The organism is Desulfatitalea alkaliphila (genome assembly GCF_022968795.1).
Taxonomy (GTDB): domain Bacteria; phylum Desulfobacterota; class Desulfobacteria; order Desulfobacterales; family Desulfosarcinaceae; genus Desulfatitalea; species Desulfatitalea alkaliphila.
In genome coordinates this window covers 1-114,361 of the sequence record NZ_JALJRB010000015.1, presented here as the reverse complement: position 1 = coordinate 114,361, position 114,361 = coordinate 1, and the positions used below count along the sequence as shown (strand labels likewise).

Annotated in this window: 95 protein-coding genes and 5 tRNA genes; 63 read left to right on the top strand and 37 right to left on the bottom strand. The window is 60.8% G+C overall.

Translation table 11 applies throughout. The features are described from left to right. Window positions 1–11: 11 nt before the first annotated feature. From MRX98_RS13800 to ilvA, 10 genes are all read left to right on the top strand, one after another. Window positions 12–1,292, top strand: a complete 1,281-nt coding sequence (locus MRX98_RS13800; protein WP_246910102.1) for a radical SAM protein — start codon at window positions 12–14, stop codon at window positions 1,290–1,292. A 113-nt stretch (window positions 1,293–1,405) separates the two neighbouring features. Further along, window positions 1,406–1,750: a type II toxin-antitoxin system PemK/MazF family toxin gene (locus MRX98_RS13795; protein ID WP_343217764.1), complete on the top strand. Its 345-nt coding sequence runs from the start codon at window positions 1,406–1,408 to the stop codon at window positions 1,748–1,750. Beyond that, a complete protein-coding gene (locus MRX98_RS13790; RefSeq protein WP_246910097.1) occupies window positions 1,750–2,220 on the top strand; it encodes a hypothetical protein in 471 nt (156 codons plus the stop codon). Before MRX98_RS13795 ends, MRX98_RS13790 begins: the two co-directional genes overlap by 1 nt. Window positions 2,221–2,397: 177 nt before the next feature. Further along, entirely contained in the window at window positions 2,398–2,604 is a 207-nt protein-coding gene (locus tag MRX98_RS22055; RefSeq protein ID WP_343217763.1) for a toxin-antitoxin system HicB family antitoxin, read from the top strand. Window positions 2,605–2,703: 99 nt separating this feature from the next. Continuing rightward, window positions 2,704–3,243 (top strand): macro domain-containing protein, encoded by a 540-nt coding sequence (locus tag MRX98_RS13780; RefSeq protein WP_246910094.1) that lies wholly within the window; start codon window positions 2,704–2,706, stop codon window positions 3,241–3,243. A 291-nt stretch (window positions 3,244–3,534) separates the two neighbouring features. Further along, a complete protein-coding gene (locus MRX98_RS13775) occupies window positions 3,535–4,086 on the top strand; it encodes a hypothetical protein (protein WP_246910091.1) in 552 nt (183 codons plus the stop codon). A gap of 42 nt (window positions 4,087–4,128) precedes the next feature. Then, the gene (locus MRX98_RS13770) at window positions 4,129–5,040 is read left to right on the top strand and encodes a DMT family transporter (RefSeq protein ID WP_246910089.1); all 912 of its coding nucleotides are present in this window, start codon (window positions 4,129–4,131) and stop codon (window positions 5,038–5,040) included. A gap of 440 nt (window positions 5,041–5,480) precedes the next feature. Beyond that, window positions 5,481–6,866 (top strand): alpha/beta hydrolase family protein, encoded by a 1,386-nt coding sequence (locus MRX98_RS13765; protein ID WP_246910084.1) that lies wholly within the window; start codon window positions 5,481–5,483, stop codon window positions 6,864–6,866. A 56-nt stretch (window positions 6,867–6,922) separates the two neighbouring features. After that, the gene (locus tag MRX98_RS13760; protein ID WP_246910081.1) at window positions 6,923–7,750 is read left to right on the top strand and encodes a DUF6544 family protein; all 828 of its coding nucleotides are present in this window, start codon (window positions 6,923–6,925) and stop codon (window positions 7,748–7,750) included. 216 nt (window positions 7,751–7,966) lie between these two features. After that, on the top strand, window positions 7,967–9,193 hold the full coding sequence (ilvA, locus tag MRX98_RS13755; protein ID WP_246910066.1) for a threonine ammonia-lyase: 1,227 nt from the start codon (window positions 7,967–7,969) through the stop codon (window positions 9,191–9,193). A gap of 89 nt (window positions 9,194–9,282) precedes the next feature. On the opposite strand, the gene MRX98_RS13750 is transcribed toward ilvA, so the two are convergent. From MRX98_RS13750 to MRX98_RS13730, 5 genes are all read right to left on the bottom strand, one after another. Further along, the gene (locus tag MRX98_RS13750; protein WP_246910064.1) at window positions 9,283–10,518 is read right to left on the bottom strand and encodes an MFS transporter; all 1,236 of its coding nucleotides are present in this window, start codon (window positions 10,516–10,518) and stop codon (window positions 9,283–9,285) included. Between the two features lie 210 nt (window positions 10,519–10,728). Then, on the bottom strand, window positions 10,729–11,658 hold the full coding sequence (locus MRX98_RS13745) for an AEC family transporter (protein WP_246910062.1): 930 nt from the start codon (window positions 11,656–11,658) through the stop codon (window positions 10,729–10,731). A 94-nt stretch (window positions 11,659–11,752) separates the two neighbouring features. Continuing rightward, window positions 11,753–11,992, bottom strand: a complete 240-nt coding sequence (locus MRX98_RS13740) for a hypothetical protein (RefSeq protein ID WP_246910059.1) — start codon at window positions 11,990–11,992, stop codon at window positions 11,753–11,755. A gap of 51 nt (window positions 11,993–12,043) precedes the next feature. Continuing rightward, the gene (locus MRX98_RS13735) at window positions 12,044–13,018 is read right to left on the bottom strand and encodes an MBL fold metallo-hydrolase (protein WP_246910056.1); all 975 of its coding nucleotides are present in this window, start codon (window positions 13,016–13,018) and stop codon (window positions 12,044–12,046) included. Window positions 13,019–13,106: 88 nt separating this feature from the next. Further along, on the bottom strand, window positions 13,107–13,517 hold the full coding sequence (locus tag MRX98_RS13730; protein WP_246910052.1) for a pyridoxamine 5'-phosphate oxidase family protein: 411 nt from the start codon (window positions 13,515–13,517) through the stop codon (window positions 13,107–13,109). 471 nt (window positions 13,518–13,988) lie between these two features. Between MRX98_RS13730 and MRX98_RS13725 the strand changes: the two genes are divergently transcribed. Beyond that, entirely contained in the window at window positions 13,989–15,350 is a 1,362-nt protein-coding gene (locus MRX98_RS13725) for a sigma-54 interaction domain-containing protein (protein WP_246910040.1), read from the top strand. Window positions 15,351–15,513: 163 nt separating this feature from the next. On the opposite strand, the gene MRX98_RS13720 is transcribed toward MRX98_RS13725, so the two are convergent. After that, window positions 15,514–15,756, bottom strand: coding sequence for a hypothetical protein (locus MRX98_RS13720; protein WP_246910023.1), 243 nt, complete (start codon window positions 15,754–15,756; stop codon window positions 15,514–15,516). A gap of 15 nt (window positions 15,757–15,771) precedes the next feature. Between MRX98_RS13720 and MRX98_RS13715 the strand changes: the two genes are divergently transcribed. The 5 genes from MRX98_RS13715 to MRX98_RS13695 all read left to right on the top strand — a co-directional run bounded on the left by MRX98_RS13715 (window position 15,772) and on the right by MRX98_RS13695 (window position 18,975). Then, complete coding sequence (locus MRX98_RS13715) at window positions 15,772–17,091, top strand: (Fe-S)-binding protein (RefSeq protein ID WP_246910020.1); 1,320 nt, start codon at window positions 15,772–15,774, stop codon at window positions 17,089–17,091. 70 nt (window positions 17,092–17,161) lie between these two features. Then, complete coding sequence (locus tag MRX98_RS13710) at window positions 17,162–17,524, top strand: hypothetical protein (RefSeq protein WP_246910005.1); 363 nt, start codon at window positions 17,162–17,164, stop codon at window positions 17,522–17,524. Window positions 17,525–17,587: 63 nt separating this feature from the next. Next, window positions 17,588–18,004 (top strand): NifB/NifX family molybdenum-iron cluster-binding protein, encoded by a 417-nt coding sequence (locus MRX98_RS13705; RefSeq protein WP_246910002.1) that lies wholly within the window; start codon window positions 17,588–17,590, stop codon window positions 18,002–18,004. 246 nt (window positions 18,005–18,250) lie between these two features. After that, window positions 18,251–18,553 carry a hypothetical protein gene (locus tag MRX98_RS13700; protein WP_246910000.1) on the top strand — a complete coding sequence of 101 codons (303 nt, stop codon included), beginning with the start codon at window positions 18,251–18,253 and terminating at the stop codon, window positions 18,551–18,553. 221 nt (window positions 18,554–18,774) lie between these two features. Next, window positions 18,775–18,975, top strand: a complete 201-nt coding sequence (locus tag MRX98_RS13695) for a cold-shock protein (protein WP_246909998.1) — start codon at window positions 18,775–18,777, stop codon at window positions 18,973–18,975. A gap of 122 nt (window positions 18,976–19,097) precedes the next feature. Here the strand turns inward: MRX98_RS13695 and MRX98_RS13690 are convergent, their stop codons facing one another. Next, window positions 19,098–20,255 carry an acyl-CoA dehydrogenase family protein gene (locus MRX98_RS13690; RefSeq protein ID WP_246909996.1) on the bottom strand — a complete coding sequence of 386 codons (1,158 nt, stop codon included), beginning with the start codon at window positions 20,253–20,255 and terminating at the stop codon, window positions 19,098–19,100. A 282-nt stretch (window positions 20,256–20,537) separates the two neighbouring features. On the opposite strand from MRX98_RS13690, the gene MRX98_RS13685 reads away from it, so the two are divergent. After that, complete coding sequence (locus tag MRX98_RS13685) at window positions 20,538–22,109, top strand: sigma-54 interaction domain-containing protein (RefSeq protein ID WP_246909994.1); 1,572 nt, start codon at window positions 20,538–20,540, stop codon at window positions 22,107–22,109. Between the two features lie 66 nt (window positions 22,110–22,175). Here MRX98_RS13685 and MRX98_RS13680 read toward each other — a convergent pair whose 3' ends face one another. Next, window positions 22,176–23,825, bottom strand: coding sequence for a fatty acid--CoA ligase (locus MRX98_RS13680; RefSeq protein ID WP_246909989.1), 1,650 nt, complete (start codon window positions 23,823–23,825; stop codon window positions 22,176–22,178). A gap of 510 nt (window positions 23,826–24,335) precedes the next feature. Then, window positions 24,336–26,099 carry a sigma-54-dependent Fis family transcriptional regulator gene (locus MRX98_RS13675; RefSeq protein WP_246909986.1) on the bottom strand — a complete coding sequence of 588 codons (1,764 nt, stop codon included), beginning with the start codon at window positions 26,097–26,099 and terminating at the stop codon, window positions 24,336–24,338. Between the two features lie 180 nt (window positions 26,100–26,279). Between MRX98_RS13675 and MRX98_RS13670 the strand changes: the two genes are divergently transcribed. Then, entirely contained in the window at window positions 26,280–26,849 is a 570-nt protein-coding gene (locus MRX98_RS13670; RefSeq protein WP_246909974.1) for a flavodoxin family protein, read from the top strand. A gap of 43 nt (window positions 26,850–26,892) precedes the next feature. Here the strand turns inward: MRX98_RS13670 and MRX98_RS13665 are convergent, their stop codons facing one another. The 3 genes from MRX98_RS13665 to MRX98_RS13655 form a co-directional block, all read right to left on the bottom strand. Further along, window positions 26,893–29,946 carry a hypothetical protein gene (locus MRX98_RS13665; protein ID WP_246909971.1) on the bottom strand — a complete coding sequence of 1,018 codons (3,054 nt, stop codon included), beginning with the start codon at window positions 29,944–29,946 and terminating at the stop codon, window positions 26,893–26,895. 582 nt (window positions 29,947–30,528) lie between these two features. Next, the gene (locus MRX98_RS13660) at window positions 30,529–31,299 is read right to left on the bottom strand and encodes an alpha/beta hydrolase family protein (protein WP_246909967.1); all 771 of its coding nucleotides are present in this window, start codon (window positions 31,297–31,299) and stop codon (window positions 30,529–30,531) included. A gap of 293 nt (window positions 31,300–31,592) precedes the next feature. Further along, the gene (locus MRX98_RS13655; RefSeq protein WP_246909964.1) at window positions 31,593–33,515 is read right to left on the bottom strand and encodes a DUF6055 domain-containing protein; all 1,923 of its coding nucleotides are present in this window, start codon (window positions 33,513–33,515) and stop codon (window positions 31,593–31,595) included. Between the two features lie 351 nt (window positions 33,516–33,866). Here MRX98_RS13655 and MRX98_RS13650 point away from each other — a divergent pair, with 351 nt between their 5' ends. The 12 genes from MRX98_RS13650 (at window position 33,867) to MRX98_RS13595 (ending at window position 44,804) form a co-directional block, all read left to right on the top strand. Continuing rightward, entirely contained in the window at window positions 33,867–35,495 is a 1,629-nt protein-coding gene (locus tag MRX98_RS13650; RefSeq protein WP_246909961.1) for a tetrathionate reductase family octaheme c-type cytochrome, read from the top strand. Next, a complete protein-coding gene (locus MRX98_RS13645) occupies window positions 35,495–36,157 on the top strand; it encodes a cytochrome b/b6 domain-containing protein (RefSeq protein ID WP_246909945.1) in 663 nt (220 codons plus the stop codon). Before MRX98_RS13650 ends, MRX98_RS13645 begins: the two co-directional genes overlap by 1 nt. Before the next feature lie 134 nt (window positions 36,158–36,291). Beyond that, entirely contained in the window at window positions 36,292–36,699 is a 408-nt protein-coding gene (locus MRX98_RS13640; RefSeq protein ID WP_246909942.1) for an acyl-CoA thioesterase, read from the top strand. A 2-nt stretch (window positions 36,700–36,701) separates the two neighbouring features. Next, window positions 36,702–38,438: a DegV family protein gene (locus tag MRX98_RS13635; protein ID WP_246909938.1), complete on the top strand. Its 1,737-nt coding sequence runs from the start codon at window positions 36,702–36,704 to the stop codon at window positions 38,436–38,438. Beyond that, window positions 38,439–38,735, top strand: a complete 297-nt coding sequence (locus tag MRX98_RS13630) for a TRL-like family protein (protein WP_246909926.1) — start codon at window positions 38,439–38,441, stop codon at window positions 38,733–38,735. It abuts the gene before it with no gap. Window positions 38,736–38,741: 6 nt separating this feature from the next. After that, complete coding sequence (locus MRX98_RS13625) at window positions 38,742–39,104, top strand: TRL-like family protein (RefSeq protein ID WP_246909923.1); 363 nt, start codon at window positions 38,742–38,744, stop codon at window positions 39,102–39,104. Further along, the gene (locus MRX98_RS13620) at window positions 39,104–39,829 is read left to right on the top strand and encodes a glycosyltransferase family 2 protein (RefSeq protein WP_246909919.1); all 726 of its coding nucleotides are present in this window, start codon (window positions 39,104–39,106) and stop codon (window positions 39,827–39,829) included. Before MRX98_RS13625 ends, MRX98_RS13620 begins: the two co-directional genes overlap by 1 nt. Before the next feature lie 105 nt (window positions 39,830–39,934). Beyond that, window positions 39,935–40,864, top strand: a complete 930-nt coding sequence (locus MRX98_RS13615; protein WP_246909916.1) for a lysophospholipid acyltransferase family protein — start codon at window positions 39,935–39,937, stop codon at window positions 40,862–40,864. A gap of 43 nt (window positions 40,865–40,907) precedes the next feature. Next, window positions 40,908–41,180, top strand: coding sequence for an acyl carrier protein (locus tag MRX98_RS13610; protein WP_246909913.1), 273 nt, complete (start codon window positions 40,908–40,910; stop codon window positions 41,178–41,180). Continuing rightward, window positions 41,177–42,415: a beta-ketoacyl synthase N-terminal-like domain-containing protein gene (locus tag MRX98_RS13605; protein ID WP_246909910.1), complete on the top strand. Its 1,239-nt coding sequence runs from the start codon at window positions 41,177–41,179 to the stop codon at window positions 42,413–42,415. The genes MRX98_RS13610 and MRX98_RS13605 overlap by 4 nt, the downstream gene beginning before the upstream one ends. Beyond that, entirely contained in the window at window positions 42,412–43,230 is an 819-nt protein-coding gene (locus MRX98_RS13600) for a lysophospholipid acyltransferase family protein (RefSeq protein WP_246909908.1), read from the top strand. Before MRX98_RS13605 ends, MRX98_RS13600 begins: the two co-directional genes overlap by 4 nt. A gap of 86 nt (window positions 43,231–43,316) precedes the next feature. Then, window positions 43,317–44,804: a B12-binding domain-containing radical SAM protein gene (locus MRX98_RS13595; RefSeq protein WP_246909904.1), complete on the top strand. Its 1,488-nt coding sequence runs from the start codon at window positions 43,317–43,319 to the stop codon at window positions 44,802–44,804. A 63-nt stretch (window positions 44,805–44,867) separates the two neighbouring features. Here the strand turns inward: MRX98_RS13595 and MRX98_RS13590 are convergent, their stop codons facing one another. The 3 genes from MRX98_RS13590 to MRX98_RS13580 are packed head-to-tail and all read right to left on the bottom strand — an operon-like array spanning window position 44,868 to window position 49,501. After that, the gene (locus MRX98_RS13590; RefSeq protein ID WP_246909902.1) at window positions 44,868–45,698 is read right to left on the bottom strand and encodes a polysaccharide deacetylase family protein; all 831 of its coding nucleotides are present in this window, start codon (window positions 45,696–45,698) and stop codon (window positions 44,868–44,870) included. After that, window positions 45,695–48,784 (bottom strand): methyltransferase domain-containing protein, encoded by a 3,090-nt coding sequence (locus tag MRX98_RS13585; protein ID WP_246909899.1) that lies wholly within the window; start codon window positions 48,782–48,784, stop codon window positions 45,695–45,697. The genes MRX98_RS13590 and MRX98_RS13585 overlap by 4 nt, the downstream gene beginning before the upstream one ends. A gap of 12 nt (window positions 48,785–48,796) precedes the next feature. Continuing rightward, window positions 48,797–49,501, bottom strand: coding sequence for a glycosyltransferase family 25 protein (locus tag MRX98_RS13580; protein WP_246909896.1), 705 nt, complete (start codon window positions 49,499–49,501; stop codon window positions 48,797–48,799). A gap of 210 nt (window positions 49,502–49,711) precedes the next feature. Here MRX98_RS13580 and MRX98_RS13575 point away from each other — a divergent pair, with 210 nt between their 5' ends. From MRX98_RS13575 to MRX98_RS13565, 3 genes are all read left to right on the top strand, one after another. Further along, a complete protein-coding gene (locus tag MRX98_RS13575) occupies window positions 49,712–51,157 on the top strand; it encodes a B12-binding domain-containing radical SAM protein (protein WP_246909894.1) in 1,446 nt (481 codons plus the stop codon). A 258-nt stretch (window positions 51,158–51,415) separates the two neighbouring features. Then, window positions 51,416–52,375 carry a TAXI family TRAP transporter solute-binding subunit gene (locus MRX98_RS13570; protein WP_246909891.1) on the top strand — a complete coding sequence of 320 codons (960 nt, stop codon included), beginning with the start codon at window positions 51,416–51,418 and terminating at the stop codon, window positions 52,373–52,375. A gap of 29 nt (window positions 52,376–52,404) precedes the next feature. Next, the gene (locus MRX98_RS13565; RefSeq protein WP_246909887.1) at window positions 52,405–54,615 is read left to right on the top strand and encodes a TRAP transporter permease; all 2,211 of its coding nucleotides are present in this window, start codon (window positions 52,405–52,407) and stop codon (window positions 54,613–54,615) included. A gap of 96 nt (window positions 54,616–54,711) precedes the next feature. Here MRX98_RS13565 and MRX98_RS13560 read toward each other — a convergent pair whose 3' ends face one another. From MRX98_RS13560 to MRX98_RS13540, 5 genes are read right to left on the bottom strand one after another with little or no spacing between them, the layout of a single operon-like run. Continuing rightward, window positions 54,712–55,977, bottom strand: coding sequence for a B12-binding domain-containing radical SAM protein (locus MRX98_RS13560; RefSeq protein ID WP_246909884.1), 1,266 nt, complete (start codon window positions 55,975–55,977; stop codon window positions 54,712–54,714). Between the two features lie 23 nt (window positions 55,978–56,000). Further along, window positions 56,001–56,690, bottom strand: a complete 690-nt coding sequence (locus tag MRX98_RS13555; RefSeq protein ID WP_246909866.1) for a DUF3261 domain-containing protein — start codon at window positions 56,688–56,690, stop codon at window positions 56,001–56,003. After that, window positions 56,687–57,295 (bottom strand): outer membrane lipoprotein carrier protein LolA, encoded by a 609-nt coding sequence (locus tag MRX98_RS13550; protein ID WP_246909863.1) that lies wholly within the window; start codon window positions 57,293–57,295, stop codon window positions 56,687–56,689. Before MRX98_RS13550 ends, MRX98_RS13555 begins: the two co-directional genes overlap by 4 nt. Next, window positions 57,292–58,032, bottom strand: a complete 741-nt coding sequence (fabG, locus tag MRX98_RS13545) for a 3-oxoacyl-ACP reductase FabG (protein ID WP_246909860.1) — start codon at window positions 58,030–58,032, stop codon at window positions 57,292–57,294. Before fabG ends, MRX98_RS13550 begins: the two co-directional genes overlap by 4 nt. Window positions 58,033–58,071: 39 nt before the next feature. Next, the gene (locus MRX98_RS13540) at window positions 58,072–58,497 is read right to left on the bottom strand and encodes a hotdog family protein (protein WP_246909848.1); all 426 of its coding nucleotides are present in this window, start codon (window positions 58,495–58,497) and stop codon (window positions 58,072–58,074) included. 444 nt (window positions 58,498–58,941) lie between these two features. On the opposite strand from MRX98_RS13540, the gene MRX98_RS13535 reads away from it, so the two are divergent. The 12 genes from MRX98_RS13535 (at window position 58,942) to MRX98_RS13480 (ending at window position 70,181) form a co-directional block, all read left to right on the top strand. Then, window positions 58,942–59,208 (top strand): phosphopantetheine-binding protein, encoded by a 267-nt coding sequence (locus MRX98_RS13535; protein ID WP_246909845.1) that lies wholly within the window; start codon window positions 58,942–58,944, stop codon window positions 59,206–59,208. After that, window positions 59,205–61,373: a beta-ketoacyl synthase N-terminal-like domain-containing protein gene (locus MRX98_RS13530; protein ID WP_246909842.1), complete on the top strand. Its 2,169-nt coding sequence runs from the start codon at window positions 59,205–59,207 to the stop codon at window positions 61,371–61,373. The genes MRX98_RS13535 and MRX98_RS13530 overlap by 4 nt, the downstream gene beginning before the upstream one ends. After that, the gene (locus tag MRX98_RS13525; RefSeq protein WP_246909829.1) at window positions 61,370–62,719 is read left to right on the top strand and encodes a lipid biosynthesis B12-binding/radical SAM protein; all 1,350 of its coding nucleotides are present in this window, start codon (window positions 61,370–61,372) and stop codon (window positions 62,717–62,719) included. The genes MRX98_RS13530 and MRX98_RS13525 overlap by 4 nt, the downstream gene beginning before the upstream one ends. A gap of 87 nt (window positions 62,720–62,806) precedes the next feature. Further along, complete coding sequence (locus MRX98_RS13520; protein WP_246909821.1) at window positions 62,807–63,196, top strand: 3-hydroxyacyl-ACP dehydratase FabZ family protein; 390 nt, start codon at window positions 62,807–62,809, stop codon at window positions 63,194–63,196. A gap of 5 nt (window positions 63,197–63,201) precedes the next feature. After that, the gene (locus MRX98_RS13515; RefSeq protein WP_246909789.1) at window positions 63,202–63,477 is read left to right on the top strand and encodes a phosphopantetheine-binding protein; all 276 of its coding nucleotides are present in this window, start codon (window positions 63,202–63,204) and stop codon (window positions 63,475–63,477) included. Beyond that, complete coding sequence (locus MRX98_RS13510) at window positions 63,477–64,577, top strand: radical SAM protein (RefSeq protein WP_246909786.1); 1,101 nt, start codon at window positions 63,477–63,479, stop codon at window positions 64,575–64,577. Before MRX98_RS13515 ends, MRX98_RS13510 begins: the two co-directional genes overlap by 1 nt. 36 nt (window positions 64,578–64,613) lie before the next feature. Further along, entirely contained in the window at window positions 64,614–65,612 is a 999-nt protein-coding gene (locus tag MRX98_RS13505) for a radical SAM protein (protein ID WP_246909772.1), read from the top strand. 60 nt (window positions 65,613–65,672) lie between these two features. After that, window positions 65,673–66,923: a beta-ketoacyl-[acyl-carrier-protein] synthase family protein gene (locus MRX98_RS13500; protein ID WP_246909769.1), complete on the top strand. Its 1,251-nt coding sequence runs from the start codon at window positions 65,673–65,675 to the stop codon at window positions 66,921–66,923. Further along, on the top strand, window positions 66,920–68,185 hold the full coding sequence (locus MRX98_RS13495) for a beta-ketoacyl-[acyl-carrier-protein] synthase family protein (protein ID WP_246909757.1): 1,266 nt from the start codon (window positions 66,920–66,922) through the stop codon (window positions 68,183–68,185). The genes MRX98_RS13500 and MRX98_RS13495 overlap by 4 nt, the downstream gene beginning before the upstream one ends. Further along, complete coding sequence (locus MRX98_RS13490) at window positions 68,186–68,671, top strand: acyl-CoA thioesterase (protein ID WP_246909743.1); 486 nt, start codon at window positions 68,186–68,188, stop codon at window positions 68,669–68,671. It begins immediately after the preceding gene. Next, window positions 68,650–69,531, top strand: a complete 882-nt coding sequence (locus tag MRX98_RS13485; protein WP_246909740.1) for a polyketide synthase dehydratase domain-containing protein — start codon at window positions 68,650–68,652, stop codon at window positions 69,529–69,531. The genes MRX98_RS13490 and MRX98_RS13485 overlap by 22 nt, the downstream gene beginning before the upstream one ends. An 11-nt stretch (window positions 69,532–69,542) precedes the next feature. Continuing rightward, the gene (locus tag MRX98_RS13480; RefSeq protein ID WP_246909725.1) at window positions 69,543–70,181 is read left to right on the top strand and encodes a glycerol-3-phosphate acyltransferase; all 639 of its coding nucleotides are present in this window, start codon (window positions 69,543–69,545) and stop codon (window positions 70,179–70,181) included. Between the two features lie 68 nt (window positions 70,182–70,249). Here the strand turns inward: MRX98_RS13480 and MRX98_RS13475 are convergent, their stop codons facing one another. Further along, the gene (locus MRX98_RS13475) at window positions 70,250–71,341 is read right to left on the bottom strand and encodes a radical SAM protein (protein WP_246909722.1); all 1,092 of its coding nucleotides are present in this window, start codon (window positions 71,339–71,341) and stop codon (window positions 70,250–70,252) included. 205 nt (window positions 71,342–71,546) lie between these two features. Between MRX98_RS13475 and MRX98_RS13470 the strand changes: the two genes are divergently transcribed. Then, window positions 71,547–72,971, top strand: a complete 1,425-nt coding sequence (locus MRX98_RS13470; RefSeq protein WP_246909718.1) for an AMP-binding protein — start codon at window positions 71,547–71,549, stop codon at window positions 72,969–72,971. A gap of 27 nt (window positions 72,972–72,998) precedes the next feature. Here MRX98_RS13470 and MRX98_RS13465 read toward each other — a convergent pair whose 3' ends face one another. Both MRX98_RS13465 and MRX98_RS13460 read right to left on the bottom strand, forming a co-directional pair. Next, entirely contained in the window at window positions 72,999–74,267 is a 1,269-nt protein-coding gene (locus tag MRX98_RS13465) for an MFS transporter (protein WP_246909715.1), read from the bottom strand. A 62-nt stretch (window positions 74,268–74,329) separates the two neighbouring features. Next, window positions 74,330–74,896: a DUF2889 domain-containing protein gene (locus MRX98_RS13460; protein WP_246909702.1), complete on the bottom strand. Its 567-nt coding sequence runs from the start codon at window positions 74,894–74,896 to the stop codon at window positions 74,330–74,332. Between the two features lie 230 nt (window positions 74,897–75,126). Here MRX98_RS13460 and MRX98_RS13455 point away from each other — a divergent pair, with 230 nt between their 5' ends. Both MRX98_RS13455 and MRX98_RS13450 read left to right on the top strand, forming a co-directional pair. After that, window positions 75,127–76,725: a sensor histidine kinase gene (locus MRX98_RS13455; protein WP_246909700.1), complete on the top strand. Its 1,599-nt coding sequence runs from the start codon at window positions 75,127–75,129 to the stop codon at window positions 76,723–76,725. After that, entirely contained in the window at window positions 76,715–78,106 is a 1,392-nt protein-coding gene (locus tag MRX98_RS13450; RefSeq protein ID WP_246909695.1) for a sigma-54-dependent transcriptional regulator, read from the top strand. Before MRX98_RS13455 ends, MRX98_RS13450 begins: the two co-directional genes overlap by 11 nt. Before the next feature lie 9 nt (window positions 78,107–78,115). On the opposite strand, the gene MRX98_RS13445 is transcribed toward MRX98_RS13450, so the two are convergent. Together MRX98_RS13445 and MRX98_RS13440 are read right to left on the bottom strand one after the other, a co-directional pair. Further along, a complete protein-coding gene (locus MRX98_RS13445) occupies window positions 78,116–78,898 on the bottom strand; it encodes an ADP-ribosylglycohydrolase family protein (RefSeq protein ID WP_246909692.1) in 783 nt (260 codons plus the stop codon). Window positions 78,899–78,901: 3 nt separating this feature from the next. Beyond that, on the bottom strand, window positions 78,902–79,633 hold the full coding sequence (locus tag MRX98_RS13440; RefSeq protein ID WP_246909689.1) for a class I SAM-dependent methyltransferase: 732 nt from the start codon (window positions 79,631–79,633) through the stop codon (window positions 78,902–78,904). A gap of 251 nt (window positions 79,634–79,884) precedes the next feature. Here MRX98_RS13440 and MRX98_RS13435 point away from each other — a divergent pair, with 251 nt between their 5' ends. Beyond that, the gene (locus MRX98_RS13435; protein ID WP_246909680.1) at window positions 79,885–80,424 is read left to right on the top strand and encodes an HD domain-containing protein; all 540 of its coding nucleotides are present in this window, start codon (window positions 79,885–79,887) and stop codon (window positions 80,422–80,424) included. Between the two features lie 4 nt (window positions 80,425–80,428). On the opposite strand, the gene MRX98_RS13430 is transcribed toward MRX98_RS13435, so the two are convergent. Continuing rightward, window positions 80,429–81,868, bottom strand: coding sequence for a sigma-54 interaction domain-containing protein (locus tag MRX98_RS13430; RefSeq protein WP_246909678.1), 1,440 nt, complete (start codon window positions 81,866–81,868; stop codon window positions 80,429–80,431). Between the two features lie 346 nt (window positions 81,869–82,214). Continuing rightward, window positions 82,215–83,009: an SDR family NAD(P)-dependent oxidoreductase gene (locus MRX98_RS13425; RefSeq protein WP_246909653.1), complete on the bottom strand. Its 795-nt coding sequence runs from the start codon at window positions 83,007–83,009 to the stop codon at window positions 82,215–82,217. Window positions 83,010–83,288: 279 nt separating this feature from the next. Between MRX98_RS13425 and MRX98_RS13420 the strand changes: the two genes are divergently transcribed. From MRX98_RS13420 to MRX98_RS13405, 4 genes are all read left to right on the top strand, one after another. After that, the gene (locus MRX98_RS13420) at window positions 83,289–85,292 is read left to right on the top strand and encodes an acyl CoA:acetate/3-ketoacid CoA transferase (RefSeq protein ID WP_246909644.1); all 2,004 of its coding nucleotides are present in this window, start codon (window positions 83,289–83,291) and stop codon (window positions 85,290–85,292) included. Window positions 85,293–85,864: 572 nt separating this feature from the next. Further along, on the top strand, window positions 85,865–86,962 hold the full coding sequence (locus MRX98_RS13415) for a TRAP transporter substrate-binding protein (protein WP_246909642.1): 1,098 nt from the start codon (window positions 85,865–85,867) through the stop codon (window positions 86,960–86,962). A gap of 108 nt (window positions 86,963–87,070) precedes the next feature. Continuing rightward, a complete protein-coding gene (locus tag MRX98_RS13410) occupies window positions 87,071–87,586 on the top strand; it encodes a TRAP transporter small permease subunit (protein ID WP_246909640.1) in 516 nt (171 codons plus the stop codon). Continuing rightward, window positions 87,583–88,905: a TRAP transporter large permease gene (locus MRX98_RS13405; RefSeq protein ID WP_246909633.1), complete on the top strand. Its 1,323-nt coding sequence runs from the start codon at window positions 87,583–87,585 to the stop codon at window positions 88,903–88,905. Before MRX98_RS13410 ends, MRX98_RS13405 begins: the two co-directional genes overlap by 4 nt. Before the next feature lie 43 nt (window positions 88,906–88,948). On the opposite strand, the gene MRX98_RS13400 is transcribed toward MRX98_RS13405, so the two are convergent. Continuing rightward, complete coding sequence (locus MRX98_RS13400; protein WP_246909632.1) at window positions 88,949–89,563, bottom strand: DUF1287 domain-containing protein; 615 nt, start codon at window positions 89,561–89,563, stop codon at window positions 88,949–88,951. A 437-nt stretch (window positions 89,564–90,000) separates the two neighbouring features. On the opposite strand from MRX98_RS13400, the gene MRX98_RS13395 reads away from it, so the two are divergent. Beyond that, on the top strand, window positions 90,001–91,617 hold the full coding sequence (locus MRX98_RS13395) for a peptide chain release factor 3 (protein ID WP_246909625.1): 1,617 nt from the start codon (window positions 90,001–90,003) through the stop codon (window positions 91,615–91,617). After that, window positions 91,614–93,017: a nicotinate phosphoribosyltransferase gene (locus MRX98_RS13390; protein ID WP_246909618.1), complete on the top strand. Its 1,404-nt coding sequence runs from the start codon at window positions 91,614–91,616 to the stop codon at window positions 93,015–93,017. Before MRX98_RS13395 ends, MRX98_RS13390 begins: the two co-directional genes overlap by 4 nt. Window positions 93,018–93,708: 691 nt before the next feature. On the opposite strand, the gene MRX98_RS13385 is transcribed toward MRX98_RS13390, so the two are convergent. From MRX98_RS13385 to MRX98_RS13370, 4 genes are all read right to left on the bottom strand, one after another. Next, window positions 93,709–94,851 carry a pyridoxal phosphate-dependent aminotransferase gene (locus tag MRX98_RS13385; RefSeq protein WP_246909616.1) on the bottom strand — a complete coding sequence of 381 codons (1,143 nt, stop codon included), beginning with the start codon at window positions 94,849–94,851 and terminating at the stop codon, window positions 93,709–93,711. A gap of 83 nt (window positions 94,852–94,934) precedes the next feature. Next, window positions 94,935–96,137, bottom strand: a complete 1,203-nt coding sequence (locus MRX98_RS13380; RefSeq protein WP_246909614.1) for a DNA polymerase Y family protein — start codon at window positions 96,135–96,137, stop codon at window positions 94,935–94,937. Window position 96,138: 1 nt separating this feature from the next. After that, entirely contained in the window at window positions 96,139–96,978 is an 840-nt protein-coding gene (locus MRX98_RS13375; protein ID WP_246909612.1) for a DUF72 domain-containing protein, read from the bottom strand. A 111-nt stretch (window positions 96,979–97,089) separates the two neighbouring features. Next, complete coding sequence (locus MRX98_RS13370) at window positions 97,090–98,967, bottom strand: hybrid sensor histidine kinase/response regulator (RefSeq protein WP_246909610.1); 1,878 nt, start codon at window positions 98,965–98,967, stop codon at window positions 97,090–97,092. Window positions 98,968–99,217: 250 nt separating this feature from the next. Here MRX98_RS13370 and MRX98_RS13365 point away from each other — a divergent pair, with 250 nt between their 5' ends. Beyond that, complete coding sequence (locus MRX98_RS13365; protein WP_246909603.1) at window positions 99,218–99,886, top strand: endonuclease III domain-containing protein; 669 nt, start codon at window positions 99,218–99,220, stop codon at window positions 99,884–99,886. 27 nt (window positions 99,887–99,913) lie between these two features. On the opposite strand, the gene MRX98_RS13360 is transcribed toward MRX98_RS13365, so the two are convergent. Next, window positions 99,914–102,133, bottom strand: coding sequence for a hypothetical protein (locus MRX98_RS13360; protein WP_246909601.1), 2,220 nt, complete (start codon window positions 102,131–102,133; stop codon window positions 99,914–99,916). A 259-nt stretch (window positions 102,134–102,392) separates the two neighbouring features. On the opposite strand from MRX98_RS13360, the gene MRX98_RS13355 reads away from it, so the two are divergent. Beyond that, entirely contained in the window at window positions 102,393–105,053 is a 2,661-nt protein-coding gene (locus MRX98_RS13355) for an aldehyde dehydrogenase family protein (RefSeq protein WP_246909599.1), read from the top strand. 115 nt (window positions 105,054–105,168) lie between these two features. Here MRX98_RS13355 and MRX98_RS13350 read toward each other — a convergent pair whose 3' ends face one another. Continuing rightward, window positions 105,169–107,229 carry an AsmA family protein gene (locus MRX98_RS13350; protein ID WP_246909597.1) on the bottom strand — a complete coding sequence of 687 codons (2,061 nt, stop codon included), beginning with the start codon at window positions 107,227–107,229 and terminating at the stop codon, window positions 105,169–105,171. 346 nt (window positions 107,230–107,575) lie between these two features. On the opposite strand from MRX98_RS13350, the gene MRX98_RS13345 reads away from it, so the two are divergent. Both MRX98_RS13345 and MRX98_RS13340 read left to right on the top strand, forming a co-directional pair. Then, complete coding sequence (locus MRX98_RS13345; protein ID WP_246909595.1) at window positions 107,576–108,928, top strand: replication-associated recombination protein A; 1,353 nt, start codon at window positions 107,576–107,578, stop codon at window positions 108,926–108,928. A gap of 147 nt (window positions 108,929–109,075) precedes the next feature. Beyond that, entirely contained in the window at window positions 109,076–109,699 is a 624-nt protein-coding gene (locus tag MRX98_RS13340; protein ID WP_246909593.1) for an Ntn hydrolase family protein, read from the top strand. A gap of 3 nt (window positions 109,700–109,702) precedes the next feature. Here MRX98_RS13340 and MRX98_RS13335 read toward each other — a convergent pair whose 3' ends face one another. The 3 genes from MRX98_RS13335 to MRX98_RS13325 form a co-directional block, all read right to left on the bottom strand. Then, complete coding sequence (locus MRX98_RS13335) at window positions 109,703–110,632, bottom strand: hypothetical protein (protein WP_246909591.1); 930 nt, start codon at window positions 110,630–110,632, stop codon at window positions 109,703–109,705. 316 nt (window positions 110,633–110,948) lie between these two features. After that, window positions 110,949–111,024, bottom strand: a tRNA-Arg gene (locus tag MRX98_RS13330). Window positions 111,025–111,186: 162 nt separating this feature from the next. Further along, a complete protein-coding gene (locus MRX98_RS13325; protein ID WP_246909589.1) occupies window positions 111,187–113,091 on the bottom strand; it encodes a LysM peptidoglycan-binding domain-containing protein in 1,905 nt (634 codons plus the stop codon). A 526-nt stretch (window positions 113,092–113,617) separates the two neighbouring features. On the opposite strand from MRX98_RS13325, the gene MRX98_RS13320 reads away from it, so the two are divergent. The 4 genes from MRX98_RS13320 (at window position 113,618) to MRX98_RS13305 (ending at window position 114,168) form a co-directional block, all read left to right on the top strand. Beyond that, a tRNA-Thr gene (locus tag MRX98_RS13320) sits at window positions 113,618–113,693 on the top strand. Window positions 113,694–113,704: 11 nt separating this feature from the next. After that, window positions 113,705–113,789: transfer RNA gene (locus tag MRX98_RS13315), tRNA-Tyr, on the top strand. Between the two features lie 169 nt (window positions 113,790–113,958). Next, window positions 113,959–114,034 (top strand) — tRNA-Gly (locus MRX98_RS13310). A 57-nt stretch (window positions 114,035–114,091) separates the two neighbouring features. Then, window positions 114,092–114,168, top strand: a tRNA-Thr gene (locus MRX98_RS13305). Window positions 114,169–114,361: the final 193 nt, after the last annotated feature.

Sequence of the window (114,361 nt, the reverse complement as noted above, 5' to 3'; positions counted from 1 at the left end):
AAGGGAAATAAATGAATTGTAATCAGCAGCAGCATCTAATAATCAATGCAAAAAAATCAGGCCTTGATAAGTTTGTCAAACAAAGCGTTCCTTTGCGATTTGGTAAATATTCAGAAATCAAAACTTCAGATTTTGAGTTTTGCTTTAATCTAAACGGTGAAATCAAATCTATTCGAGGAATTAAGCCTGACTGGCCTCATCCGGCCGAGCACTTTAAGCGGACAACCGGAAATGATTGGATCTATTATACTGTGGGTGATAAGAGCAGCGATGATGGAATTATTTCCTGGATGGGGGAATATTATCTGCCTTGTTTGCCCTATTCCAGCAACCCGGTATGGGAAATTAACTATTTTTCCAATCCCACGGTTATGAGTGCATTGGCAGAATGGTCTCAATTGTTTGCCGACTTGTATATGGCAGATTCAAATGGATCGTACCCTCATGCAAAGGATCTTATAAAACGGATACTGGTGGCCAACGATGATCAGATGCTTTATGAACGTTCCCAGCAGTTGGACAAGATTATTGGCGGCAAGGTTACAGTACTTCCGCCCGATACCCGGCACGTAGATTATGACGTCATCCCTTTGACCATTGCAGATGGATGCCTTTATCATTGCAAATTTTGCTGTGTAAAAACAAAACAAAAATTTCAAGTAAGATCAAAAGAAAATATCTATGAACAGCTTAGAAATTTAAAAAATCATTTTGGTGACGATTTAGTCAATTATCATGCCCTGTTTCTTGCCAATCATGACGCCCTTGCCGCAGGTGACAATTTAATCTGCTTTGCTGCAGAAGAGGCCTATCAGGCATTTGGATTTAGACAGCGTATGGATCAAAAACCGTTTTTGTATCTCTTTGGCAGTGTTGGATCGTTCTTAGAGGCGGGACTACCATTATTCGATCATTTGAATCGATTGCCCTTTTACGCTTATGTCAATATTGGATTTGAATCCATTGATTCAGAGACGCTCTCCCTGATCGGTAAGCCGATTACTCCTGCTCAGGTACAAGAAGCCTTTGGGAAAATGTTAGAAATCAACGCGACTTTCGAACAAATAGAAGTCACTGGGAATTTCGTTGCTGGAGACAATTTGCCATCCAGGCATGAAGGCTCCTTGACGGATCTTTTAAAACATGCCGATTCAAAAAAGCAATCAAAGGGGGCAGTGTACATATCACCGCTAAAGGATAGTCCCCGCAAGAGAGAGCTTCTGCCACGATTTTTCAAAATAAAGGAGGAAAGCCGCCTGCCCGTATTTGTTTATCTGATCCAACGATTGTGACGCTTTATCATCCCAGTTAGATATGCAAGGGAAGGATGGGATAAGGCCTTTAAAGGGATGCGGAAAAAAGGCGATGATGCGCCCCTGATCGATGATATTGATGTTTCAAATTCATGGGACGAGGAAGAATGGCAGTGGTAATAAATCGTTTTGACTTTTACTTAGTAAGTCTCGATCCGACTGTTTGGTCTGAAATTCAGAAAACCAGACCTTGTTTAATTATCTCACCGGATGAAATGAACAAGTATATTCGAACCGTCATAATTGCTCCCATGACATCTACCAGCAAAGATTATCCAACACGAGTTTCATGCACTTTCAGAAAGAAACATGGCCATATCGTATTGGATCAGATTCGAACAATAGATAAAGAACACTTGATTAGAAAGCTTGGAACGATTGATTCAAAGGCTCAGTTGGAAGTCGTTTCAGTGTTGCAGAAGTTGTACGCATTCTAATGGCGCCCAACAAAGGCGTGCTTTCGGACTCGCTTTACTCGTCGCAGACGCCGAGCGTTGTGGGTATGAAATCTATGAATAACTTTCTTGGAATATGCCTTAAAGGTCTTCTTTTGTTTATACGTATTGCTTTTTATCCGATCAGAATACTTTGTAATGCAATTTATGGATATCATAGACCCTATATTGTCGGATACGCATGGTATTCAAAAGAAGAGTATCAAAAATTAATCGACGACTCTGATGATCGATTAGATGGAATTGTTCCAACTTACGATTTGTGGAAAAAGAAAGCCGATAAGGCCATATATCAATATCAAAATAGAGGTTGGATCGTTATTAAGGTGGCTGTTGAAATAGAGGAGTTAAAAGCGTGGCTGCACAATAACGAACTTCTAAATATCGGCGAAAATCGTCAAAGATACGTAAATCATAGGATGCGTGAATTTTTAGAGAACGCTATTATATGAAGGACGTACAACCACTGGCTCCATCACAGGGGTTGGGGCCAAAAAAGGGGCTCTCATCCGTGAGCCAGAGTTTGTGTGTTTCATCGAGCAACTCCGACAGGTCATCATTTGCCCCTTTGCAATGGTGCCAATATTGATGCTATGAGGCCATGACAAAAATCGATGATCTTCTATTGATTGTGTGGCATCCGGAAGCTTGTAGCGGATGGGGGATTGGACATTAGCAAAACCAATGAACCAATTCCCGATCCAATATCTGGCAACCATTTCAGCGATCAATCCATGGTTCGGGTGCCTCCGGAGGCACATCGAAAATTGGCCATCCAGGCTGCTGAATCCGGCGTAAGTCTCCATCGTAGTGCCGGCGCCAAATCGAGCCGATAAATGGATCTGTACACAGCATTGCCTTTTACTCGGTCGGCAGCACAGAATGTTATGCGATAATGAAAGATATCGCTTCCACTCGAAAGGAGACGAATCTTTATGGCAACACGAGAATTGCATGGTGTCAAAATAGAGTGTGTCCAGGGAAATATTGAGGGACAACCGGACATGGAGGCCATTGTAAATGCGGCCAACGCCGAGCTGCGGATCGGAGGTGGGGTTGCAGGCGCTATCCATAGGGCCGCAGGACCGGGTTTAGAAGCGGAGTGCAGGCCGCTTGCACCCATTCGACCAGGGGAGGCGGTTATAACCGGCGCGCATCATCTTCCGAACCGATATGTTATTCACTGCCTTGGGCCCGTCTACGGCATGGATAAGCCTTCTGATCGATTGCTGGCCTCTTGTTATCGCAATGCCCTGCAATTGTCGGAGGACAATGGCATCGGGTCCATCGCCTTTCCTGCGATATCCACAGGCGTTTTCGGCTATCCACTGGAACCGGCTGCGCGGGTTGCTCTGGGCACAATCTTCGAGATGCTGCCCATGCTTTCGACCGTTCATCATATTCGTATTGTTTTATTTAATAGCGCTGACATACAAGTATACGAGCAAGTCCTGAACGAATTCTCGGGGAAGTGATTTTTCGATGAGATCGAAGCGTTCGGTTGGCGCGGACAAGACATCAAGTTCGGCAAGGCTGAAGAAAACAGGCAGAGGTGAAAACACTCAGGGTGAAACAGCGGCTGATGGTCAAGGGTTGAAAGTGCTGAAAACAGCGGTGGGCCAAGCTTTTTTTCAGCGGACGCGTTTCACTCGTCCCTGCGAATATTGTTTTGATGCCTACCCAAGGAGCGTCCCGACGCGCCACGCAGGTTGCTTTGGCAGCCGTGCCGCGCCAGGCTGTCTTTGTGCTGAAGGAGACATCTGAAGATGAAACCGGAACCAAACCGTTATTCCTGGTCTTGCATATTATTAGGACTGTTGTTGCTAACGGGATGCGCCGTACCGCAACGGTTCTGGCCGCAGAAGGACATGGTGGGTGTTGATTTGGACGCCATTCCCGGCGAGCGTATTGTGCTCATCGTGTCGCGCGACACGGAATATAAGCGACTGCTCGTTGCAGAGCTTCAGAAACTGCTCGCGAGTGAGCAGATCCCGCACCATACGATGGGCATCCAACAGCTGGAAGAGATCGACACTGCGGGCTACTCTGCGGTGGTTGTGATCAACACGTGTCTGGCATGGGGTCTTGATCACGACGTTCGAACCTTCCTTGACCGCCAACAGACGACTGCCAACATCATCCTTCTGACGACTTCCGGCGAAGGATCCTGGCTTCCGGACATGCGCGAACATGATTTTGATGCGATGTCGGGTGCATCAGTGAAGGCGAATGTCGAGAATGTGGCTCAAGAACTCATGGCAAGGGTTCAGACCAAACTGGAACGTGCGGCGTCGACATCCAAGGGGCCTTTGCAATGAAGCAAATCGGTTTTACCGGTGGTATCGGCCCGGAATGAATCGTTGACGATTGAAATGGCGAGCGCAAGCACAGCTTTCATTGCCCTGGCGGCGCCTTGCTGGGGCTTATCGGGCGGAATCGGCGGTATCCTCATGGCCGGTGGTTGGGATGCCTTCGTGGTGTCCTTCTACCGGGGTGCCATCGGACTGCTGTTCGTGCTCGTTTGGCTACTGCTGCGGCCGCGGGGCAGCGGGCTGGCGAATCGCCGGTTATGGTTCTGGTCGGCGATTGCCGGCATCGGCGTGGCCGGCAATTTCGCGTTCTATTTCGTCAGCATTGCGCAGGGAAGCCTGGCGGTTGCGGTTACGTTGATGTACTGCGCCCCGGTGTTCGTGTATCTCGTGTCATTCGCACTGAAGCTTGAACGCCCCACCGCGTTGAAGTGGGTTGCCATCGCGGTGGTGATGGTGGGTATCGTGTTGCTGACACAAATTTACGACATCGGTGCGAGCGGCGTCACGCCGATCGGGGTGGGCGCCGGCCTGCTATCCGGGCTGTCCTACGCGATATTCATTTTCGGCTTTAAATATGCGGCGCCGCACGGCAGCCCGCAGGCCATTCTCTCAATCGCGTTCGTGGTACTGGCCATGATCCTTGTCCGGTCCGGCGACGCCGATCAGACGGTTGCCGCCTTGAGTACGCCGGATAGGCCGCTGTTCGCTGCAATAGGGGTGCTCGGCGCCGGTTTGTCGTTCGTTCTCTATGTTATCGGCCTGAATCATACGGCCCCGGCCGTGGCCGCCATCGTGGCAATGGTCGAACCGGTTACCGCGTCGCTGTTCGGTGTCGTGGTGTTGAACGAAAAGCTGGTTGGCCCGCAAATCGTGGGTATGGGGCTGGTATTGGTCACCGTAACGGCGATGAGCGTCTATTCGCGCTCCGGCCGGCCGCCTGCCGAATTCAGCAAGGGCTGATTTGCATTCTGATTTAAAATCCACCGTCAAGGTTTCTGCTTGGGGCGGATCGGGTGCCCTTCGATTTTGAGGACGACCGTCGCGAAAAAATCCGCTGGGAACAAACCGCGCGGTCGGCCACGGCCTTCATACGGTAAAATTGCGTTGCGCCTGCAAGCCGCCGCGCTGGAAAAAAACGGCATCCCTGCGGCTCAAGAAATCGGAAGTTTTCCCGATATCATCGATTGATTCGAATAATCGTGCGAATGCCGTCCGATGCCGGTCCAATATGAAGAGTGTGCGCTATGCCGCGAAAAATCAGTCGCTTGTCGTTTGTCATATTCTTGTTTTGTGCAATTGCCGCCTGTGGTGGGGGCAACGCTCCCGGGACGTCATCGCGCTGGAGCGCCTGCCCCGCGTATTTGGATGCCGGCCCGGGCCTCGAATGCCGCACGCTTGCCATGCCGCTGAATCACCAAGATGCCGAGGGCGCGTCGATCGACGTGCTGGTGATGCGCGCCAGGGGAGCGGGGGAGATCAAAAAGGGTCAAATCTGGTTTTTGATGGGTGGGCCGGGCGAAAGCATCGCGAGCTATGCCTATCCCCTGGAAGTCTGGGCGCAGCGCCATACCGAGTGGGACTACTATGCCGTTGAACACCGGGGTGCCGGGGCATCGAGCCCTTTGACCTGCCCCGGGTCGGCGGACGGGTCGGCCGAATGTGCGGCCGATCTGCTCTCGCAATGGGGGGAGGCCGGTCTGGCGATGTTCAACCCGACCCAGGCGGCGCACGATGTGGCGGCCTGGATGCACCGCGTGGGCGGCGAAGGCCGGCGCTTTCTCTACGGCGTCTCCTACGGCACTTATCTGGCGCAGCGATTCGCTTTCCTCTACCCGGACATGCTCGACGGCCTCATTCTCGACGGGGTCGTGCCGGCCGGTCCGGATAACGGGTTGTATCCCATCGATGTGTACGATCAGAATGCCAACCATCTGGTGCTCGATATCCTGCAGCGCTGCGATGCCGATCCCACCTGCGGCGGGCGCATGCAGACATATGGCGCCGACAGCCTGGCGGTACTCGATGACACCTATGCCCGAATCGACGGCGCCGGACTATGCGCGGACCTGAACCCCCTGATCAGCCGGGCCGCCCTGCGGCAGAAGCTGGCCGAGCTGGGCCGCAACTGGTGGGGCCGGATGGTGCTGCCGGCCCTGCTTTACCGCATCAACCGCTGCAGTGCAGATGACGTGGAGATCATCAAAGCCCTTTTCGCTGAAGAGGATGAGCCGGAGGAAGCGGAGGTGTACCCCTTGTTCAGCTACAATCTGGACACCCACATCATCACTTCCGAACTGATCGGCGGGCTGTCCCTGGACCAGGCGCAGGCGTTTTCCGATATCGCCTACGCAAGTCCGGATGAAACGCTGGACCAGTACATCGCCCGCGACCGGATCGGCTGGCCGATCTATCCCCTCGATGCCGCCACCCATCAGTGGCCGGCCACCGACAGCCCCATGCTGCTGCTCAACGGGGACATGGATCCCCAAACCCCGGTCCAATTCGCCCGCTTCGCCAAAAGCCACTACCCGGGCGACAGGCAGTACCTGGTCGAATTGCCCACCGCCAACCACGGCACCCTGATGATGACCTTGCTGCAGGGTATCGACGTCAATGCTGTGGACACCTGCGCCGGCAGGCTTCTGTTCGATTTTGTGGCCGATCCGGACACGCCGCCCGACACCGGGTGCACGGATTTGATGATCCGGCCCGATTTTTCCGGGGCCTCCGATCAGGCCCGGGAGGCGGCCAGGCGCTTCTTTCGCACCACCAGCGTTTGGGATTGACGAGAATGTCGCTTGCGCAGACAATATCCCCATCGTAAACGGATCAGGGTGCTTTTATGAAGTTCGTCTATGGATTCTTGGCAGTGCTGGGTTTTGGCCTGTTCGCGCTGTTGGCGCTGCGCCTGTGGGACGGCCGGGCGGAGAGAATGGAATGGTCCCGATTGACCGCCTTGCAGCCGGCGAACCCACCCGTATATGAACCCTCCATGGTGGCCGATTTGCCCGAACCGGCACGGCGCTTTTTCAATTTTGTCATTGCGCCCGGTACACCCTTGTGGACAGTGGCCGAAATCGATATGGGGGGGAAGTTCAGCTTGGGTTCGCGGGAGAACCCAAACTATCAACGGATGGACGCAAAGCAGATTCTCGCGGCGCCGGCGGGTTTTGTCTGGAAACTTCGTTTGCCGGGGGTCGTGCCCGTTTCCGGCTCTGATTCCGGTCGGTGGACCCGATTCCGTATTTTCGGCCTGCTGCCTGTTGCCCGGATGGGAGGCGATGCGGACCACGCCCGATCCGCATATGGTCGGTATGTCGCGGAGGCCGTGTTCTGGACCCCTGCGGCTTTGCTTCCCGGGCCGGGCATTGTTTGGGAGGCGGTGGATGAACACACGGCTCGCGTCACCGTGAGTCACATGGGGTTTGCACAGGCTGTGGATCTGAAGGTCGACGGTGATGGGCGCCCCATCGAGGTGCACTTCATGCGCTGGAGCGATGCAAATCCTGACAAAACGCATCGGCTGCAACCATTCGGTGGGCAATTGTCCGATTTCCGCGAAGTGCAAGGCTTTCGCCTTCCTTTCCGGGTGGCGGCGGGCAACATGTTCGGTACGGCAGACCACTTCGTCTTTTTCAAAGCCGAGGTCCAATCCATTCGCTTTCCTTAGCGCTACCCCATTGCGATAATTTCAGTGCTCCCTTCCGATACAATGAAGTTGTCCGGGGCTGTCCCCGCTTCTGTTTACTTGTGGACGACCCATCCCTATTTTCAGCCATGAAGAAGGTCATCGGGGATGACGGATTGATGAACGCTTTGCTTGCTGTTTGACCCCGGCGGCGCTGCGGTCCGCGGCAGGCGCCGATCGAAAAGGTGGAGAACGCCGATGCCTACCCTGGAAAAGATCGAGCAGACGTCGCGCCGGATCGACGATCACATCTTTCGAACGCCGCTGGTCTATTCGCCGACGCTCAGTTCGCAGTTCGATGCCCATATTTACCTGAAGCTCGAGAATCTTCAAAAAACAGGATCGTTCAAAATCAGAGGCGCGGCCGCCAAGCTGGTCCGGGGCTGCATGCAGAACACCATTTCAGCCAAAGGCGTGGTTACCGCCTCTGCCGGCAATCATGCCCAGGGCGTCGCCCTGGCGGCCCGGGAGGCAGGTCTGCCCGCCACCGTCGTCATGCCGCAGTGGTCATCGATCAGCAAGCGGGAGGCCACGCGCGGGTACGGCGGCAATATCATCATCAACGGCGCCACCCTGGAAGAGAGTGTCGCCAGGGCACGGGAAATAGCAAAGGAGGGGATGACCTTCATTCACCCCTTCGATGATGAGGACATCATCTGCGGCCAGGGGACCATCGGCCTGGAAATTCTTTCCGTTCTGCCGGATGTGGAGACAATCATCGTTCCGGTGGGCGGCGGTGGACTCATTGCGGGCATCGGCAGTGTCATCAAAGCGACGAACCCGCGGATACGGGTGATCGGTGTCGAAGCAGCAGCCTGTCCCTCTGCCCGGATGGCGCTGCGTGCCGGGAAGTGTGTGTCGGTTCCAGCGGAGCCCTCCCTTGCGGACGGCATCAGCGTGAAGCAGTTGGGTGAGATTCCGTTCCGGATGATTCGCAAGACGGTCGATGAACTGGTAACGGTGCAGGAGGCGGATATCGCCGCTTCGATGCAGATTCTGCTGGATCGCAAAAAGTTGCTGGCGGAGGGTGCCGGCGCGGCGCCCCTGGCTGCGCTGCTGAATGGCAGCGTCCGACACCGCCGTGACGAAAAAATCGTGCTCCTGGTTTCCGGCGGCAATGTGGACATCCCCCTTTTGGGCCGCATCATGCGGATCCGTTTGACCTTGAGTGACAGGCCCGGGGTATTGGCCCGTCTGCTGAACAAGGTGGCGGCCCTGGAAGCCAACATCTTGCACATCTATCATGATAGAAGCGCGCAGCGCAGCGCCATCGACGAAACCCGGGTCGAGTTGGAGCTGGAAACCCGCAACGATGCGCATATCCGTGAAATCGAAAATGCGCTCAAGGCGGACGGATATGCCATGGAGCCCACGGACTGCTCCGGACAGGGTGCCGGACCCACCGACCCCCCTGTCCGGGTTTGATCGGGAGGCCTATGCACCAAAAGTTCAGCGGCCGGCCGGAAAAAATTCTGGCTTTGGATATGGACGGCAACAATCCCTGATATCATCGATCAGAAGGATTCGTGTTCGCTGATCCGCATCGGGCGCAGGGTAAGCAGCAGCGCCCATGCGAAGAGGGCCACAAGGGTGACGATCCGGAACGCGAGCGCGTAGTTGCCGCTGATGTCGAACAAATATCCGGCCAGCAGGGGTCCGGTTGCCCCGCCGAGGGTGCCGAAAAAGACGACAACACCAAAAAGCGTGCCGTGGAAACGAATGCCGAACCACTCGGCCACCAGGGGGCTGATGGCGGTAAAACAACCGCCGTGGGCCAAACCATACAAAGCGCCAAAAAGATAGAGCATCCAGAGCTGGTGGGCGAACTGCAACCACACGAGATCGACCAATAGTAAAAAGAAACAGAAGCTCATGACGGGTTTGCTGCCCCTTCGATCGATGATCAGGCCGCAGACGAAACGCCCCAGCATGCTCACCGCACCGATGGTGGAAAGAATGCCGGCGGCTTGAATATGGGGGATGCCGACATCGCGGGCATAAGGGACGATGTGCAGCATGATAATCATCAGGCAGAAGACGAGGAACATATTGAGCATGCAGATGGTCCACAATTGGACCGTTCTGAATACTTGGGACAAGGAGAGCCCGGGGTCTGTTGCCGTGAGAGCCCTGTCGGCGGTCACCGGTCGGCTTGTCAATCCCGATGCGCCAGGATCACGGCGCAGCAATTGGGCCATGAGCAGCAAAATTAATGTAACACCAATACCGATGATCGCTATGGCCCACCGCCAGCCGTAAAGCAGGATCAGGGCGCCGGCGAGCAGCGGGATGAAAAATTGTCCGGCGCCGGTGCCCACCTTGACAATACCGGTCATGAATCCCCGCCGATGGGTGAACCAGCGGGCGATGGTGGTTAGCGCAATGACATCGATGGCGCTGAGACCCATTCCGAAGATGATGCCGAAAAAAAGGTAGAGTTCCCAGAGGGTGGTCACCCGGGCCATCAGGAGACAACCCAGCCCCAGCAGCAGTGCCGCGACCGACATGAGCCGGCGCGGCCCGAAACGGTCGTTCAAGCGGCCGACCATCATGCCAAAGAGACCCATGCTGAGAAAGGCGGTCGAAGATGCCCCGGAGATTGCGGCCCGGGACCAGCCGAACGCCTCCATCAGTGGGTTGAAGAAAACGCCGAAGGCAATATAGGTGCCTATCCCTAACGCCTGGATGCTGAAACAGAGGGCCGTAATCAGGTAGGCATAGGCGGGTTGCCGGGAAGATGGATTGGGCATGGTTTTCCTTGTTGGATCGGATGTGTTCACGCGATATGTCGCCGGGCGCCTGTGCGCGGCTTTTTGAGCTCCTTCCAAAAAGCCTGCGTCGATCAGAAATATGTGCGCTGGACGAAATATGGCCAATTTCTCATTGGATTTCAATATGGATACGCCATCCGGTCCGGTTCTCTCTTCAGGGCCGGTATTGCCGGTTTCAGGCCGGATGGATCAGCCCGACCCCACCTGGAGCCATAAGATGTAGGTCAGGGCGGAGGCCAGGGTGCTGATGGAGATGGTGGCGGAGGCCAGGTTGCTGTTGCCTTGCATCTCCTTGGCCATGATGTAGGTGATGGTGGCGGTGGGCGAGGCCAGCAGGATCAGCGCCGGCAATGTTTGCGTTGGTGGCAGGCCGAAGATCTGAAACAGCAGCCAGCCCGATGCGGGCATCAAAAGCACTTTGACGGCGGTGGCGCCGATGGCTTGCGGGAGGTGGGCGCGCATGTGGTCGAACGAGAGGGAGGCGCCGATGACCAGCAAGGCCAGGGGCAGGGCCATGCCGCTGAGGATGGCCAGTGTGCGTGCGACCACCAGCGGCAGCGGGAGGGCGAGCAGCGAAAAGAGCATGCCGGCCAGCACGGAGACGATCACCGGATTGGTCAAGAGTTGGCGCAACAGCAGCAAATGTTTGCCTTTGCGCGGTGTGCTGCGGGCCGGCGCGTGGGCTTGCAGGGCGACGATGGAAAGGGTGTTTTGCAGTATCATCAAAAAGCCGGCGATGACGCTGGCATGGGCCAGGCCCTCGCTGCCCAGATAGTAGAAGGCGACCGCCAGACCGATGTAGCCCAGGTTGCCGTGACCGGATACCTGGATGAAGGTGCCGGCGGAGGATCGGGGGATGCGGCTGACGCTGCAGATCAGCCAGGCGACGGCATAGGTGAGGGCCGCGACCGCCAGGGTGAGCAGAATCAAGCCGGGGCGGAGCAATGCGGTGAGGTCCGATTTGACGATGGCCTGAAACATCATGGCGGGGATGGCTACGTAAAATACCAGGCGGTTGGCGGGGGCGACGAAGGCCTCGGGCAGGAAGCCGCGCCGTTGCACGAGCCAACCCACCAGCACCACGATGAAGATGGGAATGATGGTGGTCAGGATGTGCATCGGGAGCTCCGCGGCTTTGGTTCAGGACCGTCGATCGGGCTGGGGTGGTGCGGCTCGCCCGCAAGGGCATCGTTTCGCTGTTGCCGCGGACAGCTCAAGGGTCTTCGTCGGGCGGCGTTTCCGGGTCGGGGACACCCTGCCCGACCCGCAGCAGCCGCAGGGCGAACCCCAGGCTGAGCGCCGCACTGATCAGGATGATGAAGTTGGCGGCGAAAAAGGTCAACACGAAGGAGAACGGATCGGTCAACCGGTACGCGCCGATGAGGACCTGGATGCCCAGGAGGGTGAACAGCAGTCCGATGAGCAGTAAAACACTGTTTTTGAGATAGGCCACGCCGTTGTCCTTTCCCGGCACATGTTCGGGTGCCTATCGGCTTATAACATCTCAGGCGCGGCCCTGAAACAGATAAGTGGTGCCCACTGAATTGAGCACGAACTGCTCGGGCATGGCGGCGGCGAAAGCATCGATGGCCTTCCAGCCGGTGCAATGGGTGGGGACCACCAGCTGCGGGGCGATTTCCTGCATGGCCTGCACCGTTGGTGCGATCAGGTCTTCGCCGGCGCCGCTGAGGTGAAAGCCGCCCAGCACGGCGTGCACCTGGTCGACGCCGGTCACGTTGCGGATGTGGGCGATGGTGTTGATGATACCGGCGTGGGAGCAGCCGCCCAGGATGACCAGGCCCCGGTCTTGAAGGTGAAAGGCGATGGCCTGATCGTCGACGAATTGGTCCTGTTGCCATTTGTCTTCGTGTTTGGCTTCCAGACTGGGCGTCCCTTTCTCGAAGGGGGTGGTGCGGGCCACTTGGCCGCAGACCAGGATGTGGCCATCGGCCATGGTGGAGGGCCCCTGGCGTTTGTCGAGGACGGCGCCGGCGGCGCTCAGGGAGGCCTCGGTCAAGGTGGGCATGGGCACCTGCATGCCGGGGCCGAGGTTGAGCCGCCGCTCGACGAAGGCGTCAGGGTGCACCACCAGGGGCATCTTGCGCTCCTGGCGTCGCAGAAAGGCGTCCAGGCCGCCGAAGTGGTCGAAGTGACCGTGGCTTAAAACGATGGCGCCCACATCTTCGATGCGCTGCTGCACCACGTCCAATTGAGCGGCGATGCTGATGGGCAGCAGGGCGGCGTTGTGGCTCAGGCAGGTGCCGGAGATGCCGGCGTCCATCAGCAGGGTGTGGCGCCCATTGGCGGTGTGGACGGTGACCAGATAGGAGAGACCGTGCTCGGCCATTGGGGCGTTGGGCGGCGTGGTGCGCATCCGTTTGACGGTTTCGGTGTCGGGCAGCAGGAGGTCGGTGTAGTTGTCCACCAGGAAGGTGACTTCGGCTTTGCGGACTTCGGTGAGCTGAACGGTGGTCGCCATGGCGGGTCTCCTTTGATGAAGGATGGCGGCCGGGGATCGTTCCCGGTATTGTGCCGCGAAGGTCGAACAATCCCCGGCCGGTTGCGAATCAGGACAGTTTCTTACCGGCGCCGGGTCCGGGCGCCACGCCGTAGATTTCATCGATTTTCAGGATGACCACCCCCTTGCATTTAAGGGGGTTGCCGGATTGGGTGCTGCGCTCTTCGATCCAGCGGCTGGTCTCCTCGAAACGCGGCCCGGTGGTCTCGATGGTGACGGTGCCCTTGAGCTGATAGCCTTCGTGACCCTCCCAGAAAGTGAGCGCGACGCGCGGATTGCTTTTCATGTTGGCCAGGGTTTTGTTGAGGAACTGATCCGATATGAGGACGGTTTCGGCATCGATGAGCCGCTTGGCCCCTACGGGCACGCCATTGGGCGAACCGTCGTTGGTTGCCGTGCAAAGTACGGCGGCGGGAACTTTCTTGAACAACTCCTGCATGCGTTCGGTCATTTTGGCCATGAAATACTCCTTTGGTGGTCGCGTTGGGCCGGTTTGTACCGGCCGGGTTGAGATGGCGGCAATGGGCGGCAACGCCATCATAGCGACTGCCGCGGTTTTCGTAAACCCGATCGGGGGGATCCGGTCCTGCCGTTGGCTATTCTTGGGCAGTGGTACGGATCGCCGATCTGCCCGGGTGGCCTATTGCCGCATCGTATACAGACAGCAACGGATATGCCAAAAAACGGATGGGTGAGTGGTTGCTGTGAAACGGCGGTGTTCTTCGAGCGGTTCTATGAGGGGGGCTCATGCGAATGGGCGTAACCGGCTTAGTCGCCGCGGTGGCGGTTCGGTTGCTGCGGTTCGGGCAGGACCCACGCGTAGTGAAAAGGATCGGTGGCGGCGCGTAGAGGGTTGCGGATAATCGTGCAATGTGCAATACGATGGTGGTTAATACATTGCAAAATGCATTAATGCAGAAAGAAGGCCGTTATGGCGCGCGACAAGGCCGCCCAGCAGCGAGACGTGATCCTGGACGCCCTCAACGAAGGGGTGTTCACGGTGGATATGGATTGGCGCATAACGGCCTTCAATCGTGCCGCAGAGCGCATTACGGGTGTGTCCCGTGGCGAGGCAATGGGCAAAGCCTGCTGTGACGTGTTCCATGCCAGCATTTGTGAGAATGCGTGTGCCTTGCGGCGCACATTCGATACGGAACAACCGGTGGTCAATGCCACGGCCCATATCGTAAACAACCAGGGGCACAGGGTGCCGATTCGCATTTCCACTGCCATTTTGCGGGACGGTGCCGGGCGAATGATCGGCGGGGTTGAATCGTTCCAGGACCTGAGCCAGGTGGAGCAGTTGCAGAAGGCCTTGGAACGGCGCTACACCTTCGAGGACATCGTCGGCCAGGGCAGCGCCATGATGCAGTTGTTCAAAGTGTTGCCGCGCATTGCCGACAGCGGCAGCACGGTGCTCATCGAAGGGGCCAGCGGCACCGGCAAGGAGTTGGTCGCCAGGGCGATCCACAACTTGTCGCCGCGCCGGGAGAAACGATTCGTGGCGGTCAACTGTGCTGCCTTGCCCGATGCCCTGCTGGAGAGCGAGTTGTTCGGTCACAAGGCCGGCGCATTTACCGACGCCCGGCGCGATCGGGTGGGCCGGTTCGAGCGCGCCGATGGGGGCACCATCCTGCTCGATGAGATCGGCGATATTTCGCCGGCCATGCAGATGCGACTGTTGCGGGTTTTGCAGGAGCGCCAGGTGGAGCCGCTGGGCGCTGCCCGGGCCATACCGGTGGACATCCGCGTGCTGGCGGCCACCAACAAGGATCTTGCCAATTTGGTACGCGAGGGGCGCTTCCGCGAAGACCTTTATTACCGCATTCGCGTGGTGCACATGGTGTTGCCGCCGCTTAAGGAACGGCGCGAGGACATTCCACTGCTGATCGATCACTTCATCAACAAATTCAATCGATTGCAGAACAAGGACATCGCCGGAGTAGCCCCCGAGGTGGCGGCGCGCTTGATGGCCCATGGATTTCCGGGCAATGTGCGCGAGCTGGAGAACATCATCGAGCAGGCGTTCGTCCTTTGCCGCGGGGGTTTGATTGAGCCGCACCATCTGCCGCCCGAATTTCAGGATGCAGGCGGCGCCGCCGGCCGGGGGTTCGGCGTGCGCAATTTGCAGGCCATGGAGCGCCGTTTCATCAGCGACGCCCTGGCCGCCCATAGCGGCAATCGCAAGATGGCCGCGGCGGAACTGGGCATCGATGTGGCTACCCTCTACCGCAAAATCAAGGCCCATGGCATTGTCGTGCCGGACCGCGACGGGCGTGGGCGGCGACGATAATCATGCATTGTGCACGGATGTGGTAGGTGGCCGGCACCATTTTCCCGGCCCCGATGGGACGCGGCCATCGACCGGGTGCTGCGGCAGCCGCACTCTGTGCGTCTTTGCGATACGATGGCGGCCTGTCGATAATTAAATAAAATCAGCTGTTCGGCAGGGATTGTCATGGCCGGCCGGCCAATCCCGGCAATTCTTTTTCATCCTCCCTTTCATTGTCTTTACCCCCCTTCTTTCGGTTGGCACATTGAATGCTAAACACCATGGACAGGTACAGGTGGCTTGATGTGTTGCAACAACCACCGCCCGGTGTCGCCGCCTTTGGCCTGCGTCTGACGCGGCCGGGGCAAAGCGTTTCCGGCACCGCCGGTTCAACCATCACTGTTTGTTTTATGTCGATTTCAACCAAGGAGGGTGTTTGCCTATGGCCGAGCAACCAATCAAACTGGGTGCGGAACGTAAAACCACGTTCCTGGAGAAGGTGAAGGAGCTGCTGCCCGAAGGTGGCAACCTGAACCTGTGTCTGACATGCGGGGCCTGTTCCTCGGGGTGTCCGGCGACGGGGCTGGAGAACATGGATCCGCGCAAATTCCTGCGTATGGCGGCGCTAGGGATGGATGAGGAGATCAGAAAGAGCGAATGGGTCTGGATGTGCTCCATGTGCCAACGCTGCATCTATGTATGCCCCATGCAGATCAACATTCCCCAACTGGTGTACAACGCCCGGGCATTGTGGCCCCGGGAGGAGCGGCCCAAGGGGATTTTGGGCTCCTGCGACATGGCCTTGCGCAACGACAGCTGCAGCGCCATGGGCACCTCGCCCGAGGATTTCGAGTTCGTGGTGCAGGATGTGTTGGATGAGTATCGCGAGGCCCAACCGGAATTCGCCGATATGGAAGCGCCCATCGACAAGCAGGGAGCGGAATTCTTTCTCAACCAGAACTCCCGCGAACCGGTGACCGAACCGGATGAAATGGTGCCCCTGTGGAAGATCCTGCATTTGGCCGGCGCCGACTGGACTTATGGTTCGAAGGGTTGGGGGGGCGAGAACTACTGTATGTTCCTGGCAGACGACGATGCCTGGAAACACCTGACCACCACCACCGTCAAGCAGGCCGACGATTTGGGGTGTCCCATTTATCTCAACACGGAGTGAGGGCACGTAACCTTCTCAGTCCTGTATGGACTGAAAAAGTTCAATATTGAACACAAGTGCGAAGTGAAAAATATCTACGAATATTATGCCAAGTGGATCCGGGAAGGCAAACTGAAAGTCAATTCCGACTGGAACAAGGATTTGAAGGTCAAGTTCACCGTCCAGGATCCATGCCAGATCGTACGTAAGAGCTATGGCGATCCCATTGCCGAAGACCTGCGCTATGTGGTCAAGGCGGTGGTCGGCGAGGAGAATTTCATCGACATGACACCCAATCGCTCCAACAACTTCTGCTGTGGCGGTGGCGGTGGGTTTCTGCAATCCGGCTACAAAGAGCAACGGCTCGAATACGGTCGTTTGAAGGATGAGCAGATCCAGGTCACCGGCGCCGATTATTGCATCGCGGGTTGCCACAACTGCCACGCGCAGATTCATGAGTTGAGCGAGCATTACGGCGGGGGTTACGGCGTGGTCCATTTGTGGACGCTGATCTGCCTCTCCTTGGGTATTCTGGGCCCCAACGAGAGGGAGTACCTGCATGACGATCTGAAAGAGGTCAACGTATTCCATCCCGAATCGGCGATGTAGAACAAGGGCGTCCGTTCCCGACCGGGAGCGGACGCCCTAAGGTATTCAACTCAGGGAGGGAGGGCGTATTATGGAACTACTCACCCTCGATGAATTGAAAAGAAAACGGGAAGCAGATCTGGTCGGCTCTGTGCAAGCGATCGGGGCGCACCGGGAAACCTATCGGGAGATCAAACGGCTTGTCGGCCGCATCAACAACGGGCCGGTGGATGTGGGCGAGTACCACAGCACCGCCAGTCGGCTGGGGACCATGCTGATCGACATGACCAGGGGAATCGACAACACCATTTTCCACTACTTCGCCGACAACATCGATCCGGGTCGAGCCGGCGATGTGCGCTGTTTTCGCCTGGAATGCCTGGAGCTGGCCGATCAGATTCGGCAGTTGGACCAGTGGCGCACCGGCCGGCACCGCCTCAGGAGAATCAAATAACCGGATGACGCTCATTTTGACGCCCCGTGACCGAGGGCCTGCGGTGGGAATGGACCAGGTGCCATGAAAGCGGCCTTTGCCATCTGGAATGATCGAATCGCGCCGTTGTTCGATACCTCCCACCACGCCCAGGTGGTGGAAGTGGTTTCCGGGCGTATTATTTGCCAGCGGCGTGAGTGTTTTGAGGATCAAACGGCGGTGGGCAAGGTGTTCTGCCTGGTGGAGTGGGGGGTTGGCACTTTGATTTGCGGTGCGATATCGCGTCCTTTGCAAGCCATCGTCACGGCCCATGGCATCCAGGTGGTTGCCTTTGTGGCCGGTGATCTGCAGGATGTGACCCGGGCCTGGCTGGAGGGCCGCGTTATGGAAGCCGGCTATGCCATGCCCGGACATGGCAATCGTTGCGCCGGGAGGCAGTACACCGCCGACCCTGCCGCGGTGCACACACTTTCAAGGGGAGGTGGCGGCGATGAACGGTAAAGGTGGTGGTGGCCGCTCGGGTGGCGGCCGTGGACAAAAAGGTTCCGGACAGGCCAGCGGCGCCGGTCGCGGACGCGGCGGAGGTGGATTTGCCGCCGGCCCCGGTGGTCAGTGCGTTTGCCCTCAGTGTGGCCATGAAACGGCCCATCAGCGCGGGATACCGTGCCCCCAGACCCAATGTCCCCAATGCGGCACAGCCATGGTGCGGAAATAGGCGATGATGCGTCGGCGGACGGGGGGGCGCCAATGGATTTGATATTGACCCTGGACCTGTCCGGACACTGCATCGAGACCGAATTGAAGCGGTTGTACAACCGTGCATTGGCGGCCTGTTTGCGTCCCGGTGGCGACATAACCGTGTCCGAAAACATCGTCGAACTGACGCGTCAAGCTCTCACCCGTTACGATTTCGGGCTGTTGCGCAGCCGCTACACGGCGTTGGCAGGTCATTCAGAGGTCAAGGTCACCCTGGCCGCCGAGCAAGGGGAGCCGGTGCTCCGTATCGATGGCCGCCCTGTCAGTGCTGATGGCCCGGTTCGCAAGAGCTGAGCCGGGCCATTGAAAAGGCATCCGGAAAAACAGCCACATTTATGCCAAAAATGTGACTTATTGACTTGATTTCAGGCAAAGGCGGGGTTATGCTTCATTTAACAAATGAATCCCGTCCGCCGACCAGGGGGGCGGCAAAGCGTCGGAGGCGCAATTTGTGCCGCAGAGCGTCGATGCCGGCGCTGGTGATGGCAACTTCAGGAAAAAGGAAGTAAGGTAGCATGGCAACCGGAATTGTAAAGTGGTTCAACGAGAAGAAGGGGTTTGGGTTCATTGAACAAGAAAATGGGCCGGATGTATTTGTTCATCATTCAGGAATCAAGATGGAGGGTTTCAGAACGTTGAAGGAGGGCGCGCGCGTTTCCTTTGACATCGAACAAGGCCAGAAGGGCCCGGCCGCCGTGAATGTGGTGATGATCTGACTTTTCTTCCCTAAAGGCATCAAACCGTTTCAGGGTTCCCCCACCCGGGGGAACCCTGAAACGACGCTTAACGCCTCTCCGGAGCAGCACAGGCTAAGGAGGGTAGGGCGGTTAACGCCGCACTATTTGAGCTTTCCGAGTAGCGCGCTGGCGATGGTGTTCTTCTGAATCTCCTTGGTCCCCTCGTAAATCTCAGTAATCTTGGCATCCCGATAGAAACGTTCCACCTCGTACTCGGCCATGTATCCGTAACCGCCGAGCAGTTGGATGGCTTCGTCGCACACCTCCACCGCGGTGCGTGCGGCGTACATCTTGGCCATGGAGGTCAGTTTGGGATCGATGCGTCCCTGGTCGAAGTTCCAGGCCGCCTTGTAAGTGAGCAGCCGGGCCGCCTCGACCTTGGTGGCCATGTCGGCCAGTTTGTGCTGGGTGGCCTGAAACTGGGCGATCTTCTTGCCGAACTGTTCCCGCTGCTTGACGTAGGCCAGGGCGCGGTCCAGGCCGCCCTGGGCGGTGCCCAGGGCCTGGGCGGCCACCAGGATCCGGCTTTCATCGAAGAATTCGAGCAATTGGTAAAATCCCCGGTTCTCTTCACCGATCAGGTTGCCGGCCGGCACGCGCACATCCTTGAACACCACTTCGGCGGTGTAAGAGAGGGTGATGCCCATTTTCTTGCCCACATCCTGGTAGGAGACACCGGGATTGTCGGCTTCCACCAAGATGATGCTCAAACCGCGGTGGGGCGGCGAAGCATCGGGGTTGGTTTTGCACAACACATTGTAAAATCCGGCCAGCGGCCCGCTGTTGGTGATGAAGATCTTGGTGCCGTTGATGACCCACTCATCACCGTCACGTACCGCCGTGGTCTCCACGGTGGTGATGTCCGAGCCGTGATCCGCCTCGGTGAAGGCGCCGCAGGAAAGGCACTCGCCTTCGGCCACCTTGGGTAGCCATTTGGCCTTCTGTTCTTCGGTGCCGAAATGGAGAATCATCTCGGTGGCGAAGTCGGCGATCAGCAGGCAGGTGCCCACCGTGCTGTCGCCACGGGCCAGCTCCTCGGCCACCAGGATGTTTTCCATGACGCCCGTGCCTTGCCCGGAGTACTTCTCGGGAAAGTGAATGCCGATAAAGCCCAGCTCGGCGGCTTTTTTCCAGAGCCGTTCAGGGTAGGCATGCCGTTCGATCAGATCGTTGATCTCCTCCTTTTTGAATTCGCCCTTTACGAAGTCCCGGACCGCCTTCTGGATTTGTACTTGTTCCTTGGTGAGTTCAAACTCCATAAATATCCTCCTTATAACGTCGGTTGGTGTGTCGTGGTCATCACCGCCTGCAATGGCGCGGCACCTTACGGTGTTGCACATGGGATCGCATCGCTGGGCGACGTCGATTCAGTATACCAAACCCATAAATAACAGCAATGATTATGCCACAAAAAATTGACATATCATTCAGTGGCTTATTGATCTTTAGGAGATGGTTCCGTCCCATGGTCAAGAAAAAACTGGCATATGGAACGGATTGGGGCTAATCTGCGCCATGGAACAGCAAAATTGAGGTGATGCATGTCTTTCGTTTCCATCGACGAGAACGAGTTTTTCCGCGAATCCACCTTGCGCATCTGCGGCAGCCTGGACATCGAAAAAGCCATGCAGCGTTGCCTGCGGTTCATGGTGCGCCACATCCCGGCCAGCCGGCTCTGTTTTCATATTTACGACCGGGAGATAGGCATCGTTGAAACTGTCGCCATGGCAACGGTGGACCACTGCGAAGCCATGTCCCTGCAGACCCCTTTGTCGGCCGAGGCGCGCCGGCAGGTGGAGGCCCAGCGCGCTTCGCGCATCAAGCGCATGGACCGGATGGGTGATGACCTGGTGGCCGGCCCGGTGGTGCGCCATTTCGCCGCCGAGGACCTGTCCGGGCTGTTGCTCGATTTGGCCCTGGAACGCAATTTCATCGGCACCGTATCGGTGTTCAGCGCACCCGGCCGGCGTTTCAACCAGGACCACGTGCGCTTGCTGTCGCTGCTCAACATGCCTTTTGCCATCGCCCTGGCCAACAGCTTGCGCTACCGGGAGTTGCGCAAGCTGCGGGACATGCTGGCCGACGACAACCGTTACCTGCAAGAAGAATTGCGCCAGATGGCGGGCGAGGAGGTGGTGGGCGCCGGCTTCGGGCTGCGGGAGGTCATGGAGATGGTGCGCCAGGTGGCGCCCCTGGACAGCCCGGTGCTGCTGCTGGGCGAGACAGGGGTGGGCAAGGAGGTGGTGGCCAATGCGATCCACAATCTCTCCCAGCGACGCAACGGCCCCTTCATCCGGGTCAACTGCGGCGCCATACCGGGCACCCTGATGGACAGCGAGCTGTTCGGCCATGAAAAGGGGGCCTTCACCGGTGCGCTGACGCGCAAGCGCGGACGGTTCGAGCGGGCCGACGGCGGCACCATCTTCCTGGACGAGGTCGGCGAACTCTCGCTGGAAGCCCAGGTCCGATTGTTGCGGGTGTTGCAGGCCAGGGAGATCGAACGGGTGGGGGGCAGCGGTCCGGTCCGGGTGGACATTCGCATCATCGCCGCAACGCACCGCAACCTGGAACAGATGCTCGCCGAGGGCCGATTTCGCGAAGACCTCTACTTTCGGCTGCGGGTTTTCCCCATCGCCATCCCGCCCCTGCGGCAGCGCAGCGAGGACATCCCGGCGCTGGTGCAGCATTTCATCCGCAAAAAGGCGCGGGAGATGAAGCGTTCCAGCCTGCCGGCCATCGCGCCGGGGGCCCTGAACCGGCTGGTTCGCTACAGTTGGCCGGGCAACGCCCGGGAGCTGGAAAACGCGGTGGAGCGGGCTTTGATCGTCAGTCGCGGGGCGCCACTGGCGTTCAAGGACATCGATCCGGCGGCGCCGGCCGTTGCCGGATCTTACGGTCCACGGGCGGCCGTCGACAACGCAGCGCAGGGTTTGGATCAGGTGATGGAGCGGCACATTCGACGCGTGCTGGCCGAATGCGGCGGGCGCATCGAAGGCCCCGCGGGCGCTGCCCGCGTTTTGCGCATCCACCCTTCCACGCTGCGCAAACGCATGCGCAAGCTGGGCATCCCCTTCGGGCGCAAGGCCGATCAACCCCACCAAAGCCTCTCCTGATGCAAAGTCGTTGCCCGGCAGGGCACGTTGGGTGGTCTGCCGGGCAACGATTAAACAACGATGGCGCTAACCCTGGAACTGTTTGCGCATCTCCTTCTTGTTGAGCTTGCCGACGCTGGTCTTGGGCAGGGCGTCCACCTTCACCACCCGGTCGGGCACGCCATACTTGGGAAGTACGCCGTCATCGGCGAACTTGGCCACGAATTGCTTGATCTCCTCTTCCTGAAAACCGGCCACCTGGTCCGGCTTGGGCACCACCAGGGCCACCGGACGTTCGCCCCACTTCTCGTCGGCCACGCCGATAACCGCCACTTCGCTCACCGCCGGATGGCGGCTGATGATGTCCTCCAACTCCAGGGAGGAGACCCACTCGCCGCCGGTTTTGATCACGTCCTTCAGGCGGTCGGTGATCTGTAGATAGCCCAGTTCATCGATGAAACCGATGTCGCCGGTGTGCAGCCAGCCGTCGGCCCACAGCGCTTCGCTCTTCTCCGGATCCTTGACATAGCCTTGGGTCAGCCAGGGAGTGCGCACCACCACCTCGCCGGTGCTTTTGCCGTCGTTGGGCAGGGCCTTGCCGTTGGCGTCCCTGACCTCCAGCAGCACGTTGGTCGCCGGCAGTCCGGTGCGGCAGCGGATCTTGATCTGCTCTTCCGCATCCCAATCGAGCATTTCCGGCTTGAGCATGGCCAGGGTGAGCACCGGGCAGGTCTCGGACATGCCATAGCCGGTGTAGACATTGATCTTCAGATCGAGGGCCGCCTTGCACAAGCCGCGGGGCAGGGCCGAACCGCCGATCACCACTTTCCAGCCGGAGAGATCCAGTTTCTGGACCGCCGGGCTGGAGACCAGCATGTGCAGGATGGTGGGCACGCAGTGGGAGAAGGTGACCTTCTCCTGCAGCTTGAGTTTGAGCAGCATCTCCGGCTCGTAGCGGCCGGGGTAAACCTGCTTGGCGCCCAGCAGGGTCATCACGTAGGGCATGCCCCAAGCATGTACATGGAACATGGGGGTGATGGGCATGTAGACATCGGCGGAGTTGACATTGGCCTGATTGGCGAACCCGCTCATGTTGGTGATCACGGCATACGTGTGCAGCACCAGTTGGCGATGGCTGAAAAAGACCCCCTTGGGCAGACCCGTGGTCCCCGTGGTGTAGAAGGTGGTGGCCATGGTGTTCTCGTCCAGATCGGGAAAGTCGTAAGTGGGGGCGGCGCCGGCCAACAGGGCCTCATACTCCACATCGATGGGCACGGTGGTCTGCGGTGTGGTCTTGGTGTCGGAAATCAACACGATCTTCTTGACTGTGGAAAACTGGTCTTTAACCGCCTCGAGCATGGGCAGGAACTCTTCGTTGACCAGGATCACATCGTCTTCGGCGTGGTTGATGGTGTAGATCAACTGTTCCGGCGAGAGGCGGATGTTGATGGTGTGCAGCACCGCGCCCATGGAGGGAACGGCGAAGAAGCACTCCAAGTAGCGATGGCTGTCCCAGTCCATCACCGCCACCGTGGCCCCGGGCCCCACGCCGAGGCTTTCCAGACCGCTTGCCAAGCGGCAGACCCGCTCCCCGAATTGGCGGTAGGTAAAACGCGCTTGATCACGATAGATGATCTCCTGATCGGGAGAATAGATCAGCGGGGTGCGCAGCAGGTTTTTGATGAGCAAGGGAAACCCGTAAGCGGAAGGGGTGGGTTGGATGAGTCTTGCGGCCATGTGTCCTCCTGAGTTTGATAATGGTTTTAATGAATGATGCCCGTTCGGTATCCGAAGGTGTTTAGCAAGGGAGGTGCCAGGTGCGGCGGCGGGTGCATCGGGACAGGTCTCCCTCGCCATGCGGCAACAATATTACAGGTTCGACAATAGGGGATTCGCCGCAGTTGGTGAGGTAGGAGCGGATTAATTGTTGCACCTTGGGAGGGCGGCTCACCAATGAACGGTCGTTTGCCGAAGCCCACAGCAGCTTTTTGAGGATACGCGAAATGGATACACGGTGTGAGTTATTCAAAACTCATAATTCATCAAAATAAAACCTAACCCATTGTAACTAAAAAATATTCATTGTAAAAATAAATATACCCAAAACGAGTTATTAATGACACATGGCGCATTCGCGGTGCACACCCTAGGTAAAACAGGTAGCGCACCCTTGGTGCCGGACTTTATGCCTCGGTTATGTGCTGTGCATCGTCGGCATGGGTGCGCTGCACCCGAAAGCACCGCTGCTTATTTCCCCTCCGCGCCGTCGATGCCCAGTCGTTTGATCTTCAGGTAGAGGGTTTTTCTTTCCACCCCTAAAATCGCCGCCACCTTGGTGCGGTTCCACTGGTGGCGGTGCAGCAGGCCGGCGATGTAGGCTTTCTCGAAGGCGCGCAGAGCGTCGCGCAGCGGTTTCTGGTGGTTGAGAAAGCGGTTGGTCGGATTGTCCGCCGCCTGGGCGCCGCTGCGCAGGGTGAAGCCCATGAGGTCCAGGGATTGCAGGCTGATGTAGCGTTGCAGGGTGTTTTCCAGTTCGCGCACATTGCCCGGCCAGCCGTGATTGAGCAGTGCCTCCAGTTCATGGCCGCGCAGGACGGGCACCTCTTTGTCGCGGCTGTGTTTGGCCAGGAAGTGCTCCACCAGCAGGGCGATGTCTTCGCGCCGTTCCCGCAGGGGCGGAAGTTGGATGGGGATGATGTGGATGCGGTAGAAGAAATCTTCGCGCATGCTGCCCTTTTCGATGAGCTGGGTCAGGCTCTGGTTGGTGGCGGCGATGATGCGCAGGTCGGGTTTTTTTACCGTCAGCCCGCCGATGGGTGTGAAGCCGCCCCCCTCGAGCACCCGCAGCAGTTTGACCTGCATCTCTTCCTTGATCTCCCCCAGCTCGTCCAGAAAGAGGGTGCCCTTGTCGGCCGCGTCCAGCAGGCCGCGCTTTTTCTGGTGGGCGCCGGTGAAGGCCCCCTTTTCGTAACCGAAAAATTCGCTTTCCAACAAGTTGGCGGGAATGGCGCCGCAATTGACGGGTACGAAGGGGTGTTCGGCGCGGTCGCTCATGGTGTGAATGGCCCGGGCCACCAGCTCCTTGCCGGTGCCCGATTCGCCATAGATGATCACGTTGGCGTCAATGGCCGCGGCGCGCAGGATCATTTCGTACACCTTCTGCATGGCCGCGCTTTTGCCGACGATGTCGCCGAAGCGGTAACGGTCCTTGATGGTGGCCCGCAACCGCAGGTTCTCTTTCTTGAGATAGGCCTCCTTCTCTTTGAGGGCCAGTTCCGCCTGCTTGCGCTCATGGATGTCGATCACCACCGACTGTTTGTCGGTCACCTGGTCGTCGATGCCCAGCAGCGGGGAGCTGAAGGCGATGTACCATCGACCGTCCAGCGGGCTTTGAAACTCGCGGCGCACCGTTTCGCCCTGGAACACCTGGTGACGGTCGCACCACGGGCATGGCTCGGGCAGGTTGAAGATGGCCCTGTGGCAAGGCTCTCCGATGGCATCGCGGCCGATCATGTCACGCAGCCGTTTGTTCATGAAGGCCAGGCGCATATCGGCGTCACAGGTGTAGGTGAAGCCGCCGAAGGCTTCCAGGATGCCGCTGAGTTTGGCTTCGCTGGTCCGCAGCTCCCGTTCCACCTTTTTCAGGGGGGTGATGTCGAACAGGGAGGCCACGCTCAAATCGGTGCCGGCGATCATGTTGACCCGCAGCCAGATGTCCCGCTTCTGCCCCAGGGTGTCCACCAGCTTGAACTCATAGGCCTGGGGCACGGCATCGGGGGTGTGGCGCCGGGCGTTGTGATAGCGGAGCATCCGCTCGCGGTCGCGGGGATCGGCGATCACCTGCGTCCAGGGCAACTTGCCCTCGATCTGCTCCTTGGCCATGCCCACCAGGGCGGCGAAGGCCGAATTGGCCATGGCGATGGTGGTGTCCTTCTCGATGATGATGGTACCGGCGCCGGTGGTCTCGAAAACGGTGCGGTACAGGGCGGGGTTGTCGGTGGTGGTCTTCATGGTCGATTGTCGGTGGCATTCATTTGATGAAGCGCCTTTGAAATTGAATTGATTTTTGTGTCGAACCTGTTATCGTTTTCCGAACAATCGTTCTATAAAAGCGGGTGAACCGCATGCCCGTGACGGCCGTTTGCTGCATTCATTTACAAGCCACTGTAAACCATTACGAAGGAGATTTCCATGCAGGTTGTCGCCATCAATGGCAGTCCCCGCAAATCCGGTAACACCTCCACCCTCATCCATGCCGTGCTGGAGGGCGCCCGCGCCGCCGGCGCCGAAACCGTCGAGGCCCATTTGCACACTCTGGACATGAAGGGGTGCATGGGCTGTCTCGCATGCCGCACCAAGCACGGGGTTTGCGCCCAGCAGGACGCGCTCAGTTCTTTCCTCGAACAGATCAAGACCTGCGACGCCCTGGTGGTGGGCTGCCCCATCTATATGTACCGCATTTCCGGCCAGATGAAGCTTTTCGTGGATCGGGTCTATTCCCTCTACACCCCCAAGCCGGGGGGTGGCTACAATACCGCCGTGCCGCCCGGCAAACGGTTCGCCATGGTGATCTCCCAGGGCGCTCCCGACCCCCAACAGTATCAGCGCTCCGTCCGCTGGCTGGCCGGCATGACCGGCAGCGGTCACGGCATGACGGAGGTGGGGCGCATCATCCATGTGGACAGCGCCGCGCGACCGGCCGCCAAGGATACGGCCTTGCTGGCGGAGGCCGGGGAGATCGGCCGCCGGCTGGTGGCCTGAACGGGCGCCCGGCGGCGTCGGAAGCCATCGTGCACGCTCTTGGTCAGACGTATCGCTTCATCGCCTCCAGGTAGTCGGGATGGCGCGAAAGGTAGAAAGAGAGCGCCTTGGCGAAATCGTTGCCCAGCAGCCCGTCGATGAACATCTGGCTGATATCCCGTTGGCGCGAAAGGGTGAACTGGGCGGTGATCAGCAGGTGCCGCTCCTCCTCGTCCGTCTTCTTGATCAACTGTTTGAAGGCGCTTTGGGCCCGGGGCTGGTAGTACCAGAAATAGAGCAGGTCCAGGGCGTGGACGCAGATGATGCGTTCCAGATCGCGGGCCTCCATGTTGGTCTGCCGGCGCAGCTCCTTTTTGTGGGTCAGCAGTTCATAGGCCCGGTCTTCCGGAAAGAGCATTTCCAACTGGGCGTAGATGTCGAACAGTTGGGCCATCTTGCGTCGGTATTCGCGGTAGCGGGTGTGGATGTTGTTGTAGCGGTCGGCGCCGCCTTCGATGAGGGCCGCCACGGTGTCCGACGCGGCTTTGGAGATGATGGCGGCCCACTTCTGCAGGATCTCGTTGACGGCCGTCGCCCCGGCCGTGGTGAGCAGTTGGCCGGCGACAGCGTTCAGGCCGATGGCCAGGGGGATGGACAGGGCGCTGCGGAAAAAGTTGCCGTAAACCGCCGGCCGCGGCAGCCCGCGCAGGGCATTGTGCGATGATAGATAGAGCCCGTTGACCAGGGCCATGATGGTGTAGAGCAGCACCGGGTGGGAGGCCACGGTGATGCCCAGCATGCCTTGCAGCAGTAAAGTCTTGGTCAGATAATCAAGCAGCGGCACCGAAAAACCGGTAAACAGCAGGGAATCGGCGATGCGATCCCAGCTGACGTAGGTGTTCCAGCGCAGCAGGGGCGAACGGCGCAAACCGCCGCCGCCCAGCACCGATTGCAGGATGTTGCGGATACCGGTGATGCCGAACCAGATGAAGGCGCCGAGGTAGGCCAGCAACCACCAGTCCTGGGTCAGGAAAAAGGTGGCGAAGGCCGGCACGAATCCCAGGAGCACCTTGAACAGGTTGCGCAGGTGGGAGTTGACGTAGCGCCACGGTTTGCCACTGCTGTGGTTTTGCACTTTGGTGGGCTGCAAACAGATGCCGTTGCGGATCGTTCTTTGCACGCCGCCCAGGGTGACCACGTTGCCCTGGCGGGCCATGCGGGTGGCCTCGGCCTGCACCCACCAATCCAGCTTGCGCTCATAGCCGATCCGCCACAGCAGCGGCAGCGCGGCCAGCCAGCGGCGCCGGCGGCCGCGCCGGTCGTCGTTGGCGCGCCGTTCGATGAAGGTGTGGCGCCGCTGCACCGCGATGTGGATCGGGATCCGGTCGCGGCCCGAGCCGATGTCCCTCTTGATCTGTCGCTGGGCGCGGGGCGGCAGGGTTTCGATGACCGCCAGCCCCATGCCGTGGAACCGGGGCGACCGGCCGGTGGAGTCGCTGCCGATGCGCGCCTTGAGCGGTCGGGCGCGGTACATCACCTGCAAAGTGCCCAAATCGTGCAGGATGTCCCGCAATTTGTCCATGCGGGCCGGCCCCTCGGGGGATTCGTCCCCTTCGATGGATGCGAGGATTTCCAGGATCACCCGTTTCAACTTGATGGGGTTTTGGCTGTTGAGGGCCTCCTGCAAGCGGCTGATGCCGGGGATGTGATCCAGGTGGCCGTCGGCCCAATCCTTCAGATTGAACAACTCCAGGCGCGATATCATGCCGTTGGCGTCGTAAACCAACTCCAGCACGTCGGCGGCATCCAAGTCGGTCAGGTTCAATGTGATGCGGTAGCCCGATTGCAAGGCGGCCAGGCGGGCGCACAATTCCGCCGGCGGCAGGCGCAGCAGGGACGGCACTTCAGGATCTTCGCGGGGAACGGTGCGGTCGGGCAGTCCGGGGTTGCGTGCGGGCTTGAGGTATTCGGCGACGGCGCCTTCCAGGTCCAGGCGGTCCATCTCTTCGAACCAGGTGCTGATTTGCCGGCGTTGCGCCGCATCGGCACTTTCGTGGGCGGCCCGCAACGTTTCGGCGCGTTCCTGGATGGCGGCAAACATTTCTTTCTGGATGAATTTGGCCAGGTGCAGCGTGGATTTCTGCCCGATGCCCACAAAGGCCAGGAAGGCCTCGCGGTCGATGGGCGGCATTTCGATGTCGTAGCGGCCATTGAGCACCAGGCGGTGGTCCTGGTTGAACGCCTGCAGCAGATCCATGACATGGGCTTGCTGATAGAGCGATGCCCTGCGGCCTTCACGCATCAGGGCCGCCACCGCCGGCTCCTCCAGAAAGCAGAGAAAGGCCTGGGCGTCGGGAAAGCCCCGGGGTACCCAGATCAGGTTGATATACTTACCCCGGAATGGGGTGTAAAACTCGATGCCGATGCGGATGTCGATCTCCATGATCCGGGCGGCTTCCAGCAATTCGGCGGCAAAGCGGGGTTCGATGTAGTTGTAGTGCACCACCCGCAGCCGCCGGATGCCCTTGATCCAGGCGTCCATGATCAGGTGGGTCGACGATTTGCGGCCCTTGGTGTTGGCGTCGTGCACATGGTCGTCGAAGGAGATCTGGTTCCACGCTTCGGGCATCTCCAGCAGGTGGTAGCGGCGCAGCTGACGGCGTACCATGCGCGGCTTGCCCTGGGCCGTGATGCGAAAGTCGTGGGCCAGCTCCAACTGTCCCCGTTCGTCGTCGCCGGCGCGCACCACCTCTTTCATGATCTGCATCAAGACCCGCGCGGTGTTCTTGGGCATAGGGCCCTCGGCCGTCTCCAGCATTTCGGCCCGCAGTGCCCGCAGGGCGTTGAGGCGGTCGTCCACGCCCCCCTTTTCCAGCGAAGTGAGCAGCTGGATCATGGCGTAGGCGATGCGCAGACTGCGCGACTCGGCCATCTCCTTGATGCCGTGGGGATGAAAATAGCTGTAGTATTGGCGCCGGATGTAGCCCAGTTCGTCGGCCCGCGAGCGCACATCGTTGATGATGCCGATCAGTCGATAGTCGCGCCGATCGAACAACAGGGGGGAGATGGAGCGCTTTTTCGGCTTGGTGGAAGGTGATGCGATTTCGCGGATGTTCATGATCCCATCGGCTGATTACAGTGGCGGCGCTCCGTTGCTGGTGGCGACAATAGAGTAATGATACCAAGTACCAAATGATTAAGCAAGATATTACAGGTAATTGGGGAGTTGTTGCGGTATTCGGGTGGATTGGGTGATGCGGGATTGGGTGGTTGTTGCAGGGGGTGGAGATAGATAGGTTAGAGTGTTAAGTGTTAAGAGTTAAGTTTTAAGTTAAGGAATTCTATCGATTGTAGATGGTTGGGAGCGCGCTGTGCTCAAAATTTACGATCCCGATAGCGATTTCGATTTCGTTCTGGATTGAAACACCCTTCAACCCAATCCTATCCAAGCGAGATGCATGCACACGATGTAGGGTACTGGACGAAATGGAGACCGATGGCTGATGGCGGTTTTGCCTATAGGGGAGGATCGGGCCCCCGGGCACGGCATGCCGTGACCCAAGGGTGGGTGCAGGGGGCGATGCGTGGAAGAACCCCTCCGCTCGACTACCCCCAACCCCCTATAATCGATAGAATTCCTTAACTTAAAACTTAACACTTAACACTTAACACTCCATATTCTAACTAAGTGGCACCCCTTTCACCGGTCTCCTATTATATATCTACGGCACCAAGCGGCCATAACACCGCCGGCATAGCGGGCGTCGTCCGGATCGGTCAGCAGGTGGTCGGCGCTGTCCAGGGAGACGAAGCTTTTGGGGTGTTTGGCGGTTTGGAAGATTTCCCCCGCGTTGCCGATTCCGACGATGTCGTCGAGGGGGGCGTGCAGCACGAGCAGGGCGCGGTTCAACCCTTTGATGGTGTCCGTCATCGGGTCGGCGCCGAGGTTTTCCAGAAACTGCTTTTTGATGCGGAAAGGGCGCCCGGCCAGGCGGACCTCGGCTTCGCCGCGGGTTTCAATCTCTTCGGTGGCGTCCGAGAAGTGCTTGAGGACGTGATCCGGCCTTGAAGGGGCCGCGATGGTTACCACCGCGCGGGCCGATGGGATGTCGACGGCGGCCTGGAGCACGGCGGCACCGCCCAATGAGTGGCCGATCAGCATCCGTGGCGTTGCGTATTGGTCCGCCAGGAACTCGGCCGCATCGACGATGTCACTGACATTGGTGGTGAAGTTGGTGTCGGCAAAGTCGCCTTCGCTTTGGCCGAGCCCGGTGAAATCGAAACGCAGCACGGCGATGCCGTCTTGGGTCAGCGTCTGATTGATGGCCGCCACGGCTTTCAGATTCTTGGTGCAGGTAAAGCAGTGGGCGAAGATCGCGTAGGCATGGGGTGTGCCGTCGTCCGGCAGATCGATGCGGGCCGCCAGCTTGTATCCGTATCGGTTGGCGAAGCGAAGCTGTTTGAATTTCATGCGGCCTCCTTGCAAGTTGGATCGGGCACCGCGCGGTCGGCCCGCGGTCACCCGTGGGGATTCAATGAGCAGGCGCCTCGGCGGGATCGGCGGCCGGAAGCGCCCGGTGCATCGTTACCCTATACCACAAGGCGGCTATGTCGAGGAGTGCAAATCCATGCAGTCGGTGCAGCGGTATGTTCATCATCGAAATCGCTACCAGGATCGAAATTGAAGAATTTTAATCGATCCCGATAGCGATTTTGATTACGTTTCGGTGCAATGTGGTCCCGGCAAGTGGGATGTGCCGGACGCTAGTGGTCCGGTACGGCGCCGGCGAGGCGCACTTGGTAGTCCAGGCCGATGTTTTCCGGGCTGCCGGCGCGGCTCTGGAAAGCATCGTAGAGATAGAGCGTGTTGGGCGTATTGACCACCACCAGGCTCGCCTCTTCGCCGGCGGCGACGGTGGCCTGACCCACGCCGTTGCGTAGCTCCACATAGCGCACGGCGCCGGAATTGGCGCGAATGGCAACGGTGGCGGTGAAATTGCTTTCCTGCAAACCATTGCCCAGATTCGATACCACCACCATGATGTCGCCGTTGCCGGTCACCCTGAGGGGAATAATGTTGGCGCCGCCGTACATGGGTTGGCGGGTGCTTTTGACCCGGTAGGTTTGGTTGTCCACCGAATCCAGGTTGGCGAAGTTCAGGCGGTTGCGACTGCTGAAAAAGGCCTGCTGCGCCCGGGGATGATCGATATCCAGATAGGCCATGCGCGCCCAGTAGCGTCCGAGTAGGGTTTGGACCCGGACCGGCGAGGCAATGCGTTCGAGCACATGCAGGGGCGTTTCGTTGTTGCGGCGATGGTGGCGGAACAGGTCCGGCACCGCCATTTTGCCCAAGCCGGGGTAGTTGTCCGGGTTGTTGGTCAGATAGGTCAGAAAGGGCCAGGCTTCGTAATAGTTCTGGTTGTGGCAGATGGTCAGATGGGATTGGCCGATCACTTTATTCAGGTCGATGATGGTGCCGCCGGCGCTCAAACCGAAACGCTGCCGGACTTCTTCGTAGTAGGGCGAATTCAAATAGGTGTCGGCCACCCAGTTGGCCACGGTCTCCCACCACGCGCCGGTGCGGGTCTGGTCCGCCCAGTTGTACTCCGTCAGCGTAAGGCAGTGACCGTATTCATGCACAGTTACCCTTGGCGCCGCCAATTGGGGACCGCGCACTTCGATGTAGCTCAGGCCCGCGCGATGATCGTAGAGCATTACGCCGCCGGCATTGAGGGTGGTGGTCGGATAGATATTCATTTTGTAGTACGGGCCGTCGTTGGCGTGGACGGAAATTCCGGGTGAACGAAATCCCCAATCATCGACAAAGAAACGGTGCGCCGCTTCCAGGTGGGCCAGGGCGATATCCACATTGCGTTCGGGCACATCGGCCAGGTTGCCCCTGCCGCCATTGAGGCCGTTGCCGCCGTAGTAGATGCGGAAATGGTCGGAATCCTTGTGCAATGCATTGGCGGTGGTGACATTGTGCAGCACATATTGATTGGTGATCGGCCGGTAGGCGTCCGGTTGCGGGGGATTCGGATCCGGCGGGGGGGTGGGGTCGCCGTCGGCGGCAACGCCCCATACGCGCCATTCCAGGATGCCGGTGGACTGGGTGGCATTGCGCATGAACAGGCGCAGCCGGTTGGTGACGATATTGTTCAGTGCCAGGCGATTCCAGGCATCTTTGGCCCGGGGCACGTCGCCGCAACGGACCCAGTCGGCGCCGTCGAAGTACTCTAGATAGGCGGTGGTGGGGGTCAACACGCCGCCATTGTCGTCGAACCAATACACCTCGACGGAAGAGATGCTGTGGTTGTGGTGCCAATCGTACTGCACCCATTGCAGCGAATCGGGGTTGTACCAATTGCCGTAGGCCCCGCTGGATTTGTCGTTGGAATGGGATGGGTTCGCATCGCTGTTGACGGCGTCGAGGGTTTCCCACGGGGAGACATAGGAGGTGGAAGCATTTGCGGTCAGCGCGATGTTGCTGGTGCTGTCGCCACCGTCGGTCGGGCCGCTGTCCCCGTCGCCGGGCCCGGCGTCGCAACCGCCGCCGATGCCTGAAGGTGTATCGGTATTGCCGCCCGCGTTCGAACCGCTGTCACAACCGTAAAGAGCAAAGGTCAATAGTGCGGCGCACAAAAAAGGTAAAAGAAAAAACATGCCTTTTCGTAACTGCCTGGTCATCTGTTCCTCCAATCAGCAAAGCCTAACAATCGGTGGGGTTGCGCCCTTGTACAATCCGGTGGACGACCTTGGGTTGCAGCGTCCGGCCCGCGCCTTGAGGGGCGAAGTGCGCAACAAAAAAGCGGTGAAAGCAACTTGTCATAATAGGGGGAAGCCACCCTGATAACAATGGGGAAATTCCTAATTGGCACAGGAGAAAAGCCTGTTTGGCCAACGCCTTAACTTGGGCTTTGCAGCTAAACGCCTTAAAGATGCCTGCAATGCCTTCCGAAGCTTGTGGAACCGGCCGATAGCGATTATGCTGTTTTGTATGGCAGAGGCCTTGCATCGCCATCAAACAAGGAGGCGGCTATGGCGCGTGGGATGTCGAGATGGCTTTGGGTGTCGGCGCTTGTTTTTTGCGCCATGCTGGCCCTTGCCCGGATCGGGTGCGATGCGGCGGCCGACAAGATCGCTCCGGGGCGGGTGATGGCTCGCCAGGCCGTCGAGCGCCAAGCCCGCTGGAACACCACCGACCACAGCCGGCATGCGGCCTTGCAGCAATCTTTCGCATCCGGTGACGCCATCACCCAAGCTTGCCTGAGTTGCCACACCGAGGCCGAGGCCCAGTTGCACGAAACCCTTCACTGGACCTGGATCGATCCCTTGTCGCCGCCGGACCGCATCGTCGGCAAAGCGGGCCACTCATTGAACAACTTTTGCCTTTCCACCAATTTCATGACCGACCGGAAGTGCCTGGACTGCCACATCGGCTGGAACGGCAAACAGGGACGGGTCAACTGCCTGCGCTGTCATGGCCGGCAGCCATTGGACTGGGCGGCGGCTTTCGAGGCGTATCGCAAGCTGTCCGGTTCGTCGGAGGTGGCCGATCAGGCCAGGGCGGCGGAGGTTCAGCAGGAGATCCGGGCGGCGGTGCAACAGGTGGGGTTGCCCACCCGGGCGCATTGCGGCGCATGCCATTTTTACGGTGGCGGCGGCGACGGCGTCAAACACGGTGATCTGGATTCCTCCATGGCCCACCCCGACCGGCAGCTGGATGTGCACATGGGCGGCGACGGCCAGGGGTTTCACTGCACCCGCTGCCACACCACCCGTCAACACCATATCGCCGGGCGCGTTTACGGCACGCCGGCGGTGACCGCCCGCCGCAGTCTGCTCGAAGACGACCTGACGCCCAAGATCACCTGCGAAGCTTGCCACGGCGCAACACCCCACCCGGCCGGCAGCAAAACCAACGATCACACCGACAAGGTGGCCTGCCAGAGTTGTCACATTCCGGCTTTCGCCCGCCGACTGCCCACCAAAACCGGATGGGACTGGTCCCAAGCAGGCCGTCGGCGGGACGGGCAACCCTACACCGACCCGGGGCCCCTGGGTATGCCCGCCTATCAGAGCATCAAAGGGGAAATGACCTGGACGCGCGACGGCATACCGGCCTACTTCTGGTTCGACGGTGCCATCGAAACCTTGACCGTCAAGGATGTAATCGATCCGGACACCGTGGTCCACGTCGGTTGGCCCGTCGGCCGCCCGGAGGATCCCGGGGCGCGGATTTTTCCCTTCAAGGTCCACCGAGGCAAACAACCCTACGACACCGTTCATCACACCCTGCTGCCGCCTCTGCTGTCCGGGCCGCAGGGATTCTGGACCACCCTCGACTGGCCCGAGGCGCTCCGGATCGGCGCCGAGCGAATGGGCATCCCCTATTCGGGGCAGTTCGCTTTCGTCGAATCCAGGTATGTTTTTCCCACCACCCACATGGTGGCCCCCAAAGACCGGGCCCTGCGCTGCGAGGCATGCCACACGCGCCACGACGGCCGACTGGCACGACTGGGCGGTTTTTACATGCCGGGCCGTGATCGATGGCCGTGGCTCGATGGGGCCGGCTGGCTGTTGGTGTTGGGGGCGCTGGCCCTTTCGGGGGTGCACGGTCTGGGGCGGATCGTCGCCCGCCGGCGCGGCAAGGAGGATCGACGGTGATGAAAAGCAACGCAACGCAAAAGGTGTACCTTTTTACACGTTTCGAACGTTTCTGGCACTGGTTGCAGGCGGCACTGATCCTTGGTTTGATGGGGACCGGCCTGGAGATCCACGGCACCTTTGCCCTTCTGGGGTATGCCCGGGCGGTGCGGTTGCACAATTTTCTCGGGCTGACGTGGGTAGTGCTGTTCTGTTTCATTCTTTTCTGGGCTTTTACGACTGGCGAGTGGCGTCAATACATCCCCACGACCCGCAAGTTGTTGGCCATGGCCCGCTATTATGCGCTCGGCATGTTCAAGGGGGAAGCCAAGCCGGTGCGGACAAGCCCCGGTGCCAAACACAATCCCTTGCAGCGATTGGCTTACCTGGGCATCGTGACCTTGCTGCTGCCGGTGCAGATGGTGTCCGGACTGCTCTACTACACTTACAATCAGTGGACCGCAGGCGGCTTGGCCGCTTTTCTCGATCTCGGCATCGTGGCGCTGGTGCACACCGCCTTTTTCTTTTTGTTGTTGGCGTTTCTGGTGAGTCACCTCTATCTGGCCACCCTGGGCCACACCCTTTTCAGCATGGTCAAGACCATGGTCACCGGCTGGGCCGAGATCCCGGCCACGCAAGAGGTCCACGATTGGGAGTGGGCCGACCGGCACGGGCAAGGCTGAACCTGCCGGCCGGCTCGGCCATGGTGAACTTGGCGCGGCATTCCGCTTGCCTTCCCTCATTCCCTTGATATATTAGAAGGCTCAATGGAAACGGGATGGTTTCCGTTCATTTCGATGCAAGGGGTGGGTGGTTCATGGGAACGCGTTTTGAGACCAACATGACGGTGGCATTTCACGATCTGGATCCGCTTCAAATTGTATGGCACGGTAACTATTTAAAATATTTTGATATTGCGCGTTTCGGCCTCTTTGCATCGGTAGGTGTCGATCTGTATGCCTACATGTTGGAAAAGCACTATGTGTTTCCGGTCACGCGATCGTCCTTGAAACACATTGTGCCCCTGCGGGCCTTCGATCAATTCACTTGCAGCGCCACCGTCACGGAGTGCCAATATAAAATCGTCCTGAATTTCGAGATCCGCAAAGGGCCGGACATGCTGCTGTGCGCCCGCGGCAGCAGCGAGCAACTGGCGGTGCGTTTTCCCGAAATGGAGATGGAGTTCCAGATCCCCGACGATATACGGCGCGCACTGGAGGGATGACGATGGCGCAAGCCTATTTCAAGGCTTTTATCACCGGTTACGAGCGCATGGTGGCGTGGTCCGACCTGCTGGATCAGATCAATGTATTTCCGGTGGCCGATGCCGACACGGGTCGCAACCTGAAGATCAGCCTGGCGCCCTTGCGGCAATTGGCGGACAACCCCACTGTGGTGCCCCGCAACCTGATCAAGTCGGCCACCGGCAACTCGGGCAACATTGCCGCCGCTTTCTTCTATGAATTGCTGGGCATCGACAATGCCGCCGAGCTGCCCAGCACCATTCAGGTGGGCTTCGACAAGGCCCAGCGGGCGGTGGTCAATCCGGCGCCCGGCACCATGCTGACACTGTTCGAGGCCCTGGCCCAGGCAATGGCCGTGGCCGACAAGACCCCGGACCAGTGGGATACCAATGCCATCATCCGGCGCATGGAAGAGACCGTGGCCGCCACCAGCGAGACTTTGCCCGCATGTCGCAAGGCGGGGGTGGTGGATGCCGGCGCCCTGGGCATGTTCATTTTCCTGGAGGCCTTTCTGGGGTGTTTGACCGATCGACTCGATCAAGGCCGCCCGGTGACCGAGACCTTCGCCGGCAAACTGCGCATCGCCGATGATTATCACCATGATGGCGAGAGTGAGGACGGGTATTGCGTCAGTGCCATGATCCAGGCCGACGGCCGCGGCGAGGCGGTGCGCCGGCGCCTGGCCGATCTGGGCGAAAGCATGGTGGTCACCGAGGGTGAAGGAGGGCTGAAGGTGCACCTGCACACCGCCAGCCGGCAGCAGTTGCGTTCGGGCCTCGAGGCCCTGGGGCAGGTGGTGGATTGGACTGAGGAGCGGTTGGCACCGGTGCGTACCGCGCAGACCAAGGCGGGGGCGGTACACATCATGACCGATGCGGCCGGGTCGGTCACGGTGGAAGATGCGCGCGAACTGGGCCTCACTTTGCTCAACAGCTACTTGGTGGTGGGCGACCAGTCATGTCCCGAAACCCTCTATGCGCCGGAGCGGCTTTATGCCGCCATGCGCGCGGGCACCAAGGTGTCAACGGCCCAGGCCTCCGTGTTCGAGCGGCATCAAAGCTATTTGAGCGCCGTCAGCCGGCATGAACGGGTGCTCTATCTTTGCGTCGGTTCCGTCTTCACCGGCAACTTCGAAACCGTCACCGCCTGGCAGGCCCAACAGGATCCGGAGCAGCGCATGACCATCATCGACACCGGGGTGGCCTCGGGACGCCTGGCCGTGGTGGTGTTGGCCACTGCACGCCGCTCCCTTGCGGGTGGGGACCCCGCCGCGGTCGTCGCTTTCGCCCATGAGGCCGTGGCCCGGAGCCGGGAGTTTGTTTTTCTGGATCAACTCAAGTACCTGGCCGCCGGGGGGCGCATTTCCAAAACCAAGGGATTCTTCGGTGACCTTTTGCACATGAAGCCCATTATCACCCCCACTGCCACCGGCGCCGAAAAGGTGGGCGTGGTGCGCAATCGGCAGGACCAGCTGAACTTTGCCATGGCGCAGTTGCAAGCGCATTTCGAGGCAGGTGCGGCGCCGCTGATCGTGCTGCAGCATTCGGACAATCGTGAATGGGTGGCGCAGACAGCCGCGCCTCGGATTCAAGAATTCCTGCCGGACGCCGAGGTTCTGTTCCGTCCCCTGTCGTTGACCTCCGGGGCCCACATGGGGCCGGGCACCTGGGCCATCGCCTTTTTGGCGCCGCCGGACGCGTCATCCAAAGAGGAGAGATGAATGAAACGTTATTTTAGGATGTTGGCCGTCGTGGTTTTGGTTTTTGCGGTAAGCGGATGCGCTTACGTGCACACCAAGACCCCTTTGGATACCAATCTGCATGAAACCGAACTGGGCACCAAAATCGGCACGGCCCAGGCGCACAGCATCGCCTGGCTGGTGGCCTGGGGCGACGCCAGCTATGCGGCCGCGGCGCGCAACGGGAACATCACCGTCCTGCGGCACGCCGACCAGGAGTCATTTCAAGTGTTTTTCGGTTTCTATACCCGCTTTCGGGTGATCGTCTACGGAGATTGATACCCGATGCAACGGCGATGTCATAAAAGGACCCGTTTGATATGGGCCGGGCTGTTGTGGATACTGCTGCTTGCGGGGCTCATGGGTTGCGCCATGCGGCCGTCCGGCATGATCTACACCAATGTCCGGTTTCCTTTGACCACCGATCTGGACCGGACCCCGCTGCCTGCAAAGGCGCCGCCCGATGGACGTGTCATCGAGGTCAAGGAGCCGTTCTCCGGTGTGGGGATTCAGGCCCGCGTCCATTCCAATGCCATCGGCGACATCGCCAAGGCGCATGGTTTGGAGACCCTCTATTTCGCCGACCAGGAAATCTTCAGCATTTTAGGTGTCTGGACCACCCGCAAAACCATACTGTACGGTGAATGATGTCCGAAGCCCATGTTCCACCGGGGCGGTTCGCCGTCGTCATTCCGGTTTACAATCACGGACGGACCATTGCTCAGGTGCTCGACCAGGCCCGGGCCTTGGGATATCCCGTCTTCGTGGTGGATGACGGTTCCACCGACGGTGGGTGTCGCCGACTGTCGCGGATGGCGGACGTTCACCTGTTGCGGCACGCAGGGAATCTGGGCAAAGGGGCCGCGTTGCTGACCGGTATGACGGCGGTAGCGGCCATTGCCGATTGGGCCATCACCCTGGATGCCGACGGCCAACACCACCCGGCGGACGCCAAAGGCTTAATGGCGGCCATCGCGCCGGGCGCAAGGCCCATTGTGGTGGGTCGCCGCACCGATATGCAGGAGGAAGGTGCCCCCTGGACCAGTCGGTCCGGGCGCGCCTTTTCCAATTTTTGGGTGCGCATGGCCGGCGGTCCGGCCATGCGGGACAGCCAAAGCGGTTTTCGGATCTATCCTTTGCCCGAGGTGCTCGGTCTGGGGGTGCGGGCCCGGCGGTACCAGTTCGAGGTGGAGGTGCTGGTGCGGGCCGCCTGGCGCGGCATGCCGGTGGTGCAGGCCCCCGTTCGCGTGACCTATGCGCCCGGCGGCAAGCGGATTTCCCATTTCCGGCCCTTCGTGGATTTCTGCCGGAACAGCAGCACTTTCAGCCGTTTGATTTTTCGGCGGATCGTGCAGCCCAAACACGCCCGCTGACGGGGTTTTCAAAGGCCGTTGCGGCGCTGCCCGCCGGGCAGCCAAGGCGGCCCTCGGCCGCAAAGCCTGCCGGCACCAACCCGCAAGGTGCTTACAACTGGAATCATGCGCCGAATTTTCTATAAATTGCTGACCACCCTGACCCGTTTCCTGGGGCCGGCTTTTTTCAGCCTCGTGGCGCGGATTATCGCTGCCGGGTATTATGTCGGTCGTCCCGGCAGGGTGGCGGTCAGCTTTCGGTTCTACCGTGCCCTTTTCCCCGGTCGCAGCCGCCTTTTCTATTTCCGCTGCGCTTGGCGCCAGTTCCAGAATTTCACGACGATCTTCCTGGATCGCCATTTGATGCAGCAACCGGAGGGTGTTCAATTCACCATCGAAGGCCGCGCCCACCTGGTGCAGGCCGTGTCCCAAGGGCAGGGCGGCATCCTGCTCATGTCCCACATGGGCAACTGGGAGGTGGGGGCCCGGCTGCTGCGGCGCAACGTGCCGGCGGTGCGCTTGATGCTTTTTATGGGCCAGCGGGCCAAGGATCAGATCGAACGGCTGCAAAAACAGGATCTGGCCGCCGACGGCATCCGGGTGGTGGCCGTGGATCAAGAGGGCGGCTCGCCCTTCGATCTGGTGGAAGCGATCGCCTTCCTGCGCTCCGGCGGTGTGGTTTCGTTGACGGGCGATCAGGTGTGGCGGCCGGACCAGCGGGTGGTGTCGGTGCCTTTTTTGGGCCACACCGTTGATCTGCCCGAGGCGCCCCACATGCTGGCCCTGATGTCGGGGGCGCCCCTTTTTTTCTTTTTTGCCGCCAATGCGGGGCCCCACTGCTACCGTTTCACGGTGTCGCCGCCGGTGTGGGTGAGGGCCGCCGACCGCGGCCAACGGCGGGCGGCCATTTTACAGTCGGCCCGGGCCTATGCCGATGCAATGGTTCGGCAGTTGCATGAGAGCCCCTTTGAGTGGTACCATTTCAAACCCTTTTTGGGCCCACCGATGGCCGATCATGAAAAAGGGGAAATGGAAAAGGATCGCAGGACAGCGTGAGCAGGACAGCATAAATGGATACGGATAAGGAACATTAACGGTTATGACACGAGACGAGATTACCGCCCGGTTGTTGACCATTTTCGCGGAACAGTTCGAAATCGAGAATCCCGATATGGACGACGATCTGCGCGAGGTGTACGAGTTCGACAGCATCGACGCCATCGAGTTGCTGCGCGAAATCGAGGTGATGCTGCAAACCCAGCTGACCCGCGAAGAAAAGAAGATGGCCATGGAGATCAGCACCATCAACGACATCGTGGATTACATCATGGCCAGGGCGGCCGATCCCGGCCGGCAAGGGGCGACCGCATGAACCGCAGGGTCGTGATTACCGGGTGCGCCGCCATCACCCCCATCGGCAACACCCGCGCCGAGATCGTGCGCCATTTGACCGAAGGCATTTCGGGTGTCCGACCGATGCGGGCCGACGGCCTGCTCACCGAGCACATCCACTCCGGCGTGTTCGGCGCCGTGGATTATCCCATCGATTATGACTTCAAGCGGCAATCGCGCAAAACCATGGGGCCGGTGGCCTATTACGCCTGCCAGGTAGCCAAGGAGGCGCTGCAGCAGTCCGGTCTGGATGAGGCTTTCATCACCTCCGGGCGCCTGGGCGTGGCTTTCGGTTCCACCCACGGCAGCCCGACGGTGCAGCGCGATATCTACCGCACTTTTTTCGATCGCGATGCGAAGTCCTTCGGCGGCATCGGTGCCGTGGAGTACCTCAAATCAATGGTGCACACCACGGCAGTCAACATCACCAAGATGTTCGGTATCACCGGCCGGGTGATCTCCTCCTCCACCGCCTGCACCACCAGCAGCCAATCCATCGGTTACGGCTACGAAGCGGTCAAGTTCGGCCTGCAGGACGCCATGCTGTGCGGCGGCGCGGACGAGTACGACACCACCACGGTGGCGGTCTTCGACAACCTGCTGGCCTGTTCCACCGCATTTAACGATACGCCCCATCGCACGCCCCGGCCCTTCGATGTGCAACGAGACGGCCTGGTGGTGGGCGAGGGGGGCGGGGCCCTGCTGCTGGAGGATTACGACCATGCCCGGCGCCGGGGGGCGGTGATCCTGGGAGAGGTGCTCGGATTCGGATGCAACAACAACGGCGGGGACCTGATTCTGCCCAACCCGGACGGCATCAAGAAAACCTTGCGCCTCGGGCTGGACAGCGCGCGCTGCGATGCCGGCCGGATCGACTTTGTCAGCGCCCATGCCACCGCCACCAAGATGGGCGATGTGATGGAGGCCCAGGCCATCGCCGCGGTCTATGGCGACAAACCCCTGGTGACCGGTCTCAAGGGGTACATGGGCCACACCATGGGCTCCTGCGGGGCCATCGAAACCATTTTGACCCTGCACATGATGGCCGAAGGCTTCGTGGCGCCGACCCTCAACCTGGAAGCGGTGGACGAGCGCTGCGCCATGATTCGGCATACCCGGCAAGTGATGGAAACGCCCGTTGCCCTGGCGGCCATTCAGAACTTCGCCTTCGGCGGCGTCAATACCTGCCTGATCATCGGCCGGGAGGGGGCGTGACCGCCGGGGATCGTCGCCCAGTGAACATCGAGCGGCCTTCTCCCCGTTGGCTGTTCGGGACCGTCGATCTGGTGGTGACCCTGTTGTTGTGGCTCTATTTCACCCTGGGCTTTGTGTTTTTGATCGGACCCTTTTATCTGTGGGGGGTGTTGTTCAAACGGGGGCGACACAGCTATTTCCAGATGCTCAACCACCTGTTCTACCGGGGGTTTTTTTGGCTATGCCGCATGATGGCCCCCCGGCACACGTGGCGCATCGATCCGGCCATCCGCGCCGTGCGCGGGGCGGTGATCGTCTGCAACCATGTCTCGTTCATCGATTCGATTCTGCTGATTTCCCTCTTTGCGCGCCACAACACCATCGTCAAGAACCGTTTCTTTCACTTCCCCATTCTGGGTTGGGTGCTGACTTTGTCGGGCTACCTGCCGGCCGCCGCCGCGGGGCGGACGGCCGATTTGATGCTGTCGCGGCTGGACGGGGTGCCGGCCCACCTGAACGGCGGCGGCATCCTGTTTGTTTTTCCCGAGGGGACCCGCAGCCGGAATGGCAGGGTCGGCGTTTTCAACATCGGCGCATTTAAAATCGCCAAATATTGCAGGGCGCCGGTGGTCGTGCTGGTGGTGCGCAATTCCGAAAAGCTGTTCCCACCCGGTCGGTTCCTGTTCAACACCTGCATGACCAACACCATCCATCTGGAATTGGCGGCGCGCATCGTTCCGGACTATGACAGTGACGGCTTCTCGCTGAACGGTCTGATGAACGAGGTGCGCGATATCATGGTGCGCCGGCTGCAGAACGGCGCCGTGGTGCAGTAGGGGAGAGCCGGGGCCCGTCGTAAAGGCGTTTTCCGCACCGCCGCCACGGCGGCTGCGGTGGGTCGTTTCACGGGAGAGAGGTGCATATGAACGTCCTGTTGATTTCCATGCCGGATGTGGCGCCGATCATCATGCATGAGGCGGCGTTTCACATGCCCAACCTGGGTATCGCCAGCCTGGGCGCCAACCTCGATGCGCGTCACACGGTCCATCTGATCGACCTGGTTCGCAAACGGCGCGGCCTGCGACGCTATCTGACCCGTATGCTGTTGCAACTGCGTCCCGATCTGGTGGGACTCTCCGCCATGACCTGGCAGTTCGACACCTGCCTGAAATTGATTCGGCTGATCAAGACGGTGCTGCCCGAGGTCCGCATCGTGATCGGCGGCTACCATGCCACCCTGATGTACGAGGAGATTGGTGCCGACCCTGCGGCGCAGGCCATCGACTTCATGATTCGCGGTGAAGGGGAGGCGGCATTGCGCGGGCTGGTCAATGCCCTGGAAGACGGTACCGGCTTGGCGGATATCCCTTCCCTCTCCTATCGCCGGGGAGACCGCTGGGTCCACAATCCCAAGGGGGCGTTGCTGGACCTGGGGCGGCTCAAGCTCCCCATCCGCGATCAGCGCCGCTTGACCCGGGGATATCACATCATGAATCACGGCGCCGAGGTGATTGAAACCTCCCGCGGCTGCACCCGCAACTGCAATTTCTGCAGCATCCGTCACATGTACGGTCGCGCCTTCCGGCCTTTTCCTATAGAACGGGTGCTGGCCGACATCGACGACATCTATCACCATCGCCACTGTCGTTATGTCTTCGTATCCGATGATAATTTCGTGCTGGCACCCGAACGGGTGAAGGCACTGTGCAAGGCCATCGTAGCCCGGCGCTACCATAGCCTCCATTTCACCGTGCAGGCCGACAGCGTGACCATCGCCCGCAACGAAGAGATGGTGCGCCTGATGGCCCGGGCGGGCTTCTCCTCCCTGTTCTTGGGGGTGGAGAATGTCTCCAGCAAGAACCTTCAGGCCGCCAGCAAGGGGGATATCGTCGATGCTTCCCGCCGGGCCATCGCTCTGTGTCGCAAATACAACATGATGGTGGTGGCCGGCATGATTTTCGGTTTCCCAGACGATACCGAAGCGGAAATCGTCGCCAATTTCCGCTTCCTCAAAGAGACACAGGTCGACACCGCCTACTGCCAGATCCTGACGCCCTATCCCAAAACGGGCATCCGCCAGGCGCTGCTTGCCCAAGGACTGGTCACCAATCCCGACCACTTCTCAACCTACAACGGCATGTGGGCCAATGTGCGCACCCGCCACTTGAGCGCCGAGCGGCTGCAGTACCTGGTGTGGTATCACAAACAGCGCATCCTGGGCTGGTGGGATCCCTCCCCGTCGGTGCGTGCCCAGGGTCGGCTGTGGACCGGCATTTGGATCTACCTCATGCGGCCCCTGATGCAAAAAATGGTCGCCCACAAGCTGCGCCGTATCGGCTGGCAAGGGCGCTACCGGCAGGAGATCGCCCGCCTGGGCGGCATCAATCGGTTTCCCGATCTGCATGATTGATCACGGCCGGAAGTCGCACCTTTCCAGTAAATGTCGCTGCAACGGCGCACGGGCCAGGGGAATTCAGCTCCCTCGGCCCGCGCGCCGTTTCACCATCACCGGCCGTTGGATCAATTGCGCCAGGGGCACGACGGTCAACCCCCGGCCGGCGATGCCGGCCGGCAGGCGGTTGAGTTCGCGACGCCACTGCGCCCAACGGCGGGGATCCGCGGGCCGGGTGTCGTGGAGCAAAATGATGTCGCCGGGGCGCAGCCGCCGGATGATGCGGCGGCTGAGGTGGGTGAGCCTGCGGTTGCCCCAATCGCCGGCGCGGCGGTTGAAGTTGACCACGAAAAGGGGGGTGCCCTGGATGGCGGCCGGTAGACGGGGATTGGTGATGCCCACCGGTGGGCGGAAGGCCAGGGGGGTGATGTCGAACCGCTGCAGAATCCTTTGCGTGGTGAGGATCTCCTTGCGCAGCCGGTGGACGCTTTTGAGCATGATGAAGTTGTCGTGCCGGCAGGAGTGGTTGCCGATGGTGTGGCCCTGGTCGAGGATGTCCTGAATCAGTGCGGGGTGACGCAGGGCATTGCGGCCGGTGACAAAGAAGGTGGCCCGCATTCCGTGCCGCGCCAGCAGCTCCAGCAGCAAGGGCGTGGTGGCCGGATCCGGGCCGTCATCGAAGGTGAGCGCCACTGTTTTGCGATCAGCGCTGCCGCGGCTGACGACGGGTAGAAAAAAGGGCAGGGTGGGGCAGAAGGGGGCGACGACGCACAACAGCACAAAAAGGGTCAGGGGCACGGTGGCCCAGGTGGGCTCCATCAAGGCAAGCAAAAAGGCGGCGCCGAAAGCCGTCAGACCGGTGCCTTCGGCCTGCGAGAGCACCCTGCGTCCCCCGCGGGGGGCGCCTTTCATGGTTGTTTTGCTCCGGCCGCCGTCGGCGTTTCGGCCGGGCGGAGGGCGATCACCCACGCCAATTCAGGGTTGTCGCCGGAAGGGGCGATCTGTTGGATCGTAAACCCCGCGGCTTGCACCATCCTTGCAGCCATTGCGGCGGGGCGGTGGTGTGCGACGATGCCGGCCATCTTCATGCGCAAGGCGTCCAGGACCCAGTGAAATGAAGCGCGGGTGCCGTCGGGCGGCACCACGGTGCGGATCAGCAGCAGCCCTTGCGGCGCCATATGGCGGTGCAAACGCGCCAGGGTTCGGTGCAGGGTGGGCGCATCTAAAAAGTGGATCACATCCAACAGCAAAACCATTTCGGCGGGTTCGGCTGGCGGCGGCCAGTGGGGGGCGTCGGCAGAGGTCACCGTGCCGCGCTCGCCGAACACCCGCGCGGCCACCCGTGCCCGTTCGGGATCGGGATCGATGGCATGGATATGGGCCGATGCGAACCGTTCCAGCATCCAGCAACCCGGGACACCATAACCGCAGCCGATATCCAGCACCGTGCGCGGCGGTCGCGCATCTTCCAGGTGAGATGCCAGTTCGCAAAACAGCATATCGTGGCGCAGCTTGAAGCGGGCGAACAGGCGCGGGTAGGGTTCCAGCGGCCGATAACGGCGCAGGATGCGTTGGGCAATGGTGGTCGCGGTGCCGGGTGCGTCCGTCGACCGGTGCTGTAGATGGTGGGCCAGCATGGGCGGCAACAGTACGAAGGCGCCGATCAACGCATAGCCGATGCCCAAAAGGGAGGTGATGCCGGCGCTGTAGAGCAGCTGGTGCTCGGCCAGACACAGCACGCCGAAACCCAGCAGGGTGGAGCAGGCCGCCATGAGCACTGCCATGCGGATGCGTTCGAAGCCGGGATCCGCAAAGCCACCGTAACGTTGGTAGGCGCGCACCAGCAACAAGGCGTAGTCGGTGCCCATGCCCAGAACGACGATGGCCAGCATCAGCCCCGGGATGTCCAGGGGATGGCCGATGAGATTGAGGGTGCCCAGGGTGCAGACCAGGGCGAACAGCAGTGGTGCCAAGGTGATGGCGGTCAGTTTCAGATCGAAGAAGAAAAAGAAGATCAGCAGCGCCACGCTGAGACCGACCACCGCCAGCATCTTGATGAAGGTGGTGAAGAGCAGCTCCCCGAGGGTGCGGGAAAAGAAAACGGGATCGAACAGCTTGGCCAAGTCACCGTAGCGGTCATGGAACCGCTCGGGATCATGGCGTGGTCCCGCGGTCAGGGTGGCGAACTGCATCCAGGTGCCATCGGCGCCGGCCACGATGCCCATCAGGTCGTGAAAGGCGGCGGGCACGGCCGCGGACGGCGGGGGGGCGGTCCTTTCCAGGGTGGTCAGAAACGGTGTGAAGGCCCCCGGCGCGAAACCCAATGCCCCACCTTGCTCCGCCAGGGCGGCGCGCACCGTCGCCCGGCGTTCCGGGGTCCAGAATTCGCGCCAGGCACGGAAGTTTGCCGCGCGGCGGCGTTCGCCGGGAAACAGCATGCCGGGCAGAAAGCCCTCGGCCAGCCGCTGTTGGGTCAAATCCTCCTGGAACAGTGTCAGCAACCGGTCGCCAATGGCCTGCAAGGCAGCGGGATCAGGGGCGGTGGTCATCACATAGATGCGTTCGAACACGCCGCCGCCCCACACCCGGTCCATCAATGCCTCGGCGGCGGCTGTTTCCGGCCCCACGGTGTTCATGCGGCCCAGGCCGGTATCGAAAACGGGTTTGGCGAAAAACAGCATTCCCAGGGCAAATGCCAGGGCGGCCAGGGCCGTGCCCTTGCCCGCCGTGGGGATACGGTTCACCAGTTGCCACAACGGCAGCCGGCGTTGACGGGCCGGCGGCATCTCGGGGAAGATTTTGGGCAGCGCATAGTGCACGAAGAGAAAGGCCAAACCGATGCCCAGGGCGGCGAACTGCCCCAACTGGGCCAGTACCGGAAAGCCGGTCAGATTCAAGGCGGCGAAGGCGCCGATCGACGTCAGGGCGGCCACCAGGCCGATGGCCCAGATCTCCCGCGAGGCCCGTCGGCCGTAAGTGGTTTGGGTTTGATCCAGAAAGAGCAGGTAGGCGATGCCGTGATCCACGGTGATGGAGATCACCGCGCCGCCGAAGCCGATGGCCATGATGGAGATGGTGTCATGGACAAGGGCCAGAATGAAGAAGGCCGCCGCCGTGCCGGCCGCCGCCGGCAGGAAAGCGAACAGACCCAGCAAAGGTCTGGGGAAGGCGATCAGCAGCAGCAGGGCGATACCCAGAGTCGCCAAGCCGATGGCCTTTTGCACGTCCCGCCGCGCGATGCGCTCATTGTCCAATGCGGCGCGGTAGGCACCCATGGGTGTCAAGGCGACGGGTTCGGTGTCTGCGGTGCGCAGGGCCACTTCATCGGCCAGGGTTGCCAGAAAGGTTTCCAGGCGCAGGGCAAAGGCGGTGTCCGCCCCCGGTTGGGTGGGCGTGGCCACCACCAGTAGATGCCGGCCGTCGCTGCTCAGGGGGCGTCCGTCAAGAAGATCGACGTCGCGGGTAGGCGCCAGATGGGCCAGACGCGCGAGAACGATTTCGCCCAAGGCCAGCGGGTCCCTGGAGATGCGCGAGGCCTGGCCGATGGCGTCCAGACCCAGCAGCTGATGCCGCAAGGCGATCAAACGGCTCTGGATTTGGTCGGGGGACAGCAAGGGACCGACCCGGGTCTGGAGCTCCTCGGCAGTGAACAATATCGGCAACTGCTCGGTCACATGAGTCAGCAGCTCGGGCATGAGGGCCTGCATCGCCGCCATGCCCACCTGGCGGAACAGGCCACTCTCCTGCAGGCGATTTTCCACATAGCGTGCGGTGCGGGTTAGCAGTTCGGGGTTGGGCGCGGCCACTGCCAGGTCGATGGCCATCTGGCCCTGCATGGGGTGATGCTGGAAAATGGCGCCGGCGTCGGCGATGGCCGGTGCATCCGAGGGAAGATAGCGGGTGATGTCGGTGTCGATCCGCGCGATCCACAAACCGGTGGCGACCAGGGCGCCGATGACCAACAGGGTGAGTAAAAACAAGGGGGTGTGGATTCGCATGGGGGCGGTTTCTCAGCGCATGGCCAGCAGGGTCAGCAGAAGGACGACGCCGTGGGCGGCGAGGATGGACCAACGGTTGCGGTGGTAAAACGCATTGGCTTTCTGGAGGTTGCGCAATCCGCCCAGCAGGCGGCGGATTCGATCCAGCGGCAAATAGCGCAGGTTGTCCGAGCGGGAGGCGCTTTGAAAGGCCATTGCGGGGTGGACCACATAGCTGAGGGGGTCTTTCAGATCCCTCAAAAAATCGTCGTAGGGCACCCCCCGCCAGGGTTGTGGCACCAGCTGCCGGGCGAAATCGCGATGCACCGCATAGGCGTGGGTCAGGCTGCGATAACGAATCTGCAGCACATGGGAACAGACGGTGCGCCGGCTGCCTTTGACCATGCAGCCGAGGAAAAAGAGATGCCAGGTGGGAAGGGATGCCAGGAATGCCGTGGCGTCGCTCAGGCATTGATGGGAAAAGCGATCAAAAACCACATCGTCCTCGAAGATCATGATGCTTTCGGCGCCGTCGGCGAGCCCTTGCCGCATGCAGTGCAGGTGGGATTCATAGATGCCCTGCTCGCAATCCGTCGGGTGTTTGTCCACGATCACAAAGTCCACCCGCCGCGACAACCCCACCCGCTGGAACTGGACGCGGGCCTCCTGCCGTCTGTCGTTGCGTTCGGCCAGCGAAATGCAATAGATTTTATCGAAAAAATCCCAGGGAGTATGCATGGTTCGTTCCATGGAAAAAACGCTTTCCCATGACCGGTTGCGAATGTATAACGAGTAGCGCCCCCTTTCTACATGGAGGCAGGGCAAAATTCAACCGCATTCCCGGTTCCGTCCGGATACCCCTTGCCCGACAGATACCGGTGCGGCAACGCGCATTACAAAAGGGGGTGGTGGCCGCACTGCACGGCCGCGCCCCGAGGACAATTGATCATGCGTATTGTTTTGGTACACCCGGCCGGCTCCAACTGGCTGGCCGGACGCAAGGACATGACGACCACGGCCAACCGTATGGCCCCCCTGGGGCTGCTTTCCATTGCCGCCTTTTTGGAACGGGAAGGCCATGCCGTGGCGGTGCACGATTGCATGGGGCCCGCGGCGCCCGTCGGCATCGATGCCAATGTGGCGCAAGTGTTGGCCCACGACCCCGACCTGGTCGGGTTTTCCGCCACCACATCCGGATTTTTGGACGGCTATGACATGGCCCGCGGCATCAAGGCGCGGCGGCCGTCCGTTGGGATCGTTTTCGGTGGGGTGCATGTGTCGGCCCTCGGGGCGCCGCTGCTGGACCAATTTCCGCACATCGATCATCTGTGCCTCGGGGAAGGCGAGCGCACGTTGGCCGAACTGGCCGCCGGATCAGCGCCGGCCGCCATCGACGGTTTGGCGTGGCGCGAGGGCGGCCGTGGCGTGCAGAACAAGGCCAGGGCCCACCTGCCCGAACTGGATGACCTGCCCTTTCCGGCCTACGAAAAGTTGGCCGGGTTTCCCAAAGGCTACCATCTGCCACTGTTCAGCTACATCCAAACCCCCGGCGCCACCATGGTGACCAGCCGCGGCTGCCCCTACCGGTGTTCCTATTGTGACCGATCGGTTTTCAAGCAGGGGTTTCGCTACAACTCGGCCGCCTATATTTACGCCCACATGAAATATTTGCGGGACCGTTTCGGCGTCCGCCACATCAACATTTACGATGACCTGTTCACCCTCAACCGGGAGCGGATCGAAACGCTGTGCACCTTGTTGACGGCCAAACCCCTGGGGCTGCATTTCAACTGCGCCGTGCGCGTCGGGCATGCGGATGACAACCTGCTGCGCATGCTCAAGGCGGCCGGCTGCCTGATGGTCTCCCTGGGCATCGAATCGGGCGACCCCGATCTGTTGGAAGTGCACAAACCGGGCGTCTACCTGGACGATGTGCGAGACACGGTGCGCCGCATCCAGGCCGCCGGGCTGCGGGCCAAGGGGCTCTTCATGATGGGCTTGCCGGGCGAAACGGTGGCGTCGATCCGCAAAACCAGCGATTTCGTCCTCTCTCTGGGGCTGGACGATATGAACATGGCCAAATTCACGCCCTTTCACGGTGCGCCGGTGTGGCGGTCCATATTCGCGCAGGGAACGGTGAACGAGGATTGGCGCTTGATGAACTGCCTGAACTTCGTTTTCGTGCCGCGGCAGATCGGATCGTTGGAACGCTTGGATCAGCTCTACAACACCCATGTCAAGCGGTTCTACTCCGACCCGGGCTGGCGTCGCCGATTTCGCCGGCGCATATGGGAGCACCGCCGCAGTTTGTGGTTCATGGTGCGTCATCTGCCCGGGTTCCTGAGCGCCATGCGCAGCTTCGAGCCGGCCAGGGAAACAGCGGAGCCCCGATAGTGGCGCAAAGAAAAAAACGCCTTATAGTTTCTGAATGACAGTTGACACATGCCGTGCTTTTTGCCATACTCGAACGGTATGATCAACTTGCGGAATTTTATACCTTTTTAACGTGTGGCGTTTTCTGTCGGCACCGCAAGGGGTGGCTCGCCTAGCTTAGAAAACGAAGGCCGGGTCCCAATATCCACTATCCTCTTGCAGATAAACGGCAACCACATTTTCCCCCACCATTCAACCGAAAATCGAAAGGAGGCAGGTATGGCTTGGAAAAGAGTCGTTCTTGTAGCTTTGGTAATCGCGGCGCTGATCGTGCCGGTGCAACCGGCCATGGCCAAAACCGATGTGCTGTTCGGCGGTGCATCCATCGTGGGTGTTTACTACCAGGTGGCTTTGCAGATCAGCAACCTGATGAACCGGCACCGCGGCGATGACTACAACTACATCGGGCGCCCCACGGGCGGCTCGGTGTTCAATATCAACGCCATGGTGCGTGAAACCTTCGATTTCGGCGTGGCCCAGTCGGACCGCAACTATCAGGCCTTCAACGGGGTCGCCGATTGGGAAGGCAAGCCGGTCAAGAACCTGCGTAGCGTGTTCAGCATGCATCCCGAGACCGTGATGCTGGTGACCCGCAAGGACACGGGGATCAAGAAGGTTGAGGACATCAAGGGCAAACGGGTCAACATCGGCAATCCCGGCTCCGGCCAGCGGTTCAATGCCGAGGAGGTGCTTCGGATTTACGGCATCGATCCTTCCAGCGATCTGCGGGCCGAGAGCTTGCAGCAGCACGAAGCGTCCCGGGCCCTGGTGGACCGCAAGATCGACGCCTTCTTCTACACGGTAGGCAACCCCAGCGCGGCCATTGAAGAGCCGGCCCAGTCCGTGGACATCGTCATGGTGCCCTTGGATCATCCGGACATCAAGAAGATGGCGGAAGAGAAGCCGTACTACATTTTCACCAAAATTCCCGCCGGCACTTACAAGGGTGTGGACTACGACGTGCCCACCTACGCGGTGACCGCCACGGTCATCAGCCATGAAACGGTGGACGATCAGATCGTTTACGACATGGTCAAGACCGTTTTCGAGAATCTGCAACAACTCAAGGGTTCCCATGCCGCCTTCCGGCATCTGGATCCCAAGGAGATGCTGCAGGGGCTTTCGGCGCCTTTTCATCCCGGTGCCTTGAAATACTACAAGGAAAAAGGATGGATGTAAGCAAAACCGAATAGAGGAGAAAGGGGCCCATGGGCGGTGATGTTGCAAGTGCGGATCGCGGTGCCGACAAGCAGTCGGATGTGAAAAACGGCGCGAAAGAGGCCCAGCAGATTCTGGCCGGTGCGGAAGCGGGCGCCCGCAATCCCCGCAGCTGGATTGCATCCTGGGTGATCACCCTGATGTGCCTGGCCTGGTCCGGCTACCAGCTCTTCATCGCCTTTCGGCCCATCGACTCCCATGTGGCCAGGGCCTGGCACCTGGCCTTCGCCATGGCACTGGCCTTTCTGCTCTATCCGAGCTACAAACCTCATCGGCCGCCCTTCTGGATCCGGGGGCTGCGCAAGGTGCTGCCCCTGCGGTCCGGGCGGTCGATCATCACACGTATTCCCCTCCAGGATATCGTATTGGCGGTGGTCGGCGTCACCGCCGCCCTCTACATTTGGTGGGACTACAACCAACTGATCATGCGTCAGGGGTTGCCCAACACCACCGATATCGTGCTGGGCACCATCCTGATCGTTTTGCTGCTGGAGGCGGCCCGGCGCAGTCTCGGTCCGGCCCTGGCCACTCTGGCCGCACTGTTCATCCTCTACACCATAGGCGGTCCCTACCTGCCCGAAGTGCTGCGCCATCGCGGCGTCCCGCTGGATTTCATCATCAGCGACATGTATTTGACCACCACCGGTATTTTCGGCGTGCCCCTGGGCGTCTCCACCGATTTCGTGTTTTTGTTCGTGCTGTTCGGCTCCCTGCTGGACAAGGCCGGGGGCGGCAAATATTTCATCGATGTGGCCTTTTCCGCCCTGGGCACCTATCGGGGCGGACCGGCCAAAGCGGCGGTGTTGGCCTCCGGTTTGACCGGCCTGGTTTCCGGCTCCTCCATCGCCAACACCGTCACCACCGGCACCTTCACCATTCCTTTGATGAAGAAGGTGGGGCTGCCGCCCTACAAAGCCGCCGCCATCGAGGTGGCCGCCTCCACCAATGGGCAGTTGATGCCCCCCATCATGGGCGCGGCCGCCTTCATCATGGCCGAGATTCTGGGGATTCCCTACCTGGATGTGGTGCGGGCGGCACTGCTGCCGGCCCTGATATCCTACCTGGCATTGTTTTACGTGGTGCACATGGAGGCGCTCAAGCTGGGCGTGGCTGCCTTGCCGCGGGAATTGCTGCCGCTTTTCAAACGGACCTTCCTGCGGGGCATCCATTTTTTGATTCCCTTGGCGGTTTTGATCATCTACCTGGTCGTGTTGCGCCGTTCACCGGTGACCGCGGTGCTCCTGGCCATCGAATCCCTGGTGGTGATCATGCTCATTCAGCGGCCGATCACCCTCTATTTTTCGCTCACCTTGGCCCGCCGGTCCGGGACGCTGACGCAAGATGTCGACATGACCGTCGAATTGCGCAAGGCATTCGTGACAGGTCTCATGGATGTCTGGCAGGGTTTGATCGGTGGTGCGCGCAACATGATTTCCGTGGGCGTGGCCACCGCCACGGCGGGCATTATCGTGGGGGTGGTGACCATCACCGGGCTGGTGGGGCGCTTCATCACCCTCATCGACACCATCTCCATGGGCAACGTGGTGCTGATGCTGATCTTCACCGCCATGACCTGCCTGATCCTGGGCATGGGCATGCCCACCACGGCCAACTACATCATCATGGCCACCCTCACCGCCCCAGTCATCGTCACCCTGGGGGGCGACGCGGGCCTGGTGTTTCCACTGATCGCCGCTCATCTCTTCGTTTTCTACTTTGGTATTCTGGCCGACGACACGCCGCCGGTGGGGCTGGCGGCCTATGCCGGGGCCGCCATCGCCCGGTCCGATCCCATTCGCACCGGCATCCAGGGCTTCACCTACGACCTGCGCACGGCGATCCTGCCGTTCATCTTCCTGTTCAACAACGAACTGTTGATGATCGACGGTGTCACCGAGACGGGCGCCATTATCTGGCTGGACAATCCCGTCCGGATTATCTGGGTCTTCTTTTCCGGATTGATCGCCATGTTCGCCTTCGCCTCGTTTCTCCAGGGCCACCTGGTGGTGCATTGTAACATCCTGGAGCGGCTCATCTTGCTGGCCGTGGCCGCATCCACCTTCAAGGCGGCGGTCATCGAGTCCCACCTGCCCCTGGGGCCGACCACGATTCAAGCCATCGGCATCAGCGCTTACTTTGGTATGTACGCTTGGCAGAAGTGGCGGGTGAAAAGAAGAACACCGCCGGCTGCGGCGGCCTGAGCCGAGGCGGGCTGTGTGTCAGCCCGCCTCGCAGATGGTGGGTTGGACGCAAACAAGGTCCAGCAGCACCGTTTGCGCGATTCCTGAAATAGACGTTTATACCTCCAGGGGTCTTCCAAAAGCCCGGTCGCGCAGCTCCCCCCTGCGGGGCCGATAGGTGTTGTCGGCCATCTCTTTGCGGATCACCTGGGCAAACAGCTTGGACATCTTCATCTCCTGGGGCTCGTCCTGGTAGAAGGTGTCCCAGGCATAAGCGAGCAGCTCCTGGAGCTTCTCGGCACTCATGTGTTTGGGGTGGTAGACCACATTGTCGGCCGAATAGGCGTCCCAGTCGTAGGTGAAGATGCGTCCCGACCCGTGCAGGTCGTCCCACGCCTTGGTGTGGGGAAAGGGGGTCAGCACGGTGAATTCGGCCAGATCCAGTTCGATCTCCAACAGAAAATCGATCAGCCGTTTGATACTGTCTTCGGTGTGATCGTCCAATCCCAGCAGAATGGTGCCCTCCACCCCGATGCCATGATCGTGGTAGCGTTTGATGCGCTCGCGGATGTAGTTCGACGTATCGAAAACCGCCTGGTAGACATACCAGGCGCCCGCTTGGGCGGCCAGGTCCAGCACTTCGGGTTTGTCTTCGATGGGATGGCAGCACCACTTCTTCTTGAGGGGGATCATTTCGCGGAACAGGTCCATTTCCCAGGCGGTGTCCTGGGCCAGGGAGTTGTCGACCACGAACAGGCGGTTGTTGTCGATGGCGGCCATCTCGGCGATGGATTTGTCGATGGGCCGTGGTCGGAACCGGCGGCCGCCCAAATAGGCCACGGCGCAGGGGTAGCAGTGATAGCGGCAGCCGCGGGAGGCGTGCACCAGGTCCACCATCTGCACCCCTTTGTAGTTGTACAGATCCCGCTGCAGGATGTCCCGTCGGGCGGTGCCCACCATTTCGATGGGAGGGCGGTCTTCCAGATGGTCGTACACTTTCTGCAAGGCGCCGCGGCGCAGGTCATCCAACACTTTTTCCATGTGGCCCTCGGCTTCCCCCAGAAAGACGGCGTCGGCATGGGCCATGGTCTCTTCGGCATGCAGCATGGTGGCGATGCCGCCGAAGATGACGGGAACGCCCATGCGCCGGTAGGTATCGGCGATTTGCCAACCCCGCTTGACCTGGATGGTGAGCATCATGGAGATGGCCACCACGTCCGGCCGGTCATCGAAATCGATGGTTTGCAGGTTTTCGTCGATGAAATCCACGTCCACATCATCGGGCAGGGCGGCGGCGAAGACCACCGGGCCATGGGGCGGCAGATGGAATTCGGTTTGCCGCATCAGCTTGGACCATTGGGGATAGATCAGTTTGAGTCGCATGGTTTTCCTTTTCGATTGCTTGGCTATTGCGTGGATCGGCTGTCCAGGGGGACGGCTTCCATCAAGCTCATGTTGAGGCGGTATCCCTTGGCGCCATGGGCGCGCAGCTCCAGCCGGGAGGGAAAGCCTTGGGGGTGCCGGGCTTCGCTGCCATCGGGCAGGACCGTGCGGCGTGGCCGCCCGTCGGCGCCGTAGCGGCGGATTTCCCAGCGGCCGTCGGGCTGCACGACTACATCCTGGATGCCGTCCCCAAGGGGGTAGCGACAGATGCGGGCGCCGTCTTTTAAAAGACCGGATTGCGCCGGCGGCGCGGCGGGAGGGAAGAAGAGCAGCGCGATATCATCGATCAGCCCTTGGGCGAAGCCCGGCTGGTCCATCGGGGGGACCGCCTTTTTTACTTCAATGGCAGTACCATCATAACGGGCTTGAAACAGGACCATGCCTTCGAGGGTCAGCATGGCGCATTCGAAGGCCTGCGCAGCGGCGGAGATGCGGGTGATGCCGATCATCGTCTGGCGCGAGCCATCGGGCAGGTGGGCCTGGATGGCGTGGGCGAACTGCCAGTTGCCTTGGGGAAAGACGGCGGCGCAATCGGCTGCAAAATCGCCATTCGTGTCATCAGGTGGCAATGCAATGCGCGGCGGACCGGCGCAGGCCACGACCAGCAGCATGACAAGGATTGCCGTCATTATAGGAAAACGATGTTTGCTCATGGTGCCTCCTTGAAGATCGCCGCCTTCAAGTCCGGGTTGAGTTGCGTGCCTTCGAAAATCAAGCGGGTGAAGGCTTGCGGGCCCTCGTGGATTTCAACGCTTTCGATGGTCCCGGGTTGTGCGCCCAGTTGCAGCTCGATGCGCTGGATGAGCTCCTCGAAGGCCGCTTCGCGCGGGGTGAGCACAATCCGCCGTTCAGCGGTCAGGCGGGCATCGAAGGAAGGGTTGTCCTCGAAACGGCCGGACAGCCAGAGGCTGATTTCCTGCAACACGACCTGCATGGCTTCCAGGCCCGGTCCCCGTTCGGCGCGCCAGCCGGATGGATCGGCCACCCAGCGGGTGGTGCGGCCTTCGTGCATGATCAGAATGCTTTGCAACGGCGCCAGGTATTCCCAGCGCAGTGAGCGGGGCGTGCGAAAATAGAAACGTCCCTTGGAAACCAAAGGTTTGGCAAGGATCGGCAGGTGTTTCTCCTGAATGAAATCGGCCTGGATGGCCGTCACCGTTTCAGCCGCCGTGCGGATCCCGTCCCATGAATCGGCCCACCCGACACACAACAGGGCAAACAACGGTAAAAGCAGGTGCAGCGCTTTGAAACGGCTCAAAACATACCGCCGTTGACGCTGATGACCTGGCCGGTCAAGTAGGATGCATCCTCCGAGCAGAGAAAACGCACCACCCGGGCCACCTCCTCGGCCTTGCCGAGGCGGGCCATGGGGATCATCGATTTTATCTTTTGCACCGGTGCGTCATGGATCATGTCGGTCTGGATCAACCCCGGCGCCACCACATTGACCCGGATGCCGAGCCGGGCCACTTCGGCGGCCACCGATCGGCTGGCGCCGATCAACCCCGCCTTGGCGGCGGCGTAGTTGGCCTGCCCGCGATTGCCCATGATGCCCGCCACCGAGGCGATGGAGACCACCGACCCCCGTTTGTGCACCACCATTTTTTCGAGCACGGGCCGTGTGACGTTGTAAAACCCCTGCAGGGTGGTGTCGATCACGCCGCGCCATTTGTCCGGTGTCATCATTACGAACAGTTCGTCGGCGATGCGGCCGGCGTTGTTGATCAGGGCGTCCACCGATGCATAGGTGGCGAAGATGCGTTCAAGCGCGTCCTGGGTGGCCGCTTCCGCGGCCACGTCGAAACCGATGCACATGCCGCTGCCGCCCTGCTGCTCCACCTGCGCCAGGGTCTCCCGGGCACCTGCCTCATCTGAAAGATAATTGATGATCACCTCGTAACCGCAACGTGCCATCTCCACGCAGATGGCGCGGCCGATCCCCTTGCTGCCGCCGGTGACCAGCGCCACCGGTTTGTTGCCGGCTGAATCTTGCATATGTCGATCCTTTGCTGAACAGTCGATCCTGCCGCCTGATTATTTGGCCTGCATCAGTTGCAGCGTGATTTCAGCGGCTGTTTGGTTGTCGATGCGGACGGTGCCGTGCACCTCCCGAAAGTTTTCATAGGCAAAACCATTTTGCGTTGCAACCACTATTTGGGTGCCCGGTGCAATGCGGTCGATCATCAAACGGGCCCGTTTGACGCCCACGATCCAGCCGCGCTGGTGGCCGCCGCCGTTTCGTTTGCGCAGCGCCAATCCGTTGTTGACGCCGGCGGTCTGGGCCACCAGCTCGATGAGGATCAAGCCGCTGATGCCCTCGGAAGTGCCCAGGGGCCATTGTGCATCCGCGGTGGACCGGGTGACCGCGCCTTGCTCGTCGAAGCAGAGCACTTCCCCGATCAACAGCATGGGTTTGCGGTGGGGCAACACCATTTCGAGGGTCAGGGGTGACGTCGGCATAGGGTATGGTCCGTTGCGGCATAACGGTTTAAAAACAAGCACACGCATAGCACAGTAAGGTTGCGCGGCATCATGTGCGGTGTGGGATGGTACTATAAAACACAATGGCTGTCCATGACCCCGCGCGCCACCGGGAAAGTTCATTGTATAATCCTGTGACAATCGAAATCGGGATCGAAATCGAAAAAATTCAGGTACTATGGTCACCGGATTAAAGAGAATAGATCCCGATCCCGATAGCGATTTCGATTTCGACAAGAAGATGCTCGATCAACTTCGGGTGGTGATCGCGGATTGCTTGCAGCGGTCCCGGTTTTAGGGGTGGACAGGGTTCATGTGAACCTGATAATAAAACCGATCAGCCCGGTGACACCTATTGATGCATTGTCATGCTTAAAAGGTGCCGGCCGGTGCAATTCATAGGGGTGGGGTAACCAACGAATTATGGAACATTTGATCGAAGAGCTGAAAGTCAAAATTGTCGACATATTGAATCTGCCGGATGTAACACCGGCGGATATCCAGACCGACGCCCAATTGGTGGGAGGCGAGCTGGGCATCGACTCCATCGATGTGCTGGAGATGGTCATCATGATCGAGAAGGATTACGGGGTGGCCATCAACAACAAGGAGCTGGGCGCCAAAGTGTTTGCCACCCTCGGTACCCTCGCGGCCTATATCCAGGAACACGCTTCGGAGCTGCCCAATTGAGTGATGTCCCGGTGACCATTGCCGGCATGGGAGTGGTCAGCGCGTTGGGAACCGGTGCGGAGCGGACCCTGGCGGCATTGCGCGGCGGGGAATGCGGCTTGAGCGGCTTGACGCTTTTCGTGGCGCCTGCCGGCCAAGTGCTGCCCGTGGGGGCGGTCCGAGGGTTCGATATGCAAGACCAGGCCTTGCCCCGCACCCATCGGTTGGCGCGGATTGCGGCCGCGGAGGCCTTGGCCGGCAGCGACGCGGCGCCCGATGCCATTGTGTTGGGCACCACCACCGGCGGCATTCTGACCACAGAATCCCTTTTGCAAAACCATTGCACCGACCCGCGGGCCTACCGTCATCATGGCCTCGCCACGGTGGCCGAGGATCTGGCCCGCCAATGGGGGTGCACCGGGCCGGTGCTCACCGTTTCCACCGCCTGCTCGTCGGGGGCCGTGGCCCTCAAGTTGGCCCTGGAAATGTTGCGTTGCGGCATGGCGCGACGGGTCCTGGCCGGCGGCGTCGATTCCTTGTGCCGTTTGACCTATTTCGGCTTCAAGTCCCTGCAGCTGATCGACCCGGCGGGCGCACGGCCCCTTGACCGTGAGCGGCGCGGCATGTCGGTGGCCGAAGGCGCGGCTTTGCTGCTGCTCAGTGCCGATGCCGCCGCTGACGGGGTATGCCTGCTGGGTGCCGGTCTCTCCTGTGACGCGCACCATGCCACCGCGCCCCATCCCGAGGGAGAAGGCGCTTTGGCCGCCATGACCGCCGCCCTGGCCGATGCCGGCTTGACGCCTGCGCAAATCGACTACATCAATCTGCATGGCACCGGTACGCCGGACAACGACTTGGCCGAGGGCCGGGCGGTGCACCGGTTGTTCGGCCGGCAGCCGCCCCCGCTGTCTTCCATCAAAGGGGCCATGGGGCATCCCCTGGCCGCAGCAGGGGCCATCGAGGCGGTGGTGGCGGCGCTGTGCATCCGCAACGGCCTGCTGCCTGGCAACGTGGGGTATGGCACGCCGGATCCCGAATTGGGTATTTCGCCGGTCACCGCACCCCGTTCGGCACCATTGAAGACCGTTATGTCCAACTCTTTCGGTTTCGGCGGCAACAACGCGACGGTGATCGTGGGTCGCGCCGCCGGTGCCGCTGCGGTGGCGGCACCCTCGGTCGTCACCGCGCCGCTGTCGGTGCAAGGCGCCGCCTGCATCACCGGCGCCGGTCATGGACCGGCCAGCCTGGAGGCCTTGTTGGCGGGCAAGGAGTGCGCCGGTTGTCTCGATGAACAGACCCTGTCCGAGGCGTTGCCGCCACGGGTCATCCGTCGCTTCAAGCGGTTGCCCCGCATGGCGCTGTCCCTGGCGATGAATGCCTGCCGGGATCTGGCGCCGGAGCGCATGCCGACGGCGGTGAGTATCGGCACCGCCTGGGGCGCCCTTTCCGAAACCCATGCCTTTTTGCAGCGATTGGCCGAGACCCGGGGGCAGTATCCGTCGCCCACTGATTTTGTCGGGTCGGTGCACAATGCGCCGGCCGGTCAGATTGCCATGCAATTGGGTATCAAAGGCGCCAATGTGACCACCTCGGGCGGCGACCACAGTTTCGAGCAGGCGTTGCTGGCCGCCGACCTGCTGACACGACGCTCCGCGGATGCGGTCTTGGTGGCCGGCTTGGATGAACACCATCCGCAACTCTCGCCCCTGCTGGCGCCCGCGGCACGGCCGGACCCGCCGGCGGCCGACGGCGGCGGCGCCCTTCTGTTGCGGCGTGAACCGGGCGGCAACGCGCCGATGCTTCAACTGCTGGCCTATCGCAGCGGTGATGGCGCCGGGACCGGGGCCGACTTGGTGGGCCTGCTGGGCGGCGCCGATGTCGTTCACAACAATTACGGCGCAATCTTGGTCGGGATGCCGGCCCGGGCCTATGCAGTGGCCGAGGCCCAATGGGCGGCTTTCCGGCAGGCCAGCGGTTTTGATGGACCAATGGTGGATTACCGACGCTTGACCGGGGAATTCGGCACCGCTTCGGCCGTGGCCGCCGTGATGGGGGTCGCCATGGTGCGCGCTGGCGCGGTGCCCGCAGCTCTGGCCGGTGGTGCCCCTTGCGCCCTGGCGGGCAAGGCGGTGCTGTTGCTGGGACTGGGCGATGGCGTGAGCGCCGTGGGGATCCGGCTGCCATGAAGGTGTTGCTGCTATCGGCCAATACGGTGCGCGAGCCCTACCCGGTTTATCCGCTGGGGTTGGACTATGTGGCCGGGGCCATCGCCGCCGATCACACCGTCAGGGTGCTGGACATGAACCGGTTGCCCGAGGGCCTTACCCTGGAAGATGCCGTCGGCGCCTTCGCGCCGGAGGTGATCGGCCTTTCCCTGCGCAACATCGACAACACCGATATCACCGACCCCAGGGGCTACATTCCCGGCTACCGCGACTTGGTGGAAAGGGTGCGGCGCTGCTGCAATGGCCCCGTCATTTTGGGCGGCAGCGGTTTCACCCTGTTTCCCCGCGAGATCATGGACGCCTTGGCGGCCGATTACGGCATCGTGGGCGAGGGCGAGCGGTTGGGATTGCTGCTCGATGCCCTTGCCAACGGGCAAGACCCCCTGGCGGTGCCGGGGGTGATCGTTCGCGGCGGCCGGCGCGGTGCCCCGCCGCCATTGGCGGGCGCAGGGGCGCGGCGCTTCGACCCCGATGCAGCGCACACCGATTTCTACTTGCGCAACGGCGGCATGCTCAATCTGCAAACCAAGCGGGGTTGCCCCTTTCGCTGTGTTTACTGCACCTATCCGCGCATCGAGGGGCGGCACATGCGTTGCGAACCACCCGAAATCATCGGCCGCATCGCCCGGCAGCTCCAGGAGGCCGGCGCCAAATATATTTTTCTCACGGACTCGGCCTTCAATGCCGATATCCCCCACAGCCTGGCCGTCGGTCAGGCCCTGCGGGATGCGGGGGTGACCATTCCCTGGGGCGGGTTTTTCGCGCCCACGGCGCTGCCCGACGGCTATTTCGACACCCTGGCCGGATGCGGCTTGCGCCACGTGGAGTTCGGTACCGAGGCGTTCTGTGACGCGGTGCTCAAGGCCTACGGCAAACCGTTTCACACCGATCAGGTCAAGGTGGCCCATAAAGCCGCCGTGGCGGCCGGACTGCATGTGGCCCACTATTTCCTGTTCGGTGGTCCCGGCGAAACGGCGCAAACGGTGGCCGAATCGTTGGAGCGTATTGACAGGTTGGAAAAATGCGTTCTATTCCTCTTTGCCGGGATGCGCATTTACCCTCATACGGACCTTTACCAACGGGCTGTGGCCGAGGCGCAGATCAGTACCGGCGACAACCTGCTCGAACCGGTGTTTTATCGCCCACCCGGCCTGGCCATGGACCATGTGATCACGCAGGTGACCGGGCACGCCCGACAGCGGGACAACTGGGTGGTGGGGGCCGGCGGGGAAAAGGTGGTTAAAATCATGGCCCGCATGTATCGGCGCGGTTTCTCAGGGCCGTTGTGGGAATACCTGGTCCGTTGAAACAGAGTGGCGTCACCGGGTGGATCGATTGCGGCGGTCGGTGCGAAGCGCCGTTGGGGGGAATGCAAAACAGGATTTACAATAAAAATGGCTGTGTGGTATCATCTAACAATTCGAACGCCTTATGATGCGCAATGCCCGTCGGCCGATGTGCACGTGCCACCGTCGTCCCCCTGGTTCAACGGCCATTTCCCCGGCCATCCGATTCTTCCGGGAGTTGCTCAGTTGGGAATGGTGCTGGATGTCCTCCGCCACGCTCGGGAAATGCCCCTGCGGGTGGTGGAGGTGAGTCGGGTGCGATTTAAGCAGATGGTGCTGCCGGACGATCACCTGGTGGTTACGGCCGAGGCCCGGCCGGGGAAAAACGACAATTACAGCTTTCGCATCAGCAAGGACGAAGTGCTGGTCTGCAGCGGCAACATGGTGGTGGCGGCGGCCGGCGCCAAAGAGGCAAAAGATTCTGCTAAAGGAGAATAACAGGCATGGCGGTGGTAACAACTGATCTGGACCGGATGATTCGCGATATCGCCCGAATCATGATTGAGGAACTGAAGCTGGAGGATGTCACGGCCGAAACCTTCGACCCCGACATCGACCTGGTGGACGAGGTGGGCATCGACAGTATGGATTTGGCCACCGTGGCCCTGGTGCTGCGGGACCAATATGCCGTGCGCATCGACGAGGACGATTATCCCAAGCTGACCACACTGCGCCTGATTTCGGAATACATTTACAAGAAACGGACAGCCGAGGCGTAATGGTGGAACAAAATGAGGCCGCGCCTTCGGCCGAAGGGGCCGGGGGCGCCGCAAGGCAATGGAAGTTCTCCGAGTTGATCGCCGATGCGGCGGTGCGTGAGCGGTGGGAGAAGGTGCGGCAGTACTTTTTTCTGCGCGAATCCACCTATGACATGACCCACCGTTGCAACATACGCTGCGACGGATGCTACTATTTTGAGGGCGAAAAGCAGCACGCCCGGGAAGTGTCGGACCCTGAAGCCTGGCGGGCCCTGATGCAGTCCGAGAAGGCGCGCGGTATCACCTATGTGGTGCTGGCCGGTGCCGAACCCTCCCTGGTGCCCGAGCTGCTGACGGTTTGCCATGAGCAGATGCCCCTGGGGGCCATCGCCACCAACGGTTTGCGCAAGATTCCCGCGCAGGTGGGATACAAGATCCATATCTCCGTGTGGGGCAACGACCGCACCAGCGAGCGCATCCGCAACGCCAAGCACATGTTGCAGCGGCAGATCGAAAACTACCGCGACGATGCCCGGGCGGTGTTCGTCTACACCTTCACGCCCCACAACATCGAAGAAGCCGAAGAGGTCACCCGGCAGTTGGCATCCCAAGGGTGTAAAATCACCTTCAACGTCTTCTCTTCGCCGGTGGGCTACACGGGCACCTTGCGCCACACGGAAGATTCCCTGCGTCGGACGCGGCAGGCTATGCTGACCTTGTTGGCGAATCACCCCGACACCGTGCTTTTCTCGCCATACAATGCCGTGGCCCACACCCATCGCCTGGGGTTGCACGCCCTTTACGGTTGCTCATACCCGCGATGCAATCCTTCCACCGATATCGGCCTGGGACGTTCTTTCCGCCAGTACCGCACCGACCTGAACTGGGACCGCAGCGTCGCCTGCTGCGTACCCGACACCGATTGCGATGACTGCCGCCACTACGCGGCCGGCAGCGCGGTGGTGACGGCGCGTCTGTTTCGCCATGCCACCGATCCGGATACCTTCAACGCGTGGCTCGATTATGTGGACACCTACCTGGCGGTGTGGGTCAGCGACTATCCCAAAGGAAACAACTTGTGCTCGGCCCCCGTATCACCACCGGGGTTCGCCCTTTTTTAGGAAGTGCCTGTATTTGTTATGTGAGGAAATGCCATCATGAAGACCGTCAGCTCGCTGCTGGATGAACATTGGTATGCACGCTACAAGAAGATTTCCAAGCTCAACATCCGCAGCTCCATCTACGACGTGACCAATCGTTGCAATCTGCGCTGCAAGGGCTGCTTTTTCTTTTCATCCGGCGAACACGAGGCCGCCCCGGAGGAGATGGACCTTCACCGTTGGGAGACCTTCATCGACAAGGAGATGGAACGGGGGGTCAACCTGGCCATCCTGATCGGCGGCGAGCCCACCCTCTGTCTGGACCGGGTGGAGGCGTTTTACAAAAGATTGCCCACTTTTTGCGCCACCAACGGCTTGATCAAGGTGCCCCGGGACCGTTTTCCCGACATGATGATCGGCATCTCCTTGTGGGGCGACGAGGCGGCCGAAAAGCTGCTGCGCGGCAAGGACACCTTCGCCGTTTCGAGTCGCCATTACGCCGGCGATCCTTACGTCTACTACCTGTACACCATCACGCCGCGGCAGATCGGCCAGACCGAGCGCATCATCCGTAAAATCCGCGATGTGGGGCTCAAGGTGCACATGCAGCTGCTTTCCAACGACGAAGGGGTGGACGGCTTCTCCTGGCAGCCGGAGGAGCTGAGCACCATCCGGCAGGAGATGGACGCCATGCTGGACGCCTATCCCGACACGGTCATCTCCTCCAAATACTACCACGAGATCATCACCACCGGCCGCATGCTGGGGCGGCCCTTCGGCTGGATGGAGTGCCCTTCGGTGACCCAACCCCTGGATCACCGCAATCCGCAGCCCCGGCGCCTGACCAACTTCATCCGCTGGGCTTCCGATTTGCAGACCATGCACCGCTGCTGCACCTCCGAGACCCGCGACTGCACCACCTGCAAGGACGGGGCGGCCCACATGAGCTGGGTGATGGTCAACAAGCGGTCCCATATGCGCTCGACCAAGGATTTGCAGAACTGGATCGAGGTTTACGAAATGTTCGCCAAGCTCTACCAGTTCATCCCATGGTAGGGAGGATGCCGATGATTCGGTCGCTTTTCGCAAGCGATCTTTCGGTCGGCAGTTGACTTTATGGACGCCAAAAGTGCGGTCATCATCGGCTATGATGCGATATCGCCCCTGGGGATCGACCTGGAGGCCCAGTGGCAGGCCGCCCTGGCCGGCCGAAGCGGTGTCGGTCCGCTGACCCGGTTCGCTCCCGGAGACGATTTTCCGGTGCGCATCGCCGGCCAGGCGCCCGACATCGATCATCTGGCCTATCCCTTTCTCAAGCCCAGGGAGCAGGCGCGCTGGCCGTCGCCCATCTTCAAGTATGCCTTGCTGACGGTGCAGCGGGCCTTGGAACGATGCGGCCTGGAGATCACCCCCGAATTGGCGCCGCGAACGGCCATCACCTACAGTTCGGCCGTGGGCGGCTTGGATACGGTGCTGGCCGCCGACCGTAAATTGGCGGCCCACGGCACTCTGCCCTTGCCGTGTGTCAATCCCAATGCCTGCATCAACATGGTGACCGGCAAGGTCTCCATGCACACCGGTGCCACGGGCCCCATCATCAGCACCATCACCGCCTGCGCCACCGGGGTCAGTTCCATGATCACCGGCGCCATGCTGCTGGCCCAGGACCAGGCCGATGTGGTGTTGTGCGGCGCGGTGGATTTCGCCCTTGTGGAACCCATCGTGGCCGGTTTCGCCACCATGGGCGGCGCCTATGTGCCCAAGCCGGGACAACCCGAGGAATCGCCGGCCCTGGCCAGTCGGCCCTTTTCACTTCATCGGCGCGGGTTTGTGATCGCCGAGGGAGCCGGGTGCATTATCCTGGCGCGCAGCGACTTCGCCCGGGCCCAAGGCTTGGCTCACGACGTGGCCGTCGCCGGCTGGGGCATGAGTTCCGATGCCCACCATTTCGTGGCGCCCCACTTGCCCACGGTGCAGCGTTGCATCCAGCAGAGCATTGTGCGGGCCGGCATAGCGCCGACAGACGTGGACGCCGTCAACGCCCATGCCGCCTCCACGCGGGTGGGGGACAAGGTGGAGTTCGATGCCCTGCGGGCGGTTTTCGGCAAGGCCATGCCGCCGGTGACCGCCAACAAGTCTTTGATCGGGCATGCCATGGGGGCCTCCAGCGCCATCGAATCCATCTTCGCCTTTTTGGGGCTGCGCGACGGGGTGCTGCCGCCCACCATCAACCACCAACCCGACCCGGAACTGCCCATCGATTGCGTGGCCGAAGGCCGACGCAAGGTGGACCAGACCCATGTGCTCAAAAACGCCTTCGGTTTCGGAGGCTGCAACGCTTGTATCGTCTTTGAGAAGGTTCAATGAAAGCACCACTGAATCGCAAAGTTTACGTCGTCGGCTACGATGCCGCCACGGCACTGGGCAGCACCTTCGAGAGTACCTGGCAACGCGCCCTGCGCGGCGAGGCCGGGTTCCGGCGCGTGACCCGCTGTCAGACCACCTCCCGCAGCAATGTGGTGGGCGAAATTCCGGACTGGGACCCTTTGGCCGACGGCCATATCGAAACGCGAGAGGCCCGCAACTGGAACGCCGATTTTGTATTTCTGACCATGGTGCTGTGCCGGCGCGCCCTGGCCGATGCCGGCCTGGTCATGGACGATGAGACCGCGCCGCGCACCGCCTGCCTGATCGGATCGGCCCTCAACGGCAGCGATGCCCTGCGCATTGCCATCCAGAATTACACCCGCCACGGCGCCACCAAAGTGAGTCCCTATCTGTTGCCCAATTTGTGCGCCAATCTACCGGCGGGCAAGGCGGGTATGCAGTTGGGTTTCACCGGCCCCATCTTTTCGCCCCAGGGGGCCTGCGCATCGGGCAACCATGCCATCGCCCTGGGGGCGCGCATGATCCGTGACGGCGATTGCGATTTTGTCATCGCCGGCGGGGTGGAAACCTGCCTGATCCCCGAGATCATTCAAGGCTTCGCCAACATGTGGGCCACCATCAAGGTCGAGCCGGGCGATCGCGCCCATGGGGATCCTGCCCAGGCCTCCCGGCCCTACAGCATCGATCGCAAGGGGTTCGTGTTGGCCGAGGGCGCGGGCGCGCTGGTGCTGGCAGCCGAAGAGCGTGTCAAAACCCTGGGGTTGACCCCCAAGGCCGAAGTGGTGGGGGTGGGATGGTCCTCCGACGCACATCATTTCACCCTGCCCCACAAGCCCACCATCATCCGGGCCATGGCCGAAGCCATCGACGATGCCGGTTTGACGGCCGCGGACATTCCCCACGTCAATGCCCACGGCACCTCCACACCCAAAGGGGACAAGGTGGAGGTGGAATGTTTGCGCGCCATTTTCGGCAACGATTTGCAGCGGGTGACGGTGACCGCCAACAAATCCCAGATCGGCCACACCCTGGGCGCCGCGGCGGCCATCGAAGCGGCGCTCGGCATCGAGGCCATGCGGCGGGGCATCCTGCTGCCCACCGCCAACCACATCCCCGATCCCGATCTGGCCGATGTGGATGTGGTACCCAACGCGGCGCGGCGGCACACCTACGAGCATTTTCTGTCCAACGCCTTCGGCTTCGGCGGCACCAACTGCTGCATCGTTTTCCGGGGGGTTTGAATGCGACCCAAACCCTTCGTGCCCCGACCCCTTGACGACGCGGCGTTCCAATCCTGTGTGTGCGACGACACCACCGGCCTGGTCTGGCACCGCTGCCGTTTGCGCACCCTCTATGCCGACACCGACCGCTCCCAGGTGGTGTACCATGCCAACTACCTGCGCTATTTCGAATTTGGCCGCGCCTCGCTGATGCGCGAGGCGGCCTATCCGTACCGGGAGATCGAAGAGAGCGGTTTTGTCTACCCCATCATCTCCACCGGCATCGACTACTACCGGCCGCTGCGCTACGATGACGCCATGCTCATTCACACCCGTCCCGGTCCCATGGAACGGGTCAAGTTGCGTTTCGACTACATTATCACCCACCAGGAGAGCGGCGATATCGTCTGCATCGGCTTCACCAAGCACTGCGCGGTGAACGCCAAGGGCACGCCGGTGGCCGTCGACCCCAAAACGGTGCGCCTGTGGGAGATTTTCCCCAAATAGGCGCCGGCGAACGCCGGTTGCTGAATCTGAAAACCGAGGCCTGCTGGTCGGACCACCGCTTCCAGGAGCGGGCCGTGCTGCCCGCGGTGGAAGCCTTGCAGGTGCTGGCCGATGTGTGCCGGTCGGTTCGCCCTGAATTGAACCTGCACCGCATGGGCGCTGCCCGTTTCGATAAATTCCTGGCATTGCCGCCCGATGGCGGTGCAATAGCAGCCTACTGCGATCTGTCGACATTGCCGGGCGGCGGTTTGCGCGCCGCCCTGCTCAGCCGCATCCAAGCCGGCGCGGCGCGCATTCGGCGCATGGTGACCCACGCGCAGGTCGTTTTTATGCCCGACGACGGTTCGGGGTCGGCCGAACCGTTTGCGCCGCCGGCGCGTGCGACAGGTGCAACCTTCAGCGTCGATCCGGTCCGGCTGTACGAAGCGTTGGTGCCCTTCGGCCCTGCCTACCGTAATATCGTTGAACCCCTGGTGCTCGATGCCGGCGCTGCCCGGGCCGTGATCCAGGCGCCGACCCACGCGGGCGTCGCCGGCAGTCTCGGTTCACCCTTCGTGCTGGACGCCGCCTTTCATGCCGCCTGTGTGTGGGCACAGCGGTTCGCGGGGGTGGTGGCGTTTCCCGTGGGTTTTGCCCAACGGCACATCGCGACCCCCACTCGGCCGGGGCAGCGCTATCTGGCGCAGGTGGTGTGGGTGGGACGGGAGGGGGGCACCTTGCTGTTCGATCTGAAGATCACCGATGCCCGGGACCGGCATTATGAAGTGCTGCGCGGCGTGGCCATGCGGGATGTGAGCGGTGGCCGTTGGGTGCCGCCGGCATGGGTGCGCCGGGGCATTCCCGCCGAAGATCAGGGATAGGTGCCACACCCATGCCATTCAATGATTTGACCAGCGCATCGTTGTCCGCAACCGTTTTTTTGTTGGGCCTGCTTTTGGCGTACCTGGCCGGATCGGTCAATTTCGCCATCGTGCTGTTCCGTTTGCTCGGATGGGAGGACCCTCGCAGCCGCTACAGCGGCAATCCCGGCGTCTCCAATGTCTATCGTCAAGCCGGCTGGCCGTTGGCCGCACTGGTGCTGCTGCTGGATGTGGGGCGCGCCGTGGCCGTGGGCTTGCTGGCCGCCCACCATTGGCCCGCCACTTTGGTGCCCTGGGCCGGCTGGGCCCTGGTGATGGGCACCCGCTATCCATGGTGCCACCGCTTTCGGGGCGGCAAAGGCGTGGCCAACTACATCGGTTTCTGCGGTGCCCTGATGCCTTGGGTCACCCTTGCGGCCTTGGGGATCTATTTATTGGTTTTCGCCCTGTGGCGCCGTTCTTTCATCGGCTCATTCGGTCTGTTGGCCGTATTGGCCGCCGGCGGGCTGATCCATTGGTGGGGGGATGGGGTGGGAATGGGCGCCGTGGTGCTGACCGTGGCGATGATCGTGTGGTTTCACCACGGCAATATAAGGGCTTGGCGGCAAGCCGCCGCGCCATCCGTTGTCGATAGGGACGGTTCGGAGTAGACAGCCACCGAAGAGGCGTTTGGCGCCGCCCTTGTTTTCCGGTTCGGATTCGCTACGGCAAGCGACCGTTACACGGCAGACCGCTTCTGCGGGACCGCGGATGCGCACTGCAGCTTCTGAGTGCGGCAGTTACGCCAGCACAGGGGGTCGGAGGCCAGATAGTCGCCTGTGAGCTGGTAGGCGGCGCCGCGGCAGCCATAACACTCTTCGGCGCGGTCGCAGTCGTGACAAGGCCCTTTGATGGTGTGGCGGTGGTCTTTCAGATCCTTGAGCACCTGGCTTTCGGCCAGAATCCTGGTCAACGGTTGTTGGCGGATGTTGCCCAACGGGATGGTCACCCCCACGCAGGGCATCACATACCCTTGCGCATTGACCAGGCAGGAGAATTTGTGGCGCATGCATTTATTGCCCACCAGTGGGGGCTGGATCTCCCACTCCTGGCCGAACAGGCGCCGGTCCATGTCGGCGATATCCTGAAAAAAGCGTTCCAGCTCCAGGGGATCCACCATGAGCCAATCGTTGTGGCGGGCGTTGGCCTGGGGTGTAATAATCTCGAAATAGGGGGCGATACCCTGCTCCCGCAGCCACTGCCACATACCGGGCAACTCGTCGATGTTCTGTGGGCAGATGATGGAGCTGACCGCCAGGAAGTGTTCGGCGGAAGGATAGCCGGCCGACTTGAGGTGCTCCAGGGCGTCGTGGATGATCCGGTGGGCTCCCGGCAGGCCGGAAAGGCGATCCTGCAGCTCCGCATCGAAGCTGTTCATCTTCATCACCACCCGCACCTGCATCGCATGCAACTGTCGGGCAAACTCGGCGGTGATGCCGCTGCCGTTGGAGAAAATTTCCACCTCCAGCTCATGGCCCCGCATGAAGCGGATCAGTTCCAGGGTGTGGGGATAAATGGTAGGCTCCCCACCCAGAATGATGATCTTGCGTGCGCCCAGGGCCTTGGCTTGCAGAATGGTGTCCCTGATTTCGTCCAGACAGAGCTCGTTTTTCAGCTGGTCTTCCCGGGGCACATAGCAATAGGGGCAGCGAAAATTGCAGCGCAGGCTGAACTCGATCTCCATGGAGAGCAGCCGGCCCCGGCGGACCGCCTCTTTGATATCTTCAGGGGAAAACTCGAAATTGCTAATGGGTGCTGGATGTCGATTCACGATGACCTGTTCTGTGGGTTATTTTGGAACGTGGTACAACCTCATATAAATATATAGGCGCGGCTTTGGTGTCAAGGGGCGAATCGGCGATAAGTGCTGCCGGTCGGAAAGTGCGTAAGTTGTCAAATCCATCCCCTGCGTGTTATGGCTCCATTTTTCGGATTTTATGCCTGTTGGTTATGGCCATGCGAATGGAGAGACGCTTTTGAGTGCAGCGACACATCTTGTCAGGAGCGAAGCGGAATTGAACCGCTGGATGGGGCGACTGTTGGCGGATCCGGACGAGGGGGCATCCCATTTTGTCATCGGCCGTACCCGCTATGCGGATTTGTACGCCATGGCCGGCTGTTTGCTGGCCGAATGGGATGCCATGGGCCGGGCGCCGCTGGTTTGCCTGTGTGCGGAAGACAAGGCGGTGGTGGCCGCCGCTTTGTTGGCTTCATTGGCGGGCGGCCCGGCGCTGGTGCTGCCCTACAGCCTGTCGCCCGGCGTGCTGGCGGAGGTGCGGGTTGTGACCGGATTCGATCATGCGGTGGTGGATGGACCGCGCCCGTTGCCGGACGGCGTGACGGCGCTGCATCCCACGCCCGCCGAGAGCTGTTGGCCGCCGGCGATGGCGCTGATACCGAAGCGCACCTCGGACGAGTGGGTGCGACTGTTCACCGGCGGCTCCACCGGCACTCCTTCCATGTGGACCAAGACGGTACGCAACCTGCTGGCCGAATCCATCGCCATTGTGGAACATTACCGCATCACCGCGGCGGATCGCATGGTGGCCACCGTCAGCCCCAATCATATCTACGGTCTGCTTTACGCGATCCTGGCGCCGTTGTTGGCCCGGGCCGCGGTGGCCGGCCCGGCGCCCTCCTTTCCTGCGGAGATCGAGGCGGTGGTCGATGATGTCGATGCCACGATCTTGATCAGTGTGCCGGCCCACTACCGGGCCTTGAACGGGCACCCTTGGCAGCCCCGCCGCCTGCGACTGGCCTTTTCCTCGGCCGGCATGTTGGCCGAGGTGGATGCCCACGCCTTTCATGCCCAAACCGGCGTCAGGGTGGCGGAAATTTACGGCTCCACCGAAACCGGCGGGATCGCTGCGCGGGTGCGGGCCGATGGCGAAACCGATTTCAAACCCTATGAGACGGTGGCCGTGCGCATCATCGATGAGCGGTTGGAGGTGCGATCCGACTATCTGTCGCCGGGGTTGGTTGACGCCCGCACTGGATCTTTCACCATGGGCGACCGGGCCGCGGCCGCCGCCGGTGGGCGTTTTCGCCTGTTGGGCAGGGCGGACGGGATCGTCAAGGTGGGCGGCAAGCGGGTGGACCTGGAAGCCGTGCGCCAGGCGCTAAAACAACAGCCCGGTGTGCGCGAGGCACTGGTGCTGGCCTTGCCGGTGGGGCGCGCCCGGGAGAATCAGATCATGGCTCTGGTGGAAGGGGAGGCAACGGTCGTCGATCTGAACCGGGCCTTGGCCGAGACATTGGACCCCTATGCCCGTCCGCGGGGGATCAAGGTGGTGGATCACATACCCCTGACCGCTGCCGGTAAATATGACCGCCACACCATCGAGGCGCTGTTCAACGCCAACGAAGATCCGGCGCCGGTCGATGACAGCCAAAGCGCTTAAATCCATTGCGGGCCGTCAAACAATCGTTCAAGTCGTGCGGCCGCTGACTTCCGGTCCTTGTGATCGAGGTCGGCCCGCCATGAAAAAGGCCGCGATGGCGACGAGGTAGGCGATGGTGAAGCCCATCAAGGCCAGACGGTAATCCCCCAACAAGTCGAAGATCACGCCGGACAGGTAGGTGCCCGCGGCGCCGCCGATGGCGTTGGCCACCCAGATCACACCGAGTAGAAAACCGAAGGACCGCAAGCCGTAGTAATGACCCACCACCAGGGGCATCAACACCACGATGCCGCCCATGCTGAAGCCGAAGATGACGGCATAGAACCAGACCATGGCCTTGGCCGGGACATACAGCAGCAACGTCAATGCTATGGCTTGCAGGCCGAAGCAGAGCAGGGTCACATAGCGGAAAGGCCACGACTCGGAGATGCGGCCGAACCCCAGCTTGCCCAATCCGCCGACGCCGGCCGTCAGTCCCAAAGCCGCGGCGGCCGCCGCCTCGGAAACCCCGATGTCCATCAAAAGCGGCACCTGGTGTTGCAGCACCCCCATCTGGGCCATGGGCGCCAGCAAAAAGGCGCCGAAGATGAGCCAGAAGGAGCGGCTGCGCAGGGCGCTTTCGGCCGTCCATCCGCTGAACAAAGCGTCGGCGGCCGCTGCGCCCGTCGCTGGATCGGGATGCGGTTCGGGCTGGTTGTCGGGCCGCAAGCCCATCTCGGCAGGATGGTCCTTGATCACCAGGTGGATGATCGGTACCCCCACAGCCCACACTATCAGTCCCATCACCCAAAAGGCGGTTTTCCAGCCGTAAGCCGCCGTGATCAGGCCCACACCGGGCGCCAGCAGGAAGCCGCCGGCCGATATGCCCACCAGGGCGAAGCCGATAGCGGTCCCCCGTCGGCGGTCGAACCAGTTGGAGAGCAGGCTGCTGACCGGGATGACCCCGATGCCGCAGACGGCGGCCGCCAGCAGGGCGTAGACGGTGTAAAAATACCACAATGACCGGGTTTGGCTGACCAGCATAAAACAGGCGCCGGCCAGCACGGCGCAGATCCGCATCACCCGCTTGGGTCCGAATCGCTGGATCAACCGGCCCAAGGGAGGGCCGGCCAGCCCGCCGACGATCAGGTAGATGGACATGGTCAGGGAGATGGCCGCCCGGTCCCAGCCGAATTCGCTTTCGATGGGACGGATGAAGATGCTGAAGGAGTAAAACCCGGCACCGGCGAACAGCAGGCAGAGCAGAAAGCAGGCCGCGACGATGTACCATCCATAGAAAAGGCGTTGTTTGGGCATTTGTTACGGTTGTTCCGAAGGCATGGCGGCGTGCGGGGGCGACCGGCGCGAGCCCTGTGGGGTTAAGCGTTGTTTTGCTTGCCGCGTCCCGCCAACCGCAGCAGCCGTTGCACCAGGGGGCCGTCCGAGCGCCAGATGTGGCATGTGTCGATCACCGCGCGCAAGCTTTTCATGGGGTAGGTGCCGCCCGGCGGGGGTTGGCGCGACATGGCGGCATAGGCCCCCTGCACGGCGGCCGAAGCCATGGCCCGTGCCAGGGCCACGAGATGGGCGCAGCCGCTGCCGCCACCGATGCGTTGGTGCACCCGGGCGGTGAAACCGCCGGTGATGCGCTCGCCTTTGAGGGGCGCCACCGAAGCCAGCGCCTCGCGGCACTCCGTGTTGGGCACCGTGGTCATTTGCGCCTCGATATCTTCGATGACCAAACCGGATCCGGCGATCACCATGCGCAAGGTCATGTCGTGCACGATGCCCGGTGGCCGGTGATCGCCGAACAAGTTGTGGGAAGGAAAAAACCGCTCGTCCACCAAGCGGCCTTCCAGCACGATGGCATCCGCCCGGTAGCCGTAGGATGTCATTTGGAGGTTGCGGGTGTGCAACTTTTCATATGCGTCGGGATTGAAATCCATCCGTTGCCTCATCGCTGTTCTTTCTTCCTCCGGGTCAGCTTAACAGAATCGGCGGGAGGGGGCAATTGCGGGCATGAAAGCACGCAAGTGCCACTGCCCGGTCGGTGGCGGCCGGCTGCGCCGGCGGGCGATGGATCGCCCATTGCTTTATTAAGTAGGAAGTGCTATCGTTCCAAGAAGTTATCTTGGCATATGCCCCTCTCTTCCATGGCCATACGGAGTGATTGCCCTTGCGTGGTTTTCGAAGCAAGATCGCATTGTATGTGGCTTTTCTGCTGCTGTTGTCGGCCCTGCTCGCCGACATCCTTGCGGTGCTGTTCGCCCAGGGGGTGCTGGTGCGGGACCACCTGTCCCAACAGCGTCGGCGCATGGAGGCCATCAGTCGGCTGATCACGACGCCACCCTTTGCATCCGATGAACACCCCCCCGCCGCACGCGCCTTTGCCGCTTCGGATATGTTGCGGGCCGAAGAGTGGTCGGCCTTGCTGCTGGTGGACGAAAAGGGGCAGACCCTTTTCGAGCGAACCGGGGAGGTGTATGGCGATGTACTGTTGCAGCGGGCCGCCGCCACCGCCCTGCGTGACGGCAGCGCGACCACCGAGCGGCTCGGGAGCACCTGGGCCGTTTTCTGGTGGCATCCCAGCGCTGCCTTGATCGCCGTTCCCATGCCGGACGAGGGCCGTGGCCGATTCGCCATGGCGGCCGTCGTGCCCCTTACGCCACTGTACGACGCCCTGCGGCAGTACAACAAACCGGTATTGATCATGATTCTGTTCAACACGACGGTGCTGTGCCTCGCGGGCATCTACCGCATTTTCCGCATTTACTTGCGTCCCATCGACCGGATCGTGCGCCAGGCCGACGCCTATGACGACCAGGACGATATGTTTTTCACCTTCCGGCGCGAAGACAGCGAGTTGAACCGGCTTTCGTCGGCTCTGAACCGGATGCTCAAGCGGATCGCCGAGGACCGGGAGGCTTTGACCCGGACCGTCGCCCGCCTCGAACAATCCAATGCCGAATTGCAGTTGGCACAGAAGGAAATCATCCGTTCCGAGAAGATGGCCGCCGTGGGGCGCCTGGCGGCGGGTATCGCCCACGAGATCGGCAATCCCATCGGCATCGTGCTCGGCTATCTCGACCTGCTCAAACGGCCCGATCTGGAACCGGCGGAGCACGACGATTTCGCCCGACGGGCCGAAGATGAAATTCAACGCATCAACACCATCATCACACAACTGCTGGACTTGGCCCGGCCCAAGGAGAGCGGCGCCCACCATGTGTCGGCCCACGCGGTGATCGAAGATCTGGCGGCGGTCATGGCCCACCAGCCCATGATGGCCGAAATCCAACTGCAGACCCGGCTGGCGGCGGTTGACGACGGCCTTTGGGTCAACGGCGATCAATTGCGCCAGGTGCTGCTCAACCTGCTGATCAATGCGGCCGACGCCATTCAGGAGGTCGACGGACAGCGGGAAGCCGGCCGGATCGTCATCGCCACGACGGCAACGGACGGCAATAACCATGACGGCCTCGATCGCTGGTTGACCATCGCCGTCGAGGACAACGGGGCCGGGATTTCCGCCGATCAATTGGATGTCGTCTTCGACCCCTTTTACTCCACCAAACCCCCGGGCCGGGGCACCGGTTTGGGATTGGCCGTCAGCTACATGATCGTCGAACAGATGGGCGGCACCATCACCGTGGAGAGTCCAGCGGGCCGGGGCACCGTTCTGGCCCTGCGACTGCCCCTGGCCCGACCCGGCGGGCCGCCGCAATTACCGCAGGGATACGGCAGCACCAGCGAGGGGGACCCCCATGCAGGATGATTCCGGCGGGCCCTCCCGCATCCTTGTGGTGGATGACGAAGAGAACATGCGGCACATGCTGGCCAGCATGCTCAAGCGGGATGGCTACGAAGTGACCACCGCCACCGACGGTCAGGCGGCATTGGACCATCTGGCGGCCCACGCCGCCGATTATGTGCTCTGCGACATCAAGATGCCCGGCATGGACGGCATGACCTTCTTGAAGACCATTCAGTCCGCCGACCCGGCACCCACCATCATCATGATGTCGGCCTACGGCACCATCGATCTGGCGGTCGAAGCCATGCGCCGTGGCGCTTACGATTTCATCTCCAAGCCCTTCAAAAGCGACGAAGTGCGGCTGGCCATCAGGAAAGCCGAAGAGCGGGACCGGCTCAAGCGAGAGAATCAGCACTATTTGGCCCAGATCCGGCGCATGGAAGAACGCTTTCGGTTCGGCAATCTGGTGGCCAAGAGCAGCGCGATGCGACGGGTGTTCGAGTTGGCCGCCAAGGTGGCGCCCTACGACACCACTTTGCTGGTGTTGGGAGAATCGGGCACCGGCAAGGAGCTGATGGCCCGGGCCATTCACCATGCGAGTCCGCGTTCGCGTAAACCCCTGGTGCCCGTCAATTGCGGCGGGATTCCGGAAGCGTTGCTGGAAAGTGAACTTTTCGGCCACGTGAAAGGCGCCTTCACCGGCGCCGACCGCTCCCGCAAGGGGCTGTTCGAAGAGGCGCACGGCGGTACCATCTTTCTGGACGAGGTGGGGGAGATGCCGGTGGCGCTGCAAGTCAAGCTGCTGCGGGTGTTGCAAGAGAGCGAAGTGCGGCCGGTGGGCCAGACCCAAAGCCGCACGGTGGATGTGCGCGTCATCGCCGCCACCTCCCGCGACTTGATGCAGATGGTGGCCGACGGTACTTTCCGCGAAGATCTTTACTACCGTCTCAACGTGGTCAGCATCGATCTGCCGCCGTTGCGGGAACGGGGCGAAGATATCCCGCTGCTCTGCCGCCATTTCATCGAGCAGTTCAACGCTTCTCTCGGTCGCGCGGTCCAATCCATCGCGCCGGCGGCCATGGCCCGCTTGTTGCGCCACGGCTGGCCGGGCAACGTGCGGGAGTTGGAAAACGTCATCGAAAGGGCCATGGTGCTTTCCGACGGCGAACAGCTTCGCGAACGCCATTTCGATCTGCCCGCCTGCCGCGCCGCGGCACCACGGGAAGGGACGTTCGCCTTCGAGGGCTACTCCATCAAACAGGCGCAGCGCATCATGGAGAAGGAGATGATCATCAAGGCCCTCACAGCCACCGAAGGCAACCGCACCCATGCGGCCCGTCTTCTGGAAATAAGCCACCCTTCTTTGCTCAGCAAAATGAAGCTATACGGGGTTACTCTTTAAAGCACGCTTTCAATCCTGCTGCCGCTGCACAAAACGTCGGTAAAACTGTTCCGTGATGATCCAAAGGTCGGGGGTGAGGCGGTGCTTCACCCTTTCCAGCAGTTCCGGTGCCACGGGCCCGAAGTAGGCTTCGGCGATGGCGCCGGCAATACACGCCAGGGTGTCGCTGTCGCCGCCCAGGGAGACGGCGTTGCGTACCGTATCCTCGTAGGAATCCGCTTCCAGAAAGGCGATCAGCGCTTCGGGCACCGTGCCTTGGCACGACACGTCGAAATCGTAGGCGGGCCGGATGGCGTCCAGGTTGCGGTCCAGATCGTAACCGAAGCGTTGGCTGATTTTGGTTTTGATCAGCGCCTTGTCGCCGGTGGTGCGGGCCAGGAAGACCGCCAGGGCAGCCGCTTGGGCGCCTTTGATGCCTTCGGGATGGTTGTGGGTCACCTCCGCTGTGCGGGCCGCCTCTTCTAAAACAGTGGCCGCATCGTCGAAGGCCCAGCCCACGGGGCTGACCCGCATGGCGGCGCCGTTGCCCCAACTGTTGTAAGGCGGCGCCGCATCGGTGAGCAGCCAGCGGATGAAGCTGCCGCCGTAGCCCGCATGGGGGTGGCGACGGCCGATCTCCCTGAACCAGCGGCCATAATCCCGGTCCGTGAGGATGGCTTGGGCCGCGGCGACAGTGAGCACCGTGTCGTCCGTGAAGCGGCAACGGGGATGGAAAAGGGGGAAGGTTTTGGTTTTGATGGGGTTGGCTTCGTAAATGGAGCCGATGATGTCGCCGGCGATGGCGCCGATCATATGTCACCTCCCGTCATGTGTCGCGTGGGGCTTTTGCATCAACACCACGTTGGCTGCCGGAAATGCGCAGTGCCAGGCCAGCCGGCGGGCGATGTCCGCCAGGGTGCGTTTGCGGTAAAAAACAACATGGGTCGGATCGCGGCGGTAATGCCAATTGGCGAACCGTTCAGGGTCCGTTACAAAACAGGTCATCAGACCCAACCAGCCGCCCGGCTTGAGCAGTCGGTCGAAGCGCTCGAACTCTTCCCGCGGCCGGTGGAAGTGTTCGGCGGTTTCGGTGCAGGTGATGAAGTCGTAGCACAGCGTCAGTGCTTCAGGGTCGGGGTGAAAGTACAGGTCGTACAAACGCACCCGATGGCCGGCTTCGCGCAGCATGCATGCCAGGGCCGGTCCGGGGCCGCAGCCGAAATCGAGTCCGAGTCGGTTTGGCGATAGGCGCTCGAGCAACGGGTCGACCAGTTGCGCCAGGAATTGCCGATACCGGGGATCGTCCGGGTCGTTGCGGTGCTGGCGGTAGCGCTCGAAGGAGGCCGCGGCCGACAACCGCTGGTCCGGATGGAGAAAAATCGCGCCGCACGCGTGGCAGCTTCTGTAGGTTTGCGTCTCCACCTTCTGGAAAAAGCGCGCGGATCGTCGGCCGCAGACGATGCAGGTGTGCCGGGGCGTTCCGGATGGCGGCGCGACAGTCCCTTGGGTGGTTGCCGGGGGCGGCCGGTTTTCATTCATACGGTGCATGGCGCCGCCCGTCGGTGTGCGCGATCTTAGCCGGTTTGACCTGTCGATGGGGTTCCCATAAGATGAACATGCCCGTTGGATAACAAAGATCAAGAGGCGGAACAAGGGGCAAGGCACCATATTCCGACATACGAGGGGGAAGGCCGGATCAGCGCCATCGGGTTTCGGCGCCGGGGGCAAGTCATCAGGGCCACCGGGGCGGCTCCGGGTGCGGCCGCTGTGCTCCCATTCAAACCATGAAAGGAAACGCCATGGAACCGACTCGACACCACCCTGTCATCGATGCGCTTTTCGAGCAGTGGCGTGAGCCGCTGGGGGATGCTTTCTTGCCTTACCGCAATCATGTGTACCGCGTGTTCCACATGGCGGTGCGGCTGGGCGGGGTTAGAGGGGAAGACATGGAGAAAACGGCCCTGGCGGCCGCCTTTCACGACATCGGGATTTGGCTGGCGGGGACATTCGACTACCTGCAACCGTCCGTGAGCCACCTGGAGGCCTATCTGCAGCAAACGGGTCGCGTGGGGTGGCGAACAGAAATTGAAGCCATGATTCTGCAACACCACAAGGTGACGCCTTGGCAAGGTCCCGCCCGTCACCTCGTGGAGCCCTTTCGACGGGCTGACTGGCTGGATGTGTGCCTCTTCGCTCTGCCCACCCGCTTGCCGCGAGCCTGGTTGGCGGAGCTGCGCGCGGTGTTTCCGCGCCTGGGGTTTCATGCCCTGTTGATACGCTTGGGTCTGCACTGGGGCCTGCGCTATCCCTTGCGGCCGCTGCCCATGATGCGGTGGTGACGGGTCAGATTTCCATTCCCAATTGTTTCATGCGGCGGTAGAGCAGGGTGCGGTGAATGGAGAGCATCTTGGCCGCCTTGGCCTTGTTGTTGTCACAGGCCTTGAGCGCGGCCTGGATCGCCTTGATTTCGGCGTCCTGGACGGTCTTTTTGAGGGGGGAAACCGCCATGGGGTGGGAGGGACAGGCCCGGGTGAGCAGGTGCAGGGGCAGATCCCCGGGGTGAATGGTGTCGTTGTCCAGGGTCGCCATGGTTCTTTGCAGAATATGGCGCAGCTCACGGCTGTTGCCGGGCCAGGGGTAGGCCTTGAGCACCTTTTCGGTTTCCGGCGCCAGGGTCGGGGTGGCAATGGACCACTCCTCCGCCAGGTCGTTGAGAAAAAAACGGGCCTGGGGCAGAATGTCGTCGGGCCGCTCGCGCAGTGGCGGTATGTGGATATTGAACACGTTGAGCCGATAGTAAAGATCCGAGCGGAAGCGACGCTCTTCCACCATGGCTTCCAAGTTGCGGTTGGTGGCGGCGACCAGCCGAAAATCGGAGTGTACCGGTGCGGTGCCCCCCACCATGTCGAACTCTTTCTCTTCCAGGACGCGGAGCAGTTTGGGCTGAATGGCGGGCGGCAGGTCGCCGATCTCGTCCAAGAAGAGGGTGCCCTGATGGGCCATGTGGAATTTGCCGCGTTTGCCGCTGGACTTGGCGCCCGTGAAGGCGCCTTTTTCGTAGCCGAACAGCTCCGACTCCAGCAACTCGGCGGGAATGGCCGAGGCGTTGATGCGCACGAAGGGTTTGAGGCGGCGCGGGCCGGCGTTGTGAATGGCTTGGGCATACAACTCCTTGCCGCAACCCGATTCCCCCGTGATCAGCACGGTCAGGTTGTTGGCCGCGGCGCGGAACACCAACTGTTTCAACCGCTGTTGGCTTTCGCTGTCGCCGATGATGCTTTCCACAGTGTAGCGCGTCTGGCGCAGGGCGCGCAGCTCCTTTTCATAAATTTCCACCTTGGATTCCAGCAATTTGAGCTTGTTGCCCAGCTTGTGAAAATCCTGGATGCAATGGAACATGACCAGCCCGAAGACCGCCAGCTTACGGCCCTCTTTGATAATGGGAATCCGCTGCACCACGATGTTCTCGCCTTGAATCAGCATGGCGGCGTTGATTTCCGCCTGGCCTGTTTTGCCGACGATGTGCATGCGCGAAGTGGCGATCACCTCGGTGCAGTGGCGTCCGATCTGGGCTTGCTGGTCGAGTCCCAGAAATCGGGAATAGGGTTTGTTGATGAAGATGACGTAACCGTCGGGATCGGTGATCAGAACACCGTTGGGAAACTGATCGAGAAACAGCCCGACCGTGTGGGGGTCTTGAAACAGCTCCTTCATCGTGACACGGGCCTTGTTCGGCGGGTCTCCGGAAGGGACCGCGGTTTTGTGAACGGCTGTTTTACCCATGGCTTTTCCCGTACGGCGTTCGGTTTCGGGTATCATCAAATGTTACATACAACAAATGAATGATATCCAGTCCGACGGGAGGCGTCAAGATGGGTGCTGCCGGCCCTATTATATAGGGCAGTTTTAAGTTTTAAGTTTTAAGTGTTAAGTTAAGGCATTCTGTCGATTGATGGGGGGCAGTGCGCGATGATTCAGCAATGCCCACCGATGAATAAGACACTGCAGCACGTCGCTTGAAAGAAGGACAAGCCGATATTTCCATATCATCTGCACCCCCCGGCAAACCAATTTCTCACTTCCTTATATTGTGTGGATAACCGCATTATTTAGGGTCGATACGTATGGTTTACCCCCGTGAGCCGAGTCGCAGGCCGCCGTGGATGAAATAGACGTCTCCGGCCAGTGCTTCGTTGCGGTACAGTTCCAAAACGAGGGAAACCACCTCTTCGGGTTCGATCAGCCGTCCGATGGGCACATCGGCCAGAATTTTCTCCAGGGCCCGTTGGTCCATTCCCTTGACCATGGGGGTGCCCACATAACCCGGCGCCACGGCCGCGCAGCGGATTTGAGCGGACAGACCGCGGCGGAACAGCTCCGCCGTAATCACCTTGGGAAAGACCGACATGGCGGCTTTGGTGGAGGCGTAGTTCAACTGCCCCGCGGTGCCCAGGGAGCCGGTGGAGGAGATGGTGCAGATCAATCCTTTGCACTGGTGGTTGATCATCCGTTCGGTGCATTCGCGGATGGTGAGGAACACCCCTTTGAGATTGATGTCGATCACGGACTGGAAATCGGCCAGGCTCATTTTGCCTTTGACCTTGCCGGTCTGGCGGTCGGTGGCCACCATCAGACCGTCGCGAATGATGCCGGCAAAGGGCGCTACCAGGTGAATGCCGCCGAAGGCTTCGATGGCCCGGTCCGCCAGGCGGGCGCAATCCGCTTCCTGGGTGATGTCGCACGCCACTGTTTCCACCTGCCCGCCGGCCGCCCGGAGTTCCTCTTGGGTGCGGGCCAACGGCTCGGGCGCCACATCCGCCAGGACCACCTTGCCGCCATTGCCGATCCACGCCTGTGCCAGGGATTTGCCGATGCCGCCGGCGCCGCCGGTAATGACGGCCACTGCATCACGAATGTCCAGCATGATCTCCTCCTGTGAGCGCGGCCTGTGGCGGCCGCCGTATCTGATGATGGGGTTCATGAAGTGACAAAAATAGACTTGCAAAGGCGGTGCCGTTATTTCGAAGCCTTTTGCTGAAAAGGTCGAATGCACTTCCCCCACCGTTGCCGTCGGCATAGGCACCATTCTTGCTGCTTGGTTTCGGAAAAGGGCTGCAGGCGATGGCATCACTGCTATTGCTCGGCAACCGCAACGTCCGTTTTCAGTGCAATCGCTTTTCAGCGGCAGACAAGGAGGCGTGGGATGGATCAGGATAAAAAGCAGGTGCAATCCGAACGCACCCATCCGGTCGTAAAGGACATGACGACCCAGATATCGAGAAAAAGCAAAGTGGTATCCGGTGAGGATGCGGTGGGGCTGATCAACAGCGGTGACACCATCGCCACCAGCGGGTTTGTGGGTACCGGCTTTCCCGAGCACATCGCCATTTGCCTCGAGGAGCGGTTTCTCAACAGCGGTGCACCCGGCGACCTGACCCTGGTGTACGCCGCCGGCCAGGGCGACGGCCAGGAGCGCGGCCTGAACCATTGGGGCCACGACGGCATGGTCAAGCGCGTGGTGGGCGGGCATTGGGGCCTGGTGCCCAAACTGCAGAAACTGGCTGTTGAAGGGCGGATCGAGGCCTACAATTTTCCCCAGGGGGTCATTTCGCACCTCTACCGGGACATCGCCGCCGGCAAGCCCGGCACCGTCACCCATGTGGGGCTGGATACCTTCGTGGATCCGCGTTTCGGCGGTGGCCGGCTCAATGCCAAGACCACCGATGAGCTGGTGGAACGGATCACCTTGGGCGGACGGGAGTGGCTGTTTTACAAGGCGTTTCCCATTCACGTGGCCATTTTGCGGGGCACGACGGCGGACCTGGAAGGCAACATCACCATGGAGAAGGAGGCCTTGACCCTGGATGGTCTGGCCATGGCCCAGGCGGCCAAGAATTCCGGCGGATTCGTCATCGCCCAGGTGGAGCGCGTGGCCGACCATGGGGCCTTACAGGCGCGGGACGTGATCGTTCCCGGGATTCTGGTGGATTGCGTGGTGGTGGCCGCACCCGAACGCCATTGGCAAACCTTCGGTACCCCCTACAACCCGGCCTTCAGCGGCGAAATCCGCATTCCGCTGCAATCCCTGCCACCCATGAAAATGGGAGAACGCAAAATCATCGCCCGGCGCGCCGCCTTCGAGCTGCAGGCCAACGACATCGTCAACCTGGGCATCGGCATGCCGGAGGGCGTGGCCGAAGTGTCCAACGAGGAGCGGATCATGGACCTGCTCACCATGACCGCCGAGCCCGGCATCATCGGCGGCGTGCCGGCCGGCGGCCTCGACTTCGGTTCCGGTACCAACATCACCAGCCTGGTTCCCCAGAACAGCCAGTTTGACTTCTACGATGGTGGTGGACTGGACGTGGCTTTCCTCGGGCTGGCCCAGGCCGATAAAGAGGGCAATCTCAACGTGAGCAAGTTCGGTCCGCGGCTGGCCGGTGCCGGTGGCTTCATCAACATCAGCCAGAATGCCAAGAAGGTGGTCTTTGTGGGCACCTTCACTGCCGGTGGCCTGCGCGTGGCGGTGGACAACGGGCAGTTGCGCATTGAGCAGGAGGGCAAGGCGCGCAAATTCGTCGACCAGGTGGAGCACCGCACCTACAGCGGCCCCTATGCCTTGCAAAAGGGCCAATCGGCCCTCTACATAACTGAGCGGTGCGTGTTCCGGCTCACCGAAAAGGGCATGGAGTTGACCGAGATCGCACCGGGCGTGGACCTGGAGCGCGATATCCTGTCCCGCATGGGGTTTGCGCCGGTGGTGGCCGATCCTTTGCAGACCATGGATGCCCGCATTTTCCGGCCCGCGCCCATGGGGCTGCGCGAGCAGATGGTGGTGCTGCCCCTGGCCAGCCGGCTGAGTTACGATCCAGAAGCCAATCAATTTTTTGTCAATTTCGAGGCCTTGTCCATCAAGCAGAAGCATGAGATTCAGGAAATTCGTAACTTGGTGGAATCCATGCTCAAACCCCTCGACAAAAAGGTGTACACCATTGTAAACTACGACAATTTCCACATTCGCGAGGATCTGGTGGATGAATACACCGCCATGGTGAAATATTTGATGGATCGCTACTACGCCAATACCACCCGTTTCACCACCAGCGCCTTTTTGCGCAAGAAACTGGGCGACGCCCTGGCTAAGCGGCAAGTCGCGCCCCATATCTACGAAACGCACAAGGATGCCGAGCAGGCGCTCAAGCACTGATTTCCCCTCTTCCGGTGTGTAGACTGAATAGAACATGTCGCCGTTTTAGAACAGCCCGGGCAATGTCCAGTGGATGCAGGCCTTTAAAATGAATGAAGGCGATTCAATAACGGTGTTTCAATTGATGTTATGCCCTTCGAATCCGCAGTCATTTTGCGGGGTTTTTGAGATAAAGGCAATATTAACAGGCCGATATGATCTATCGCAGGGCCATCTAAAAAAACGACGAACGTGTGTAGACCATTTAGAACACTTGGCCGTCCACCGACAGGACTGTGGGCGGTGCCGTATGCCCACGCAACCGGTCCGTGTTGTTTCAAGGGGCAAAAGGGAAGGCGGGGAGTCTTTTCGCCCGGATAGTGAAAGGGGAATTGACCCGCATGGGAGATTGTCCAATGCGCTGGTCTGCAAGTTGCATCAACCGCTGGAATATGACGGGGTGTTTTGTATCGGGGGTTTCGACGCCGTTGGTGGCGAACAGGCACACCCGGCATTGGCATAACCGGTAATCGCTCATCTTCAGACGGGGTTTTCCCCGACGCAACAAACCAAAACAAGGGGAGGCAAAGCAATTGAAAACAAAACGATTGATTACAGGCTTGATTGTCACACTGATGGTGTTTCCGCTGTTGCTCGCCGGTTGCGGTGAAAAGGCGGCGGAGCAGCCCGGTGCCGTCGTCGATCCGCTGCCCAAGGTGAACTGGACCTTGCAGACCACCTGGGCCCAGGGATGGTTGCTGCACCAGATGGCAGAGGATATGGCCAAGCGGGTGGAGCAGATGAGCGGCGGCAATTTCAAAATCGACGTTCTGCCGGCCGGCGCCGTGGTGGGCGGCTTGGAAGTGCTGGACGCCACCTCCACCGGCACCATCGACGCCTACCACAGTTGGCCCGGCTACTGGATGAGCAAGCACCCCTCGGCGCCCTTCTTCGCTTCCATTCCCATGTCGCTGGAGCCGTTGATGCACACTACCTGGCTCTACGCCTACGGCGGCAAGGAGTTGATGCAGGAGATGTACGACGAGATCGGCGCCAACGTCTATTCCATTCCCGGTGGCGTGACCCATCCGGAGTTGTTGGCCCACTCCAACAAGCCGTTGGAGACATTGGAAGATTTCGTGGGACTGAAATATCGTGCACCGGGCTGGTGGGGAGAGATCCTCAAAGGTATGGGGGTGTCGGTCACCATGCTGCCGGGTACCGAGCTTTACCCCTCTTTGGAGCGCGGCATCCTGGATGCCACCGAGTTCAGCAGCCCCATCGTGAACCGGCAGCAGGGGTTCCACGAGGTGACCAAGTATGTGGCCGGCCCCGGCATGCATCAACCCACTTGCTACTTCGAATTCGGCTTCAACAAGCAGAAGTACGACGCACTGCCCGAGATTTACAAGCAGATGCTGCAATCCGCGGCCATGGCAACCACGCTGTGGAGTTGGACCCAGGATATCGTTCTGGGTTTCGAGACCTTCGAGTTTTGGAAATCCCGCGACAAGGTGTTTACCCGCGTGTCCGACGAGGCCCAGCGCGCATTCCGCACAAAGGCCTGGGACTGGCTGGACAACGACGTGGCGGCCAAGAACAACGCCCACTACACCAAGACCTGGAATTCGGTCAAGGAGTTCTGGGATAAATTCGTCGACTACGAGCACTTCATGATCCCCGTGCGGTAATTGCCCTTCGGCGGGCGGCATCCCGCATGGGGTGCCGCCCTGCGGCCACGGTGGATGAGTCGAGCGCTTGCGAGGAACGGGAAACAACAAAGGCAAAGGAGTGCGCCCATGGTTGCGCTGAAGGGGTTGATGAAGGCGATCAACAAATGCAACGAATATATCGCCAAGGGGTTTTCCTTTCTGATCTTCCTGCTCATCCTCACTTTGAGCTACGAGGTCGTGGCCCGGTATGCTTTCAATCAGCCGACGCAATGGAGTTTCGACGCCACCTATTTTCTCTCCAGTCTCGTGCTGGTGCTGGGAATGGGTTACACTTGGCAGATCGGCGGCCATGTGAGCGTCGACCTGATTACCAATAAAATGCCGCGGCGGGTCAATGCGGCCCTGAAGGTGATCTTCATTGTCACGCTTTTCTATTTGTGCTGGTTCCAGATTTTTCGGGTGATGCTGCCCCATCTGCAAAACTCCTGGGCTTTGAAGGAGCGTTCCATGACCGGTTTCATGCCCCCCATCTATCCTTATAAGACATGGATTTTCGCCGGTGTTGTACTCTTGTTGCTGCAAGGGGTGGTGGAGATCGTCAAGGAGTTGCATGTGTTGATCAAAGGAGAGGAGCCCCGATGAGCGTAGAACTGATCACCCTGTTAATGCTGTCGTCCTTGATCGCCGTGGTGCTGATGGGTTTTCCCATCGGCTTCTCCCTGGCGGGCATCGCCACCATCTTCGGCTTTCTGTTCATCGGGCCCCAGGTGGCCAATGTCTTCATGTTGCGCCTCTATGTGGTGTTCGCCGACTACATCCTCATCGCCATCCCTCTGTTTGTCTTCATGGGCATCGTCATCGAACGGTCCGGTGTCGCCACGCGTCTGTACGACACCATGTATGTGCTGCTGGGGCGATTGCGGGGCGGCCTGGCCATCGCAACGGTGCTCACCTGCACCATCTTCGCCGCCGCCACCGGCGTGGTGGGCGCCACGGTGGTCACCATGGGCATCATGTCCATGCCGGCCATGATGAAATACAATTACAGCAAGCCGCTGGCCTCCGGCGCCATTTGTGCCGGCGGCGCCCTGGGCATTCTGATACCGCCCAGCATTCTGATCCTGGTCTACGCGCCGGTGGCCAACGTGTCGGTGGGAGCGCTGCTGATCGGGGCCTTCATCCCCGGCTTGGTGTTGGCGGGGTTGTATGTGCTTTACATCGCCGTCGTCTGTTTCATCAAACCGGCCATGGGTCCCGCCATCGCGCCCAGCGAGATCAAGGTCACCATCTTTCAGAAAACCAAGATGTTTCTGACATCGGTGTTCCCGGTCTGCCTGCTGATTCTGGCGGTGCTGGGTTCCATCTTCTTCGGCTTGGCCGCACCCACCGAGGCCGCGGCCATCGGCGCCTTGGCCGCGGTGATCATGGCGGCCTTCTACAAAGCCCTGCGCCTGGGGGTTCTCAAGGAAGCGGCGATTCGCACCATGACCACCTCGGCCATGGTCTATCTGGTGGTGATCGGCGCCTCCTTTTTCACCAGCGTCTTCATGCGCCTGGGCTGCGGCAAAGTGGTGGAGAGCCTGGTATTGGGGCTGCCCTTCGGGAAATGGGGCATCCTGATCTGCATGTGGGCCATCATCATCGTCATGGGCGCCTTCCTGGACTGGATCGGCATCGTCATGATCGTGGTGCCGCTCTTTTCCCCCATTGCCATTACGCTGGGTTTCGACCCCATCTGGTTCGCCATCATGAACATCGTGGTGCTGCAGACCTCCTTTCTGACACCGCCTTTTGCCTACACCATCTTTTATCTGAAGGGGATCGCGCCGGAGGAGGTGACCCTGGCGCACATCTACCAAGGCGTCATCCCCTTTCTGCTGCTCATGCTGGTGGCCGTGCTGCTCTTTTCGCTCTTCCCCCAGATCATCATGTTCGCCCCGAAGGCGGCCGGGTTGATATAGCAGGCTGAAGCAGCATCATGAAAAGGACGCGTGGCGTCGGCAATCACCATTCGTGATAGCGGTAGTGCCCCGTGATCGGGTAGGCGAAAAGCACATCCTCGAGCTCGGGGCCGCGGCCGATATTGTGGACGATCAGACGGCGCCGTCCATCGGGTGACGGCTGATCCGTCACCAGGCCGATGTGGGGCAGGTTGCCCGGCAGACGCCAGGTGACCATATCCCCCGGCTGGTAATCTTCCGCAATATCACTGACCGCAAGCTGGGCGCCGCGTCGGCGAAAATAGGTTTGCAGATTGGGCACGCGGCGGTGATCGATGTTGGGATCCGGGCGCGAGAGGCCCCAATTCGGGGGATAGGCATCGAAAGCCGCTTTCATGTCCAGATGCACCCGTTCCTGAAGATCCACGCCCACCGCACGGTAGGCTCGAATGATCACATCGGTGCAAACCCCGATGTGGGCCGGCACGTCGCCACCGGGGTAAGGGATGCGCCGGTAGGACCCGTCGTAGGTCACCCGTGTTTTTGTCTGGGCCACGGCGGCGCGGATGAGCAGCGATGTACGATCCACGTCCGGTTCCGGGACCGGTTCGTCGGCAAGGCACAACAGGGCGGCCGTTAAAACCAGCAGCAATGCCGTAATCAGCTTCAGCCTCTTCATCCGATTTCACCTCCCATGACAGGTTGCGCACAGATGCCGGTTATCAGGAAACCATTCCGATGCCGTATTTGCCCGGCGTTGCAACAATGTTGCGGCGCTTTATACGACCCTCGGACCACCCGCCTCCGTGCAGAAACATACCACGTTGCCTTAGCGTTCGGAAGAATTTCGGACCGGTTTGACATTCTCCGCTAAAGCCGCTAAAAGCGGCGCCATGCAACCACTGTTCGCTGCCATTCCCCCCACGCCCCCCTGACGGTCAAGGGCGCTGCCCGGCGAGGCGGTCGCCGCTTTGGATCGCTGTTTCGATTTATGCAACCAACTCGCTTCCCTCCGCCGGCCAAGGGTGCGCACCTTGTGATGACGGTTGGACGCTACTATATTGATTCATTGACATTGAACGTGCCCGAGCGGGCACGTAAATGGGAAGATCAGACATGACGGCCACATCAAATGCATTGTCCACACATGGCGCGGAGCTGGATGAGATCCAGCGGCGTCGCACCTTCGGTATCATCAGTCATCCGGATGCCGGCAAGACCACTTTGACGGAAAAGTTGCTGCTGTTCGGCGGCGCCATCCAGATGGCCGGAGCGGTCAAGGCGCGTAAAGCGAGTCGCCACGCCACCAGTGACTGGATGGCCATTGAGCGCGACCGGGGTATTTCGGTGACCAGTTCGGTGATGAAGTTCGAATACAACGGCTACGAGATCAATCTGCTGGACACTCCCGGCCATCAGGACTTTTCCGAGGACACCTACCGGGTGTTGACCGCCGTGGACAGCGCGGTGATGGTGATCGACAGCGTCAAGGGGGTGGAGCCCCAGACCCGCAAGTTGATGGAGGTGTGCCGGATGCGCAACACTCCGATCATCACCTTCATCAACAAGCTGGACCGGGAGGGCATGGCGCCGTTGGATATCCTGGCCGATATCGAGGAGAACCTGCAGATCGAGTGCGCACCCCTCACTTGGCCCATCGGCATGGGCAAGCGGTTCAAAGGCAGCTACAACCTGTACCGAAAAACATTGAAATTGTTCACTCCCGGGCAGGAGCGGCTGGGCGACGACGGTGAGTTGTTCGACGATCTGGACAACCCGCGTCTCGATCGGCTGCTGGGCAGCCAGGCCGATGAGCTGCGCGAGGATGTGGCCCTGCTGGAAGGCGCGGCCAACCCGTTCGATTTGCCATCTTATTTGAAAGGCAACCAGACGCCGGTCTTTTTCGGCAGCGCCGTGAACAATTTCGGGGTGGGCGAGATGCTGGAAGCCTTCTTGGAGATCGCCCCGGCGCCACAACCGCGCCCGGCCGCCAGTCGCATGGTGGCGCCCGAAGAGGCGGGTTTTTCCGGGTTCGTGTTTAAAATTCAGGCCAATATGGATCCCGCCCATCGCGATCGTATCGCCTTCATGCGCATTTGCTCGGGGCGGTTTTATCGGGGCATGCGTTTGCGCCACCACCGGCTGGGCAAGGAGATCGTGGTGGCCAACCCCATCATTTTCATGGCCCAGGACCGCGCCCTGGTGGACGAGGCATGGCCGGGCGACATCGTGGGGATCCACAACCACGGCACCATCAAGATCGGCGACACCTTTTCGGACAAGGAGCCGCTGCAGTTCGTCGGCATTCCCAATTTCGCCCCGGATTATTTCCGGCGGGTGCTGCTCAAGTCGCCCCTCAAAGCCAAACAGTTGCAAAAGGGGTTGATCCAGTTGGCCGAGGAGGGGGCGGTGCAGCTGTTCCGGCCGGTGCTGGGCAGCGCGTTCATCCTGGGGGCGGTGGGGGTGCTGCAGTTCGACGTGACCATGGCCCGGCTGCGGGACGAGTACGGGGTGGAGGCGGTCTATGAGACGGTGGATTACGCCACCGCCCGCTGGGTGCAGTGCGACGACAAGCAGCGCCTGACGGCCTTTGAAAAGGCCAACCAGGCCAACCTGGCGGTGGATGCGGAAGGCAACCTGGCCTACCTGGCCGCCAGCGAATGGTGGCTCAACTACGTGGGCGAGCAGTGGCCGGAGATCATCTTTCTCAAAACCCGGGAGATCCAATCATGATGGACATCACCGGCACCTACACCGATCAGTATCAGTTGGCCATGGGGCAGGTGTACTTTCTTTCCGGGCGAAAAGACCAGACGGCGGTGTTCGACTATTTCTTTCGCAAGAACCCCTTCAAGGGGGGCTACACGGTGTTCGCCGGTCTGCATGAATTGCTGAAGGTTTTGGAAAAGCTGCGTTTCGATGCCGAGGACCTCTCTTTTTTGCGGTTCCAGGGCATGCACCCCGATTTTCTGGCGTATCTGAAGGGTTTCCGTTTCCAGGGGACGATCCACGCTTGCCGCGAAGGGGACCTTGTGTTTCCCACCCGCCCCGTGGTGCGGGTCGAGGCCCCTTTGATCGAGGCCCAGCTCATCGAAACCCTGCTGCTCAACATGCTCAATTTCCAATCCCTGATCGCCACCAAGGCCAGTCGCATGCAACGGGTGGCCCAGGGGCGCACCCTGATCGATTTCGGGTTGCGCCGGGCCCAGGGCTTGGGCGGCTATCATGCCAGCCGGGCGGCGGTGATCGGCGGCTTTGCCGCCACCAGCAACGTGCGCGCCGCGCGGGACTTCGGCCTGGCGCCTTCGGGCACCATGGCCCACTCCTTCATCCAAAGCTGCGCCGACGAATTGACCGCCTTTCGCCAGTTCGCCGAGGGATGGCCGGACAACTGCGTCCTGTTGGTGGATACCTATGACACGTTGAAAAGCGGCGTCCCCAATGCCATCACCGTGGGCAAGGAGATGGCGCGGCGGGGCCACCGATTGAAGGCCATCCGTCTGGACAGCGGCGATCTGGCTTACCTGGCCCAGCGCAGCCGCGCCATGCTGGACGCGGCCGGGTTGCACGATGTGAAAATCGCGGCTTCCAATCAATTGGACGAGTACGTGATCAAGAGTTTGCTGGAACAGGAGGCCCCCATCGATCTGTTCGGCGTGGGCACCAACCTGGTGACCGGTCAACCGGATGCCGCCCTGGACGGGGTTTACAAGCTGGCCGCCGTGGATGGGCAGCCTTTGATCAAAATTTCAGAGAACGTGGAGAAGATCACCCTGCCCCATGCCAAGCAGGTGTTTCGGGCCTTCAACGGCGAAGGGCGCTTTCTGGGCGCCGATGCCGTCGGTATCGCGGGAGAACCGCCGATCACAATGATGCACCATCCCTTCATGCCCCACAAATCCTTTCCCTTGGCGGATTGTCCTTTGGAGCCGCTGCTGACACCGGTGATGAAGCAGGGACGGATCGTGGCCGATTCGCCCGACCTGCCCGCCATCGCCGACTTTTGCCGCAGTCGCCTGGCGCTGCTGCCGGCTGAGTACCAGCGCTTCGAAAATCCCCATATCTACAAGGTGGGCATCAGCACCCGTCTGCGGGATGCGCGGGACCGCTTGATCGCCGAACACAAGTCCTGAATAAGCAAAAAATGCAGATGGCAGGATTTTTCCTTCTGCGGTGCGGATTGCGGGCCATTGGGCAATCGGCATATTGATCGGAAGAACCCCTGAACAATGGTGTTACAGGGCTTCAGTGTGAAAGCATTGAACGCCGGTGGTGTCGGTCGGGGAGTGGTGGGCTGCAGGCGGCGGGGTCCAAGCGCCGGTAGGGGGCGCACTCCGGGTTTGGCCCGCAAACTCGCCTGGGGGCTCAAACAGTGCGGGCCGAACAACCCTGCGTGCGCCCCCAACCGGCGCTCAGGGCTCGCGCAAAAAGAAATTCCCATTTTATGCATCCCTGCTTCAGGCCGTCTTGGTCCGATCAGCGGATTCAAAATCCTCGGAATAGCTCGCTATGCCTCCGGTTTTGAATCCGCTGATCAAACCAATCCGACCCAAATCCGAGCGCCTCAAATGCGAATTTATTTTTGCGCGAGCCCAAGGACCCGTGCCGCAATCTGCAGCCCACCACTCCCCGACCGACACCACCTCCCGTTGTGGGGGCAACAGGCCGGCCTGGAAAATGCGGTGGGGAGATAAGCCTGTCGTATAAAGTTTATCCTTTGTGAATGGGGCTGTGGGGTTATTGCCCGGCGGCCTCTTTTGGTTCCGAAAAACGAGGGCCGCGGCGACGATCCGTAATCCGGCTATTTCCCACAAGGCTGGGATTTCATAAGCGGCAGAGGATTTCCGCGGCCCGGGCCAGGGTTTGGTCCTGTTTGGCGAAGCAGAAACGCAGCGCTTTGTGGTCCTGCCCGTCGTGGTGGAAGACCGACGGCGGGATGGCCGCCACGCCGGTTTCGGTGGTCAGGCGCCGGGCGAAGGCGGTGTCCGGTGCGTCGGTGATGGCGCTGTAGTCCAGCACCTGGAAATAGGTGCCGGCACAGGGCAGCGGCTTGAAGCGCGACGGCCCGATCAACTCGCGGAACAGGTCCCGCTTGGCTTGGTAGAAGCGGGCCAGGGCCGCGTAGTGCGCCTGGTCCTCCATGTAGTCGGCGTAGGCCAACTGCACGGGGGTGTTGGCGGTGAAGGTGAGAAACTGGTGGATTTTGCGGAACTCGGCGCTCAGGGGCGCGGGGGCGATGCAGTAGCCGGTTTTCCAGCCGGTGGTGTGGTAGGTCTTGCCGAAGGAGCTGACCACGAAGCTGCGGGCGGCCAGGGCCGGGTGGCGCAGCATACTCTGGTGGGGACGGCCGTCGAAGATGATGTGTTCATACACTTCGTCGCTGAGAATGAGCAGGTCGCTGTCGGCACAAAGGGCCGTCAGGGCCGCCATGTCCGCTTCGTCCAGGACCGTGCCGCTGGGGTTGTGGGGGGAGTTGAGGATGATCATGCGGGTGCGGCCGTTCAGGGTGTCGCGCACCCGGTTCCAGTCCACCCGGTAGTCGGGAAAGGTCAGGGGCACGAACCGCGGCACGCCGCCGCTGAGCTGGATGGCCGGCACGTAGCTGTCGTAGGCCGGCTCCAGGACGATCACCTCGTCGCCGGGTTGCACCACCGCCGTGATGGCCGCGTAGAGCGCCTCGGTGGCGCCGGCGGTGACGGTGATCTCGGTTTCCGGATCGACCCGCGCCTGGTAGAGGTCGGCCGTTTTGCGGGCGATGCTTTCCCGCAACCGGGGAACGCCCTGCATCGGCGCGTACTGGTTCATGCCTTGGCTCATGTGATGGTGGACCCGCGCGACGAGGCCCGCCGGGGCGTCGAAGTCGGGAAACCCCTGGGAGAGGTTGATGGCCCCGTGTTCGGCGGCCAGTTGAGACATGACGGTGAAGATGGTGGTGCCCACGTCGGGCAGCTTGGATTGGATGCGCATGCGTTGCTCCGGTCTGATGGGTCAAGAGTTGCGATCATCCCGATGGATGCCCATCCGACATATATACAATCGGCCGGTGTCCTTCAATCGGCATTTCGCATCTGCAAGGGATCGACGGCCGGTAGGCCCATGGCAAACCCCACGGCCTGGGGGCCGAACCGTTCCCGGATGTGGTCCAGGGCGTCGACCAGGCGCTCCCGGTGCAAAGCGGTGCGGCGTTCGGCGGCGAACAGCGGCAGTTGGGCCGGAGGATAGGCCAGGCGGTCGCAGATCAGACGGATGTGGCGCACCCGCATGCGCCGGGCCGTGGCCAGGGCCAACGCCCGGCGGGCCAGGGGCCAGAGGGCCAGGTCGTTGGCACTGGGGGGCGCCACCCGCAGTTGGCGGGCCCACGACCGGCCGTCGCTGTATTCAGCCACGATGAGGAGGCGGCGGGCCACCCGGCCCTGATGGCGCAGTTGGCGGCCGGCGGCTTCCACCAGGGGCCGGAGGGCGGCGTACAGGTCGCTGGGGGCGTGGGTGTCGGTGGCGAAGGTGTGGTCCAGCACCACCTTGGGCGGGGCTTGTCCCACCGGCAGGACGGGGCTCCGGTCTTCGCCGCGCAGCGCCTCCAGTACCGTATCGGTGCGGTGGCCCAGCACCACTTGCAGGTGGGCGGGATTCAGGGCGGTCACTTGCTGCACCCGGTGCAGGTTCAGCGGGTGCAGCCGCTGCAGGTCGTCGGCTTCGATTCCCGGAATGAGCCACAGGGGCAGGGGGGCCAGCAAGGCGGCTTCGTCGCCCGGCGCCACGATGTATTCGCCTTGGGGTTTGACCAGGCGCGAGGCCACCTTGGCCACCCGTTTGTTGGCGGCCAGGGACCAGATGGGATCCAGTCCCAGCATGCGCCGGGCCTGGCGCCGCATGCGCCAGGCCACATCCACGGCCGGACCGAAAAGGCGGCTGGTGCCGGTCACATCCACGAACAGGTGGCCGTCCCGGTCGCCCGGTTCGATCAGGGGCGAGTAGGGCAGGGCCTGACGCAGCAGGTCGGTCATGGCTTGCGCATAGCGGGCCGGTTTGGGGGGGCGCACGGTGATCCCCCGTTCCAGGCGCAGGGCCCTGCGCAGCGGCATGCCCTTGCGTACGCCGGCACGGTAGGCCTCTTCGCTCATGTCATAGACCGTGGCCCGGGCGGCGCCTTCGGGGGCGATGATCACCGGGCGGTCCGCCAGGCATGGGTCCAGGCACCGTTCCACGGCCACGGCGAAATCGGCCACATTGATGTGGATGATGTCGCGGTCCATATCAGCCCACTTGGCAGTGCGGCGCCGTCGACGCCAGTTGGGTCATCAGCATCCGGGCGTTGCGGGGCGCCTGGGCGCGCACGTGGTTGTTGAAGAAGATGAGGCCGCTGCGGGCGCGGGTCGCCATGTCGGCAATGGCGGTGCCGCTCCAGGAGGCCAGTTCGGCTTCGCTGTACAGGTAATCGAACTGTTGTTGCATGTTGCCCGAGCGCCATCCTCGGGCGTTGCGGCCGTGAAAGCGGATGTAAAACAGGGCCGGATGGGTGACCACCGGCAGGGCGGGAAAAAGATGGGGCAGGGGCGGAACGTCCACTGTCACCAAAGTTACCCGGCGTTTTTCAAGTTCGTCGAACACCCGGTCCACGGCCCACGAGCGGTGACGAAACTCGATGGCCAGGGGCAGCCCCGCCAGGGCGTCCAGCAGGTGGGCCAGGTAACGGCGCTGGGCGGCGGTTCGTTCAAAGGAAGGCGGTAGTTGGATCAGCACCGCCAGCAGCCGGCCGGCTTGCACCAGCGGCGCCACGCCCTCCCGGAAAAGGGCGGTCTGGGCGCGCCACTGCCGTTCATCCACTTCGTGGGTCATGGTGCGGGTCAGCTTGACGGCGAAACCGAAACCGGGCGGCACATTGGGCAGCATGCGCGCCATGGCGGCCGCCTTGGGCATCTGGTACCAGGTGTAGTTCAATTCGGTCGCCGTGAAGCGGCGGGCGTACAGGGTCAGCATCTCCCGCGCCGGCGTATCCGGCGGATAGAAGCCGTTGGCGCACCACTCCGGATAGGAGTAGCCGCTGGTGCCCACCCGCAGGCGGCAAGGGCTGGAGGAAAGCGTGGCGTCCGTCATCGGTGGTTTCCAAAGGGGGCCCAGGTTGTCCGGGCCGTTGTCCGGGAAACATCATAACGGACGAAATGTAAATGTCAATGTAAATATAATGTATGTGTTTGCGGCCGAACCCTATTCCGCCGGGGGCAGCAGCCGTTGCAGGGTTTCGTGTAGGGTTTCGAAATCGTAAGGCTTCTGCAGAAAACCGACACATCCTTGCACCAGCAGTTCGCGGGCCTGGTCGCCCATGCTGTAGCCGCTGGAAAGCAGCACTTTGACATCGGGGCGGATTGCGCGCAGGCCTTGCAAAACGGTTTTGGCGCTCAAGCCGGGCATGATCAAATCCAGAATCACTATATCGATGGCCGGGTGTTGGCGACGGTAGAGGGTCAACGCCGCCGCTCCGCTGGATGCCTTGAGCACCTTGAATCCGCTGTGGGTCAACAATTGGGCGCTGGTTTCCAGAACGCTGCTTTCGTCATCCACCAACAGCAAGGTGCCGCCGGCCGGTGCGCGCGTGGCGGGTGCCGCGGCCGGTTTGCGGGGCGCGGCAAGGGTCGGCAGGTAGACCCTGAAACGGGTGCCGCGGCCGGGCTCGGAAGTGACGTCGATGTGTCCTCCGTGGCTTTTGATGATGCCGTAGGCGGTGCACAACCCGAGGCCGCTACCCCGGCCCAAGCCCTTGGTGGTGAAAAAGGGTTCGAAGATGCGCTCTAGGGTTGCCGTCGGCATGCCTGGGCCGCTGTCGGCCACTTCGAGCCGCACACAGGGGCCGTTGGTCGCCGTCGGCATCGCGGTGGCCGCCTGCAAGTCGGGGAGGCGCTCGGTCGTCAATCGTACCTCGCCGCCTTCGGGCATGGCGTCGGCGGCGTTGAGCAACAAGTTGATGATCACCTGCTCGATCTGCTGTCGATCCGCCTCGATGGGCGGCAACCCTTCCTTCAGTTGGTATTGGATGCGCACCTGCTTGCGGGTAGCGGCCAAGGTGCCCGTCACGTCCCGTACGACCTGGTTCAAATCCAGCCGGCCCATGCGATGGTGGCTGCCGCGGGTGTATTGCAACAACTGGTGGGTCAAACGGGCGCCGTTTTGCACAAGTTCGATGATTTTTTCCATGCGGGCCCGCACGGGTTCCGCGGGGGGCAGTTGGGTGAGGGCCAACGAGGCGTTGCCCTGGATGCCCATGAGCAGGTTGTTGAAATTGTGGGCGATGCCGCCGGCCAGGGTGCCCAGGGCTTCGAGTTTCTGTCGGTGGCGTTCCCGTTCGGCTTGTTGCACGTCCGCCGTGATGTCGCGCAAAAAGTTGAGAATGGCCGGCTGCCCTTCCCACTCGATGCGCACGGCGTTGAGATTGACATGCTTGATGCTTTTGTCTTTGCAGATGATTCGGAAGGAGGTGCGGTCCGACAGGGTTTCGCCGGCCAATCGTTGCGTGTGCCGCAACACGATCCGTTCGCGGTCCTCCGGGTGGATGAAGTGATCGAAGGTGATATCGGCCACCGGATCGTTATTGTCGTAGCCGGCAATGGCGAAGGCGCTGGCGTTCATGAAGACCACCCGCTTGTTCTGAATGACGAAGATCGCATCGTTGGCGTTTTCCACCAGCAGTCGATAGCGCTCTTTGGACTGCCGCAGCGCCTCCTCGGCCGCTTTGCGGTCGGTGATGTCCACCAAAACCCCTTGGATGCCGGTCACCCGGCCGTTTTCGACGACCGGTCGGGCCCGGGTATGCGCCCAGACGGTTTCTCCGCTCTTGGTGATGAACCGGTATTCGCTCGGTTCGCTGACGCCGGCGACAACCCTCTGGAACTGCTCGATGCGTTCCGGCAAATCGTCGGGATGGACAAACTCGGTGAAGTTGCGACCGATCACCTCAGCGGGCGAATAGCCGCCGATGCGACTGATGTTGGGGCTGATATAGGTGATGACGGCGTTGAGGTCCGCTGCATAAACGACGTCGTTGAGGTTTTCGACAAGGTCTTGAAATCGTCGCTCGTCGGATCGACTCAAACCGTATGCCTCCGGTGCCGCGGGTGGGTTGTGGTTTGCGGAAATGGGGGGGCGATAGCGGTGGTGCCACCCGGATTCCTTGCCGTCTTGCGAAACGGGTTGAAATCGTTCGTGCAAACAGGTAGATGGGGCCGAATGACCAAAGGGGCTTCTGCACCGATGCCGTTTAATCACTATACCCCAAGCGGTTCGCGGCTGCAACGATCAATACCGATCCATACCGACCCATGACGACAACAAGGGGAGCACGATGAGCAGGACACGCAAGCGCTTGGATATCGATACCTTCGTGGCGCGGCTGGCGGCGGCCTATCCCCTGTGGCGGGCGCCCATCATCACCTTCATCGCCAACCGGGGCGCCACACCCTTCGAGATATTGGTCTCCACCATCCTGTCGCTGCGCACCAAGGACGAGGTGACCGGGGGCGCCGCCGCCCGGCTGTTCGCCACCGCCCGCACACCGGAACAGGTGTTGGCGTTGGGGGAGGCCGAGGTGGCCCGCTTGATCTATCCCGTGGGATTCTACCCCACCAAGGCCAAGCGTCTGATGGAGATCAGCCGGATGCTGCTCGATGTGCACCGCGGCGAGGTGCCGGACACGATGGCGGCATTGCTGGCCTTGCCGGGAGTGGGGCGCAAGACCGCCAATCTGGTGCTGGTGGAGGGCTTCGGCCGGGACGCCATCTGCGTGGACACCCATGTGCATCGGATCAGCAACCGGATCGGTTACGTGCGCACCCGCACCCCCGAGCAGACCGAAATGGCGCTGCGCCGTAAGCTGCCCCGCCGCCACTGGGTGCGCTACAACGAACTGCTGGTGGCTTTCGGGCAGACGCTGTGCCGGCCCCAATCCCCCCATTGCAGCCGCTGCCCGGTGAGCGATATGTGCCCCCGTATCGGGGTGACCCGTTCGCGCTGATTTGCTCCGGTAGTGGTTCGACCCCTTTCAGAAGTTCAAGGTCATGAGCAGGGGGATGCGTCCACCTTCCGGCAATGGTGGCGCCGTTTGATCGCTGCCGCGGGCTGAATGATTCGCGTCCTGCGCGGAAATCATCGCGATGCCCTTGTGCATGTGGCGGACGAACTCACGGGCCGTTATCATTTCGCCGTAGGTACGGGTAAAGGAGTAGATGCACAGGTCCATGGCTTCCATCTCCCGTGCCATGGCCGCGGCGCTGCGCAAGAAGGAGATGACCCGTTTAGCGGTTTCGGGCGTTCGAACGGGAAAAAGATCCCACCAGGCAACGGCCGCGCAAAAGAAAGTGGTCGGCCGGTAGGCTTGCAAGGAGATGGCTTCGCCGTGGCTGATGTCGCGCAGCCGGAAGTTGGTTTCAATGCTTCGCCGATGATCTTCCTCGGTCGCCCCGCCACGAAAGTATCCCATTTGCCACTGGAAGTCGGTCACCGTTTGCCGGATGTCGCACGGCCGGACGTCGATGGTGCGCCTGTCTTCGAACAGGGTGTCGTCCTGCAGCAAGGTGTTCCGGAGTATTTTGACGGTATACAGCAGGTAGTTGGAGCGGATACCGGTGGGCGATAACATCATGCCTCTTGTCAACAACGTGTCGGCCTGTTGCAGGCATTCGAACACGCGGCTTTTTAAGGTTTGAATGCGGTGGTGGTCGTCCACTTCTCCACGGCGCAGGCGGCGCAGGGTGGTCATGGCCTCGGCCAGGAAGACGACGGCATACTCGCAAAAGAAGTCTTCCGCTTGATAGTCGCAATTTTCCATGATGAAATCCGCTTCCATGTAGGCCTGGCTGAACATGTCGGCGGAAACCGCGAAGCCGGGGGCGTCGATCGCCAGGTTGCGCAACAGGGTCATGCGCAGCGTCCTGGCGTTGAGTTGCATCGGGTCCAGGTGCAGCACGACCTTGAGAATGTCGATGGCGTCCCAGAAGCGGCGTCGATAATAGAGGGTTTTGGCGATTTCCACCCCCAGCAGCGAATTGCCGGGAAAGCGGAACAGGGCGGTGACCGCGTCGGCCTCGGGTTGCTGCGCGGCGGTCTCGTGGTAGATGGAGGCCCATAATTTTTGCGCCAGCTGCCGGGCCGATGCGGGATGGTTTTGCAGCATGGCGTCTTCCAGCAAATCCGGCACGAAATCGAAATAGAGCGCGCTCCAGAAACCGACCACCCACCAGATCGGCAAGGTTTCACCGTTGAGCAGGGTGATTTCGACGGGCCGGCGGTTCAACAAGGCCCGCATTTCATTGATCAGTAGATATTGGCGCGTATCGTCGGTCATGCGGATGACGGGGTCCCCCGGCAACTTGGCTGCCAGGGCGGGGTAGAGCTGGTTGTCCACTTTGTCGAAGTCGCCGGCGGCCATGGCGATGGCCAGGAACCGGTGCCCGGTGCAATGGCCGGACAAGGACCAGCGGATCGCCGTTTGGTGGGCCATGAACAAGGCCTCGCGCAGACAGCGCCGATAGGCCGAGGGGTAGTCCAGCAGGCTTTCCTTGGGAATGTCGACATACAAGGTGGTGGTGTCGTGGTAACGCACCTTGGCCCGCAGATCACGGGGGAAACCGGCCTGCGACCGATGGCGCTGCTGTTTGAGCGCCCTTTTCAACCATGCCACGATTTCCTGGTCGATCACTTCACCCCGGCTGTAAAGACCGAAGGCCACACGTACCCCGTCCTTGGGTTGCACCGGGGGATGGTCGCCCCGGCACAGGCGCAGCAGGTGCTCGAAGTGCCATCGGGCGGCGAGGTGCGGGCGTTCATGGCCCAGCCAGAAGGCCATGCTGCGAAGTACGTTGCACTTGTGGAGCGTGTCCGCCGGTTCCTTTTTGAGCCGGCTCAACATGGCGTTGGCGATTTTGGGCAAACCGATGCGGTGGGTCTCGAGAAGGGCGTTGACCCGGTCGGCCAAGGCGCGTGCCGACCAGCGGAATTCCAGCACTGTTGCCCGGCGGTCGAGCCATTGGGCGAAATCCATATCGTCGGGCGGGTCGAGCGCTTCGTCGGACACGGCATGGCGTGCCACCCATTGGGCGAGACGGTGGGGGTCGGGCAGTTCGATCAGACCCGTTTTCGCGGCAAAAGCGGCCAGATCGTCGAGGATGGCCTTGTTCTCGACGCGGGTGGTGAACCGGCGGTAACTTTCCGTGGTGGGGAACACGGCCAGGAGAGCAAAATGGGAGGGAGGGCGATGGCGCATGGTATCCTGCGATAGGCGGTTGCAAAGGGTTAGAATAAGTTATTCTTGATCCATTATATCATTTTAGCAGTGATGAAAATTACAACATTTTACCATGAAACACAAATATCGCCGAAAAGTACAGATCATTTGACCCCTCCCTGGTTCCTCCGTTACTGCATCGATTGCATTTCGAAAGATCTCTGCGGTGCCGATCGCCGCCGATTCCGGCGCAACGGCCGGGCCGAACTCAACCGAACCGATTCGTCAGGGGGAAAGCATGGACCATTACAAACTTTTTATTGATGGGGAATTTGTGGATGCCGCCGGAGGCGCAACTTTCCAGAGCATCGACCCCGGCACGGGCAAGCCGTTCGCCACTGTGGCCAAAGCCGGTAAGGCGGATGCGGAGGCAGCCGTTGCGGCCGCCCGCCGTGCTTTCGACAGCGGGGTCTGGAGTGGATTGACGCCCGTGGAGCGTGCGGTGAAAGTCAACGCCTTCGCCGACCAGGTGGCGCAATTGACCCTGCGCATGGCGGTGGTCGAGGCCATGGACTCCGGTCAGATCATTCGTCTGAGCAAGGTCTGGGGGCGTCAGGGGTCGGGATTGCTGCGCAATTTCGCCCATTATGCGGCGCGCCGCTTTCCCTGGGAGGAGGAGATTCCCTATGCCGGCAACGTCTTTTCGCCCGGCCGGGACTACATCCGCCGCGAGCCCATCGGCGTATGTGTCGGCATCATCCCCTGGAATTTTCCCATCAGCATGGCCTTCTGGAAAATCGGGCATGCCATCGTCATGGGCAACACCGTTGTGCTCAAGCCGGCCTCCGCAACGCCTCTGGGGGCGCTGATCATCGCCGAAGCGGCCAAGGCGGCCGGCATTCCCAAGGGGGTGATCAATGTCCTGCCCGGCCCCGGGGGCGAGCTGGGCGATGTGTTGTGCACCCACCCGGCCGTTGACAAAATCGCCTTCACCGGCAGCACCGAAGTGGGTCGCGACATCATGAAGATGGCGGCCGATTCGGTCAAGAAGGTCACCCTTGAGTTGGGTGGCAAGTCGGCCAATATCATCTGCCCCGACGCGGATATCGATCTGGCCGTGGAAGGGGCGCTTTTCGGCACCTTCTTTCATCAAGGGCAAGTGTGCGAATCGGGCACCCGCGTTCTGGTGGCCGCGGAAATCCACGATCAATTCCTGGAGAAGATGAAACGCCGCGCCGAAGGGTTGCGCATCGGCTATCAATTGGATCCGACCACCCACCAGGGTCCTTTGGCCAGCAGCAGCCAGTTGGCGACCGTTGAGGACTATGTCCGTATCGGCCGTGAAGCCGGTGCCCAACTGGTCACCGGCGGTGAGCGCGCGGTGGTGAAGGGCCACGAGGAAGGATATTTTTACAAGCCGACCATTTTTGCGGGCGTCGGCAATGACATGCGCATTGCCCGGGAAGAAATATTCGGCCCGGTCGTATGCGTCATCAAGTACGATTCCGAGGAAGAGGCGATTCAGATCGCCAACGACTCCATTTACGGACTGGCGGGCGGTGTCTTTTCACGCAGCACGCGGCGGGCGGAGAATATCGCGCGGCAGATCAGAACCGGTACGATGTGGATCAACAACTACCACTCCTTCGGCGATTTTTGCCCCTTCGGCGGTTACAAACAGTCCGGCTTCGGACGCGAACTGGGCCATGAAGGTTTGGCGGAATACACCCAGGTCAAGCGGGTGCACGTTTCGGCCGTGGCGGATCACAAAGCCAATTTCACCATGAAGATGTTTTCCGACGATCCGACCCTGCCCTTCGTGCAGTACAGCACGCCCACCATGGTGTTGGCCGGGCATGGCTGCCTGGCGTCCGTCGCCCGCGAGGTGGTGCGCCTGCGTGGCCGTCGCGCAATGGTGATGACCGATGCCGGCGTTCGCAATGCAGGGCTGTTCGATTATGTGCGCGAGGCGCTGGGGGATTTTTACGCGGGCGTTTTTGACCGGATTCCTCAGGATTCCGATCTGGAAACGGTGGACGCGGCCACGGATGCGGCACGGGCGCTGGGAGCGGACATCATCGTCAGCGTCGGCGGCGGCAGCGTGATCGACACCGCCAAGGCCGTGTGCGTGACATTGAAGAACGGGGGACGCGCCGACGATCATATATCTCTGCAGCGGCTGATCGAACCCCAGACGCCCCACATCGTGATTCCCACGACCGCCGGAACCGGCAGCGAGGTGACCAACACCGCGGTCATCAAAAGCGGCCAAGCGGGCCGCAAGGTGTATATCGTCGAGAACTTCATGGTGCCCAACACCGCAATTCTCGACCCCCTGTTCACTCTGACCCTGCCGCCGCACCTCACGGTGACCACGGCCATGGACGCCATGACCCATGCCGTCGAGGCCCTGACCAGCATCAAGTCCAATCCCATTTGCGACGGGCATGCATTGAACGCGGTCCGTCTGATTGCCGACCATTTGCCGCGGGTCATCGAAAACGGCCAGGACGAGCAATCCCGTTTGAACCTCCAAATCGCCGCCACGACCGCCGGCTGGGCCTTCAATATCTCCCAGGTCGGGTTGGCCCACGCCATGGCCCACACCCTCGGGTGGCTTGCCAAGGTGCCCCACGGCTCGGCGTGCGGTATTGCCTTGCCCGCGGTGATGCGTTTCAATGCGGATCACGCCACGGAGAAGCTCGCCCTGGTGGCACGTTCCATGGGCGTGAATATCGTTGATTTGAAAGGACGTGACGCCGCTCTGGCCGCCGCCGAGGCCGTCGAAGCGTTGATGAAGCGGTGCGGCCACCCGATGCGGCTGCGGGATGTTGGAGTGGCCGAGGACCTGCTGCCTACCGCCGCGCTGCATGCCATCGCCGATGCCCCTGCCATGTTCAACGCGCGTCCGGTGGGCGATCCGGCCTTGGTCGAGCAGTTGTTTAAAGAAATTTATTAAGGTCGTCCAATACCGGCAAGCAAACGGCGCTCCTTCCGATCGGAAGGGGCGCCGTTGACGTTGCTGCGATGCGCATGGGCATTCCTGAGTTCATCTCGACTGGAACGAGGGGCCCTTACTGACCGTCGGCGGGTTGCTGCTGACGGCGCAGGGGTAATCCGCGCAACAGGTCCCTGCCTTTTTCTTCAATCAGTTCACGAGCCTTTTCATCGGCCCCTTCCCGAAGGGTCTCCTTGGAGGGCACCATTTTTTCCAGGGCTTCCCGGTCGGGCAGCTCCTGTTGCAGGATCGCCTTGAGGTCCGGTCGATATCTGGGATTGTCAAAGGATCCACCCACCATCACCGGCACCGTGATGCCGGCCCGTTCGACGGTGTCGCCCTGTCCCTTGAGTGTGGCGACAAAGCGGGGTTCGATCCGCATATCAAGGGTCTCGCGCACCAGATCGGCCGCACCGCCGGCGGTCAACCGCAACAGCGGCGAGTTGAGTCGGGCGTTGTCCAGCCGGAACAGGCCGTCGCTGATGGAAAAGGGTACGGCCAGTTCGGTGAAATCGGTGCGCGGCTTTTCCGTGGGTTTGTCCGCCAGGGCGAAGGCGGCTTGGACGTTGCGCACCATGTCGGCCAGATCGATGCCGATGATGGCGCCATCGTTGAAGTTGAGTTCGCCTTTTCCGTTCAGGCTTTTACGGACGGCATCGGCGGTGTCGCCGGTGAAGCGCAGGTTGATGGCCGCCGTCAAAAGGCCGTCGATCAGCTCCTTGTCCAACAGATCCTTGAGAAAAGGACCGGCCTGCACGGTGCTGATGGCCAGGTCGGCATTGCTGCGGGGTTGGCGTTGTTGCACATTGATGGTGGTGGTGGCGGTGACGCGACCATTGTACAGATCCAGGGAGACGGGATCGAGCCGGATGATGCCGTTGTTGGCCGTGGCCTTGAGGGCCATGTTCTGTATGCGCACATTTTTAAGCTTGGCCTGGCCGATGGCCAGGCGCGCATCCAGCACCAGTTGCCGCAAGGGGGTGTAATCGGTGTCGGGCTTTTCCTGCCGCGATGCGGGTGCGGTTTCCGGGGCTTTGGCGCCTTCCTTTTCAGGCGGTGGCGGGGGCAGGTAACGGTCCAGGTCGATGCGGTCCAATTCGGCTTCCAGGGCGATATCGGGTTTGTCAAAGGCCCGGGCGCGGCCGCTGAAGGTGATGCGCGATTCGTCCAGCGTCATTTGTCCATCGTCGAATTGGACGGCTTCGGGGGTGCCCGAAAGATGCAAAGAGAACCCCAAGGCGGTCAATGCTTTTGGATCGGCGGTCTCGAAAGGCAACGGTTGCGCCAAATCGGCCAGCAAGTCGCGGGGCGAGAATTTGTCCACCGCCAGTCGCATTTCCAGCCGGGGGGTTTCCAGGAGGTCAGCCACACTGCCCTGAAGGTCGATTTTCATTTGTTTCAAAAGGGTTGCCAGCAGGTTGAACTGGATCGGCGAGCGGCCGGGTTCGGCGCCGACCGGTCCCACGGCGCCCGACAGGGCGATGGGGTGGCCGTCGGCAACGGCGCGAAAATCGACGGCGATGGGGGTTAGCAGGGAGACGTCGTCGAGCACCAGGTTCAATTCCCGCACTTCGTGCCGTACTCCCGTGCCGTGGTCGATGTAGCGTATCGCACCGTTGGTGATGGCGAACTCATTGACCACCAGTGATTTGATGGGCAGTTGGGCGGGGGCCGAGGTCGGGTCCTCCTCCGGCGCAGGCGCTGGCGGCGGGGTGGCATCCGGGGCGCCCTCCTGTTGTCCCAGGCCCTCCAGATTGGTGCGGCCGGATTTGTTTTTTTCCAGCACGATGGAAGGATCCCGCAGCACAAAACGTTTTACTTCGTAATTGCCGGAGAGCAGGGGGAGCAGTCTGACACGTACTTCGAATTCGCCGACGGAAACGAAATGTTCTTCGCTGAAGCCGACCGGGTTGCCGATCCGGACATCGGACAGCGCCATGCCGACCCACGGAAAAACCGAGGGGGCGATGCGGCCGCCGAGGGTGACCGGGCGGTCCAAGGCTTTGGCGGCTTCCGCTTCGATGCGGGGCTTGTACTTTTCCAGGTTGATCACCATAGGGGCGATGATGACCGCCACAATCACCACGATCACCAAGACGGCAAATACGATGGCCAACCACTTGATAACTTTCAGCATGTTGCAACCCCCCCCCTCGCATTGGCCCTGTGCAGGCCGGCGGACGGCCATGGGCCCCAATGCATTGTTTTGTACAATCAATTCAAGTAAAACGAATCGTAAGCCTTACTGGGCAAATGTCGCGCCGGCCGATGTCCGGGTCGATCGTTTGCGGGCCGTCGCTTTTCCTTCACCCTTGGATGGACCCTTTTGTTCTTATCGATTCAACGCATCGTGTCCGGATGGATATGACTTGATGGTTTGCGATTTCGTCATGACTTGGATATGTCATGGAATTGATATGGATCAGTAAATTAAACCATTATGGCGCGGATGTAAAGAAGCCCGCGTCCGCCGGATGGTGCATATGGATTTGTTCAACCCTGCGACCGATACCACCTCGCCCGCCGAAGCCCGACCGCTGGCGGAACGCATGCGGCCCCGGATTCTGTCCGAATTTGTCGGCCAAGCGGCCGTGGTGGGGCCGGGTACGCTGCTGGCCGAAGCTGTTCGCCGCAATCGTATCTTCTCAATGATTTTATGGGGCCCGCCGGGAGTGGGCAAGACCACCTTGGCCCGCATCGTGGCGGGCACCTCCGGGGCTCACTTCGTCCATTTTTCGGCGGTCCTGTCGGGCGTCAAGGAGATTCGGGCGGTGATCGAGGAGGCGCGCGCCCAGCTGAGGAGCAGCGGCCAACCCACCGTGCTCTTTGTAGACGAGATCCACCGTTTCAATAAAAGCCAGCAGGATGCCTTTCTGCACCACGTGGAGAGCGGCTTGCTGACCCTGATCGGGGCCACAACGGAGAATCCCTCTTTCGAGGTGATTGCGCCTTTGCTTTCCCGATGTCGCGTTCTAACCCTGCAGCCGTTGACCGAAAGCGATCTGCATACCATTGTGACAGCCGCCTTGAACGATGTGGATAGGGGCTTGGGCCGACACCGGTTGGTTCTGGACCCGGACGCCGCCGATCATCTGCTGCGCACCTGTGATGGCGATGCCCGCACGGCGCTCAACAGTCTGGAGATGGCCGCCTTCTTGACCCTGGCGCGCCAGGGGCCCACCGCCGACGGTGCCGCGCGGGCCATCACCTTGGACGACGTGGTGCAGGCGGTGCAACAAAAGGCGCTGCAATACGATAAAAGCGGCGAGGGCCACTACAACCTGATTTCCGCTTTCCACAAGAGCTTGCGGGGCAGCGACCCCGATGCGGCGCTCTACTGGCTGGCGCGCATGCTCATGGCCGGCGAGGATCCACTTTACGTGGCCCGCCGGATGGTACGTTTCGCTTCCGAGGATATCGGCAACGCCGATCCCCACGCCCTGCCCCTGACCATGGCGGCCATGGAGGCCTTTCGCTTCATCGGGCCGCCGGAGGGGGAGTTGGCCCTTGCCCAGGCGGCCGTCTATTTGGCCAGCGCCGTCAAGAGCAACAGCGTCTACAGCGCTTTTGGTCGCGTGGCGGAGGCCGTGCGCAAGACCGGCAGCCTGGCGGTGCCGATGCACATTCGCAACGCCCCGACACAGTTGATGAAAGAGTTGGGGTACGGCCGCGGCTACCAGTACGCCCACGACTACGAGGATGCCTATGTGCCTCAGCAACATCTGCCGGATCGTCTGCGCAACGAACGCTACTACCAGCCGGTGGACCGGGGCTATGAGAAAATGATCAAGCAGCGCCTGGAACATTGGCGCACCCGCATGGGTCGCGGGAACTGAACTGCAATCATCGGCCCCTCACCCCTGACATTTCTTCACCCCTGTCTTACTGTATGGCTGTTTATGGAAGCAGGGTCGGCCACCGACGTTCTGGAACCGGCGCCGGTGTGACCGCGAAATCATTAACCGGTTAGGGAGGAGGCCCATATGTCCCAATTGATTGCCTGCAAATGCCCGGAGGGTATTGTTCTTGGCGCGGACGGCAAGGCCGTCGACGTGAACGGCAACGGGAACCTCATCGAGACCAGGTTGGACCGTTTGCACCAGTTGACCGATTATGCAGCCATCATGAACGGCGGCGCCGTGGCCGGCGAGGCCATGTGTCAGGCCCTCAAACGCTTTGTTCACGATGAGAATCTGCTTTATGTGGATGACATCCACCAAGCGGCCTTGCCGTTTCTGGCCACTGAATACGAGCGCTTCATGCGCAAAACCTGCCAGGTGCATCCCATCGATCCCATTCACCAAGTGACGTTCATATTGGGCGGCTACACGCGCAACGATCCGCAAAACCCGTTTCGCCTCTACCTGCTATGGACCAAGCGCAAGCAGCCATTGCTGGACAGTGACGAAATCGGCACCAGCTTCAGCGTGCCGCGCATCATCAAACTGGAGCACCAGTTGCACCGCATGGCGCAGCAAAAAGGGGGATTGGACGGGATCATGACCACCGTGCGCCGCGAGATGGAATGCCTGGCCGAGGTGGATGAGGAGGTCTCGGAACCCCTCGCCTTTGCCTATGTCACCCGCGAGGGGTTCAAACAGTTGTAAACATCACCAGACGGCACCGGCGGGGCTGAGCACCTCAGCCCCGGTCCGCTGCCGTTCGAATTCCCTCTGTTTCATGCGCAAATAGGCGTCTCGCTCGATTTCATGGAGTTGCAGCGGATAGCGCTCCGTAAGGGCGAACCACCCTTCGAGCCGTTTATCGAGGCGTTGCGGCGCCGGCTCGGCAAGTCCGTTCAGATAGGCTTGCAGGGCGAGGTAGTAACGCATGATGTTGCGCTCCAGCGCCCCGCGCGCGCCCCCGACATACTCGGGCGGGCGGCTATTGTCATCCGCAATCTTCGTGAAGCCCACCTTGTCACGGCCCACCGTGCGAAAATAGATGGCCTGGGCGGTTTTGGCCAGGCTGCCGAAGTCGTAGGAATAGCCGAAATGGATGAAGGTGCTTTCCGCATCCAGCGGTACCGCTTCCAAAACGATCTGGTAGTTCCGGGTGCGAAAAGGACCTTTGTCCGCTTCCAGGGCGATCTTCAGGTAATCGGGGCCGTTGGCCACCACGCGATAGGCATATTCGGCGCGATGGGCCGATTCGAGCGGTTGTTCGTGTTTGCGGCCCACATAGACCGTCAACATTTGTTGCCGGCCGTTGTCATGGGCGGCGCAATACTTGATATTAAGGTGCAGCATCATCAATTCGCACCAATTGTCGGGCGATTTGAATGTTGCGGCAAAGGCGTCGAAGGGGTGCTCGAGGACTGCGCTCAATCGGGCTTGGGTGTGGTCGCCCTCATGGCCGGAAGTCAAATGAAGGGGTTGATCGAAGGCATTGTCGTCAAGCATTGCTCGCACGGAGTGATAGTGGCCGTGCATTGCGGCAGCCGCATCATGGGCAAGGCCGGCGGCAGCGGTGTGGGTCGGGCTATGCAAGAGCGTCACCAACGCAGCGAACAGCAACAGGCGGAGCGGATTAAGGGACATCATATCTCAATTCGGCAGAGCGCCTTGTGCCGTCGGGCGACCAAGGCCTCGGATTCAGGTGTATGGCTGTTGGACATCGCACCATCTCTCTCTCTTTAGGTATCGACCGCCGAACGTGAGACTTTAACTGGTGGCGTCCCGAAAGACCATAGAGCGCCACCGCCGACCGGCAAACCGATTATCATGTTATGATTTCGGAATGTTGCGTGGCAGGTGCGTTGCGCAATAAGACTATTTTATATCATTGAACACAACTAGCGCATCAAACCGGTGAGTGTCAAGGGACCATAAAGGGACTATAAGGGCGCGTTTTGCCTGGTGCCCCCGGCAGGAATCGAACCTGCGGCCAACAGATTAGGAATCTGCTGCTCTATCCCCTGAGCTACGGAGGCGTGGACCTGCATTTACACTATTCGGGGGGAGGAAGCAAGACGCAGCGCCGAAGATCGTTGATTTTCGAAGACGGGTTGCCGGCTGCGGTGCAGCACTTCCGGTACTGCCGGAGATAGAGGCCTTATGCCAAGCTCTATCTCTGGCGGCACCGGGCAGCGGTTTCAATCGATATAAACTTCCTGGCCCGGATAGATCGTGCTGCGCTTGCTCAATTGATTGATACGCAGAAAACGCTCGAGGGGCATGTTGTGCTTGCGGGCGATGGTGAAGGGGCTGTCGCCCCGTTTCACCTGATAGGTGTTCAGTTCGCCGGTTTTGGGCGAAGGCTGGGGTTGGTGGCCGGGAATGCGCAGGCGCTGTCCGATCTGCAATGTATTGGAGGAGAGTCGGTTGAGTGCTGTAATCTGCTGCACAGTGGTACCGTAGCGATTGGCGATGTTCCACAGGGAGTCTCCCTTGACCACCGTGTGCACCCCCGATGCCGGCGGGGTGGAGGGCTGTTGCCGGCCGGCGGCGACAGCACCGCTGCCGGAAAGGGGAATCCGCAGACGGGTGCCGGCGCGGATGAAGTGGGAACTGCGCAGGTTGTTGGTCTGCATGATACGGTTGACACTGGTGCGGTAGCGGCGGGCGATGGCGCCAAGGGTTTCACCGGAGCGCACCGTGTGCCAGGTGTGGGCCTGCTGTGGCAGCTTCGATGTCGGGATGGTGTCGATGTCGGCCAACAGGGTGGCACCACTGCCTTCAGGCACCCGCAAGGTGTAGGGTTCGGGCGGTACGATGCGGTGGCGCAACTCGGGATTTAGCGCTTCCAGGGTGGCCAGATTCGCACCGATGGGTTTACCGATATCCCGCAGGTGGGCCTGGCGGTGGATATCCACCTCGTCGTAGGAGAAAGGTGCGTCCAGGGCGACTTGGTCCAAGCCGTATTGTTCGAGGTTTTTGACAATGTGCAGGGTGGCGAAAAAGCGGGGCACGTAACGGGCGGTTTCCCTCGGCAGGCGCTGGTACAGATCCCAGAAGTTGTCCAGATAGTTGACGTTCTGGGTACGAATCACCCGCAGCACACGCCCTTCACCGCAGTTGTAGGCCGCCAGCACGGTGGCCCAGTCACCGAAAATGTTGTGCAGCTCCTTCAAATACGCAACGGCCGCATGGGTGGATTTGACGAAGTCCATGCGTTCATCCACATAGTGGGTGCGTCGCAGGCCGAACTTGTAACCGGTGGATGGGATGAACTGCCACAGTCCCAAGGCGCGGGCGCTGGACAAGGCCCTGACCATGTAACCGCTTTCGATCAGGGGCAACCAGGAAAGCTCCTCGGGCAGGCCGGCTTCGCGTAGCACTTCGACAATGTAGGGACGGTAACGGCCGGAACGTTGTAAAGAGCGCCGGAAAAAATCCTTCTCGTGTCCAGTGGTGAACCGGCGCAGTTCCGCCTCGATGTAACTGTTCATCTCCATTGGAATTTCGTCATGCTTGCCGTTGACCACGATGTTGCGTGAGGCATAAATTTCAAGGATTCGTTTGGAGATCAGGAACCGCAGGTCCTCTTTTTGTTGAATCAGCTCGATATCGTCGTAGCGGGTGTCCACGTCCAGGATAAGGGCGTAGGCGTTGTCCAGGGCGTCGAGGGCGCTATCCAGCTCTCCCTTTTGCCAGAAGGATTGGGAAACTTCGCAAAGATGCAACGCTTCGTCGAGTCGGGATTGTCCTTCCTTGGCATTGTCGGCCGATGTCGCTTCGCATTCGGCGTCGCCATCGGGGCAGTTGACAGTGGCGGCCACCGCTTCGGGTCGGGCGGCCAAGGTGGATCCACCGTCTTCGATGATCGCATCCACGTCGTTCTTGTGGGTCGTTGGCGTTTCCAGAAGGTGCTCTCCGGGCTCCGCGTCGCTGTCCGACGGCGGGAGGGATCCACTGGAAGCAGTGGCAGGGCTTTCGGATGCCGCCTGCAGGAAAGGCAGGGCAGCGCAACCGCTGATGGCGAGACAACATAAAAACAGCAATGGCAAGAAAAATATGGACTTTGGTGGGTTGCTCGTTGTTTTGTCGATTCGGCGCATGGTCGCTCTCATATTAGGGTTGCAAGCGGAGGCGGTTGTTACTAAGAATTGGGTGTGCAGAAGGTCGCCAAGTTGATCCGGATTGTAAATTGCCCGCACGATATCATGCAGTCGGCGGTTTCTGTCAAGTATTATCGGCCATTGCACCCCTTTCAAAAACTATTTCGGTTCAGCGGCAGGAAACTTTAACTTGCAAGGGCGATTGGCATCATATGACCGGGCGGCCGCCTGATGTCTGGTTGGCGGCCGTTTGGCGTTGAATGCGGTGCGCTGCCATCGTTTTGGGCGCTTGCGACGTTTTGGGGCTGGAAATAAAAATGGGCGAAAAATGGCCTTAATCGGAGAAAAACGGACATATTAAGCAAAAATTTTTTATATCTGGTCCTTAACGTCGGATTTTGTTCAAAACGCGGGTTTGTTTTTTGACAGCAAATTGAGTAGGAATCGCATTTTTAATCATCTTGGCGTCCTCAGGGACCCGAGCGGATCTTTAATATGAAAGCCTTAAGCAATCAACGTGTTTGATGCCAGCGTAGCTCAGTTGGTAGAGCTACTGATTTGTAATCAGTGGGTCGGGGGTTCGAGTCCCTTCGCTGGCTCCATGGATGCATGCGGTGGGGTTCCCGAGCGGCCAAAGGGAACAGACTGTAAATCTGTCGGCGAAGCCTTCGGAGGTTCGAATCCTCCCCCCACCACCACACATGACACATTGCTCATTGTAGGAGATATCCGTTTTTTCGGAATCGTGTCTGACTACATGGCTGCCGGTACAAGGATCATCGTGACACCGCAGGGGGTGCCCCTTGGGAAGCGCGGTGATCGGGTGCAAACGAGGTTCAGGATTCTTGCGCTGATCCGAAAATTCGAGCGGGAGTAGCTCAGTTGGTAGAGCTTCAGCCTTCCAAGCTGAATGTCGCGAGTTCGAGCCTCGTCTCCCGCTCCAATTCTTTACCGAACTTCAAACGGCCTTCGTTCAGGACATTCCGTAAAACAACCTTCAGCCCACGTAGCTCAGACGGTAGAGCGCTTCCTTGGTAAGGAAGAGGTCCACCGGTTCGATTCCGGTCGTGGGCTCCATATATTGCACCAGGTCTCCAGCAAGGTCCGCAGAACCGCCGACAATCATGAGGATTGTCCGATCCGCAACGAGGCCCGGTGATTTAGACCGAATTCAATTGACCTTATTGAATGACCAGCGGAGGACGAGATGGCGAAGGCAAAATTTGAGAGAAAAAAGCCCCATGTCAACGTAGGGACGATCGGCCACATC

Bases quoted from the DNA above. Each gene is read 5' to 3' on its own strand.
- MRX98_RS13800 (WP_246910102.1), top strand. From the start codon at position 12: ATGAATTGTAATCAGCAGCAGCATCTAATAATCAATGCAAAAAAATCA.
- MRX98_RS13795 (WP_343217764.1), top strand. From the start codon at position 1,406: ATGGGACGAGGAAGAATGGCAGTGGTAATAAATCGTTTTGACTTTTAC.
- MRX98_RS13790 (WP_246910097.1), top strand. From the start codon at position 1,750: ATGGCGCCCAACAAAGGCGTGCTTTCGGACTCGCTTTACTCGTCGCAG.
- MRX98_RS13780 (WP_246910094.1), top strand. From the start codon at position 2,704: ATGGCAACACGAGAATTGCATGGTGTCAAAATAGAGTGTGTCCAGGGA.
- MRX98_RS13775 (WP_246910091.1), top strand. From the start codon at position 3,535: ATGAAACCGGAACCAAACCGTTATTCCTGGTCTTGCATATTATTAGGA.
- MRX98_RS13765 (WP_246910084.1), top strand. From the start codon at position 5,481: ATGCCGCTGAATCACCAAGATGCCGAGGGCGCGTCGATCGACGTGCTG.
- MRX98_RS13760 (WP_246910081.1), top strand. From the start codon at position 6,923: ATGAAGTTCGTCTATGGATTCTTGGCAGTGCTGGGTTTTGGCCTGTTC.
- ilvA (WP_246910066.1), top strand. From the start codon at position 7,967: ATGCCTACCCTGGAAAAGATCGAGCAGACGTCGCGCCGGATCGACGAT.
- MRX98_RS13750 (WP_246910064.1), bottom strand. From the start codon at position 10,518: ATGCCCAATCCATCTTCCCGGCAACCCGCCTATGCCTACCTGATTACG.
- MRX98_RS13745 (WP_246910062.1), bottom strand. From the start codon at position 11,658: ATGCACATCCTGACCACCATCATTCCCATCTTCATCGTGGTGCTGGTG.
- MRX98_RS13735 (WP_246910056.1), bottom strand. From the start codon at position 13,018: ATGGCGACCACCGTTCAGCTCACCGAAGTCCGCAAAGCCGAAGTCACC.
- MRX98_RS13730 (WP_246910052.1), bottom strand. From the start codon at position 13,517: ATGGCCAAAATGACCGAACGCATGCAGGAGTTGTTCAAGAAAGTTCCC.
- MRX98_RS13725 (WP_246910040.1), top strand. From the start codon at position 13,989: ATGGCGCGCGACAAGGCCGCCCAGCAGCGAGACGTGATCCTGGACGCC.
- MRX98_RS13710 (WP_246910005.1), top strand. From the start codon at position 17,162: ATGGAACTACTCACCCTCGATGAATTGAAAAGAAAACGGGAAGCAGAT.
- MRX98_RS13705 (WP_246910002.1), top strand. From the start codon at position 17,588: ATGAAAGCGGCCTTTGCCATCTGGAATGATCGAATCGCGCCGTTGTTC.
- MRX98_RS13700 (WP_246910000.1), top strand. From the start codon at position 18,251: ATGGATTTGATATTGACCCTGGACCTGTCCGGACACTGCATCGAGACC.
- MRX98_RS13695 (WP_246909998.1), top strand. From the start codon at position 18,775: ATGGCAACCGGAATTGTAAAGTGGTTCAACGAGAAGAAGGGGTTTGGG.
- MRX98_RS13690 (WP_246909996.1), bottom strand. From the start codon at position 20,255: ATGGAGTTTGAACTCACCAAGGAACAAGTACAAATCCAGAAGGCGGTC.
- MRX98_RS13685 (WP_246909994.1), top strand. From the start codon at position 20,538: ATGTCTTTCGTTTCCATCGACGAGAACGAGTTTTTCCGCGAATCCACC.
- MRX98_RS13680 (WP_246909989.1), bottom strand. From the start codon at position 23,825: ATGGCCGCAAGACTCATCCAACCCACCCCTTCCGCTTACGGGTTTCCC.
- MRX98_RS13675 (WP_246909986.1), bottom strand. From the start codon at position 26,099: ATGAAGACCACCACCGACAACCCCGCCCTGTACCGCACCGTTTTCGAG.
- MRX98_RS13670 (WP_246909974.1), top strand. From the start codon at position 26,280: ATGCAGGTTGTCGCCATCAATGGCAGTCCCCGCAAATCCGGTAACACC.
- MRX98_RS13665 (WP_246909971.1), bottom strand. From the start codon at position 29,946: ATGAACATCCGCGAAATCGCATCACCTTCCACCAAGCCGAAAAAGCGC.
- MRX98_RS13660 (WP_246909967.1), bottom strand. From the start codon at position 31,299: ATGAAATTCAAACAGCTTCGCTTCGCCAACCGATACGGATACAAGCTG.
- MRX98_RS13655 (WP_246909964.1), bottom strand. From the start codon at position 33,515: ATGACCAGGCAGTTACGAAAAGGCATGTTTTTTCTTTTACCTTTTTTG.
- MRX98_RS13650 (WP_246909961.1), top strand. From the start codon at position 33,867: ATGGCGCGTGGGATGTCGAGATGGCTTTGGGTGTCGGCGCTTGTTTTT.
- MRX98_RS13645 (WP_246909945.1), top strand. From the start codon at position 35,495: ATGAAAAGCAACGCAACGCAAAAGGTGTACCTTTTTACACGTTTCGAA.
- MRX98_RS13640 (WP_246909942.1), top strand. From the start codon at position 36,292: ATGGGAACGCGTTTTGAGACCAACATGACGGTGGCATTTCACGATCTG.
- MRX98_RS13635 (WP_246909938.1), top strand. From the start codon at position 36,702: ATGGCGCAAGCCTATTTCAAGGCTTTTATCACCGGTTACGAGCGCATG.
- MRX98_RS13630 (WP_246909926.1), top strand. From the start codon at position 38,439: ATGAAACGTTATTTTAGGATGTTGGCCGTCGTGGTTTTGGTTTTTGCG.
- MRX98_RS13625 (WP_246909923.1), top strand. From the start codon at position 38,742: ATGCAACGGCGATGTCATAAAAGGACCCGTTTGATATGGGCCGGGCTG.
- MRX98_RS13620 (WP_246909919.1), top strand. From the start codon at position 39,104: ATGTCCGAAGCCCATGTTCCACCGGGGCGGTTCGCCGTCGTCATTCCG.
- MRX98_RS13615 (WP_246909916.1), top strand. From the start codon at position 39,935: ATGCGCCGAATTTTCTATAAATTGCTGACCACCCTGACCCGTTTCCTG.
- MRX98_RS13610 (WP_246909913.1), top strand. From the start codon at position 40,908: ATGACACGAGACGAGATTACCGCCCGGTTGTTGACCATTTTCGCGGAA.
- MRX98_RS13605 (WP_246909910.1), top strand. From the start codon at position 41,177: ATGAACCGCAGGGTCGTGATTACCGGGTGCGCCGCCATCACCCCCATC.
- MRX98_RS13595 (WP_246909904.1), top strand. From the start codon at position 43,317: ATGAACGTCCTGTTGATTTCCATGCCGGATGTGGCGCCGATCATCATG.
- MRX98_RS13590 (WP_246909902.1), bottom strand. From the start codon at position 45,698: ATGAAAGGCGCCCCCCGCGGGGGACGCAGGGTGCTCTCGCAGGCCGAA.
- MRX98_RS13585 (WP_246909899.1), bottom strand. From the start codon at position 48,784: ATGCGAATCCACACCCCCTTGTTTTTACTCACCCTGTTGGTCATCGGC.
- MRX98_RS13580 (WP_246909896.1), bottom strand. From the start codon at position 49,501: ATGCATACTCCCTGGGATTTTTTCGATAAAATCTATTGCATTTCGCTG.
- MRX98_RS13575 (WP_246909894.1), top strand. From the start codon at position 49,712: ATGCGTATTGTTTTGGTACACCCGGCCGGCTCCAACTGGCTGGCCGGA.
- MRX98_RS13570 (WP_246909891.1), top strand. From the start codon at position 51,416: ATGGCTTGGAAAAGAGTCGTTCTTGTAGCTTTGGTAATCGCGGCGCTG.
- MRX98_RS13565 (WP_246909887.1), top strand. From the start codon at position 52,405: ATGGGCGGTGATGTTGCAAGTGCGGATCGCGGTGCCGACAAGCAGTCG.
- MRX98_RS13560 (WP_246909884.1), bottom strand. From the start codon at position 55,977: ATGCGACTCAAACTGATCTATCCCCAATGGTCCAAGCTGATGCGGCAA.
- MRX98_RS13555 (WP_246909866.1), bottom strand. From the start codon at position 56,690: ATGAGCAAACATCGTTTTCCTATAATGACGGCAATCCTTGTCATGCTG.
- fabG (WP_246909860.1), bottom strand. From the start codon at position 58,032: ATGCAAGATTCAGCCGGCAACAAACCGGTGGCGCTGGTCACCGGCGGC.
- MRX98_RS13540 (WP_246909848.1), bottom strand. From the start codon at position 58,497: ATGCCGACGTCACCCCTGACCCTCGAAATGGTGTTGCCCCACCGCAAA.
- MRX98_RS13535 (WP_246909845.1), top strand. From the start codon at position 58,942: ATGGAACATTTGATCGAAGAGCTGAAAGTCAAAATTGTCGACATATTG.
- MRX98_RS13525 (WP_246909829.1), top strand. From the start codon at position 61,370: ATGAAGGTGTTGCTGCTATCGGCCAATACGGTGCGCGAGCCCTACCCG.
- MRX98_RS13520 (WP_246909821.1), top strand. From the start codon at position 62,807: ATGGCTGTGTGGTATCATCTAACAATTCGAACGCCTTATGATGCGCAA.
- MRX98_RS13515 (WP_246909789.1), top strand. From the start codon at position 63,202: ATGGCGGTGGTAACAACTGATCTGGACCGGATGATTCGCGATATCGCC.
- MRX98_RS13510 (WP_246909786.1), top strand. From the start codon at position 63,477: ATGGTGGAACAAAATGAGGCCGCGCCTTCGGCCGAAGGGGCCGGGGGC.
- MRX98_RS13505 (WP_246909772.1), top strand. From the start codon at position 64,614: ATGAAGACCGTCAGCTCGCTGCTGGATGAACATTGGTATGCACGCTAC.
- MRX98_RS13500 (WP_246909769.1), top strand. From the start codon at position 65,673: ATGGACGCCAAAAGTGCGGTCATCATCGGCTATGATGCGATATCGCCC.
- MRX98_RS13495 (WP_246909757.1), top strand. From the start codon at position 66,920: ATGAAAGCACCACTGAATCGCAAAGTTTACGTCGTCGGCTACGATGCC.
- MRX98_RS13490 (WP_246909743.1), top strand. From the start codon at position 68,186: ATGCGACCCAAACCCTTCGTGCCCCGACCCCTTGACGACGCGGCGTTC.
- MRX98_RS13480 (WP_246909725.1), top strand. From the start codon at position 69,543: ATGCCATTCAATGATTTGACCAGCGCATCGTTGTCCGCAACCGTTTTT.
- MRX98_RS13465 (WP_246909715.1), bottom strand. From the start codon at position 74,267: ATGCCCAAACAACGCCTTTTCTATGGATGGTACATCGTCGCGGCCTGC.
- MRX98_RS13460 (WP_246909702.1), bottom strand. From the start codon at position 74,896: ATGGATTTCAATCCCGACGCATATGAAAAGTTGCACACCCGCAACCTC.
- MRX98_RS13450 (WP_246909695.1), top strand. From the start codon at position 76,715: ATGCAGGATGATTCCGGCGGGCCCTCCCGCATCCTTGTGGTGGATGAC.
- MRX98_RS13445 (WP_246909692.1), bottom strand. From the start codon at position 78,898: ATGATCGGCGCCATCGCCGGCGACATCATCGGCTCCATTTACGAAGCC.
- MRX98_RS13440 (WP_246909689.1), bottom strand. From the start codon at position 79,633: ATGCACCGTATGAATGAAAACCGGCCGCCCCCGGCAACCACCCAAGGG.
- MRX98_RS13435 (WP_246909680.1), top strand. From the start codon at position 79,885: ATGGAACCGACTCGACACCACCCTGTCATCGATGCGCTTTTCGAGCAG.
- MRX98_RS13430 (WP_246909678.1), bottom strand. From the start codon at position 81,868: ATGGGTAAAACAGCCGTTCACAAAACCGCGGTCCCTTCCGGAGACCCG.
- MRX98_RS13425 (WP_246909653.1), bottom strand. From the start codon at position 83,009: ATGCTGGACATTCGTGATGCAGTGGCCGTCATTACCGGCGGCGCCGGC.
- MRX98_RS13420 (WP_246909644.1), top strand. From the start codon at position 83,289: ATGGATCAGGATAAAAAGCAGGTGCAATCCGAACGCACCCATCCGGTC.
- MRX98_RS13410 (WP_246909640.1), top strand. From the start codon at position 87,071: ATGGTTGCGCTGAAGGGGTTGATGAAGGCGATCAACAAATGCAACGAA.
- MRX98_RS13405 (WP_246909633.1), top strand. From the start codon at position 87,583: ATGAGCGTAGAACTGATCACCCTGTTAATGCTGTCGTCCTTGATCGCC.
- MRX98_RS13400 (WP_246909632.1), bottom strand. From the start codon at position 89,563: ATGAAGAGGCTGAAGCTGATTACGGCATTGCTGCTGGTTTTAACGGCC.
- MRX98_RS13395 (WP_246909625.1), top strand. From the start codon at position 90,001: ATGACGGCCACATCAAATGCATTGTCCACACATGGCGCGGAGCTGGAT.
- MRX98_RS13390 (WP_246909618.1), top strand. From the start codon at position 91,614: ATGATGGACATCACCGGCACCTACACCGATCAGTATCAGTTGGCCATG.
- MRX98_RS13385 (WP_246909616.1), bottom strand. From the start codon at position 94,851: ATGCGCATCCAATCCAAGCTGCCCGACGTGGGCACCACCATCTTCACC.
- MRX98_RS13380 (WP_246909614.1), bottom strand. From the start codon at position 96,137: ATGGACCGCGACATCATCCACATCAATGTGGCCGATTTCGCCGTGGCC.
- MRX98_RS13375 (WP_246909612.1), bottom strand. From the start codon at position 96,978: ATGACGGACGCCACGCTTTCCTCCAGCCCTTGCCGCCTGCGGGTGGGC.
- MRX98_RS13365 (WP_246909603.1), top strand. From the start codon at position 99,218: ATGAGCAGGACACGCAAGCGCTTGGATATCGATACCTTCGTGGCGCGG.
- MRX98_RS13360 (WP_246909601.1), bottom strand. From the start codon at position 102,133: ATGCGCCATCGCCCTCCCTCCCATTTTGCTCTCCTGGCCGTGTTCCCC.
- MRX98_RS13355 (WP_246909599.1), top strand. From the start codon at position 102,393: ATGGACCATTACAAACTTTTTATTGATGGGGAATTTGTGGATGCCGCC.
- MRX98_RS13350 (WP_246909597.1), bottom strand. From the start codon at position 107,229: ATGCTGAAAGTTATCAAGTGGTTGGCCATCGTATTTGCCGTCTTGGTG.
- MRX98_RS13345 (WP_246909595.1), top strand. From the start codon at position 107,576: ATGGATTTGTTCAACCCTGCGACCGATACCACCTCGCCCGCCGAAGCC.
- MRX98_RS13340 (WP_246909593.1), top strand. From the start codon at position 109,076: ATGTCCCAATTGATTGCCTGCAAATGCCCGGAGGGTATTGTTCTTGGC.
- MRX98_RS13335 (WP_246909591.1), bottom strand. From the start codon at position 110,632: ATGTCCCTTAATCCGCTCCGCCTGTTGCTGTTCGCTGCGTTGGTGACG.
- MRX98_RS13325 (WP_246909589.1), bottom strand. From the start codon at position 113,091: ATGCGCCGAATCGACAAAACAACGAGCAACCCACCAAAGTCCATATTT.